This is a genomic window from Acinetobacter sp. IK31, from assembly GCF_035615195.1.
Classification (GTDB): Bacteria; Pseudomonadota; Gammaproteobacteria; order Pseudomonadales; family Moraxellaceae; genus Acinetobacter; species Acinetobacter calcoaceticus_C.
In genome coordinates this window covers 1-115,343 of the sequence record NZ_JANBOB010000033.1, presented here as the reverse complement: position 1 = coordinate 115,343, position 115,343 = coordinate 1, and the positions used below count along the sequence as shown (strand labels likewise).

112 protein-coding genes (1 of these 112 running past the window's edge) are annotated in these 115,343 nt (G+C 39.2%); 77 read left to right on the top strand and 35 right to left on the bottom strand.

Going from position 1 to position 115,343, the window contains the following annotated elements; translation table 11 throughout:
- Window positions 1–90, bottom strand: the start of a protein-coding gene (locus tag MSG66_RS17335) for an internalin (protein ID WP_262472122.1). It extends 378 nt beyond the left edge of the window; 90 of the gene's 468 nt are visible here — the first part of the coding sequence; its start codon is at window positions 88–90; its stop codon lies beyond the left edge, outside the window.
- A gap of 223 nt (window positions 91–313) precedes the next feature.
- Here MSG66_RS17335 and MSG66_RS17330 point away from each other — a divergent pair, with 223 nt between their 5' ends.
- The 3 genes from MSG66_RS17330 (at window position 314) to eno (ending at window position 4,190) form a co-directional block, all read left to right on the top strand.
- The gene (locus MSG66_RS17330; RefSeq protein ID WP_042896100.1) at window positions 314–1,951 is read left to right on the top strand and encodes a CTP synthase; all 1,638 of its coding nucleotides are present in this window, start codon (window positions 314–316) and stop codon (window positions 1,949–1,951) included.
- A 30-nt stretch (window positions 1,952–1,981) separates the two neighbouring features.
- Complete coding sequence (gene kdsA, locus MSG66_RS17325) at window positions 1,982–2,839, top strand: 3-deoxy-8-phosphooctulonate synthase (RefSeq protein ID WP_324654749.1); 858 nt, start codon at window positions 1,982–1,984, stop codon at window positions 2,837–2,839.
- Between the two features lie 61 nt (window positions 2,840–2,900).
- A complete protein-coding gene (gene eno / locus MSG66_RS17320) occupies window positions 2,901–4,190 on the top strand; it encodes a phosphopyruvate hydratase (protein ID WP_133973340.1) in 1,290 nt (429 codons plus the stop codon).
- Between the two features lie 83 nt (window positions 4,191–4,273).
- On the opposite strand, the gene MSG66_RS17315 is transcribed toward eno, so the two are convergent.
- A complete protein-coding gene (locus MSG66_RS17315; RefSeq protein WP_324654748.1) occupies window positions 4,274–4,951 on the bottom strand; it encodes a DUF421 domain-containing protein in 678 nt (225 codons plus the stop codon).
- Window positions 4,952–5,323: 372 nt separating this feature from the next.
- Window positions 5,324–6,004, bottom strand: coding sequence for a hypothetical protein (locus MSG66_RS17310; RefSeq protein WP_324654747.1), 681 nt, complete (start codon window positions 6,002–6,004; stop codon window positions 5,324–5,326).
- A gap of 428 nt (window positions 6,005–6,432) precedes the next feature.
- Between MSG66_RS17310 and MSG66_RS17305 the strand changes: the two genes are divergently transcribed.
- The 20 genes from MSG66_RS17305 to MSG66_RS17210 all read left to right on the top strand — a co-directional run bounded on the left by MSG66_RS17305 (window position 6,433) and on the right by MSG66_RS17210 (window position 27,489).
- Window positions 6,433–8,625 (top strand): TonB-dependent siderophore receptor, encoded by a 2,193-nt coding sequence (locus tag MSG66_RS17305; protein WP_420714268.1) that lies wholly within the window; start codon window positions 6,433–6,435, stop codon window positions 8,623–8,625.
- Between the two features lie 317 nt (window positions 8,626–8,942).
- The gene (gene ftsB / locus MSG66_RS17300; RefSeq protein WP_004643028.1) at window positions 8,943–9,332 is read left to right on the top strand and encodes a cell division protein FtsB; all 390 of its coding nucleotides are present in this window, start codon (window positions 8,943–8,945) and stop codon (window positions 9,330–9,332) included.
- Window positions 9,298–10,014 (top strand): 2-C-methyl-D-erythritol 4-phosphate cytidylyltransferase, encoded by a 717-nt coding sequence (ispD, locus tag MSG66_RS17295; protein ID WP_262472119.1) that lies wholly within the window; start codon window positions 9,298–9,300, stop codon window positions 10,012–10,014. Before ftsB ends, ispD begins: the two co-directional genes overlap by 35 nt.
- Window positions 10,015–10,358: 344 nt before the next feature.
- Window positions 10,359–11,030 (top strand): 3-oxoacid CoA-transferase subunit A, encoded by a 672-nt coding sequence (locus tag MSG66_RS17290; RefSeq protein WP_133973355.1) that lies wholly within the window; start codon window positions 10,359–10,361, stop codon window positions 11,028–11,030.
- An 18-nt stretch (window positions 11,031–11,048) separates the two neighbouring features.
- Window positions 11,049–11,702 (top strand): 3-oxoacid CoA-transferase subunit B, encoded by a 654-nt coding sequence (locus MSG66_RS17285; protein ID WP_324654746.1) that lies wholly within the window; start codon window positions 11,049–11,051, stop codon window positions 11,700–11,702.
- Between the two features lie 12 nt (window positions 11,703–11,714).
- Window positions 11,715–12,926, top strand: a complete 1,212-nt coding sequence (gene pcaF, locus MSG66_RS17280) for a 3-oxoadipyl-CoA thiolase (protein WP_324654745.1) — start codon at window positions 11,715–11,717, stop codon at window positions 12,924–12,926.
- Between the two features lie 2 nt (window positions 12,927–12,928).
- The gene (gene pcaB, locus MSG66_RS17275; protein WP_262472115.1) at window positions 12,929–14,284 is read left to right on the top strand and encodes a 3-carboxy-cis,cis-muconate cycloisomerase; all 1,356 of its coding nucleotides are present in this window, start codon (window positions 12,929–12,931) and stop codon (window positions 14,282–14,284) included.
- Complete coding sequence (pcaD, locus tag MSG66_RS17270) at window positions 14,281–15,066, top strand: 3-oxoadipate enol-lactonase (RefSeq protein WP_324654744.1); 786 nt, start codon at window positions 14,281–14,283, stop codon at window positions 15,064–15,066. Before pcaB ends, pcaD (MSG66_RS17270) begins: the two co-directional genes overlap by 4 nt.
- 42 nt (window positions 15,067–15,108) lie before the next feature.
- On the top strand, window positions 15,109–16,464 hold the full coding sequence (locus MSG66_RS17265; RefSeq protein ID WP_042896112.1) for an MFS transporter: 1,356 nt from the start codon (window positions 15,109–15,111) through the stop codon (window positions 16,462–16,464).
- Between the two features lie 15 nt (window positions 16,465–16,479).
- The gene (gene pcaC / locus MSG66_RS17260; protein WP_202741925.1) at window positions 16,480–16,893 is read left to right on the top strand and encodes a 4-carboxymuconolactone decarboxylase; all 414 of its coding nucleotides are present in this window, start codon (window positions 16,480–16,482) and stop codon (window positions 16,891–16,893) included.
- 10 nt (window positions 16,894–16,903) lie between these two features.
- On the top strand, window positions 16,904–17,629 hold the full coding sequence (pcaH, locus tag MSG66_RS17255; protein ID WP_202741926.1) for a protocatechuate 3,4-dioxygenase subunit beta: 726 nt from the start codon (window positions 16,904–16,906) through the stop codon (window positions 17,627–17,629).
- A gap of 14 nt (window positions 17,630–17,643) precedes the next feature.
- On the top strand, window positions 17,644–18,273 hold the full coding sequence (gene pcaG, locus MSG66_RS17250; protein WP_133973365.1) for a protocatechuate 3,4-dioxygenase subunit alpha: 630 nt from the start codon (window positions 17,644–17,646) through the stop codon (window positions 18,271–18,273).
- 68 nt (window positions 18,274–18,341) lie between these two features.
- Window positions 18,342–19,169: a type I 3-dehydroquinate dehydratase gene (aroD, locus tag MSG66_RS17245; protein ID WP_324654881.1), complete on the top strand. Its 828-nt coding sequence runs from the start codon at window positions 18,342–18,344 to the stop codon at window positions 19,167–19,169.
- A 19-nt stretch (window positions 19,170–19,188) separates the two neighbouring features.
- Window positions 19,189–20,643, top strand: coding sequence for a right-handed parallel beta-helix repeat-containing protein (locus MSG66_RS17240; RefSeq protein WP_324654743.1), 1,455 nt, complete (start codon window positions 19,189–19,191; stop codon window positions 20,641–20,643).
- 68 nt (window positions 20,644–20,711) lie between these two features.
- On the top strand, window positions 20,712–22,031 hold the full coding sequence (locus tag MSG66_RS17235; protein WP_324654742.1) for a carbohydrate porin: 1,320 nt from the start codon (window positions 20,712–20,714) through the stop codon (window positions 22,029–22,031).
- Window positions 22,032–22,112: 81 nt separating this feature from the next.
- Entirely contained in the window at window positions 22,113–24,542 is a 2,430-nt protein-coding gene (locus tag MSG66_RS17230) for a glucose/quinate/shikimate family membrane-bound PQQ-dependent dehydrogenase (RefSeq protein ID WP_324654741.1), read from the top strand.
- A gap of 642 nt (window positions 24,543–25,184) precedes the next feature.
- Window positions 25,185–25,652, top strand: coding sequence for a DUF6438 domain-containing protein (locus MSG66_RS17225; RefSeq protein WP_324654740.1), 468 nt, complete (start codon window positions 25,185–25,187; stop codon window positions 25,650–25,652).
- Between the two features lie 134 nt (window positions 25,653–25,786).
- Entirely contained in the window at window positions 25,787–26,200 is a 414-nt protein-coding gene (locus MSG66_RS17220) for a YeeE/YedE family protein (RefSeq protein WP_202741931.1), read from the top strand.
- Between the two features lie 4 nt (window positions 26,201–26,204).
- Window positions 26,205–26,618, top strand: a complete 414-nt coding sequence (locus tag MSG66_RS17215; protein ID WP_202741932.1) for a DUF6691 family protein — start codon at window positions 26,205–26,207, stop codon at window positions 26,616–26,618.
- A 4-nt stretch (window positions 26,619–26,622) separates the two neighbouring features.
- Entirely contained in the window at window positions 26,623–27,489 is an 867-nt protein-coding gene (locus MSG66_RS17210; protein WP_324654738.1) for an MBL fold metallo-hydrolase, read from the top strand.
- A gap of 94 nt (window positions 27,490–27,583) precedes the next feature.
- On the opposite strand, the gene pcaU is transcribed toward MSG66_RS17210, so the two are convergent.
- Together pcaU and MSG66_RS17200 are read right to left on the bottom strand one after the other, a co-directional pair.
- The gene (gene pcaU / locus MSG66_RS17205) at window positions 27,584–28,396 is read right to left on the bottom strand and encodes an IclR family transcriptional regulator PcaU (RefSeq protein WP_133973381.1); all 813 of its coding nucleotides are present in this window, start codon (window positions 28,394–28,396) and stop codon (window positions 27,584–27,586) included.
- A 43-nt stretch (window positions 28,397–28,439) separates the two neighbouring features.
- A complete protein-coding gene (locus tag MSG66_RS17200) occupies window positions 28,440–29,360 on the bottom strand; it encodes a LysR family transcriptional regulator (RefSeq protein ID WP_324654737.1) in 921 nt (306 codons plus the stop codon).
- Window positions 29,361–29,448: 88 nt separating this feature from the next.
- On the opposite strand from MSG66_RS17200, the gene MSG66_RS17195 reads away from it, so the two are divergent.
- The 4 genes from MSG66_RS17195 to MSG66_RS17180 are packed head-to-tail and all read left to right on the top strand — an operon-like array spanning window position 29,449 to window position 33,284.
- On the top strand, window positions 29,449–30,690 hold the full coding sequence (locus MSG66_RS17195) for an acyl-CoA dehydrogenase family protein (RefSeq protein WP_324654736.1): 1,242 nt from the start codon (window positions 29,449–29,451) through the stop codon (window positions 30,688–30,690).
- A gap of 17 nt (window positions 30,691–30,707) precedes the next feature.
- A complete protein-coding gene (locus tag MSG66_RS17190) occupies window positions 30,708–31,829 on the top strand; it encodes a phosphotransferase family protein (protein WP_262472102.1) in 1,122 nt (373 codons plus the stop codon).
- On the top strand, window positions 31,826–32,524 hold the full coding sequence (locus MSG66_RS17185; RefSeq protein WP_324654735.1) for a histidine phosphatase family protein: 699 nt from the start codon (window positions 31,826–31,828) through the stop codon (window positions 32,522–32,524). The genes MSG66_RS17190 and MSG66_RS17185 overlap by 4 nt, the downstream gene beginning before the upstream one ends.
- Window positions 32,525–32,540: 16 nt before the next feature.
- Complete coding sequence (locus MSG66_RS17180; RefSeq protein ID WP_005040180.1) at window positions 32,541–33,284, top strand: SDR family oxidoreductase; 744 nt, start codon at window positions 32,541–32,543, stop codon at window positions 33,282–33,284.
- Window positions 33,285–33,322: 38 nt separating this feature from the next.
- Here MSG66_RS17180 and MSG66_RS17175 read toward each other — a convergent pair whose 3' ends face one another.
- The 3 genes from MSG66_RS17175 to MSG66_RS17165 all read right to left on the bottom strand — a co-directional run bounded on the left by MSG66_RS17175 (window position 33,323) and on the right by MSG66_RS17165 (window position 36,945).
- The gene (locus MSG66_RS17175; RefSeq protein WP_324654734.1) at window positions 33,323–34,579 is read right to left on the bottom strand and encodes an OprD family outer membrane porin; all 1,257 of its coding nucleotides are present in this window, start codon (window positions 34,577–34,579) and stop codon (window positions 33,323–33,325) included.
- 115 nt (window positions 34,580–34,694) lie between these two features.
- Window positions 34,695–36,044 carry an MFS transporter gene (locus MSG66_RS17170; RefSeq protein ID WP_324654733.1) on the bottom strand — a complete coding sequence of 450 codons (1,350 nt, stop codon included), beginning with the start codon at window positions 36,042–36,044 and terminating at the stop codon, window positions 34,695–34,697.
- A gap of 433 nt (window positions 36,045–36,477) precedes the next feature.
- Entirely contained in the window at window positions 36,478–36,945 is a 468-nt protein-coding gene (locus tag MSG66_RS17165) for a MarR family winged helix-turn-helix transcriptional regulator (protein WP_133973397.1), read from the bottom strand.
- 148 nt (window positions 36,946–37,093) lie between these two features.
- On the opposite strand from MSG66_RS17165, the gene MSG66_RS17160 reads away from it, so the two are divergent.
- The 13 genes from MSG66_RS17160 (at window position 37,094) to MSG66_RS17100 (ending at window position 51,373) form a co-directional block, all read left to right on the top strand.
- Window positions 37,094–38,203, top strand: coding sequence for an amidase (locus MSG66_RS17160; RefSeq protein WP_324654731.1), 1,110 nt, complete (start codon window positions 37,094–37,096; stop codon window positions 38,201–38,203).
- Between the two features lie 36 nt (window positions 38,204–38,239).
- The gene (locus MSG66_RS17155; RefSeq protein ID WP_324654880.1) at window positions 38,240–39,388 is read left to right on the top strand and encodes an acyl-CoA dehydrogenase family protein; all 1,149 of its coding nucleotides are present in this window, start codon (window positions 38,240–38,242) and stop codon (window positions 39,386–39,388) included.
- A 27-nt stretch (window positions 39,389–39,415) separates the two neighbouring features.
- Window positions 39,416–39,775 (top strand): hypothetical protein, encoded by a 360-nt coding sequence (locus MSG66_RS17150; RefSeq protein WP_000387554.1) that lies wholly within the window; start codon window positions 39,416–39,418, stop codon window positions 39,773–39,775.
- A 10-nt stretch (window positions 39,776–39,785) separates the two neighbouring features.
- On the top strand, window positions 39,786–40,313 hold the full coding sequence (locus tag MSG66_RS17145) for a nuclear transport factor 2 family protein (RefSeq protein ID WP_202741944.1): 528 nt from the start codon (window positions 39,786–39,788) through the stop codon (window positions 40,311–40,313).
- 29 nt (window positions 40,314–40,342) lie between these two features.
- Entirely contained in the window at window positions 40,343–41,620 is a 1,278-nt protein-coding gene (locus MSG66_RS17140) for an aromatic ring-hydroxylating dioxygenase subunit alpha (RefSeq protein ID WP_324654730.1), read from the top strand.
- Window positions 41,621–41,630: 10 nt separating this feature from the next.
- Window positions 41,631–42,116 (top strand): aromatic-ring-hydroxylating dioxygenase subunit beta, encoded by a 486-nt coding sequence (locus tag MSG66_RS17135; protein ID WP_016137987.1) that lies wholly within the window; start codon window positions 41,631–41,633, stop codon window positions 42,114–42,116.
- A 9-nt stretch (window positions 42,117–42,125) separates the two neighbouring features.
- Window positions 42,126–42,863 carry an SDR family NAD(P)-dependent oxidoreductase gene (locus MSG66_RS17130; RefSeq protein WP_324654729.1) on the top strand — a complete coding sequence of 246 codons (738 nt, stop codon included), beginning with the start codon at window positions 42,126–42,128 and terminating at the stop codon, window positions 42,861–42,863.
- Between the two features lie 34 nt (window positions 42,864–42,897).
- The gene (locus MSG66_RS17125) at window positions 42,898–43,851 is read left to right on the top strand and encodes a PDR/VanB family oxidoreductase (protein WP_324654728.1); all 954 of its coding nucleotides are present in this window, start codon (window positions 42,898–42,900) and stop codon (window positions 43,849–43,851) included.
- A 45-nt stretch (window positions 43,852–43,896) separates the two neighbouring features.
- Window positions 43,897–44,853 carry a p-hydroxyphenylacetate 3-hydroxylase reductase component gene (locus MSG66_RS17120; RefSeq protein ID WP_003651976.1) on the top strand — a complete coding sequence of 319 codons (957 nt, stop codon included), beginning with the start codon at window positions 43,897–43,899 and terminating at the stop codon, window positions 44,851–44,853.
- A gap of 198 nt (window positions 44,854–45,051) precedes the next feature.
- On the top strand, window positions 45,052–45,966 hold the full coding sequence (gene feaR / locus MSG66_RS17115; RefSeq protein ID WP_324654727.1) for a transcriptional regulator FeaR: 915 nt from the start codon (window positions 45,052–45,054) through the stop codon (window positions 45,964–45,966).
- 210 nt (window positions 45,967–46,176) lie between these two features.
- Window positions 46,177–48,492 carry a primary-amine oxidase gene (gene tynA / locus MSG66_RS17110; protein ID WP_324654726.1) on the top strand — a complete coding sequence of 772 codons (2,316 nt, stop codon included), beginning with the start codon at window positions 46,177–46,179 and terminating at the stop codon, window positions 48,490–48,492.
- A 142-nt stretch (window positions 48,493–48,634) separates the two neighbouring features.
- The gene (locus MSG66_RS17105) at window positions 48,635–49,852 is read left to right on the top strand and encodes a hypothetical protein (protein WP_324654879.1); all 1,218 of its coding nucleotides are present in this window, start codon (window positions 48,635–48,637) and stop codon (window positions 49,850–49,852) included.
- Between the two features lie 33 nt (window positions 49,853–49,885).
- On the top strand, window positions 49,886–51,373 hold the full coding sequence (locus MSG66_RS17100; RefSeq protein WP_324654725.1) for an NAD-dependent phenylacetaldehyde dehydrogenase: 1,488 nt from the start codon (window positions 49,886–49,888) through the stop codon (window positions 51,371–51,373).
- Between the two features lie 69 nt (window positions 51,374–51,442).
- Here the strand turns inward: MSG66_RS17100 and MSG66_RS17095 are convergent, their stop codons facing one another.
- From MSG66_RS17095 to MSG66_RS17060, 8 genes are all read right to left on the bottom strand, one after another.
- Complete coding sequence (locus MSG66_RS17095) at window positions 51,443–53,905, bottom strand: penicillin acylase family protein (protein WP_324654724.1); 2,463 nt, start codon at window positions 53,903–53,905, stop codon at window positions 51,443–51,445.
- A 259-nt stretch (window positions 53,906–54,164) separates the two neighbouring features.
- Entirely contained in the window at window positions 54,165–54,944 is a 780-nt protein-coding gene (gene pcaD / locus MSG66_RS17090) for a 3-oxoadipate enol-lactonase (RefSeq protein ID WP_324654723.1), read from the bottom strand.
- Window positions 54,945–54,954: 10 nt separating this feature from the next.
- Window positions 54,955–56,166 carry a 3-oxoadipyl-CoA thiolase gene (gene pcaF, locus MSG66_RS17085; protein ID WP_324654722.1) on the bottom strand — a complete coding sequence of 404 codons (1,212 nt, stop codon included), beginning with the start codon at window positions 56,164–56,166 and terminating at the stop codon, window positions 54,955–54,957.
- Between the two features lie 475 nt (window positions 56,167–56,641).
- Window positions 56,642–57,295: a 3-oxoacid CoA-transferase subunit B gene (locus MSG66_RS17080; RefSeq protein ID WP_324654721.1), complete on the bottom strand. Its 654-nt coding sequence runs from the start codon at window positions 57,293–57,295 to the stop codon at window positions 56,642–56,644.
- 18 nt (window positions 57,296–57,313) lie between these two features.
- Complete coding sequence (locus MSG66_RS17075) at window positions 57,314–57,985, bottom strand: 3-oxoacid CoA-transferase subunit A (RefSeq protein WP_324654720.1); 672 nt, start codon at window positions 57,983–57,985, stop codon at window positions 57,314–57,316.
- A 146-nt stretch (window positions 57,986–58,131) separates the two neighbouring features.
- Window positions 58,132–59,052: a catechol 1,2-dioxygenase gene (gene catA, locus MSG66_RS17070; RefSeq protein WP_324654719.1), complete on the bottom strand. Its 921-nt coding sequence runs from the start codon at window positions 59,050–59,052 to the stop codon at window positions 58,132–58,134.
- Window positions 59,053–59,213: 161 nt separating this feature from the next.
- Window positions 59,214–59,504 (bottom strand): muconolactone Delta-isomerase, encoded by a 291-nt coding sequence (gene catC, locus MSG66_RS17065; RefSeq protein ID WP_003651954.1) that lies wholly within the window; start codon window positions 59,502–59,504, stop codon window positions 59,214–59,216.
- A 23-nt stretch (window positions 59,505–59,527) separates the two neighbouring features.
- Window positions 59,528–60,634, bottom strand: a complete 1,107-nt coding sequence (locus MSG66_RS17060; protein ID WP_324654718.1) for a muconate/chloromuconate family cycloisomerase — start codon at window positions 60,632–60,634, stop codon at window positions 59,528–59,530.
- Between the two features lie 100 nt (window positions 60,635–60,734).
- Between MSG66_RS17060 and MSG66_RS17055 the strand changes: the two genes are divergently transcribed.
- Both MSG66_RS17055 and MSG66_RS17050 read left to right on the top strand, forming a co-directional pair.
- Window positions 60,735–61,649 carry a LysR family transcriptional regulator gene (locus tag MSG66_RS17055; RefSeq protein ID WP_202741958.1) on the top strand — a complete coding sequence of 305 codons (915 nt, stop codon included), beginning with the start codon at window positions 60,735–60,737 and terminating at the stop codon, window positions 61,647–61,649.
- 81 nt (window positions 61,650–61,730) lie between these two features.
- Window positions 61,731–62,525, top strand: a complete 795-nt coding sequence (locus MSG66_RS17050; RefSeq protein WP_324654717.1) for a TorF family putative porin — start codon at window positions 61,731–61,733, stop codon at window positions 62,523–62,525.
- A gap of 74 nt (window positions 62,526–62,599) precedes the next feature.
- On the opposite strand, the gene MSG66_RS17045 is transcribed toward MSG66_RS17050, so the two are convergent.
- Entirely contained in the window at window positions 62,600–63,316 is a 717-nt protein-coding gene (locus MSG66_RS17045) for a FadR/GntR family transcriptional regulator (protein ID WP_324654716.1), read from the bottom strand.
- 83 nt (window positions 63,317–63,399) lie between these two features.
- The gene (locus MSG66_RS17040; protein ID WP_324654715.1) at window positions 63,400–65,133 is read right to left on the bottom strand and encodes an IlvD/Edd family dehydratase; all 1,734 of its coding nucleotides are present in this window, start codon (window positions 65,131–65,133) and stop codon (window positions 63,400–63,402) included.
- 168 nt (window positions 65,134–65,301) lie between these two features.
- On the opposite strand from MSG66_RS17040, the gene abaQ reads away from it, so the two are divergent.
- Genes abaQ through MSG66_RS17025 form a run of 3 tightly spaced genes read left to right on the top strand, consistent with a single transcriptional unit; the run spans window position 65,302 to window position 69,201 of the window.
- Window positions 65,302–66,606: a multidrug efflux MFS transporter AbaQ gene (gene abaQ, locus MSG66_RS17035; protein WP_324654714.1), complete on the top strand. Its 1,305-nt coding sequence runs from the start codon at window positions 65,302–65,304 to the stop codon at window positions 66,604–66,606.
- 11 nt (window positions 66,607–66,617) lie between these two features.
- The gene (gene araD1 / locus MSG66_RS17030; protein ID WP_324654713.1) at window positions 66,618–67,616 is read left to right on the top strand and encodes an AraD1 family protein; all 999 of its coding nucleotides are present in this window, start codon (window positions 66,618–66,620) and stop codon (window positions 67,614–67,616) included.
- A 10-nt stretch (window positions 67,617–67,626) separates the two neighbouring features.
- Window positions 67,627–69,201: an aldehyde dehydrogenase (NADP(+)) gene (locus MSG66_RS17025; RefSeq protein ID WP_324654712.1), complete on the top strand. Its 1,575-nt coding sequence runs from the start codon at window positions 67,627–67,629 to the stop codon at window positions 69,199–69,201.
- 62 nt (window positions 69,202–69,263) lie between these two features.
- Here the strand turns inward: MSG66_RS17025 and MSG66_RS17020 are convergent, their stop codons facing one another.
- Window positions 69,264–70,160 (bottom strand): acetoacetate decarboxylase, encoded by an 897-nt coding sequence (locus MSG66_RS17020; RefSeq protein ID WP_324654711.1) that lies wholly within the window; start codon window positions 70,158–70,160, stop codon window positions 69,264–69,266.
- A 327-nt stretch (window positions 70,161–70,487) separates the two neighbouring features.
- Here MSG66_RS17020 and MSG66_RS17015 point away from each other — a divergent pair, with 327 nt between their 5' ends.
- From MSG66_RS17015 to MSG66_RS17000, 4 genes are all read left to right on the top strand, one after another.
- Window positions 70,488–71,318 carry an alpha/beta fold hydrolase gene (locus MSG66_RS17015; RefSeq protein ID WP_133973441.1) on the top strand — a complete coding sequence of 277 codons (831 nt, stop codon included), beginning with the start codon at window positions 70,488–70,490 and terminating at the stop codon, window positions 71,316–71,318.
- Between the two features lie 160 nt (window positions 71,319–71,478).
- Window positions 71,479–72,717 carry an NADH:flavin oxidoreductase/NADH oxidase family protein gene (locus tag MSG66_RS17010; RefSeq protein WP_324654710.1) on the top strand — a complete coding sequence of 413 codons (1,239 nt, stop codon included), beginning with the start codon at window positions 71,479–71,481 and terminating at the stop codon, window positions 72,715–72,717.
- Window positions 72,718–72,732: 15 nt separating this feature from the next.
- Entirely contained in the window at window positions 72,733–73,800 is a 1,068-nt protein-coding gene (locus MSG66_RS17005; RefSeq protein ID WP_324654709.1) for a saccharopine dehydrogenase family protein, read from the top strand.
- A 211-nt stretch (window positions 73,801–74,011) separates the two neighbouring features.
- Window positions 74,012–74,587, top strand: coding sequence for a dihydrofolate reductase family protein (locus MSG66_RS17000; protein ID WP_324654708.1), 576 nt, complete (start codon window positions 74,012–74,014; stop codon window positions 74,585–74,587).
- A gap of 66 nt (window positions 74,588–74,653) precedes the next feature.
- Here MSG66_RS17000 and MSG66_RS16995 read toward each other — a convergent pair whose 3' ends face one another.
- Together MSG66_RS16995 and MSG66_RS16990 are read right to left on the bottom strand one after the other, a co-directional pair.
- Window positions 74,654–75,460, bottom strand: coding sequence for a type 1 glutamine amidotransferase domain-containing protein (locus MSG66_RS16995; protein ID WP_324654707.1), 807 nt, complete (start codon window positions 75,458–75,460; stop codon window positions 74,654–74,656).
- Between the two features lie 78 nt (window positions 75,461–75,538).
- Complete coding sequence (locus MSG66_RS16990) at window positions 75,539–75,955, bottom strand: MerR family transcriptional regulator (protein WP_042896186.1); 417 nt, start codon at window positions 75,953–75,955, stop codon at window positions 75,539–75,541.
- Window positions 75,956–76,110: 155 nt separating this feature from the next.
- Between MSG66_RS16990 and MSG66_RS16985 the strand changes: the two genes are divergently transcribed.
- Window positions 76,111–76,803, top strand: a complete 693-nt coding sequence (locus MSG66_RS16985) for a type 1 glutamine amidotransferase domain-containing protein (RefSeq protein WP_324654706.1) — start codon at window positions 76,111–76,113, stop codon at window positions 76,801–76,803.
- 95 nt (window positions 76,804–76,898) lie between these two features.
- On the opposite strand, the gene MSG66_RS16980 is transcribed toward MSG66_RS16985, so the two are convergent.
- From MSG66_RS16980 to MSG66_RS16965, 4 genes are all read right to left on the bottom strand, one after another.
- Window positions 76,899–78,104, bottom strand: a complete 1,206-nt coding sequence (locus tag MSG66_RS16980; RefSeq protein ID WP_324654705.1) for an NAD(P)/FAD-dependent oxidoreductase — start codon at window positions 78,102–78,104, stop codon at window positions 76,899–76,901.
- A gap of 157 nt (window positions 78,105–78,261) precedes the next feature.
- Window positions 78,262–78,810 (bottom strand): Rrf2 family transcriptional regulator, encoded by a 549-nt coding sequence (locus tag MSG66_RS16975; protein WP_324654704.1) that lies wholly within the window; start codon window positions 78,808–78,810, stop codon window positions 78,262–78,264.
- 197 nt (window positions 78,811–79,007) lie between these two features.
- The gene (locus MSG66_RS16970) at window positions 79,008–80,027 is read right to left on the bottom strand and encodes an MBL fold metallo-hydrolase (RefSeq protein ID WP_324654703.1); all 1,020 of its coding nucleotides are present in this window, start codon (window positions 80,025–80,027) and stop codon (window positions 79,008–79,010) included.
- 139 nt (window positions 80,028–80,166) lie between these two features.
- Window positions 80,167–80,736 (bottom strand): TetR/AcrR family transcriptional regulator, encoded by a 570-nt coding sequence (locus MSG66_RS16965; RefSeq protein ID WP_324654702.1) that lies wholly within the window; start codon window positions 80,734–80,736, stop codon window positions 80,167–80,169.
- 402 nt (window positions 80,737–81,138) lie between these two features.
- On the opposite strand from MSG66_RS16965, the gene MSG66_RS16960 reads away from it, so the two are divergent.
- The 3 genes from MSG66_RS16960 (at window position 81,139) to MSG66_RS16950 (ending at window position 83,396) form a co-directional block, all read left to right on the top strand.
- Window positions 81,139–81,696: an Ltp family lipoprotein gene (locus tag MSG66_RS16960; RefSeq protein WP_324654701.1), complete on the top strand. Its 558-nt coding sequence runs from the start codon at window positions 81,139–81,141 to the stop codon at window positions 81,694–81,696.
- Window positions 81,697–82,404: 708 nt separating this feature from the next.
- The gene (locus MSG66_RS16955) at window positions 82,405–82,959 is read left to right on the top strand and encodes a TetR/AcrR family transcriptional regulator (protein ID WP_202741972.1); all 555 of its coding nucleotides are present in this window, start codon (window positions 82,405–82,407) and stop codon (window positions 82,957–82,959) included.
- Between the two features lie 227 nt (window positions 82,960–83,186).
- A complete protein-coding gene (locus tag MSG66_RS16950) occupies window positions 83,187–83,396 on the top strand; it encodes a hypothetical protein (protein ID WP_133973461.1) in 210 nt (69 codons plus the stop codon).
- A 132-nt stretch (window positions 83,397–83,528) separates the two neighbouring features.
- Here MSG66_RS16950 and MSG66_RS16945 read toward each other — a convergent pair whose 3' ends face one another.
- The 3 genes from MSG66_RS16945 to MSG66_RS16935 form a co-directional block, all read right to left on the bottom strand.
- Window positions 83,529–85,112 carry an aldehyde dehydrogenase (NADP(+)) gene (locus MSG66_RS16945; RefSeq protein WP_324654700.1) on the bottom strand — a complete coding sequence of 528 codons (1,584 nt, stop codon included), beginning with the start codon at window positions 85,110–85,112 and terminating at the stop codon, window positions 83,529–83,531.
- 16 nt (window positions 85,113–85,128) lie between these two features.
- Window positions 85,129–86,916 (bottom strand): IlvD/Edd family dehydratase, encoded by a 1,788-nt coding sequence (locus MSG66_RS16940; protein WP_262472024.1) that lies wholly within the window; start codon window positions 86,914–86,916, stop codon window positions 85,129–85,131.
- 87 nt (window positions 86,917–87,003) lie between these two features.
- Window positions 87,004–88,179 (bottom strand): fumarylacetoacetate hydrolase family protein, encoded by a 1,176-nt coding sequence (locus MSG66_RS16935; RefSeq protein WP_324654699.1) that lies wholly within the window; start codon window positions 88,177–88,179, stop codon window positions 87,004–87,006.
- A gap of 111 nt (window positions 88,180–88,290) precedes the next feature.
- Between MSG66_RS16935 and MSG66_RS16930 the strand changes: the two genes are divergently transcribed.
- The 4 genes from MSG66_RS16930 (at window position 88,291) to MSG66_RS16915 (ending at window position 92,706) form a co-directional block, all read left to right on the top strand.
- Window positions 88,291–89,226: a LysR family transcriptional regulator gene (locus tag MSG66_RS16930; protein WP_133973469.1), complete on the top strand. Its 936-nt coding sequence runs from the start codon at window positions 88,291–88,293 to the stop codon at window positions 89,224–89,226.
- A 220-nt stretch (window positions 89,227–89,446) separates the two neighbouring features.
- The gene (gene denD, locus MSG66_RS16925; RefSeq protein ID WP_324654698.1) at window positions 89,447–90,418 is read left to right on the top strand and encodes a D-erythronate dehydrogenase; all 972 of its coding nucleotides are present in this window, start codon (window positions 89,447–89,449) and stop codon (window positions 90,416–90,418) included.
- Window positions 90,419–90,451: 33 nt separating this feature from the next.
- On the top strand, window positions 90,452–91,828 hold the full coding sequence (locus MSG66_RS16920; RefSeq protein WP_324654697.1) for an MFS transporter: 1,377 nt from the start codon (window positions 90,452–90,454) through the stop codon (window positions 91,826–91,828).
- Window positions 91,828–92,706, top strand: coding sequence for an NAD(P)-dependent oxidoreductase (locus MSG66_RS16915; protein ID WP_324654696.1), 879 nt, complete (start codon window positions 91,828–91,830; stop codon window positions 92,704–92,706). Before MSG66_RS16920 ends, MSG66_RS16915 begins: the two co-directional genes overlap by 1 nt.
- Window positions 92,707–92,798: 92 nt before the next feature.
- Here the strand turns inward: MSG66_RS16915 and MSG66_RS16910 are convergent, their stop codons facing one another.
- Entirely contained in the window at window positions 92,799–93,800 is a 1,002-nt protein-coding gene (locus tag MSG66_RS16910; protein WP_324654695.1) for an NADP-dependent oxidoreductase, read from the bottom strand.
- Between the two features lie 55 nt (window positions 93,801–93,855).
- Window positions 93,856–94,659, bottom strand: a complete 804-nt coding sequence (locus MSG66_RS16905; RefSeq protein ID WP_324654694.1) for an oxidoreductase — start codon at window positions 94,657–94,659, stop codon at window positions 93,856–93,858.
- A 231-nt stretch (window positions 94,660–94,890) separates the two neighbouring features.
- Here MSG66_RS16905 and MSG66_RS16900 point away from each other — a divergent pair, with 231 nt between their 5' ends.
- The 4 genes from MSG66_RS16900 to MSG66_RS16885 are packed head-to-tail and all read left to right on the top strand — an operon-like array spanning window position 94,891 to window position 98,485.
- Entirely contained in the window at window positions 94,891–95,904 is a 1,014-nt protein-coding gene (locus MSG66_RS16900; protein ID WP_324654693.1) for an alpha/beta hydrolase, read from the top strand.
- A gap of 24 nt (window positions 95,905–95,928) precedes the next feature.
- Window positions 95,929–96,792 carry an alpha/beta hydrolase gene (locus MSG66_RS16895; protein ID WP_324654692.1) on the top strand — a complete coding sequence of 288 codons (864 nt, stop codon included), beginning with the start codon at window positions 95,929–95,931 and terminating at the stop codon, window positions 96,790–96,792.
- Between the two features lie 47 nt (window positions 96,793–96,839).
- Window positions 96,840–97,226 (top strand): helicase, encoded by a 387-nt coding sequence (locus tag MSG66_RS16890; RefSeq protein ID WP_324654691.1) that lies wholly within the window; start codon window positions 96,840–96,842, stop codon window positions 97,224–97,226.
- Between the two features lie 8 nt (window positions 97,227–97,234).
- Window positions 97,235–98,485, top strand: a complete 1,251-nt coding sequence (locus tag MSG66_RS16885) for an NADH:flavin oxidoreductase/NADH oxidase family protein (RefSeq protein ID WP_324654690.1) — start codon at window positions 97,235–97,237, stop codon at window positions 98,483–98,485.
- Window positions 98,486–98,554: 69 nt separating this feature from the next.
- Here MSG66_RS16885 and MSG66_RS16880 read toward each other — a convergent pair whose 3' ends face one another.
- Together MSG66_RS16880 and MSG66_RS16875 are read right to left on the bottom strand one after the other, a co-directional pair.
- Window positions 98,555–98,989, bottom strand: coding sequence for a winged helix-turn-helix transcriptional regulator (locus MSG66_RS16880; RefSeq protein ID WP_042896221.1), 435 nt, complete (start codon window positions 98,987–98,989; stop codon window positions 98,555–98,557).
- 106 nt (window positions 98,990–99,095) lie between these two features.
- Entirely contained in the window at window positions 99,096–99,455 is a 360-nt protein-coding gene (locus MSG66_RS16875; RefSeq protein WP_003651924.1) for a winged helix-turn-helix transcriptional regulator, read from the bottom strand.
- A 127-nt stretch (window positions 99,456–99,582) separates the two neighbouring features.
- Between MSG66_RS16875 and MSG66_RS16870 the strand changes: the two genes are divergently transcribed.
- Window positions 99,583–100,440 (top strand): SDR family oxidoreductase, encoded by an 858-nt coding sequence (locus MSG66_RS16870; protein WP_262472010.1) that lies wholly within the window; start codon window positions 99,583–99,585, stop codon window positions 100,438–100,440.
- Window positions 100,441–100,620: 180 nt separating this feature from the next.
- Here MSG66_RS16870 and MSG66_RS16865 read toward each other — a convergent pair whose 3' ends face one another.
- Complete coding sequence (locus tag MSG66_RS16865; protein WP_324654689.1) at window positions 100,621–101,673, bottom strand: AraC family transcriptional regulator; 1,053 nt, start codon at window positions 101,671–101,673, stop codon at window positions 100,621–100,623.
- 107 nt (window positions 101,674–101,780) lie between these two features.
- Here MSG66_RS16865 and MSG66_RS16860 point away from each other — a divergent pair, with 107 nt between their 5' ends.
- From MSG66_RS16860 to MSG66_RS16840, 5 genes are read left to right on the top strand one after another with little or no spacing between them, the layout of a single operon-like run.
- Entirely contained in the window at window positions 101,781–102,584 is an 804-nt protein-coding gene (locus tag MSG66_RS16860) for an SDR family NAD(P)-dependent oxidoreductase (protein WP_202741986.1), read from the top strand.
- Entirely contained in the window at window positions 102,581–103,327 is a 747-nt protein-coding gene (locus tag MSG66_RS16855) for an acetoacetate decarboxylase family protein (protein WP_324654688.1), read from the top strand. Before MSG66_RS16860 ends, MSG66_RS16855 begins: the two co-directional genes overlap by 4 nt.
- Before the next feature lie 13 nt (window positions 103,328–103,340).
- The gene (locus MSG66_RS16850) at window positions 103,341–104,210 is read left to right on the top strand and encodes a metal-dependent hydrolase (RefSeq protein WP_202741988.1); all 870 of its coding nucleotides are present in this window, start codon (window positions 103,341–103,343) and stop codon (window positions 104,208–104,210) included.
- Window positions 104,211–104,267: 57 nt separating this feature from the next.
- Entirely contained in the window at window positions 104,268–105,497 is a 1,230-nt protein-coding gene (locus tag MSG66_RS16845; RefSeq protein WP_202741989.1) for an NADH:flavin oxidoreductase/NADH oxidase family protein, read from the top strand.
- 35 nt (window positions 105,498–105,532) lie between these two features.
- Window positions 105,533–106,408, top strand: coding sequence for a metal-dependent hydrolase (locus tag MSG66_RS16840; RefSeq protein WP_324654687.1), 876 nt, complete (start codon window positions 105,533–105,535; stop codon window positions 106,406–106,408).
- 71 nt (window positions 106,409–106,479) lie between these two features.
- Here MSG66_RS16840 and MSG66_RS16835 read toward each other — a convergent pair whose 3' ends face one another.
- Complete coding sequence (locus tag MSG66_RS16835; RefSeq protein WP_324654686.1) at window positions 106,480–107,412, bottom strand: LysR family transcriptional regulator; 933 nt, start codon at window positions 107,410–107,412, stop codon at window positions 106,480–106,482.
- Between the two features lie 99 nt (window positions 107,413–107,511).
- On the opposite strand from MSG66_RS16835, the gene MSG66_RS16830 reads away from it, so the two are divergent.
- The 8 genes from MSG66_RS16830 to MSG66_RS16795 all read left to right on the top strand — a co-directional run bounded on the left by MSG66_RS16830 (window position 107,512) and on the right by MSG66_RS16795 (window position 113,151).
- Window positions 107,512–107,946, top strand: coding sequence for a DMT family transporter (locus MSG66_RS16830; protein ID WP_004792134.1), 435 nt, complete (start codon window positions 107,512–107,514; stop codon window positions 107,944–107,946).
- Window positions 107,947–107,955: 9 nt separating this feature from the next.
- Complete coding sequence (locus MSG66_RS16825; RefSeq protein ID WP_324654684.1) at window positions 107,956–108,420, top strand: DMT family transporter; 465 nt, start codon at window positions 107,956–107,958, stop codon at window positions 108,418–108,420.
- Window positions 108,421–109,030: 610 nt separating this feature from the next.
- On the top strand, window positions 109,031–109,594 hold the full coding sequence (locus MSG66_RS16820) for a TetR/AcrR family transcriptional regulator (protein WP_324654683.1): 564 nt from the start codon (window positions 109,031–109,033) through the stop codon (window positions 109,592–109,594).
- 119 nt (window positions 109,595–109,713) lie between these two features.
- The gene (locus tag MSG66_RS16815; protein WP_324654682.1) at window positions 109,714–110,340 is read left to right on the top strand and encodes a hypothetical protein; all 627 of its coding nucleotides are present in this window, start codon (window positions 109,714–109,716) and stop codon (window positions 110,338–110,340) included.
- Window positions 110,341–110,464: 124 nt separating this feature from the next.
- Complete coding sequence (locus MSG66_RS16810) at window positions 110,465–110,812, top strand: TonB C-terminal domain-containing protein (protein WP_324654681.1); 348 nt, start codon at window positions 110,465–110,467, stop codon at window positions 110,810–110,812.
- Window positions 110,813–111,049: 237 nt separating this feature from the next.
- Window positions 111,050–111,190 carry a hypothetical protein gene (locus MSG66_RS16805; RefSeq protein WP_202741994.1) on the top strand — a complete coding sequence of 47 codons (141 nt, stop codon included), beginning with the start codon at window positions 111,050–111,052 and terminating at the stop codon, window positions 111,188–111,190.
- A gap of 386 nt (window positions 111,191–111,576) precedes the next feature.
- Window positions 111,577–112,773, top strand: a complete 1,197-nt coding sequence (locus MSG66_RS16800; protein WP_324654680.1) for a hypothetical protein — start codon at window positions 111,577–111,579, stop codon at window positions 112,771–112,773.
- 147 nt (window positions 112,774–112,920) lie between these two features.
- Window positions 112,921–113,151: a hypothetical protein gene (locus MSG66_RS16795; RefSeq protein WP_324654679.1), complete on the top strand. Its 231-nt coding sequence runs from the start codon at window positions 112,921–112,923 to the stop codon at window positions 113,149–113,151.
- Between the two features lie 278 nt (window positions 113,152–113,429).
- Here the strand turns inward: MSG66_RS16795 and MSG66_RS16790 are convergent, their stop codons facing one another.
- Window positions 113,430–113,606, bottom strand: coding sequence for a hypothetical protein (locus tag MSG66_RS16790; protein WP_171253679.1), 177 nt, complete (start codon window positions 113,604–113,606; stop codon window positions 113,430–113,432).
- Between the two features lie 353 nt (window positions 113,607–113,959).
- Between MSG66_RS16790 and MSG66_RS16785 the strand changes: the two genes are divergently transcribed.
- Both MSG66_RS16785 and MSG66_RS16780 read left to right on the top strand, forming a co-directional pair.
- Entirely contained in the window at window positions 113,960–114,169 is a 210-nt protein-coding gene (locus tag MSG66_RS16785; RefSeq protein ID WP_042896239.1) for a hypothetical protein, read from the top strand.
- A gap of 337 nt (window positions 114,170–114,506) precedes the next feature.
- Window positions 114,507–114,743 (top strand): hypothetical protein, encoded by a 237-nt coding sequence (locus tag MSG66_RS16780; RefSeq protein ID WP_004642900.1) that lies wholly within the window; start codon window positions 114,507–114,509, stop codon window positions 114,741–114,743.
- Window positions 114,744–115,343 lie beyond the last annotated feature (600 nt).

The following is a 115,343-nucleotide window of genomic DNA, read 5'->3' as shown; positions in this document are numbered from 1 at the left end:
CTCTTCTTCTGGTGTTTCTTTTTTGACGCATGCGGTTAACAATAGTCCAGCCGCAATTGCAGCACAGATTAAAAGTTTTTTATTTGCCATTGTCCTAAACAACATTTAATTGAGGAGCTCGCATTATAACAGCAAAAGAGAATGAAAAAATCATGTGAGATTGACCTAATTTTTTATTAAAAATGCTGATAGAATAGCCAGTTGTTTAATGATCTTTGAATTGGTGCGGTTTGACTTTGCTTTATAGGGGCAGAGTACAGTAAAATTGCCCAACATTGTAGGCCGATTTCGGCTTGATTGTACGAGAAACTTAATGACCCATTTTATTTTTGTTACTGGTGGTGTGGTTTCATCGCTAGGTAAAGGTATTTCTGCTGCTTCAGTTGCTGCACTTTTGGAAGCCCGTGGCTTAAAAGTCACAATGGTTAAAATGGATCCTTACATTAATGTCGATCCGGGGACGATGAGTCCTTTCCAACATGGTGAAGTTTTTGTCACAGAGGATGGTGCCGAAACTGATCTAGACTTGGGTTATTACGAACGTTTCTTACGTCGTGCGAAAATGACCAAACTGAATAACTTTACTAGTGGCCGTGTTTATCAAGATGTTTTAAATAAAGAACGTCGTGGTGACTACTTAGGTGGTACGGTTCAAGTTATTCCACATATTACAGACAACATTAAAGAACGTGTACTTCGCGCAGGTGAAGGTTACGACGTTGCAATCGTTGAGATTGGTGGTACGGTTGGTGATATCGAATCACTTCCATTTATGGAATCAGTTCGTCAGTTAATGGTAGAGCTTGGTCATAAACGTACCATGCTGATGCATTTAACATTGTTGCCATATATCAAATCTGCGGCTGAGTTAAAAACCAAGCCAACTCAACATTCAGTGAAAGAACTTCTTTCAATTGGTATTCAGCCAGATATCTTAATCTGCCGTACCGAATATGATGTGGATGTTGATACTAAACGTAAAATTGCATTGTTCACTAACGTGGAAGCGCGTGCCGTTGTGGTATGTAAAGATGCAAAAACGATTTATCAAATTCCACGTACATTCTATGAACAAAACGTTGATGACTTGATCTGTGAACGTTTTGGGTTTAATGATCTCCCGGAAGCTGACTTAACCGATTGGGATAATGTAGTTGAAGCCTTGCTGAATCCTGAATACACGGTACGTGTTGCGATGGTTGGTAAATATGTTGAACTTCCAGATGCTTATAAATCTGTGAATGAAGCACTTTTACATGCGGGTATCCAAAACCTTGTGAAAGTACAGATTGATTATGTCAATGCTGAAGAACTTGAAAGCCAAGACGTTTCTATTTTGCAAACAGCCGACGCAATTTTAGTCCCAGGTGGCTTTGGTGAACGTGGTACTGAAGGCAAAATGAAAGCTATTCAATATGCACGTGAAAACAAAATTCCATTCTTGGGCATTTGTTTAGGTATGCAATTGGCTGTAATTGAATATGCACGTCATGTTGCCGCAATGCCAGAAGCATCTTCTACAGAGTTTAACCGTTCTACAAAGTATCCATTGATTGGTTTAATTACCGAATGGTTAGATGAGCGTGGTGAATTACAACAACGTAGCGTAGAGTCTGACTTAGGTGGAACTATGCGTTTAGGTGCACAAAAATCTGAATTGGTTGAAGGCACAAAAACACGTGAAGTCTATGGTAAAGCAGAAATCACTGAGCGTCATCGTCACCGTTATGAAATGAATAACCGTTTCATTGAGTCGATTGAACAAGCTGGTATGAAGATTTCTGGCTACTCTTCGGCACAACATTTGGTTGAAACTGTAGAAATTCCTGAACATCCTTGGTTTATTGCTGTACAATTCCACCCGGAATTTACAAGTTCACCACGTGATGGACATCCATTATTTGCTAGTTTTATTGGCGCTGCGAAAAACCAGCATCAAAAAAGTAAATAATGCGATTTTAAATAAACTGGGAAAGTTTAAATGTCACAATTAAAACCACAAGAAGTTGTACGTTTAGGCGATATACAAATGGCAAATCATTTGCCATTTGTATTATTTGGCGGAATGAACGTACTTGAATCAAAAGATTTAGCTTTCGAAATTGCAGAAACGTATGTGGATATTTGCAAACGCTTAGATATTCCTTATGTATTTAAAGCGAGTTTCGATAAAGCAAATCGTTCTAGTCTGCATTCATTCCGTGGTCCTGGACTTGAAAAAGGTATTGAATGGTTAGGCGATATTAAAAAACATTTTAATGTACCTATCATTACTGATGTTCATGAACCATACCAAGCTGAAGCAGTTGCAGAAGTAGCTGATATTATTCAGTTACCGGCTTTCTTAAGTCGCCAAACTGATCTTGTTGAAGCGATGGCAAAAACACAGACTATTATTAACATTAAGAAAGCTCAGTTTTTGGCACCTCATGAAATGCGTCATATCCTGAATAAATGTTTAGAAGCAGGAAACGATAAACTTATTCTTTGTGAACGTGGTTCAGCATTTGGCTATAACAACCTTGTTGTAGACATGCTTGGCTTTGACACCATGAAAGAAATGAATGTTCCTGTTTTCTTTGATGTAACACATGCGTTGCAAACTCCTGGTGGTCGTGCTGACTCGGCAGGTGGTCGTCGTGCTCAAATTACAACTTTAGCACGCGCTGGAATGGCAACAGGTTTGGCTGGATTGTTCTTGGAAGGTCATCCGGACCCAGAAAATGCAAAATGTGATGGACCTTGTGCATTACGTATGTCGCAGCTTGAGCCGTTCTTGGCACAAATAAAAGAATTGGATACTTTGGTTAAAGGATTCAAAAAGTTAGACACCCATTGAGTTTTTACTCATTTACGCTGCTTTAATCGCAGCTCATATTCATTCAACAGAGGAATTGTTCATGAGCCAAATCGTTGACATCCGTGCACGTGAAATTTTGGACTCTCGTGGTAACCCAACCATCGAAGCAGACGTAATTTTAGAATCTGGGATTGTTGGTCGTGCATGTGCACCATCTGGTGCTTCAACTGGTTCTCGTGAAGCTTTAGAACTACGTGACGGTGATAAATCACGTTACTTAGGTAAAGGCGTTAAAACTGCGGTTAACAACGTAAACACGATTATCCGTGACGCTTTAGTGGGCAAATCAGTATTTGAACAAAAAGACATCGATAATACGATGATCGAACTTGATGGTACTGAAAACAAAGAAAAATTAGGTGCAAATGCAACTTTGGCTGTGTCATTAGCTGCTGCACGCGCTGCTGCTGATGAAAAGAAAATTCCTCTTTTTCAATACATCGCTGACTTACGTGGTCAAACGATTTTGACTATGCCTGTACCAATGATGAACATCATCAATGGTGGTTCACATGCAGACAACAACGTTGATATTCAAGAGTTTATGATTGAGCCAGTAGGCTTCACTTCATTTGCTGAAGCATTGCGTGCAGGTGCTGAAATCTTCCATTCACTAAAATCAGTTTTAAACAAAAAGGGTTTAAACACTGCTGTGGGTGATGAAGGTGGTTTTGCACCAAACCTGCGTTCAAACGAAGAAGCAATCACTGTTATTCTTGAAGCTATTGGTCAAACGGGTTACAAAGCTGGTTCTGACATTATGTTGGCGCTTGACTGTGCATCTTCAGAATTCTACAAAAATGGTCAATACATCCTTGCAGGTGAAGGCAATAAAGCATTTACAAGCAACCAGTTCTCTGATTATTTAGCTGGTCTTGTAAACCAATATCCAATTATCTCGATTGAAGACGGTCTAGATGAGTCTGACTGGGAAGGCTGGAGTTACTTAACTTCAATTCTTGGCGACAAAATCCAATTGGTGGGTGATGATTTGTTCGTTACAAACCCTAAGATTTTACAACGTGGTATTAATGAGAAAGTAGGTAACTCTATCTTAATCAAGTACAACCAAATTGGTACGTTGACTGAAACTTTAGATGCAATCTATCTTGCTAAAGAAAATGGCTATACGACTGTAATTTCTCATCGTTCTGGTGAAACAGAAGATTCAACTATTGCTGACTTAGCAGTAGGTACAGCGGCTGGCCAAATTAAGACTGGTTCACTTTGCCGTTCTGACCGTGTTTCTAAGTACAACCAATTACTTCGTATTGAAGAGTTGACTAAAGCTGCTTACCGCGGTAAAGCTGAGTTTAAAGGTTTAAACTAATCTTTAAATAAAAAGTTAAAATTAGTTTTTTAACATTTTAGGGTGCTATTTTTCTGTTTTTAATAGGAAATAGCACCTTTTTATTATCCTAACCGGCGTGTTTTTAAAGACTCAGCCCAACTGTGATGTTTGCAACGGGTACATTCTTGATCGATTTTATTTAAAATTTTAGTTTCACCACATTTCATACATGAATAAAAAGTATTGATTTTAAGTACGTCCGCTTTGCAATAAGCATCAGGGAATAATGGCAAGCCCCATTTTACATCCTCATCTTCAAAATAAAGCAGACTGAGAATACCATCGGACTCCAGCAAAGCTGTTCTCACTTGTCCAAGATGTTCAACATTTTGTTGACGCATTTCCGAGAAAAACTCATCATGTGAATATGATTGTTTTTGGAAATCTTTGTAGACTACAAGGCCATCCTTAACAATACAAAGTGCTTTTCCTTCAAGCAAATCTTCAATTTTTTTATGCTTTACCATGCTCCATGTAGCAAATCGATAAAGAAAAAGAATAACGATAAACGCGACGAAGGCATGGGCAATAGGTAGGTCCTTAGTAAACATTGGGTCACCGGCAGCTGAACCTAAACATAAAATAATTGCGAGTTCAAAAAGGGAGAGCTGACGTATACCTCTCTTACCAGATAATCTTAAAAAACTAATAATGATTATGAACATCACGGTACATCGCACTAGAATTTCTAAAACAAAGTTCCAGGTCGTGTCACCTATGAAAATATTAAAAAAATCCATTTTTTCTCCTTTTGATAGGTGAAAGAAATCTTTATAAAATTCTTAGCAAATTAAAAATAGAAAAAATATACTTTTTAAGTAGTTATTGGTTAAAAATTCGAAATATATGCAACTTTTTATGAATTTTTCTCAAACAATTTTTTATGAGTCAACTTCCTATTGATCATCTGATCAAAAGAAGGTGCATCAAAATAATAGACTTATCAAGAGGCATTTTAAAAGTTATATGAGTTTGTATTTATAGAGAGGAGTACAAATATTAGGAGTTATATTCCGAGACGTACTTTCTTATTATTCTTATTATTGAATAAATTAAGCTTAACAAAGATATAAGCTGTAAATATGTCTGATAATAAGATTTAAGAAAATAGTTTAATGACAATGAGAAGTATAAGGGATCGAATCTAAACGTTTTTGAAAAATAGATGGATTCATAATATTTTCATACATTTGTTGATAAGTTTTTTTGTGATCCTCAATGTTGTGATAATTGATAATTTCTTGGAGTTTATCTTTATATTCAATATGTCCAGCATGGAACATCGCTGCATAATGTCCCCATAAGGCATATTGATATCGTAATGCTGCCTTTGGAATTAAATTTATTTCGTTTAAATAGCTATGAGCCGTTTTTTCATAACATGCTTTTACTTCATGAGCATCTTTTTTCATTTTACTTAAGAAAATGCATTGTATCTCTTGTAGGTTTGAACTATCTGTTTTTGCTAGTATTTTTTCAGTAACTATATAAGCTTCATTAAGACAACCTAAGTGTACAAGTATTTTACGTTTAGTTTTTAAAAAGTTTAAGTTGTTATCATTAGAAGGTATCTTTTTTAATAAATTTTTTAATTTTAAATGAGCCGTAATTTGGTCTTGTTCAGTATTTAGGTTGTAAATAATATCATTATATTCATATATATAAGTATTAACTTGTCTATGTTTCTTCTGAGTATCCTTCATATTAACTATTTTTGAAGGGCTATCATCAGTAGGGTGATCACAAGCGCTTAAACCTAAGCTTACTAAAGAAAACGCTAAAATTTTGTGCACTACAATTTATACCCTTATTCTCTTTTATGAGATTTGATAAGAATAATAAAATATAAAATAAAATACTGTGTAGTTTTTTATTTCTCTCCTTATTGAGCAGTTCCATGGTAAATCTTAATTTGAAAATTAGTTTATATTTTTTATTGAATCAATAACATAAGGCCCTTTGTTTGAGCACTATAATTCAACAGGATCTGTACTCAACCTGTTAGAAATCCTTTTTTGTGCATGGATAGCTATTACATGCTTAATACTTTATAGATTAATAATTTAATCTACATAAATAAGAATAATTATTAACTTGAAGTTGATAACAATTATCATTCATGTTAATTTTTGTGCCGATCTTTTGCTATTGTGTAACAAGGAACATGGTAGTGAAAGGCTAAATATATGGTACAGCACATTGGTTATTATGGAATTTTCTTATGTACAATCCGCTCTTTAGAAAAGCATTTAGAGTTCACCCTTTAGCACTTTCTTTGGCTTTAACGGTACCTTCAATTGTTTATGCAGATGAGGCAATGGGAACAGCCACTTTAGCAACGATAAAAGTACAAGCAGAACAAGAAAATTCCGCTGTTACCGAAGGTTCGGGTAGCTATACAGCAAAAAGCACAAATACTTCTACAAAATTAAATTTGTCTCTTCGTGAAACTCCTCAATCGGTCAAAGTTTTAACTCGTGAATATTTAGATGATCGAAAAATCGATTCTTTCCAAGATTTAATGAACAATATTACGGGTGTTTCAACTTCACGCACCGATGAGCGCCAAAAAGCTTATGCGCGTGGCTTTGAGGTGGATTATTATTTACTGGATGGAATGCCTAGTACAACCAACTTAAGTATAGGCGATCTTGATCTAGATATTTATGATCGTGTTGAAGTCGTTAAAGGTGCTAATGGCTTAACAACAGGCGCGGGGAACCCTGCGATGGCACTTAACATGATCCGTAAACATGCTAATGCCAAAGAGCTTACAGGTAATGTTAGTACATCTTTGGGTTCGTGGAATTCGTGGAGCAGCTCAGCAGATATCTCTACACCGCTTAATGCTGATGGGTCTTTGCGTGGCCGTATGTTTGTAAAGCATTCCGATGAAAAATCATTTATGGATTTTTATGAGAAAGAACGTAATGTATTTTATGGTGCCCTTGATTATGACCTGAGTGATAAAACAAGTATGTCGCTTGGGGCTACTTATCAAGAGTTACACCGTGACGGTATCCGTTGGGGCGGAACACCGGCTTTTTATACTGATGGGACTCGTACTAATTTTTCTAGAAGCTTAACAGTAAGTGCGCCTTGGACTTATTGGGATGTGAATACAACCGCAGTATTTGCAAACTTAAAGCAGAATTTATTTAATGACATTAATTTAAATATAGCTTATACATTCCGCAAAGAAGATACGGACTCTATGTTGTTATATACAGCAGGCCAAGTAGATAAGGCGACCAATACCAGCCCATTAGAAAATCCGAATGATGAGAAGCATAAAGCTGATTATGTTTCTGTATATGGTGCAAAAGCTGCAAATGAAGAAAACAATATTGATGTTTTTATCAATGCACCATTTACGCTTTTTAATCTTCCACAAGAAATCATTATTGGTGGATCTTGGAATAAGAACGAAAAGACGAAAGATATTTTTGGTGGATCTAACACAAACCAAGACATTGAAAAATATTTAGGTGGTCCGCTTAACTATAACGATATAGCTCAAGAGTTGCTTCAGCCTGTTGTTTTAAACGGTAAAAATGCGCTAAATGAAACTACACAAACTGCCGCATATATTGCTGGTAAATTTCAAATTCTTGATCCTTTAAAAATTATTGCTGGTGCACGTTTATCTAATTGGGAATATAAGTCTGAAAATGATAAAGGTAACCGTGAATTTAACAATGAATTAGCACCATATATTGGCGCTATTTATGATTTTGCCCCAGATCATTCTGTGTATGCGAGTTATACAGAAATTTTCAAACCTCAAGAACGTAAAGATGTAAATGATCAATATATTGACCCGATTACAGGTAAGAGTTATGAGGCGGGGTTAAAGAGCGAATGGTTTGGAGGGCGTTTTAATACAGCGTTGTCAGTATTCCGGATCGAGCAATCTAATTTTGCTGAATCGATACCTGGCCGATTCATTATTCGCAATGGTACACAAACTACAGAGCAGGCTTATCGAGCTGTAGATGGGGTTGAAAGTAAGGGCTTTGAATTTGAAGCTGATGGTGAAATTAACGACAACTGGGGGATTAGTTTCGGTGTTGCTAATTTCGAAGCAAAAGATGCAAAAGGTACAAAGGTTAATACGACAAACTCTCGAACAACTTCGAATTTATTTGTTAAGTACAAACTTGATCAATGGAGTGCAGGATTTGGTTTAAATTATAAGAGTAAATACTACACGGGTAGTGGAAGCTCCCGTATTGAGCAAGATGCTTATGTTTTAGCAAATGCGATGCTAGGCTATCAAGTAGATAAAAATATCAAACTTCAATTCAATATTGATAATATATTTGATGAGAAGTATTACGAAGGTATTGGTGAAAACTCAATGAATTGGGGAACACCACGAAATGCAACAGTAAGTGTTCGTTATAATTTCTGATTTAGACTCTCATAAGCAGTCGATTTGTGAAAGCCCTCTGATGAGGGTTTTTCTATATTTACTCAGCATAATTTAATTATACTTAGACTAGCGTTTAGGTGCATAGATTGATTTATAAGCAGTTGTACTTATAAATATTATTTCCCTTTCAAATTCCATTCATTTTTGACAAAATGATACAAGTCACAATGGTCAATTAAAGTAATATGCCCATTAATAATTTTGCTTAAATTTTTGCAGGAATTGCGCATGTTGTTTGTTAATTACTATACAATACAAACTCTTAACGAAAGTTTTTAATTAAAAATCTTAATGATATGTTAGAAGTATTTCGATCCACTTCAAGCAAACTGATATTGCTACTGGTTATTGTTTTAGTAGCTATACTGCAATATCAATTTTGGTTAGGTGAGGGTGGTTATATCCCTCATCAAGCTCTCATGCAGCAAATTCAGCAACAAGCTGAGGTAAATGAAGAGCTTAAAGAACGGAACCGTATTTTAGCGGCAGAGGTTTTTGACCTTAAAAATGGTACAGAAGCAATAGAAGAACATGCTCGCCTTGATCTTGGTTTGGTTAAACCTCATGAGACATTTGTTCAAATGAGTACAATCAGTACCCATTACAAGCCTATTTATATTGACCCGAACGCTAAAGTTGATTTGGAAACGAATGAGACACCTGCATCTCCAGATATCCCAGACTAAATTATGGGCAGTAATTCCAGCTGCAGGATCGGGAAGTCGATTTTCTAAAACTGAATTGAAGCAGTATCAATATATTCAGGATAGGACTGTTTTAGAACACACTATTGGGCGTATAAGTCAGCTTCCGTTAAATGGTTATGTTTTGGCAATTGGTACACAAGATACCTTTGCCCAGACTCTTGCATTTCAAAATATAGATAAGGCGCATTTTTGTACTGGTGGAGCCGAGCGAGTCCATTCGGTGCTAAATGCGTTAAATCATCTTTTAAATTTTGCCGATGAAAATGATTGGGTGCTTGTACATGATGCGGCTCGGCCTTGTGTAACAATTGAGTGTTTGAATGCTCTTGTGGCAAAGGCAATTGAATCAAATGAGAGCGCTATTTTAGCAATTCCTGTTCGTGATACTTTAAAGCAGGTTAAGACAGGCAATCATATTGATAAAACGGTCAGCCGAGATTTATTATGGCAAGCTCAAACTCCTCAAATTACCAAAATTGGTAAACTCAAAAAAGCAATTGAACAGGCTTTAGAGAATAACGTCACTATTACCGATGAGGCAAGTGCACTCGAATATATGGGTGAAACTGTACAGGTTGTGATGGGACGTTCGGATAATATAAAAATTACCTATCCTGATGACTTAGAACTTGCGCGTTTGATTCTTCAATCTCAGTCTTAATTTGATTATTTTAAAATTGCTTGGATAATTAAACTGTCTAAGCAATTCTTTCTACATATCTATTTATAACAACTCATATTCTTTTACATTTATAAGTCTTACGATTTAACAAGATCGGGCAACTATACATAGATAATGTTCGATCATCGAACAAATAACACTTATACCGAACAAAACCATAGCGGGATAACTAGATCAAATTATAAAAATTATCAAGAATGTTTAAAAGGGAAATCTAAGGGAAACACTCGGGATTGAGTGAAAATATTTATCTATTCTTCTCGCCTCAGTGTGTCTAACTCTCTTACCTATCTCTTCTTCAATGAGCACAATGGAGTTGTCTAATGATTGACAAAAGTAAGTCCTCACTTACCGAGGTTCTATCGCAAATTAAAGATGGTGCCACCATCCTGATTGGTGGTTTTGGTACCGCAGGACAACCCGCTGAACTCATTGACGGACTGATTGAACTGGGTGTTAAAGATTTAACGATTGTCAGCAACAATGCCGGTAATGGCGATTACGGTCTGGCTAAACTGCTTAAAGCAGGATCAGTTAAAAAAGTCATCTGTTCTTTTCCACGTCAGTCAGACTCTTATGTGTTTGATGAGCTGTACCGTGCCGGAAAAGTAGAGCTTGAAGTAGTACCACAAGGTAACTTGGCTTGTCGTATTCAGGCAGCAGGTATGGGACTTGGGGCTGTGTTTACCCCAACAGGCTTTGGCACACTTCTAGCTGAAGGTAAAGAAACCCGTGAGATTGATGGTAAAGACTACGTACTTGAATATCCAATTAAGGCGGACTTCGCCTTAATTAAAGCTTACAAGGGCGACCGCTGGGGCAATCTGGTTTACCGTAAATCTGCCCGTAACTTTGGTCCGATTATGGCAATGGCTGCTGATGTCACCATTGTTCAGGTTTCTGAAGTGGTTGAGCTAGGTGGATTAGATCCAGAGCACATCATCACCCCAGGTATTTTTGTACAGCACGTTGTTCAAGTCGCGCCAGCACAGTAAGCAATAAGGAGAAATAACATGAGCTACCAGAAACTCAGCCGTGACCAGATTGCAAAACGTGTGGCACAAGACATTCCCGATGGGGCCTATGTGAACTTGGGTATTGGCTTGCCGACCAAGATTGCAAGCTACTTACCTGACGATAAAGATATTTTCCTTCATTCTGAAAATGGTTTACTCGCTTTTGGCCCACCGCCAGCGGCAGGTGAAGAAGACCCTGAACTGATTAATGCGGGTAAAGAGTTTGTGACCATGCTAGAAGGCGGCAGCTTTTTCCACCATGGTGATTCGTTTGCCATGATGCGTGGTGGTCATCTTGATATTGCTGTGCTTGGTGCGTTTCAGGTTGCAGCGAATGGTGACTTGGCTAACTGGCACACGGGTGCACCGGATGCGATTCCTGCGGTGGGTGGTGCAATGGATTTGGCTGTGGGTGCCAAGAAAGTATTTATCACCACAGACCATGTGACCAAGCAAGGTGAACCGAAAATTGTGGCTGAGCTGAGCTATCCGGTGACGGGTAAACGCTGTGTTGACCGTATTTACACTGACCTTTGTGTGATTGATGTGACCAAAAATGGTTTAAAGGTGATTGAGAAAGTGGAAGGTCTTAGCTTTGACGAGTTACAGGGTTTGACTGGTGCAACTTTGATTGATGCGACACAAGGATAAGGACGTAGGGAAATGACTTTAAAAAACGCTTATATCATCGATGCTATCCGTACTCCATTCGGCCGTTATGCTGGTGGTCTTGCACCTGTCCGTGCCGATGACCTTGGCGCTATACCGATTAAAGCCTTAATGCAGCGTAATCCAAATGTAGATTGGGAACAAGTTGATGATGTGATCTATGGCTGTGCTAACCAAGCCGGTGAAGACAACCGTAATGTTGGCCGTATGTCAGCACTACTTGCAGGCTTACCTTATCAAGTACCAGCAACCACCATTAACCGTCTCTGTGGTTCTTCACTCGATGCCATTGCTATGGCAGCCCGTGCTATTAAGGCAGGTGAAGCGAACTTGGTGATTGCTGGTGGTGTAGAAAGCATGAGCCGTGCACCCTATGTGATGGGTAAGTCAGACAGTGCTTTTGGTCGTAGCCAGAAGATTGAAGACACCACCATGGGCTGGCGTTTCATTAACCCTAAACTTAAAGAATTGTATGGTGTAGACACCATGCCCCAGACTGCCGAGAACGTAGCTGAAAAGTTTAACGTGAATCGTGCAGATCAGGACCAGTTTGCCTTGGTGAGCCAACAACGCACCGCAAGCGCGCAAGCCAAAGGCTTTTTTTCTAAAGAAATCGTGGCAGTTGAAATCCCTCAGCGTAAGGGTGATGCAGTGGTGATTGATACCGATGAACATCCACGTGCATCAACTACACTTGAAGCTTTAAGCAAACTTAAACCTGTTGTAAAAGCGGATGGCACAGTCACTGCGGGTAATGCTTCGGGCATTAACGATGGTGCAGCAGCATTACTGATCGCATCTGATGATGCAGTTCAAGCTTACAACCTAAAACCACGTGCCAAGATCATTGCCTCTACAGCTGTGGGTGTAGAACCCCGCATTATGGGGTTCGCTCCGGCACCTGCAATCAAGAAGCTTCTTAAACAAGCTAACCTGACCTTAGATCAGATGGATGTGATTGAGTTAAATGAAGCTTTTGCTGCACAGGCTTTGGCAGTCACCCGTGATTTAGGTTTGCCAGATGATTCTGCCAAGGTAAATCCAAACGGTGGTGCAATTGCTTTGGGTCATCCACTTGGCGCTTCAGGTGCACGCCTCGTAACAACAGCCTTAAACCAGCTTGAACAAACAGGTGGACGTTATGCCTTGTGTTCAATGTGTATTGGTGTGGGCCAAGGCATTGCACTCATTATTGAGAGAGTCTAATCATGAGCCAGTTATATGCCAGCTTGTTTTATCAAAAAGACGTCACTGACATCTTTAGTGATTCATCATTAATTACATACATGATTCAGGTTGAAGTTGCGCTAGCTCAAGCACAGGCACAAGTTGGTGTGATTCCTCAAAGTGCGGCTAACACAATTGCACAAGTGGCTGAACAAGCACTAGAAAAGTTTGACTTTCCAGTTTTAGCAGTGGCAACTGGACTAGCTGGGAATATTGCTATTCCGTTTGTAAAACAACTTACAGCAATTGTTAAAGATATTGATGAAGATGCTTCACGCTATGTGCATTGGGGCGCAACCAGTCAAGATATTTTAGACACAGCGTGTATTTTGCAATGTCGTGATGCGTTGAACATTGTGGAAGCTCAACTTCAACAGTGTTACACCACTGCATTACAACAAGCGAAACAATATCGCCATCAAGTCATGATTGGACGCACTTGGTTACAACAAGCTTTGCCAATTACCTTAGGGCATAAACTTGCTCGTTGGGCTTCTGCATTTAAACGTGATTTAGATCGTATTGAAGAGATGAAACCACGTGTATTCACTGCCCAGTTAGGTGGGGCTGTGGGTTCCTTAGCTTCTTTACAAGATCAAGGTTCACTTGTGGTTAGTGCATTTGCTAAACAGCTGAATTTGAGTGTTCCAACAAGTACGTGGCATGGTGAGCGTGACCGTATTGTAGAAATCGCAAGTGTGCTTGGCATGATTGTTGGTAATACAGGCAAAATGGCACGTGATTGGTCTCTTATGATGCAAACCGAAATTGCAGAATTGTTTGAACCCACAGCGAAAGGTCGTGGTGGTTCATCAACCATGCCTCATAAACGCAATCCGGTTGCGGCTGCTTCAGTACTTGCGGCAGCAAACCGTGTGCCAGCACTCATGTCTAGCATTTACCAAAGTATGGTACAGGAACATGAACGTAGCTTAGGTGCGTGGCATGCAGAATGGTTGGCAGTTCCTGAAATTTTTCAGCTTTGTGCTGGAGTATTGAGTCGTACTGGTGAGGTTTTACAAGGTTTCGAAGTTAATGCTGAGCATATGCAACGAAACCTTGAGTGTACCAATGGATTGATTATGGCAGAAGCAGTCATGATGGCACTTGCTCCAAAAATTGGCCGTTTAAATGCTCATCATTTGGTTGAAGCAGCTTGTAAAACAGCAGTGGCACAAAACCAGCATTTATGCGATGTCGTTAGCCAGTTAGATGAAGTAAAAGCACAGTTCAGCCAAGATGAAATTGTGGAAATATTTAAACCAGAAAACTATTTAGGCAATATTCAGCAACAGATTGATGCAGTTTTGCAAGAAGCACAAGGAGAGCCAAAGTGAAACAGACTATTAGCAACCGTCAAGGTAAACAGTTAGCTGTATACACTGAAGGCTTAAAAGATGCTCCTGTGCTTGTGTTTTCTAATTCGTTAGGAACAGGCCATGGTATGTGGCAACCACAAGTAAATGAACTTAAAAATCATTTCAATGTCATTACATATGATACACGAGGCCATGGTGAAAGCGAGGTGATTGGCGACACTTCATTGCAAAATTTAGCGGAAGATGTTGTAGATATTTTAGATGCTTTAAATATTGAAAAAGCTCACTTTTGTGGCATTTCAATGGGTGGCATTACAGGGCTTTGGTTAGGTATCCATTATCCAGAGCTCTTTCATAGCATTACTGTTGCGAACTCAGCAGCTAAAATTGGGCAGGCTGATGCTTGGTTGAGCCGTGCTGAATCTGTAGAGCAAAATGGTCTGGCTGAGTTGGTTAAAACGACACACACCCGCTGGTTTAGTGAAAAATTTGACTATCAACATAATGTTGTTGCACAGATGACCATTCAAAGTCTTGCAAATACACCAGCACAAGGTTATGCCAATGCATGTCGTGCTTTAGCACATGCCGATTTAAGAGATGAAATTGCACAAATCCAAATTCCGGTACTGCTGATTGCAGGAACAGAAGATCCGGTGACTACAGTAATAGATGCTGAGTTTATGCAGCGAGCAATTAACAACAGTCAACTTGCGAAAGTGGATGCATCACATCTGTCTAATATTGAGCAACCGCAAAAATTTACTCAGGAATTAACTCGGTTTATTCAACAGCTCTAGAAATTTAGCAGTTTAAAAGGAATTGGCCTTAAGGAGGCAAATATGGCGTCTCAGGATTACGCTGCACCAAATAAAAGTATCGATGCTCAAGCACTGATCAATGATGCTCCACTCAGTAAGTATCAATGGATGATCGCAATCATCTGTTTCTTAATTATTTTTACTGATGGTATCGATACTGCTGCGATGGGTTTTATCGCTCCAGCTTTGGCTCAGGATTGGGGCGTTGACCGCTCTCAGTTAGGCCCAGTGATGAGTGCTGCACTTGGTGGAATGATTATTGGAGCTTTGGTTTCTGGCCCAACAGCTGACCGTTTTGGTCGCAAAATTGTTTTAGCTGTTTCAATGCTTATTTTTGGTGGTTTTACCTTGGCATCTGCCTATGCAACAAATCTGGATAACCTTGTTGTATTGCGCTTTTTGACAGGTATTGGGCTGGGTGCAGCTATGCCAAATGCCACTACATTATTTTCTGAATACTGTCCAACACGCATTCGTTCATTACTCGTGACATGTATGTTCTGTGGCTACAACTTAGGTATGGCAACAGGTGGCTTTATTAGTAGTTGGCTGATTCCGACTTATGGCTGGCATAGTTTATTTTTGCTAGGTGGTTGGTCTCCTCTGATTTTAATGATTTTAGTGATTTTCGTTTTACCTGAGTCTTATCGGTTTTTAATTGTGAAAGGTAAAGACCCTGAAAAAGTACGCAAAATTTTAAATCATATTGCGCCAACTCAAGTTCAAGATGTAAGCACTTTTTATGTTCCAGAAGAAAAAACTGAAACAGCTCAAAAGAAAAATGTCTTTGGAATTATGTTTTCTAAACCCTATGCGAAAGGAACACTTTTGCTTTGGTTGACCTATTTTATGGGATTGGTTGTTGTTTACTTGCTTACAAGTTGGTTACCAACCCTCATGCGTGAAACAGGTGCTTCAATGGAGCGTGCTGCATTCATTGGTGGATTGTTCCAGTTCGGTGGTGTGGTAAGTGCTTTATTTATTGGCTGGGCAATGGACAAGTTCAACCCGAACCGAGTGATTGCCATCTTCTATTTTGCCGCTGGTCTATTTGCAATTGCTGTGGGTCAAAGCTTAGGGAATTCAACTTTACTTGCTGTGTTGGTTCTTTGCGCAGGTATCGCGATTAATGGTGCGCAATCTTCAATGCCAGCTTTAAGTGCACGTTTCTACCCAACTCAATGCCGTGCAACAGGTGTGTCTTGGATGACAGGTATTGGACGTTTTGGTGCGGTAGTTGGTGCTTGGATTGGGGCTGTATTACTTGGTAATGATTGGTCGTTTACTGCCATTCTCAGTTTATTACTAATTCCAGCGACTGCTGCGGCTGTTGCTGTATTTGTTAAATCACTTGTTGCGCATACCGATGCAACTTAATAGAGGTCTATCACAATGAATGATGAACAACGCTATGAACAAGGCATTGAAGTGCGGACTGAAGTTTTAGGTGAAAAACATGTTGGTCGGTCTTTGCAAAACCTAAATGACTTTAACCAAGATTTTCAAAATTTTATTAGTCGTTATGCATGGGGTGAAGTGTGGTCTCGTCCGGGTCTACCACGCCATACACGTAGTTTAGTAACGATCGCAATTTTATTAGCTCTGGGCCGCGAAGATGAACTACGTATGCATTTACGTGCATGTTTCAACAATGGTGTAACTAAAGAAGATTTAAAAGAGTTGATCTTACATAGCTCACTCTATGCAGGTTTACCTGCTGCAAACGCTGCAATGCATATGGCCGAAGAAGTCTTTAAAGAGTTGGGAATAGAAGTCAACTCAGTTGCAGCGAAAGAACAGGATTAAGGAGATAAAGATGTCACAACATAGCTGGGGTGCTTACGCCCAACGTAATACAGAAGATCATCCACCTGCATATGCGACAGGTTATAAGACAAGTGTTTTACGTTCGCCAAAAAATGCATTGATTTCTATTAATGAGACTTTAACTGAAGTCACTTCACCGCATTTTTCTTCAAATTTGTTTGGCCCAAAAGATAACGATTTAATTTTGAACTATGCCAAAGATGGTTTGCCAATTGGTGAGCGTGTCATTGTTCATGGTTATGTTCGCGACCAATTTGGTCGTCCTGTAAAAAATGCACTTTTAGAAGTATGGCAAGCCAATGCTTCGGGCCGTTACCGTCATCCGAACGATAAATATATTGGTGCTATGGACCCTAACTTTGGTGGTTGTGGTCGTACATTAACCGATGAAAATGGCTTTTATATTTTCCGTACCATTAAACCGGGTCCATATCCGTGGCGTAACCGCATTAATGAATGGCGTCCGGCACACATCCATTTCTCTTTAATTGCTGATGGCTGGGCTCAGCGCCTAATTTCACAGTTTTATTTTGAAGGCGATACGCTCATCGATACTTGCCCGATCTTAAAAACGATTCCTTCTGAAGATCAACGTCGTGCATTGATTGCACTAGAAGATAAAAACAACTTTATCGAAGCTGATAGCCGTTGTTACCGTTTTGACATCACTTTGCGTGGTCGTCGAGCGACTTACTTCGAAAATGATTTGACTTAATCAGGAGCCTTAACATGAATAACTGGAATTTTCAGGAATTAAAAGAAACTCCATCTCAAACAGGTGGTCCTTACGTTCACATTGGTTTGTTACCACAACAAGCAAATATCGAAGTGTTTGAAAACAACTTTAATAATCAGCTTGTACAAGACCAAACCCAAGGCCAGCGCATCCGTCTTGAAGGTCAGGTTTTTGACGGGTTGGGTTTACCTCTACGCGATGTGCTTATCGAGATTTGGCAGGCGGATGCAAATGGTATTTACCCAAGCCAAGCAGATACACGTGAGCAAAAAGCTGATCCTGCATTTCAAGGTTGGGGCCGTACAGGTGCAGACTTTGAAACAGGTATCTGGAGTTTTAATACCATTAAACCGGGTGCAACTGCTGGGCGTAAAGGTTCAACTCAAGCGCCACATATCGCTTTAGTGATATTTGCTCGTGGTATTAACTTAGGTCTTCATACACGTGTTTATTTTGAAGATGAAGCAGAAGCAAATGCTAATGATGCAATCTTAAATAGCATTGAATGGGCACCGCGTCGCCAGACCCTTATTGCAAAACGTTCTGAAGAAAATGGTGAAGTTATTTACCGCTTTGATATCCGTATTCAAGGTGATGACGAAACCGTATTTTTTGATATTTAAGAAACACCCAAGGCTACACATGATCGCCCATGGATGCGTGTAGCCTTTTAAGGATGAACGATATGAACATGAAAACATTATTAAGTTTAAGTTTGCTTGCACTTCCATTTTTTACAGCACAAGTGAATGCTGAACCTGTTGCTTTAGCTACTCAAACACAACCTGCGGCTATAGCTGTTAAAACGATTGTTCCGATTACAGCAAAAAACAAAGAACAAGCTTTGGCACAAGCTCAAGTGATTGCAAATACAGCAGATGCTGATTTGGCGGAATTCCGTATCGATTTATTGAGTTTTGCCAGTGACACAAAGCAAGTGATTGCCTTGGGCCAAGAATTAAAAAAGATCTTAGGCAATAAGCCAATGATTGCCACAATTCGTACTAAAAACGAAGGTGGCCAACTTGAAATTAGTGATGCGGATTATGGTAAGACTTATCAAGCTTATTTAAAAAATCCGTTCATGGACTGGCTAGACGTTGAAATGTTCCGTGATCAAAAAGTTGTTTCAGAAATCGTTCAAAAAGCACATCAAAAGAAAGTGCTGATTGTCATGTCTAATCATGACTTCCAAAAAACGCCAAGCCAAGATGAAATTGAAAAACGCTTATTAAAACAAGATCAAATGGGGGCAGATGTTCTCAAAATTGCAGTAATGCCAAAATCTAAACAAGACGTTTTTACTCTAATGAATGCGACTTTAAAAGTAAGTCAGCAAACCACTAAACCATTGTTGACCATGTCAATGGGGCAGTTAGGGACGATTTCTCGTGTTGCGACAGCCAATATGGGCGGAAGTTATAGCTTTGGCATGATTGGTGAAGCATCTGCACCGGGGCAAATTGATGTGACCAAGCTCAAACAGATTTTAAAAACCGTTCAACCAGCAAACCCATAAATCATAAGGACATGATGAAATGAATACATTACGTTTAACTACTCTTGCATTAGGTTTGATGGTTTCAGGTGTAGCCGCTGCGCAGACTTATGTTGTTGACCGTTATCAGGACGATAGCAATAAAGGTTCTTTACGTTGGGCAATTGAGCAAGCAAATGCTAACCCGACTGAAGCAAGCGAAATCTTGATTCAGGCAGTGGGCAAAGCACCGTATGCAATTAAACTAAACGGTGCGCTTCCAGAGATTAAAGCGCCAGTCAAAATCATTGGCACCCAGTGGGATAAAACTGGTGAATATATCGCGATTGATGGTTCAAATTATATTAAAGGCGAAGGTGCAAAAGCTTGTCCGGGCGCAAACCCTGAGCAGTATGGGACCAATGTGCGTACGATGACTTTACCGGGATTAGTACTACGCGATGTAAATAACGTTACTTTAAAAGGTCTAGATATTCATCGTTTCTGTATTGGTGTATTGATCAACCGTTCAAGCAACAACCTCATTCAGCACAACCGCATTAGCAATAACTATGGTGGTGCGGGTGTCATGCTTACTGGTGATGATGGACAAGGTAACCCAACTGCAACCACCACCAATAACAACAAAGTGTTGGATAATATTTTCCAAGACAATGGTGATGGTTTAGAGCTAACCCGTGGTGCAGCATTTAACCTCATTGCAAATAACCATTTTGTTTCAACCAAAGCAAACCCAGAGCCATCACAAGGTATTGAAATTTTGTGGGGTAATGACAATGCCGTAGTAGGTAACAAATTCGAAAACTATTCAGATGGTTTACAGATTAACTGGGGTAAGCGTAATTATATTGCCTACAACGAAATGACCAATAACTCGATTGGTTTTAACATGACAGGCGATGGCAACATTCTTGATAGCAATAGAGTTCATGGTAACCGTATTGGTGTCGCGATTCGTTCGGAAAAAGATGCAAATGCAAAAATTACATTGACTAAAAACCTGATTTGGGACAATGGTAAAGATATTAAACGCTGTGAAGCTGGCGGTTCATGTGTACCCAATCAGCGTTTAGGTGCAATTGTATTTGGTGTACCTGCACTTGAGCACGAAGGATTTGTCGGTTCTCGTGGTGGTGGTGTAGTTGTTGATCCATCGAAACAACAGAAAACATGTACTCAGCCAAATCAACAAGGCTGTAATGCTCAACCTAACCAAGCAATTAAAGCACCTAAATTAACCGCTAATAATGGTTCAGTTGCTGTAGAGATTAATGGTTTACCAAATCAACGTTATCAAGTTGAGTTCTTTGGAAATCAAAATGCAGCATCAAAAGAGGCTGAGCAATATTTAGGAGCTACTACTGTTGCTACAGATGCGCAAGGTAATGCAAAAGCGAATTGGAAGCCAACTGTAAAAGTTGCCTCAATTACAGCGAATATCACTGATCGCTTTGGAGCGACGTCTGAACTTAGTTCGGCCGTACAAATTAAATAATAACAATAAGGGAAGCGCCTCAACCGAGGCGCAGCATAGAAATATAGAAATGATAAAAGGGACTTAAAATGCCGAATTTAATGAAACTGAGTGTGTTAACGATTGCTGTATTAGGCAGTCAATTTGCGCTTGCGAATGAGCCGTGGTCACAAGACCGTCAATGGTTACTTGGCGACTGGAATGGTGAACGTCAGCAGCTAGAGCAACAGGGCTATAAATTTACTGCTTCTATTATGAGCCAAGCTGCCACAAATTTAGACGGTGGTTATAACGACAGCAATACTTTTGAAAATGCTGTACAACTTTCTTTAGGCGCAAACTTCGATTTAGAAAAAATTGCTGGATGGAAAGATACAACGGCCAGTTTAGTCGTGACTAAACGTGACGGGAATGCATTAACTCTCGAGCGTATTAAAGACCCGCGTTCTAGCCAATTAGGCAATGCTCAAGAAATTTATGGTCGCGGGAAAATCTGGCGTTTATCTCAAGCATGGGTCAAAAAAGGTTTTGCTGATAATACAGTACAGGTCAAAGTCGGTCGTATGGGCATGTCTGAAGACTTTAATGGTTCTCAATGTGAATTTCAGAACTTATTGCTTTGCGGTGGACAGTTAGGAAAGTCAATCGGTTCAATTTGGTATAACTCGCCAGTCGGTGTTTGGGCTGCAAATGTTAAATATCAATTTGCGCCTGAGTGGACTTTTGGAATTGGTGCGTATGAAGTCAATCCAGACAACATTAAAACTGAGTCTAATAGCGATGGTTTTAATCTGGATATGAACAATGTGAAGGGAGCAACCATTCCAGTCGAACTTGCATGGAAACCAAAACTTGCTGCTTTTAATGGCTTACCAGGTGAATATAAAGTAGGTGCATTGTACTCAACCGCAGAAGCGAACGATATTAAAACTGCGGGCAAAGTTCATGATGGAAAACAAAGCTTCTGGATTAATGCTCAGCAACAACTTACGCATAAAGGTGAAGATCCTAAACGCGGTTTATATGTAAGTTTGAACGGCGTTGTAAATGATAAAGCGACGACTTTTGTTCAAAGTACTCAACAACTTTCCCTTTGGTATAAAGGACCATTTGATAGCCGTCCAAACGATTCGATTGGTTTTGGTATTGCCAATTATGTGGTCAATGATCGTGCTAAAGATAAGCAAATCGCAACAAATGAAAGTCGTGGATACTATAGCTATGATGCGATTGCATCTGACTATATTCCAATTCAAGACGACGAGCTAAATGTCGAATTGAACTATACCTACCAATGGTCTCCGGCCGTTATGTTACGTCCAAATATTCAATATATCCATCAACCTGCCGGTATAAAAGCGGTCGATGACGCTTGGGTGGCGGGACTGAGCGTAAAAGTCAATTTTTAACAATGTTGATGGCTGGTTAGACATAGTTTAACTGGCCCAAAAGCTTGAACTATTGTGTTCAGTATATGTGGAGTAGGATCTATGTCTGAGTCAGATTCTAAGTTTCATATCTTATTCAAAATATGGTGTTTTCTATTAGGCCTAGTTTTATTGGCTACTGGTGTTTTTTACATCGTAGGCGGTGGAAAGCTAGTGTCATTAGGTGGATCTTGGTATTTCCTCGTCGCAGGGCTGTTGATTACCATTTCTGCAATTAGTATTTTTCGTAAAAAGGCGCTTGGTGTCTGGATTTTTGCGGCTGTTTTTATTGGCACCGTAATTTGGTCATTTGTTGATGCTGGATGGGAATTTTGGCCGTTATTCTCGCGGTTAATGTTTCCTGCTGGTCTTTTTGCTGCATTGTTATTTACCTTACCTGCAATTCGACGTTACCAATTCCAAAGCAGTTTGGCATCTTCATCCTATGCGGTAGGTGGATTAGTTGTTGTTGGTATGTTGATTGCGTTCTATCAAATGTTCCAACCACATCCAACAGTAGCAAGTTCAGGTGAAAAACTACCTTTAGTACCCGTTGATCCTGCTAAAAAACAGGTGAATTGGGAAAATTATGGTAATGATGCAGGTGGTAGTCGTTTCGTTGCTCTCGATCAAATTAATCGAGATAACGTTCATAAGTTAAAAGAAGCTTGGCGTTTTAGAACGGGCGATTTAACAACGGGTAGTGGTAACGGTGCTGAAGACCAAATGACGCCGCTACAAGTTGGAAATAAAGTCTTCTTATGTACACCACATAATAATATTTTTGCAATAGATGCTGACTCGGGCAAACAACTCTGGAAAGCTGAAGTGAACTCTAAAGCTGATGCTTGGGAACGTTGCCGTGGCGTTGCGTATTTTGATTCAACCAAGCCACTGGTACAACCAACTCTGGCTGGTGCAAATCCAGTAACCACAGTTGCAAATAATACGGCATGTCCTCGCCGTGTATATACCAATACTCCAGATGGTCGTTTAATTGCAGTGAATGCAGATAACGGTCAGCGCTGTGCTGACTTTGGTGTCAATGGAACAGTTGATCTGTTAGAAGGCCTTGGGGCTGGAACCAAAGCGCCACGTTTTGAAGTGACTTCTGCACCGACTATTGCAGGCACAACCATTGTAGTCGGTAGCCGTATTGCCGACAACGTTGCGGCAGATATGCCGGGTGGAGTTGTTCGTGGTTATGACGTCATTACCGGTAAACTTCGTTGGGCATTTGACCCGCGTAACCCAAACCCTAATTACGTTCTTAAACCAGGTGAAACTTATAAACGTAGTTCGGCAAACTCTTGGGCTGCAATGTCATATGACCCGCAAATGAATACAGTGTTCTTACCTATGGGTAGCTCATCTGTCGACATTTGGGGTGGTAACCGTAATCCGTTAGATCACAAGTACAATACTTCTGTTTTGGCACTTGATGCGACAACAGGTAAAGAAAAGTGGGTATATCAAACTGTTCATAATGATTTATGGGACTTTGACTTACCAATGCAACCGAGTTTAGTTGACTTCCCATTAAAAGATGGTACGACTAAACCTGCTGTTGTCATTGGAACCAAATCAGGTCAATTCTTTGTGCTTGACCGTGTAACGGGTAAACCACTGACCAAAGTGATTGAACAGCCTGTTAAACCTGCAAATATTCCGGGTGAGCAATACAGTGCAACCCAACCACGATCAGTTGAAATGCCTCAAATTGGTAATCAGACTTTAACCGAATCGGATATGTGGGGTGCAACGCCGTTTGACCAACTCATGTGCCGTATTAACTTTAAGTCAATGCGTTACGAAGGTCTATTTACTGCACCGGGTACTGATGTTTCATTAAGCTTCCCAGGCTCTTTGGGGGGTATGAACTGGGGAAGCATTGCCTTTGACCCGACACATCGTTATATGTTTGTCAACGATATGCGCCTTGGCTTATGGGTTCAATTGATGGAGCAAACTCCTGAAGATATTAAGATTCAGGCGAATGGTGGAGAGAAAGTAAACACAGGTATGGGTGCTGTACCAATGAAAGGTACGCCATTTAAAGTAAATAAAAACCGTTTTATGTCTGCGCTTAGCATTCCGTGTCAAAAACCACCATTTGGTACCATGACTGCCATTGACTTAAAAACTCGTCAGGTCGCATGGCAAGTACCGTTAGGTACGGTTGAAGATACAGGGCCTATGGGTATCAAAATGGGCTTAAAAGCACCAATTGGTATGCCAACTATTGGTGGACCAATGGCAACGCAAGGCGGTTTGGTTTTCTTTGCAGCAACACAAGATTACTACTTACGTGCTTTTGATTCATCTACAGGTAAAGAACTGTGGAAATCACGTATGCCAGTAGGTAGCCAAGGAACCCCGATAAGCTATGTTTCACCGAAAACAGGTAAACAATACGTGGTTGTTACGGCAGGCGGAGCTCGTCAGTCTCCTGATCATGGCGATTATATAATCGCATATAGTTTAGAGAAGTAACTTAATGGGCAAAAGAAGAGCATTCTTCTTTTGCCTTTAACTTTAATACATTTTTTATATTAAAATAATAGAGTAATTCCTATTGTTTTAACTAGATAGCTTTACCAAATAGTAAAAAAGTGCTTTAACTTATTGCAAAACCTAAAATATTCCTACGATTGATAATGCTTGAACACTAGATATAGTCGAACGATTAGGTATTTTTTCACAATGTTTTACCTATAAATAAAATCTATTTGTTTATTAAGTTTTGTTTAACTTAAGGTTGTGAATTTTAATTAGAAATAAACATTATTGACTTTTTAGTCCTAAAAAGTAGGATTTTTTTGCTGGAAAAACAAGCGTAAATATATATTTATATTATATTTATATAATTTATAGCATTACGTTAGAATGGTCATCGCAGGTTATTACTACCCAGTAATAATTTGTATTTCAGGAATTTAAGCTTTTATTGGCTTAAGGCTCATCGCAAGATGGGCCTTTTTTTATGCGATTTAGATCATAATATTTGATTATTATAAAAATAGCCTAAGCATAGACAGATATGAATTAATGAAAACAATCACAAAAAATAGTCTTTAATGACAAGAAGTGTATGATTTGATAAATTAAAGCCACTTGATAATAATAGGTGATACGATGAGATTTTTAATTCTTGCAACTTTATCTGGTTTAGCTTTGATGGGTTGTGCTTCTGTTCAGCAAGCACCGAATACACAAGAAACTATTCGTTATGCTTCTAGCCCATGCTTTGGTGCATGTCCAATCTATTCTGTAGAAGTAGCACCTACAGGTTTAATTCGTTTTGAAGGTAAACAATACACTAAAGCTATAGGCGTTAAAGAAATTCAAGGCAGTATAAAAGACTATCAAAAACTTGTAAGCGATTTAAAAACTTATCGACCAGAAACAGGTACACAAGCGAAAACTGGTGGATGCCAGCAAACCGCGACTGATATGTCTAGTTATTATATTTCGTGGATCCAAGTAAATGGTACAGAGACGAAGTTAAGCCACTATAAAGGATGTATGTCTCCAGCGAACAATAAACTGAATAAAATTATGGATAGTTTGCCAGAGCAATTAGGCATTAAAGATCTAATTTAATGATAAAAGCCCCAAGAGTTTGGGGCTTTTTCTTGTTAAGAAAATTTATATACTTGGGAGTTTTATCTTAAGTATTTCTAAAAGAATAAGCGTATAATTCACATTATAAAAAAGTATATTGTTTGGATTAAACTATGTCAAATATTGTCTATGCCTTTCTAGGCGGTTTGCTACTAGGCATTGCAACTATTGGTTATTTATATATAAATGGACGTATTGTAGGGATTAGTGGGTTAATCGCTCAAATCATTAAGCCGTCTAAAGACACGTTTAAAGGTTCTGCATTTTGGTTCATTGCGGGATTAGTAATTACACCTTTCATATATGGTTATTTTTATCAGCCTGAAATTGAAATTAAAGCCAATATATTTGCACTTATGTTAGCAGGCGTACTTGTTGGTTTTGGAACACGGCTCGGATCTGGTTGTACAAGTGGCCATGGTATTTGTGGCATGAGCAGGTTATCAAAACGCTCAATGATAGCGACAGCAGTTTTTATGTTTGCTGGCATGTTAACTGTTTATATCATTCGTCATGTGTTGGGATAATCCTATGAAAAATATCTTTGCTTTTATATTCGGTAGCTTGTTTTCATTGGGTTTAATGATCTCTGGCATGTCTAATCCTGAAAAAGTTTTAGGTTTTTTAGATATCTTTGGGCAGTGGGATATCAGCTTAATGTTTGTCATGTTGGGCGCGATTGCTGTGGCATTTATTCCATTTCAAAAAGCGATTAAAAATCCAAAAACACTTTTTAATGAACAAATTCAATTACCAACAAATACACAGATTGACCAAAGGTTAATTGCTGGGGCTTTTATTTTCGGTATAGGCTGGGGAATAGCAGGAATCTGTCCAGCACCCGCTTTAACGCTTATTGGTTTGGGATATTTTGAAGCGCTATATTTTATTGTCGCTATGTTATTCGGAATGTTGATTTACCAAGTTTTAAATAAAGGAAACTAAGCCTATGCAACAACCTCTAGTAAAAGATTTTTTTGATGAAAACACCAATACTTTTAGCTATGTTGTTGCAGATTTAGCAACTCGCCAATGTGCCATTATTGATAGTGTGCTTGACTACGATGCAGCATCGGCAACAACAAAAACAACCAATGCTGATCGTATTGTCGATTATGTCTTGGCGCAAAACTTTAAAGTGCAATGGATTTTAGAAACTCACGTCCACGCCGACCATATGACTGCGGCTCAATATTTAAAATCTAAATTGGGTGGTACAATTGCGATTAGTCAAAAAATCTCAATCGTACAAGAAACATTTTCCGCTATCTATAATTTTGATTTTAAAAAATTTAATGCAAATCAGCCTTTTGATTATTTATTTGAAGACCATGAGCATTTCAAAATAGGGGATATAGAAGCCTATAACATTCCTACACCAGGCCACACACCTGCTTGCTTAAGCTATATAATTGCTGATGCTGTTTTTGTGGGTGATACATTATTTATGCCTGATTATGGTTCGGCTAGATGTGACTTTCCCAAAGGAAGTGCTGCTGCGCTCTATGACTCTGTACAACAGCTTTATACACTTCCTGACGACATGCGTATGTTCTTATGCCATGACTATAAGCCCGAAGGTCGAGATGAATATCTCTGCCAAACGGACATAAAAACTCAAAAGCAAAGCAATATCCATTTAAATCGACGCGTTTCTAAGGACTCATTCATAAAAATGCGCCAAGAACGAGATGCTACTTTGGCAATGCCAAAACTAATCTTGCCTTCAATACAAATTAATATGAATGCAGGAAATTTTCCGGAACCTGAAGCGAATAGCGTTCGTTATTTAAAAATTCCGTTTAATTATTTTTAAAATAGCCTAAGCATATCCATCCAGTCATTACCAATAACCAAAATAGCCTAAGCAAATAATAAAATTTATCTCATGAAAATAGCCTAAGTAAGATTTAAAGAACTTGTCTCAAATCCCGTGAAGTCTCTTGCAATAAAGGCAAAATGTGTTGAATTAAATATTCTTCAGTTGTTCTCATGGTAGGTGAAACAATATTTAAAGCCGCAACAACTTTAAAGTCTTGTCCATAAATAGGTACGGCGAGTGCATGAACACCTAATTCATGTTCTTCACGTGAATAACACCAATCTTGTTCTCGAATCTCTTGTAGTAACTCTAAAAATTTATCGTTTTCAACATGCGTATATTTGGTTAAACGCTGTAGCGGGTATTTTTGAAGCCAGTCCAATTGTTCTTCTTGACTTAAATGTGCCAGTAAAATTTTACCCGCCGAGGTCGCATGAGCAGGTAAACGATTACCCAAGTGTAAACCGTATGGATTTACACGGTCAGTTTGTTGGTGTGCCGCACTACGCGCAATGGTAATGGCTTCATAACTATCAAGTACCATCACTGAATAAATCAGAGATGTTTGGTTGGTTAGAAGATTTAATAGAGGCTGAGATACTTTTGGAAGCTGAGCTGCACCTAAATAAGCCCCTGAAAATTTCAGAACTTTGGGGGTTAAATAGTAATAGTGGCCATCTGATTCAAGATAACCTAGATATTCTAAAGTTAATAAATGGCGTCTTGCTGCTGCTCGAGTAAGTCCGGTTTTTTCAGCTGCCATAGAAATATTTAAACGATGTTGATTGCTACTAAAACTATCTAGAATTGACATGCCTTTACCAATACCAGCAATGTAGTCTTCATGACGAATCGTTTTTTTATTGTCCTGATTCTGGATTATTCGTTCATCTTTACTCATGACAGGTCCTTGTACGATGTAGGCGTTAGTAGATCAATTTGCTTTACTGAAAAAGTTTAATAATTTCATGTCGCAAAAATTGATGCCTTAAATTATCCCTTAAATCTTCATGCCAAAACATCCCCATTTTGATATTGGTCATCTCAAATGGGAGTGAATACAACCGAATTTCCGAACTATAGGATAAATGCTGCAAAATCATTCGGGGCATAGTCAATATTGCGTTGGCTTGAGCTCCCAAAACTTGTAACGCCGTTGAGTAGTTTTGACAGCGCATGAATACATTTCTTGAAATTCTTTGGTGCTGGTTTAAATAAATATCTTCAAGCAAAGCACCTGTACGGCGCGATGAAACACCAATATGTCGACCACTAATATAACTAGATAAATCGACTTCTTTAAGTTGACTGCACATAACGAACTCATCTGTTACTAGATGGTCAAAGCTAATTTTTGGAGATAAGTATTGTTCTAGGTCAATCACGAAGTCGAGCTGCTGTGTCGCCAAGTCCGTCATAATATGTTTTCGATCTAGCTTCATACTCACAAACTGCAAATCTAAATTAAGATTTTGAAAATGTTGAGCAAGTCTTGGAAGAATAATAGGCTCAATTTCATCATGCACGGCGATTTTTAAGTTTTTTAAACTGGTTGGGTCAAAGACATGTTTCTGCTGGCTAATATTTTGAATGGTTAAAAGCGCTTGCTTCACAGTGGGGTAAATCTGTTCTGCAAAAGGCGTTGCAGACATTTTATTACCTACACGTATAAATATATCATCTTCGAGCTGTTGGCGTAACCGTTGCAGAGCATGGCTTGCTGCCGATTGCGTAATATTGAGGCTACTCGCAGCATTTGAAATACTTTTTTGCTCATAAATCGCGATAAAAAGAGGATATAAATTGATATCAATTCGATGGAAAAAGCTTAAGTCGAGCCCATGCAGGTTATGAATATCATTCATGATGTGTTATTTAATAAAATCATTTCATTCATATTAAGTTTCAAGTTATGGTGATGTAAAGACAAGATAATGATGTAAAGGAAAAAGAATGTTTGAACTATCAAAAACAGCTCAAGATTTTGTCGAGCGAACAAGAAGATTTATTTTAGAAGAAATAGATACTGTTGAAGCCCAATTTTGGGAAGAAGTTCATGAGCTAAATCCGGATGGAAACTGGAAAAAATGGCAGTGGCCCGAACTTCTAGAAACGCTGAAATCTAAAGCGAAGCAAGCTGGCCTTTGGAATATGTTTTTACCAGATGACAAACTGGGTGCAGGGTTAACGGTTCAAGAATATGCCCACATTGCCGAATTGACTGGTCGTAGTTTATTGGCACCAACCGTTTTTAACTGCAATGCACCTGACACAGGGAATATGGAATTGTTATGGCGCTATGGCAGTGAACAGCAAAAACAGCAATGGTTACAGCCGTTATTAGATGGAAAAATTCGTTCGGTTTTTTGTATGACTGAACCAGATGTTGCTTCAAGCGATGCAACCAATATGCAGGCAACTGCACTTATAGAAGGTAATGAAATCGTTTTAAATGGCAAAAAATGGTGGTCTTCTGGTTTAGGTGACCCAAATGCCAAAGTCATTATTTTTATGGCGCACACACCAGATGAAAGCAAAGACCGCCATCATCAACACTCCATGGTTTTAGTACCTATTGATACGGCGGGTGTTGAAATCCAACGTATGTTGCCTGTATTTGGTGACTACGATGCACCACATGGGCATGGTGAAGTTCATTTTAATAATGTTCGAGTACCTTTTGATAACTTTATTGGTGGAGCTGGTCAAGGTTTTGAAATTGCTCAAGGCCGTTTAGGACCTGGTCGTATTCACCATTGCATGCGCTGTATCGGCGCTGCTGAAAAAGCTTTAGAACTAATGATTGACCGTGGTATGTCTAGAACTGCGTTTGGCAAGGAAATTTTAAAACTCGGTGGGAACCTTGAACGGGTAGCCGATGCGCGGGTAGCGATAGATCAAGCTCGGCTTTTAACCTTGTATGCCGCCTATAAAATGGATACTTTAGGGAATATGGCCGCTTTAACAGAAATATCTGCAATTAAAGTGGTCGCTCCAAGTGTTTTAGAAAAAGTAGTCGACATGGCGATTCAGCTACATGGTGGCGCGGGCGTTTCAAGAGATACACCATTAACAGGTTTCTTTGCTCAAGCACGCAGTTTACGTTTAGCTGATGGACCAGATGAAGTACATAAAGGCATGATTGCCAAATTAGAGTTAGCCAAACGTGGTTACGGTCGTCATAAGAACGTATAAGTTGAAAGGAAATTAGAATGTCGGTAATTGATATAGGCGGTGAAGTACGTGAAGGTGAAGAACTTGACATTGGGGCAGTTGAAAACTGGTTAAAGGGCCAAAACGTTGAGTTGGTCGGTCCAGCAATCGTGACTCAATATACGGGTGGGGCTTCAAATTGGACTTATCGTTTAAAGTATGAAAATACCGATTTAATTTTACGACGTCCTCCAAAAGGAACAAAAGCGAAGTCTGCTCACGATATGGCCCGTGAATATATGGTGCAAAAAAATCTTGCGCCTTATTATCCGGTACTTCCTAAAATGGTGGCACTTTGTCAGGATGAAAGTGTCATTGGCTGTGATTTTTATGTGATGGAACGCATTGCGGGAATTATTCCTCGTGCAAAATTACCGCCTGAGCTTGGCTTTAATGAAGAAGATGTCCATCAACTTTGTGTAAATGTGCTTGATAAGCTTATTGAATTACACCAAGTTCCTTATGAAAACACGCCTTTAGCTGAATTGGGTAAAGGAGTGGGATATTGCCGCAGACAAGTTGAAGGTTGGGACAAGCGATATGAAAAAGTTAAAACGCTCAATGTTCCTTCATTTAAATACGTTCGAAAATGGCTAAATGATAATATCCCTCAAGACTCTACGACTTGTATTATTCATAACGATTGGCGATTTGATAATGTGATTTTAGATCCAGAGCATCCAACTGAAGTGATTGGCGTGCTGGATTGGGAAATGGCAACCTTGGGTGATCCATTAATGGATTTAGGCAGTGCTTTGGCCTATTGGGTTGAACCTACGGATAACATGATTTTTAGATCGACACGCCGTCAGCCTACCCATTTAAAGGGAATGTTTTCTCGTAAAGAAGTTGTTGATTATTACCTACAAAAAACAGGTCTGAACCCTCAAAACTGGGCTTTTTATGAAGTCTTTGGTGTATTTCGTTTAGCAGTGATCGCTCAGCAAATTTACTACCGCTATTACCATAAACAAACGCGAAATCCAGCTTTTAAAGATTTCTGGATCGTCATTCATGCGCTACATATCAGAGCGTTAAAACTTATTGGCCAGCAAAAAATTCAAGAATCGGAATTTGCTCAGCAATCTCTACAGAAAATACAGGGTATTTTAAGAAAATGACCACAATTTATCTGGTAAGACATGGACAGGCATCATTTGGTAAAAGTAACTATGATAAGTTGTCTGAAAATGGTGAGGCTCAAGCGACTTTATTAGGCCGTTATTTTAAGCAAATATTGAAAGAACAACCTTATGTTGTTGCAGGTACTATGCAGCGCCACGAGCAAACTGCACAACTCGCATTAAATGAATGTTTTCCCGATGCGGTGATTAATCACAATAGTTTATGGAACGAGTTTAATCATCAGCAGGTTTTTGCACGTTATGAACCGCGTTTTGAACAACCTGAACTGTTAAAAGCTGATGTAGCACAAGAACAGAATCCGCGTGCCTATCTGGCCAAAATATTTGAAGGCGCAATTGGACGCTGGACCGATGGTGACTTTCATCATGAATATGATGAGTCGTGGCCGCATTTTAAAAACAGAGTTGAAACCGCACTACAACAACTTTGTGATGAATTGGCAAAAACCAAACCTCGTTATGCAGTCGTTTTTACCTCTGGTGGTGTGATTTCTGTAGCAATTGGCAAATTGCTTGAACTGAGCCCAAATCGAACTTTTGCCTTGAACTGGGCAATTACCAATACAAGTCTCACCACTTTACGTTTAGTTGGAAATGAAGCTCAGGTTTTAAGTTTAAATGAACATCATTTTATCAAAGCTGAACGTCCAGATTTACTGACATGGATTTAAAAATAAGGATAAAAGCATGGCAAAGACAATTTTAATTACAGGCGCAAGTTCTGGTCTGGGCGCGGGTATGGCTCATGAATTTGCAGCGAAAGGTTATAACTTGGCGATTTGTGCACGCCGTTTAGACCGACTAGAAACTCTAAAAACCGAACTTGAAAATGAATATGGCATTCAGGTGATTGCAAAAAGTCTAGATGTGACTCATTACGATCAGGTTTTTGAAGTTTTTCGTGCATTTAAGCAAGAGTTTGGTTATTTAGACCGAATTATTGTCAATGCTGGAGTTGGAAATGGTCGCCGTATTGGTAAAGGCAATTTTGAAATTAACAAAGCCACCGCTGAAACCAACTTTATTTCTGCTTTAGCACAATGTGAAGCTGCGGTTGAAATTTTTAGAGAGCAAAATGCAGGCCATTTGGTGGTGATGTCATCCATGAGTGCCATGCGTGGATTACCAAAACATTTATCGACCTATGCAGCAAGTAAAGCTGCGGTTGCTCACTTGGCTGAAGGTATTCGTGCTGAGTTACTGGATACCCCAATTAAAGTTTCAACCATTTTCCCGGGTTACATTCGCACTGAAATGAATGAAGGTGCTAAACATTTGCCATTTGAAGTCGATGCTAAAACAGGGTGCAAAGCACTCGTCAAAGCTATCGAAAAACAACCAGTGAAAGCTTATGTACCACAGTGGCCATGGTTGCCAATGAGTATTGCAATGAAGGTTTTGCCTTTAAGGTTGGTCAATAAATTAGGATAAAAATTACCCCCTAAAATTTAGGGGGTAATTTTTTATATTTAGAATTTCTTGGTGTAATTGACAAATAAACGGTCTTCACCAAAGTCATTGCCGTGTTTGACGTTGTAATCAATACGAATATATTGCAGGGCAACGCCTTTTAAGAATGGCTGCTGAAACGCATAGTTTAAAATCACGTTCGACTCAGTTTCATGGTTTTTGTCGCCATTGGCTGCCTTGAAATCATGGCCATAAACATATTTCACCATCGCATTTAAGCCCGGTACATGGTCCTTAAAGTCGTAGCCATACATCACATGGTAAGACTTTTCATCTTCTTTAAAGAAACCAGTAGCGTTCCAGTTAATAAAATAGGTTTCTGGCAAGAAACCATCTGGTAATGGATAAGCCGATTCACCGATAATTTGTTGATATCCCACACCAAAGGTATGGTTTTTTACTTTGACAGTTTCAAGTAGACCGATATTCTGCGCATCAATGTTAAAAGTATTGCCATCATCTTTTGCATTGAAGTATTTAAACTTGGAAGTCAGGGCAAAAGTTGGTTGTTTCCAAGTATGTTCAAGCCCTACATAGTGCTTGTTATACAGATCCTCTAGATTACCAAAGTAATATTCACCCTTGAGTGACGGCGTAAATTGATAACGAAGGTCTAAGTAGTTTAAGCCATCAGATTCTTTGGTAACCCCATTGGCCGTGAAGGAAAACTTTTTAAAGTCTTCTTCATTTCGTGGTGAGACTTTTTCAACCCGACCAATTTCGGCATAAAGCTGATCTGAAAGTTGCGACTTTAAATTGGTTCCCCAATATGAAGTAAGTAACTGACGACTTGCATCGACAGCAGTTACGGGTAAATCTAACCAGAGTTCACCCACGCTTAGCAATGTTTTGTCATAGCCAAGTTTCAAAGTTGCGCCGTATTTTAAATAGTCTGATGCTTGAGATTGGGTTTCCTTATTAAAAGGCAAAACGGTGTCGGCGACATGTTTGTCTGAACTTAAGCGCACGGCGTATTGAACAGAAGCATCGGCACCAATGGTAATTGGCTTATCTGCAATTTGCAGTGGGGTGTCATGCATTTTCGATTTATAAAATAACGATGCTGCTTGCGACCAGCTACCTGTGTCTTTGAGTGCATCGTTATCAAAATCGCGGTTGATATAGGCGTTTTTTAAAGTGAGTTTCCATTCATCTTCAGTTTGCTGATTCGGGTTTGCAGCCCATGAATTGCCACACATCAATACTAAAGTTGCTACAGCTAAAGTCTGCGGTTTAAAGCGGTGTAATAATTCCATAATCCATTTCCAAGATAGATGCGCCAGTCCTAGGCATTACGTATTGTGAAATATTTGTGTCGTACTCCCTAAGTTCTTATAGGGAGCGTTGTTAAATAGCGGGTGATTTCTTCAATTAATTTAATTTTTCAAGCTTCATGCTTTCACTAAAGAATTTGCAGCCTTTGAAGAGCAAAATTAAAGCCAGTACACAAGACAAACCACCCACGATAGATAAAGAAGAACCCACCATTAATGGATTACCAAAAACTTTATCTGTAATGATTGCTACTAGCGTTGTGCCAATACCCAGCCCAATTAAGTTACTGACCAAAAGGAAGAGGGCAGAAAGACGTGCTCTAAATTGATTTGGGGCCAACATTTGTAACGCAGTTGCCGAGATCACCAGAGGGAACGATGCAAAGAACATCGCTGGAATGAGTAGACTCACTGAAAGCCAGAGTTGGTCAGTTTGAGTAAAAAATGAAATTGGAATAATAAGACCAACAATACCAATCACTCCGGTAATCATCGGAGCATCTTGGCGTCCTTTTTTAATAAACCAATCATTTAACCAACCTGCACAAAACACCCCTAATGTATTGGCAATTAACAGAATCGTACCGAGCATGTAACCTGTTTCTGTTGGAGCGAGTTGAAACTTACGAATATAAAATGCAGGTGTCCAACTAGTAAGACTGTACAGTGCCATAGCATAGAAGGTAAAACCTAAATAGTGACAGGCAAAGGTTTTTGAATGCTTTTTAATAAACTGAAGACATTGTGTAAATTTAACTTGGTCAACTTGACCATTTTGGTTGAGCTGCTGTCCTTTACGTGCTGGGTCTTTAACTGTCAGGATAAATAGCAAACCAATAATGATGCCGGGTAAACCCACAACCAAAAAGGCGATTTGCCATGCTTTAATAGCGCCCAACAATGGAACCTCAATTAAAGTCACGCCTTTAAGTAAGTTAATGACATAGCCACCGACTAAAAAGGCAATACCACCACCTAAAAAAGCGCCAATCGAATAGATACCAACAGCGCGGCCTAGTTTGTCCTTATTGAACATATCGCTAAACATTGAATATGCAGCAGGAGATAAGGCAGCTTCGCCCACACCAACGGCCATACGGCTTAAAAATAGTTGAATAAAGTTTTTACTTAAACCACAAGTGGCTGTTGCCAGACTCCAGACAATAATACCGATTGAAATCAGTTTTGGGCGTGAAAATCGGTCGGCAATATAGGCTAGAGGTAAACCCATTAAAGCGTAAAACAGCGAAAAAGCGAGGCCGTGTAATAGGCTAAACTGAGTATCTGAAAGTTGAAGATCTGCTTTAATTGGCTCAATCATCAGTGCCAGAATTTGGCGGTCAATAAATGAAAATATGTACGCTAACATACAGAGTACGACTACATACCATGCATATGCATTGGTTTTCTTTTGTGTCCTTTCAACAGCGATATTACTTTGGTTCATACACTTAATCCTTATGTATAAAACTCTTTTAGAGAAGTTGAATCTCGGCTATCTATGTTTCCTAAAAGATAATTTGGTTTCCCCCCAATAACTTTTGAAAAATAAATAACCTATTTGATTGAAGAATTGCCTTACATACAAACTGCATATGCAGACAAAGATAATTAAAGAAGAGGGTTAGAATTTCTATATGATGGAAATATTATTTTCTTTTTATATGTAAAATTCCATTACTTATTAAGTATGTTTAGATACCTAATAGGTATTTAAACAATCAGAAAATTTATAAATGACTATGAATTATAGAAAGGAAAAGAAGAACGAAACTTTTAGCTTTTTGATAAATATTAATAATTTTTAGAGAGTCGCAGAAGATCATATCGGTTTTCTGCTAACTCTTTCATGTTTAAACAAGATAAATAAGAAATCTAAGTTAGCTTGAAGGCATCAGATCAAATAATTTCTTCAACTGGTTATTTAGATTGTGGAGTTCATCTTCTGAAAAAGCATTCAAAATACCAGCTAAGGTCACAACACTAATCTGATTAATTTGTTCAACCAGCTCAATACCTTTAGCAGTTAATTTCACCATTGAGATCCGTTCATCGGTGGTAGAGGAGTAGACCTCAACAATTTCATCTTCAACTAATCGATATACGGCCTTGGTTGCAGTGGTTAATTTTAAAGTAGAAAGATTGGCAATGTCGGTAATACTGGCTTCACCTAAAGCATTGGTACTTAAAATAATTTTACGGCGCGTATTGTCGATACCTAGTTTTTTTATTGATTTTTCAATAAGTTGTGAATATTTTCCATTAACTTGGGAAATCCAAAAAAAAGGGAAGTTTTGAATACTCGACGGTTCTTTATTAGGAAGAAATTGTTCTAAATGATCAAGCATAGCTAAGCAATAACTTAGGAAAAAAGGGTAATCCTATTATAAACAAAATTTTGCATATTTCCTTGAGTACAAATTATAAAAAATACTTGACAATTCCATTAAATTTTACCATATTTTAATAAATAGATAAAAATACATGGAAAAGTGAATGAATATTATTAGCCAAAGCGTACACAAAGGAAGTGGCAAGCTCAAGGTCATGGTTAAAGACACAATTGATATTCAGGGTCTAAAAACCATTGCTGGCAGTCGAGCTTTGTTAAATGTTGAACCAGCTCAAGATGATGCTGAAGTCGTTAAAAACATTTTAAAAGCAGATTGTGAAATTATTGCGAAAACGAATTTGCACGAATTGGCTTTTGGCATTACTGGCATTAACCATGCTTTTGGTACACCCATTAATCCAAAATATCCTGAACTTATTCCTGGTGGGTCTTCAAGTGGCTCGGCTGCGGCGATTGCAGCAAAACAAGCTGACTTTACTTTAGGTACTGACACGGGTGGCTCTATTCGTATGCCCGCTGCATGCTGTGGAGTTTTTGGTTTAAAACCGACTTTTGGTCGTGTAAGTCGAAAAGGCGTATATCCGTCGTCCAGTTCTTTAGATTGCGTTGGTCCTTTTGCAAATTCAGTCGAAATGATTGAAAAAGCCATGCAAATTATTGACCCAAGTTTTAAACCTGCCCAATGTACTAGCGCACCAAAACTTGCAGTTTTAGATGTAAAAGCAGATGGCGTTATTTGGAATTGTATTCGTCAAGCACTTCAAAAAGCGAATTTACAGACCACTTTAGAAAAAGTTGAACATTTTGAAGCCGCTTTTGACGCAGGCATGCAGATTATTAATTATGAAAATTGGCAAGCTTTTGGTGAGTTAACTCAAACGGGCTTAATTGGTGCTGACGTAAATAATCGCCTGTTAAAAGCTGCTGAAACCACTTTAGAGCAAGTGAAACAAGCTGAAGTCGTAAAGCAAAAGCTTATTCAAGAACTTGATGCTTTATTAGAAAAATATGATGCATTGATTTTACCAACACTTCCGCAAATTCCACCAAAAGTTGCTGAAGCTGAAAATACAGTCGCTTTTCTGAATCTTACAGGTTTAGTTCGTCCATTTAATTTATCAGGACATCCAGCCATTTCAGTGCCACTTGAAACCAGTGAAGGTTTACCTGTGGGCTTACAGATCGTATCGAAGCATCAAAAAGATGAGCAATTATGCGCAATAGCTAAATTTTGTGTTTATGCAATGCAATAAATTACAAGGAGTTAGATGATGAATAAGTTGTCTAAAATGGAGTTTACTTCTCAAGGACAAGCAATAGATTTAGCTGCTTTGTGTCAAGAAATTCGTGAGCGCGCCTGTACAGGCGAATTCGATAATCAGGCGTATGTGAGCCAAGACATTATCGAAAAACTTAAACAGATTGGTGTTTACCGTGCATTAGTTCCAAAACGTTTTGGCGGTGAAGAATGGTCACCACGACAGTTTTGCGAATTAATCGAAACTTTATCTAAAGCTGACGGTTCAGTGGGTTGGGTAGCAAGTTTCGGTATGAGCCCTGCGTATTTAGGAAGTTTGCCAGAAGAAACGCTTAAAGAATTGTACCAAAACGGGCCAGATGTGGTCTTTGCAGGAGGTATTTTTCCGCCGCAGCCTGCCGAAATTACCGATGAAGGTGTAGTGGTTCGTGGACGCTGGAAATTTTCAAGCGGCTGTATGGGAGCCGACATTGTTGGTGTGGGGATTTCACCGCTTAAAAACAATGAAATGCAAGGCTTACCACGCATGGCAGTGATGCCTGCAAAAAAAGCCAAAATTGAAATGACATGGGACACCGTTGGCTTAAAAGGTACAGGAAGCCATGATTTGGTGGTCGAAGATGTATTGGTCGAAAAGAAATGGACCTTTGTACGTGGTGAACCGTCAAAACTGAGTGAGCCATTTTTTAAATATCCGTCACTCTCTTTAGCGACCCAAGTTTTAACTGTGGTGGGTATTGGTGTTGCAGCTGCTGCTTTAGAGGAATTTGAAAAATTGGCACCCGGTAAAGCATCTATTACAGGTGGAACAGAAATTGCCAACCGCCCAGTGACTCAATATGAGTTTGCTCAAGCTGATGCAGAGTTTCAGGCTGCAAAGTCTTGGTTTTATCAAACCATGGACACTGTTTGGAATGAAATTATTGCTGGGCGTGAAGCAACTGCTGAACAAATTAGCGATATGCGTCTGGCATGTACCCATGCAGCTCGAGTTTGCGCCAAAGTGACGCGAAAAATGCAAATGCTAGCTGGCATGACAGCGATCTATACCAACAATCCATTTAGCCGTTTTGTGAATGACACCAACGTGGTGACTCAGCATGCCTTTATGGGTGATGCAACATTACAAAATGCAGGATCAATCAGTTTCGGGTTGAAGCCAACCCCAGGTTATTTATAAGTTTTTAATTTTTTAAAGGATATTGAAATGGAAGCTAAAAAATCATTACGTGTTTTATTCTGCATGGGTATTAACCAAAACTTTTTTGATGCGGAACCTGCTGAAGCAAAAGCAGTTTGGGCAGCATTTGGTGAAATGTGGAATGGCATTCATGACTTACCGGGCGTACATGTTTTTGGAAATCTTGATGATGACCAAAGCATGGTTGGTCCAAGTGCAGGTTGGCCATGGACCACGTATTTGCTTGCAGATGTTCCAGATATTGAAACCGTACATGCAGCTTGTAACTTGTTTAGAACTACGGTTGTGGGCGAAGGTCCATACAAACTTTGGAAATATTGCAAAGTTGAAGCTCGTGTTGGACGTGAATTGATTATCCAACGTTAAGGCGACTGTAATGAATGACAAAGTGAATATTGCAGAAATCATAGAGCGGCTAGAACAGTTAGAAGCCCATAACGCTATTCGTAACTGTCTGAACCGTTATATGGAAATCTGCGACGAGCTCAATGCAAATACAGATCTTGATGAGTTAATGAATCTTTTTGATCAAGACTGCATTTGGGAAGGTATTGGTGAGAAATATGCCAAATCTTTTGGTCGATATGATTCTTGGCAGTCGATTTACGACATGTTTAAAAGCTATACCCAAAAAGAATCTCACTTTGTCATGAATGCGCACTTTGTAAATTCAGAGCAAATTTATGTAAATCAAAATGATGCAAATGCTTCATGGCTTATGTTGCAAACTTCAATGTTTAAAGATGGTCGTAGTCATCTGAATGCAGCAAAGCTCAACGTGAAGTTTCAAAAGCAAGTAGATGGAACATGGAAAATTAAACATTTCCAGACACAGAATATTTTCAGTCGTCCCGTATCGCATTGGCACAGTGAAGCCGAACTGCCGATACCTTCCCAGGAATGACTCAGGACATATTTAAAAGGACTATTGATATGAACAGTATTATCCCAACGCACAACATTGGTATTGATTACGAGGGTTTGGTTCAAAGTGACCGTGCCCATACTTCTCTTTATAAAGATGAACGCATTTTTGATGAAGAAATGGAAAAAATCTTTTATAGCACTTGGGTATGGGTTGCACATGCCAGCGAAATTCCGGAAGGCGGAAGCTATAAAACTATTAATATCGGTAAACAGCCTGTTGTTGCGGTGCGTGACCGTAAAAAGAAAGTCCACGTACTTTTAAACCGTTGCCGTCACCGTGCAGCAACCGTATGCGAACATAAAAAAGGGAAAACCAATAGTTTTGTATGTCCGTACCACGGTTGGAGCTATGCATTAGACGGTAGCTTACGTGGTGTGCCATCTCCGGAAAGCTACGGTGATTGCTTAGATAAATCTGAGTTACCGTTGGTTAGTCTGCGTGTAGAAGAATATAACGGCATGATCTTCGCTTCATTTAAAGAAGACATTCAGCCGCTTGAAGAGTTCCTTGGACCTGCAAAAAAATGGATTGACCTGTTTATGAAACAAGGTGCGGGTTATCCAATTAAAGTGTTGGGTGAACACCGTTTCCGTTTCCCTGGTAACTGGAAAATTCAGCTTGAAAATACGACCGATGCATATCACTTTCCGTTGGTACACAAGTCATTCTTAAGTTCTGTTGATGAAAAAACTGAAGAACTCTTTAACTTCGAAAACCAGCCGGGTTTTGTTGAAGATTTAGGTAATGGTCACAGTGTCATGGTGATGATTCCTGAACTGGTCGATCTAGACGAAGAATTAATGGAACGTCCAATTCAGGAACGTTTTGAAGACTTGGCTCAAGCACTTCGTGATGAAGGTCATGAAGAATTAGAAGTGCGCCGTATTGTGCGTGCTGTCGGTGGTTCTGGCTTCAACTTAAATTTATTCCCAAATATTGCATGCTCAATGGCGTTCTTCCGTGTGTTACAGCCAATTTCAGTTGCTGAAACAGAAATTCATCACTCGGTGATTACGATGGATGGCGGTCCACAAATTGCCAACCAATACCGCTTGCGTTTGCATGAACATTTCCAAGGTCCATTTGGTTTTGGTACACCAGATGACTCTGAAGCTTGGGAGCGTGTACAACACGGCGCCAATGCAGGCAATGATTTATGGATCATGCTCAACCGTGGTTTACCGGGCGAAGTGCAAACTGAAGATGGCTTAAAAAGTGATGTCAGTGCTGAAACAGGTATGCGCGCCGCCTATCAGCAGTGGAAAAAGATGATGACGGCTTAAGGAGAGAGCAATGAATATGAATCTGCAATTATTAAATGAAGTCACTGCTTTCATCTGGGCTGAAGCAGACATGTTAGACCACAGTGAATATCGTGAATGGCTCAATTTATGGAATGAAAAAGGCGTTTATATCATTCCGATTGATCCAAACCTAACCGACTACGAAAACAACTTAAATTATGCCTATGACGATAACCATATGCGTACTTTACGTGTAGAGCGTCTTGAAAATGGTGAAGCGATTTCTACAGCGCCGAAAGCAAATACGGTACGCAGTGTTTCTCGTGTACGAGTTATTCAAGATCAAGACAATGAAATCGTTTTACGCTGTGCTCAAAACTTACGTGAGTTCCGTAAAGAAAACTTAAAACATTATACCGCAGATATTACTTACCATTTGGTTCGTGATGCGGCTACAGGTTTTAAAATTAATCGTAAAATCATTAATTTGGTTAACTCAACCGATACCTTGGCTGGTATTAGCTATATTCTTTAGGAGCAGCAAATGAAACAGGTTGTTTTAGTGACAGGGGCTGCTTCAGGACTCGGTAATGTTATTGCTGAATATTTTGCGAGCCAAGGCCATCAAGTGATTTTGTCAGCCAGTACGCTTGAAAAGGCCGAAAAGGCAAAGGCGCAAAGCCAGCATGCACAAAATATGTTTCCCGTGAAATTAGATATTTCGGTCGAAGCAGATTTTCATGCCGTAGTGCAATGGATTGAAGAGAAATTTTCAAAACTTGATGTGTTAATTAACAATGCAACTGTCACTAAGGCAACTCCGGTATTAGAAATTACCGCAGCCGATTTTGATTGGGTGACCCAAGTCAATCAACGTGGCACCTTTCAGGCTTGCCAAATTATTGGCCAATATATGACTAAGAAAGGCTATGGACGCATCATTAATATGGCGTCTTTAGCGGGACAAAATGGCGGTACTGCTACGGGTGCACACTATGCGGCAACCAAAGGTGCGATTGTCACTTTAACCAAAATTTTTGCTAAAGAATTTGCTGCAAAAGGGGTGACGGTCAATGCGATTGCACCGGGACCGATGGAATCACCGATTGTTCATAGTGTGGTGTCAGACGAAAAAATGGAACAGTTCATCCAGAATATTCCTGTTAAAGCCTTAGGAAGTATGCATTTTATTGCCGAAACTTGTGGGTTGCTCGCGAGTCCAAATGCGGGGTTTGTGACTGGTGCAACATGGGATATTAACGGTGGTTTATTCATGCGCTAAGCATGTAGCTTAAGCATGAAAAGGGAGTTAAATCATGACTACACTTTATGATGTTGTCGTTAAAAATCGCCATGTTGAAGGCGGAAATATTGCAGTCATGGAATTTGAGTCTGCAACCTCCGCAGCATTGCCAAAAGTTGAAGCTGGTGCACATATTGACGTGCACTTACCCAATGGTATGGTGCGTCAATATTCACTTTGCCAAAATCCAAATGACGAAGGTAAGTTCCGCCTTGGAATTTTACGTGACCCTGAATCACGTGGCGGATCGGTCTCAGCTTTTGATGAAATTAAAGATGGCATGCAAATTCAGGTCAGTGAGCCAAAAAATTTATTTCCACTTTTAAAAGCCAAACACAGTGTATTGATTGGCGGTGGAATTGGAATTACGCCGTTAATTACCATGGCATATCAACTTGCCGATGAAGGCGAATCATTTGAACTTCACTACTGTGGTGCTAGTCCTGAAAACTGTGCTTTTGTTGATGAAATTAAAAATGGTGAGTTAGCAAAATACACAACCTTCCATTTTAAATCCGAAGGTGCAAGCCACAGAGCGTTTTTTGAATCTGCCATTAAAGATATTGACCTTGAGAGCCATATTTACACCTGTGGTCCAGTCGGTTTTATGGACTGGGTGATTAACCTTGCTACAACTCACAATTTTCCTGAGCAGCAAATTCACAAAGAATATTTCCAAGTCGAAACTGACACCTCAGGAGATTCATTTGAGGTGGTGGCTGAGCGTAGTGGAAAAATCATTATGGTTGAAGCAGGTGAAACCATTTTGCAGGCTTTGGCTAAAGAAGGCATCGAGATTGAAATGTCTTGTGAGCAAGGCGTATGCGGAACCTGTATGTGCGATGTGATTGAAGGTGAACCTGATCATCGAGATGTTTACTTTACTGACGAAGAAAAAGCCAGCAATGAGCAAATATTGGTGTGCTGTTCGCGCTCTAAAACACCGAGGTTAGTTTTAGATATCTAATGCTCTCGCGATTTATATGGATGTAAGAGAAGGTTTAGGAGAAAGATGATGAATGTATTACAACAAATAGATGAGTTTACGGTTGATCCACTACAGTTTCGACGGGCATTAGGAAATTTTGCAACAGGCGTTACTATCGTTACCGCACAAAATGCACAAGGTGAGAAAGTTGGTGTAACTGCAAATAGTTTTAACTCAGTATCACTCGATCCACCACTTATTTTGTGGAGTATTGATAAAAAGTCTTCAAGTTTTTCAGTGTTTGAAGAAGCGACACATTTTGCCGTCAATATTTTATCGGGCACACAAATTGAGTTGTCTAATAAGTTTTCGAGACGCAATATTGATAAATTTGCAGACACAAACTTTCAGCTTGGTGCAGGACGTGCGCCAATTTTAGAAAATTGTTCTGCGGTGTTTGAGTGTGAACGTTATCAGGTTATTGAAGGTGGTGACCACTGGATTATTGTTGGTAAAGTGGTTCGTTTCCATGACCAAGGTCGAAGCCCGTTGGTGTACCATCAAGGTGCATATTCTTGTGTTATGCCGCATCCAAGCCTTCAAGTTAAACAGACGGAACAGAACGGCGTAGACCAAACACATTATGGGCACTTATATAATAATGTCTGTTACTTGATGAGCCGTGCATTTAAAGCTTATCAAACTGACTATATTCCTAAGCAAATGGCTTCTGGCTTTCGAACCAGTGAATCACGGCTGTTGCTGGTTTTGGCCAGTGGTACTGCTTCGAGTAAAGAAGATTTACCACGAGATATTGCCATGCCAATGCAAGAAGTTGAAAGATCGGCGGAAATTTTAAAATTTGAAGGATTGCTGGTTGATCACGATAATTTATACGCACTGACCGAGAAAGGTAAACAAACGGCGCAGTATTTATTTGATATTGCCGATAGCCACCAAAATGAAGTGTTTAAAAAATATTCTGAGGAACAAAAGGATATTTTTATTACCATGCTGCGAGACTTTGCAGGAGTAGCATAAGCCTCATTAAGCTGATAAATTGAATTGATTTATCAGCTTCTTTACATCTAGCTGACTATAATCAAAAGAATTCCAAGGATAAGGAATTTTTTGGCACACAATTTGTTTATCAATAAAACATGATTGCAAATAAGCCAAGACAGTGAACTACCGCGAAAGAAAATATTTCGCGGTAGCACGTGTATAGAGAGGTAAGGGATGAACCAATATGTAAGTGATGCATTGTTGAATTGGACAACCCATATCAAGAATGTTTGCGGAAATTTTGAAACAGATTTTGATGGTACGCGTAATTTATTCATTGGAGAGGTTCAATGTTTTTTATTGGGTGACACCGAAATTGCTTTTATCAGAAATAATGCAAATAAGATTGTCCGAAAAGCCGATGAAATCGATCGAGTGAATAATCGTTTTTGCTTTTTGATTTTGCAGTATTCAGGAAAAATGCTGCTCGAATATAAAAATGAGACTCTTAGCCTGAATGAAGGCGATATTGTGTTGGTAGATCCGGTCGAAACCATTTCGATGTACCCGCAAGGGTTGGTTAGCCAGATTTCAGTGCACTTGTCGCGTGAAAAATTACTTAAAGAAAATATTAGTACTGAATATTTTGGAAAGCTGATTACTCAAAATATGAGTGGTTTTTTACTCAAGAATATTTTGAAAAACATGTCTGCTGAAAATATTAAACTCTGGTATGCAACCGAAGATGGTAATGCTTTTGAAGATGCATTAATTGCTTTAATCAAACCTACAATTAATTATAAAAATATTAATAGCTCTAATAACCTGATGGAAAAAGCTGAGCGCTATATTATAGAAAACTTAGCAAAACCGGATTTAACACCTAAATTAATTGCAGAACATATTGGGGTATCGTTACGTCATCTCTATCGTCTGTTTCTTCAAGAAAATTTATCTATTAACAAATATATACAGCTCAAACGCTTAGAAAAAGTCAAAACAGATTTACTCGATAAAAGAAATAAACAAAGCTCGATTACCCAAATTGCTTTGAAATGGGGATTTTGGGATGGTGCGCATTTTTCAAAAATCTTTAAAAAGACTTATGGTATTTCTCCTAAAGAATTTAGAGAAGGTATATCGGCTTAAACCTTTCATCTCTTGATGTCATTTTTAGACAAGTTCTGGGTCATTCCTGAACAAGCTAGCCCTATGTAACTGTGTTGAAATTAAATTCATTAGAGCAGGTTAGATAAGCTTAATAACTATAGAAATATTAAGTTGGTCTAATAAATTTCACACACAGGATAGTGCATTTTTAACTGTCTGATTCAGATAGTTCAGGGATAGATGAAAAGGATGAAACCGATGCGTAAACAACGATTATTCAATGATATACAAAAAATATTGGCACTTAACTTATCAATCGCTGCAAGCTTTTGGGGATTAAATACTCAAGCTTATGCTCATGGTGAAAAAGCCGAAATGGTGTCTCTTTATCAAAACATGGGTGAGCAGGGCGCCAAAGTTGTAAAAGATGATTTTACCAATACTTATATGATTACCAAGGGTTCTATGGTGGTTAGAGCTAAACCTAACTCAGATCAGGTTTTGGTGAATGGCAAACCTTTCAAGCTCAGTGTGCCTTTACTAATTAAAGATGGTAAACCTGTTATTGGAAAAGATTTTTTTAATGAAGTTTTCCAGTCTGGTTTAGATCAAACCTTTAAAATTGAAAATACATTTCATCCACTTAATAGCTTAAATTCCGACGAAATTAAAAAGACATTTGATGTCATTAACCGCTCGAAATACGCCTATAAAAATATGCGTTTTGCCGAGTTAAAGCTTAAAGAGCCTGAAAAAGCAAAAGTTTGGGATTACTTTATTAATCACAAAGAATTTAAAGACGCTCGAATTGCATCTTTCATTTTGTTAAAGGGGAGTCAAGCGATTGAAGGTGAAGTTAATCTTAACACTCAACAAGTCACCAAATGGAATGTACTTAAAGACACTCATGGAATGGTGCTTCTAGATAATTTTGAGGCCGTACAGCGTGTAATTGAGACAAGTAAAGAGTATCAAGATGCTTTACGCAAACGCGGCATCACAGATGTGAAGAAAGTGATTGCTACACCACTGACCGTTGGATATTTTGGCGGTAAAGATGGACTTGATAAACAACTCAATATATTAAAAGTCGTCGCTTACCTCGATGTAGGAGATGGTAACTACTGGGCGCATCCTATTGAAAATTTAGTTGCTGTAGTCGATTTAGATAAAGAAAAAATTATTAAGATTGAAGAAGGCGCGATCATTCCTGTGCCAATGGCAAATCGACCTTATATGTCGAATAAGCCCGTAGCAAGTAAGCTAAAACCACTCAATATTACTGAACCAGAGGGTAAGAACTTTTCCATTACAGGCCAAACCGTACACTGGGGTAACTGGTGCTTCCATGTGGCCTTAGATTCTCGTGTTGGCTTACAGCTTTCAACCGTGACCTATAAAGATAAGGGCGTAAAACGTAAAGTCATGTATGAAGGTAACCTTGGTGGAATGGTGGTTCCATATGGCGACCCTGATATTGGATGGTACTTCAAATCTTATTTGGACTCTGGCGAATATGGGATGGGAACCCTTACCTCATCTATTCTTCCGGGAACTGATGCACCAGACAACGCTGTTTTACTTGATGCCGTGATTGCAGATTACAAAGGCCAACCACAAGTAATTCCAAATGCTATTGCTGTGTTTGAACGTTATGCTGGACCTGAATATAAACATCATGAAATTTTTGGTAACCAAGATGCCAGTGAAGCACGCCGTGAACTTGTGGTGCGTTGGATTAGTACAGTCGGTAACTACGATTACATGTTTGACTGGGTATTTGCTCAAAATGGTGTAATTGGAATTAATGCGGGCGCAACAGGTATTGAAGCCGTGAAAGGCGTTAAATCACGCACCATGCATGACAGCACCGCAAAAGAAGACACCAAATATGGAACTTTGATTGACCATAATATTGTGGGTACAACGCATCAGCACATCTATAACTTCCGTTTAGATATGGATGTAGATGGTGAAAAAAACAGCTCCATGCACATGGACCCTGTAGTGAAGGCCAACGACAAAGGTGATGTTCGTACAAGTACGATGCAAATTGATAGCCGCGTGATTACCAATGAACAAAATGCAGCTGAAAAATTTGATCCATCCACCATTCGCTTACTCACGAATTTCAACAAGGAAAATAAATTAGGTAATCCAGTTTCTTACCAATTGATTCCGTTTGCAGGTGGAACACACCCTGTGGCAAAAGGAGCCAATTTTTCTAAAGATGAATGGCTATTTAAACGTCTTAATTTTATGGATAAGCAAATTTGGGTGACTCAGTACAATCCAGAAGAGCGCTATCCTGAAGGTAAATATTCAAACCGTTCGACTCATGACACAGGCTTAGGTCAATTCATTGGCAACAACGAAAATATTGAAAATAAAGACCTTGTGGTGTGGATGACAACAGGTACAACGCATGTAGCACGTGCTGAAGAATGGCCAATCATGCCGACAGAGTGGGTCAATACCCTCATCAAACCGTGGAACTTCTTTGACAACACGCCGACTTTAAACTTGGGTGAAGAAGAGCAAAACACGCAGCACGACCATCACTAAAAATGTGCATGAGCCAGAATGGGTAACGAATAAGTTACCCATTCCTGAGCGCTGGTAAGCCGTTCACAAAAAGGAATTTTGTATGAAAACTCTACTTTCTCAAGTGATGAGAGGGACTCTCTTTGTCTCATTTTTTTCAACTGTGCATGCTGGTGAGCTTGAAATTAAACCGACTTTTGAAGCAACTTTTGGGGCTTTTAGTAGCGGTAAAAGCTATAACGGAGAAAACCTAGATGAAGAAAGAATAAATTGGCAAGAGGGCCACCTTAAATATGGTGCTAAAGGGCAATATACCTTTAAAAATAATCAGCTCTATGCAAGCTTGAGTGGTATTAGCTCAGCAACATTTGGCGATGGCGACGCAGGCCAAAATAGTAATGGTAAGGAACGCAAAACAGATGTGAATGAATGGATCATTGGCTTTAAAGACGGTACCAATAAAGATGAGTTGGCTACCTATGATTTAAGTATTGGCCGACAAAATATCATGATTGGTGATGGTTTTTTCATTGCGGGTGATGCATTAAATCTCGGCAAACCTCCAGCAGATGGCGCCTTAGACCGAGGCGGGGCATATTATCTGGCAGCACGACGCAGCTTTGATTTTACCAGTCTGCTTCAATACAAACCGCAAGAGAATACAACGCTAAAACTGGCTTATTTAAAATCGAATAATAAAGCACAATTTTCATCTGAACTCTTTGTAACTGATCTGATGTATCAGCTTAAAGATAAGGGCGTTGGGTTTACTTACTTAAATGTATTAGACCTTGAAGATGCTGAACAAGTTTCAGGACGACAAGACCTTAAAAATTATGCCTTACGCTTAAATTATCAACCTTTGTCAGAACTACAACTTAAAACTGAGTTTGTTGTTCAAGATAAAAAAGATGGTCAAGAAAATGCAGGTTACGTAGGGCTGAACTATAACTTTTTATCTTCAAAATATACGCCCTCATTAGGTTACCGTTTTAGCCATTTTTCAGACCAATACGATCCGATGTTTTATGGGAATACGGTTGGGTTTGGCACGTGGTTTCAGGGAGAAGTTGCCGGAAATTATGCTGGCCCATTCAATAAAAATGCAGATATTCATCAAGTCTCTTACATGATGAACTTAAAAGAAAATTTTATGTTGGGTGCTTTGGCCTATAAGTTCAAAACAGTAAATAAGTCTTTAAGCAATGTCGATGGACAGGAGCTGGATGTGTTCTCGGTTTGGTCCGTCAATAAAAAACTTAACGTTATTCCGTTGGTTGGACTCTATAAGCCTAAACAGGATATCCAGAGTGGCGGTACTCAAAACTACGATGACAAAACCAATGTGTATGCACAGTTGATTCTGCAATACATCTATTAATAGATTCTTTTAAATGAATTGAGAGAAATAAAAATGAGTGAAGTTCAAATTCTAGCAAGCGTACAGCAATTTATGGCACGTCAACATGGACACTTTATTGATGGAAAGTTAGTTGCTGCTGAGCATTTAGATAAAGTGGATATAGTAAATCCATCGACTGAACAAGTGGTTGCTCAAATTAGTATTGGTAGTCAACAAGACGTTGAAAGCGCCGTGAAAAGTGCTGAACATGCTTTCCAAAATGCTTGGGCGGAAACGACACCGTATGAACGTGGCGTTAAACTGAATAAACTGGCTGATTTAATTGAGCAATATGGTGAAGAACTTGCTCAGCTCGAGACTTTATCTACTGGAAAACTCATCAATATTTCCCGCCATCTTGAAGTCGCACAATCTGTTATTTTCTTAAGATACTTTGCTGGGTGGGCAACCAAAATTAATGGCCAAACCATGCAACCTTCTATTCCATCAATACAAGGTGAAAAATATACAGCCTTTACTTTAAGGCAACCGATTGGTGTAGTCGCAGGGATTGTGCCATGGAATTTTTCACTGATGATTGGTGTTTGGAAAATCGGTTCAGCTTTAACAACTGGTTGTACCATTGTGCTTAAACCAAGTGAGTTTGCCAGCTTATCTTTATTACGTTTAGCCGAACTTGCCATTGAGGCAGGTATACCGGCTGGTGTGATTAATGTGGTTACGGGTAAGGGCGATACAGGACAATATTTAATTGAGTCGCCGCTCGTTAAGAAAGTCTCGTTTACAGGTTCAGTACCAACAGGCATTGCGATTGGCAAGCTCGCAGTGAGCAGTGATTTAACTCGGGTAAGTCTGGAGCTAGGCGGTAAAAATGCCATAGCAATCTTGGCTGATGCCAATATTGATGAGATTTTACCGACTTTGTTGCAAGCAACTTTTGTGCATCAAGGTCAAGTTTGCGCATCTCCAGAGCGGTTTTTTGTACACCATACAAAATACGATGAATTGGTGGAAAAACTCTCTAAAGCACTCTCTGGTTTCAAAATTGGGTCAGCGATGGATGAAGGAAGTATGTTTGGTCCACTTTCTAACCAGCCACACTTTCATAAAGTGAAACATTATTTAGATATGGCAAAAGCAAACAACCAGATTATTGTAGGGGGTGAGGCTTTAGATCAGACAGGATATTTTGTGCAGCCGACTTTAATTTCCTTTAAAAATACCGAGGATCCTTTATTTTCAGAAGAGACATTTGGACCAGTGGTTGGGGTAATGCCGTTTGAAACTGATGAAGAGCTTATTCAGCTTATGAATCAATCGCGTTTTGGTTTAACCGCCAGTATCTGGACAAATGATTTGTCTAAAGCTTTGCGTTTAATTCCTAAAATTGAAGCAGGGACTTTATGGGTCAATATGCATACTTTCTTAGATCCGTCGGTTCCATTTGGCGGCGTTAAAGCTTCAGGGATAGGAAGAGAGTTTTCAGATGCATTTATCGAAGATTACACCGAGTTAAAATCGGTCATGATTCGGTATTAAGCCAATAAAGAGGTTTGTCATTTTATAAATAACAAACCTCTGTCTTTAAAATAAAAATTGGACTAAAAGTTAATAGTTTAAAGTGATGCTTTGTTGAGTTGATTGGTCGATTTGCTTTTGGCTAACGGCATCATCTTTGCATTTGTAACTTTCAAATAAAGGGAGTTGGTCAGCAAAGTGGGCATCAGGTTTTCCATTTTGATTAATAAAGCCACTTTGTCCAGGAGCTAAAATTGAACACATCGTGACTTGATTTGGATTTAAAACCACTCTGAAGGTTGCACTTCCCGTATTTCCATAAGTGCTGAGCTGTTGTTCATGCGATGGATCAGCCCATGGAATACCTACCGAATTTTTGCTGGAAAAGCCCATGGTTGCGACCGGAATTTTCCAGTCATTCGGGTCGTTAGAGTGATATTGTTTTGAAAGTTCAGTCAGCGCATTTTCTAAAGCCTTTAATACAACCTCATCTGCTGTTTGCCCTTTTAAGAAATCAACATTCTGAGGAACGCTTGCCTGTTTTCCTTGCAGTGCATTCCAGATTAATTTCGATGCACTCGCTGGTTGTGCACTCCGTGGATCATTATTTATCGGATAAAGCGTATCGGTATAACGCTTATAAATATTCTCTGATAGGTTGGGTTTGAGTACCAGTTCAATCATTTGATTGAGCCATACGCGCGTAATGGCTGGTGCCGCACCTTGATAGTATTTTGCTTCGCTGTCTGGACGTAATTTAAGATCCCAATTGGCAAGCAAAGGAGCTACTTTTTTAGCTAATGGTGATGCTTTAGGACTTTGTGCAGCTTTGATCATATAAGGCACAAAATAGCGAGCATTTAAATCAGACCATGCTGCCGTTTTATTAATTTCCCAAATTTCTTGCTGACTCAGTTTGGGTTTACTTTCTAAAGGTTCAAGCAGTTCATTGACCCGATCTACATAAGAAAAGTTTGAGGAATCTGAGCGTAAACCAGCATAGGCTTTGTTATTCCAGCTTGTGATATAGCCTTTTTGTGGGTTGTATTCTTTAGGGTTGTGTGAGAAGTCGTAAAAACCTTGCCACTCCATTGAACCATCTCCTTTAGCTGGAAGCTGAATATGCTGGTTTTCAGGGCGAATAGGTAAGCGGCCTAAAGCAGCAACACCAATATTATTTTTAGTATCGGCATAGAACCAAGTGATAGAAGCCGCTACACGTTTGGCTTGAGCAAGAAACTCATCCCAGTTGGAGGCCTTCGCGGCATTTGCCCATCCTAATAAGCTTTCAATTTCTACGCCTTCCCAGCTACGTTTTTGTGCATACGCCGTATGGTTATTTTCATCCCATGTACTTACAAAACCTTGTTTACTTTTATAAACATCTAAAACATGGTCAGCTTGATTCTTAACTTTAATTTTTACTTGTTTGTGCTCAAATGGAATATAAGTTCCTTTATATAAATATTCTTTTGAATTGCTTGGATTTAGAGTGAGTTGGTAAACATCGTTAGTATCGAGCGAACCTACGGTAGACCCCCATGCTATTTTTCCATTGGTTCCAAATAAAATTGCAGGTAATCCGACTGGTGTAATACCTGTCAAATTATAGCCAGCACCATGTAAACCAATGCTATAGGTGATTGCTGGTGTATACCATCCTTGTTGGGGGCCATTATATAAAACTGCTTGACCTTCAATAGTCTTATCGCCTTTTAAAACCCAAGCATTACTTGCAGTCGGTACGCCATCTACCACACTTTTACCTAAAGCAATGCGAGCTTGGGCTAAATAGGTTTTTGCTGCTTTATTCGAGATGGGGCTAATGTCTTTAATTATTTGCTGTTGGCGTGCTACTAGCTGTGGTTTTTGTGCAGATTGAATAATGGTTGGAGCGCTTGGGTCATCTAGCCAGCGTAATTGTTGATAGACTTTAAGGCCTTCTTCTTGGCCTTTTTCTTTTTGCAGTTGTGTGAGTAAATCTAAATTTGAGACTTCAGAACTTGCCGAAAAGAAGCGATTTAAAATTAAGCCCACCCAAACCATAGCAATATCTTCTGTTTGCCACGTTGAGGGCTTAAAACCATGATCTGTGAACTCTTTAGGCATAAGAGTTGGATCTGCTAAAACTTCTTTAACCCGTTTATTAAAACCTGCAGCATAACCTTCAAACATTGCTCGATCTTCAGGTGAGAGCGCAGCAAGTTGTTGTTTAATATTTTCTGGGTCAAAACGGCTATGTGTAGCAATATCATATTGAAGATAGTCGGGGCCGAGTACCTCAGCAACAGTGCCTTGTCCTGTACGTTTTGACATTTCCATCTGGAATAATCGATCGGTCGCTACCGAATAGCCATAACCGTAGAAAAGTCCGTAGGTATCATTTGCATATACATGGGGCGTACCAAAGTTATCACGCTTAATTGTGATCTGCTTTTGTGTCGGTGTGGGGTCTAAACTTGACGAAGAATTACAACCCGCTAAAAGCACACCTAAAAGTAATGTTCCATATTTAATTAAAGGGCGTGTAGGGTGAGGCCGAGAGTTCAGCATAAGTATGTTCAATTTAGATATCCTTACTTTCATTGTGATGTAGAAGTGAATGATTTAAGAATCAACTTAGATTCACGTCACTGATGAACAAGCCCTGTTCATGAAATTAAAATACTGTTATTTATCCATGTAATTTTCCATCACATTTGAGGTATATATTTATACCTTCTCGAACAAGTTATTTAAATTTCTATTTTGAGTTAATAAAAAAGGCCATGATTGGCCTTTTTAGAAATGAATGAATTTTATAAAAACTAAATTAGCTCACTAAAAAATCCTTTAAAATTTTATTAAAAACTTCTGGCTGCTCTACATTTGAAATATGAGAGGCGTCTATTTCTGCAAGCTTTGATTGGGGAATATGCTGCTGCATAAATTGACCATCTCCAACGGTTGTTACTGGGTCTTGAGTTCCAGCAATCACTAATACTGGAACTTTAATGTCTTTTAATTGCTCACGGACATCCGCTTTAGCCAAAGCCTCGCAACAATTGGCATAACCTATTGCGCTGCCAGCACTTAAGTCGTTACACAGGTTGTGGACAATTGAAGGATGACTTTGGATAAAGGGATCTGTAAACCATCGCGAAGCTGCTGTAGCTGCGATTGGTTGTAAACCTTGCTCACGTACTAATTTTGCACGGTCAAGCCATGCTTGTTCTTGCCCAATTTTAGCGGCAGTATTTGCTACAACCACATGACTAAAACGGTCAGGGTAGTGAATTGCCAGCCATTGACCTGTTAAACCGCCCATAGAAATACCACAAAAAGCAGCTTTGCTAATATTCAGATGGTCGAGTAAATGGACAACATCTTCACCTAATTGCGCGACAGTGTATGGGCCGTCAGGCGTAGATGATGAACCGTGACCACGTGTGTCATAGCAGATCACAAAAAATTGATCTTTTAACTCATTAAACTGTTTTTGCCACATGCCATAGTTGGTGCCCAAAGAGTTGGAAAATACCAGAGCAGGAGAAGAGGGTTCGCCAAAAGTTTGATAGTTAATTTGTGCATCAGCAGATTGAAAAGATGGCATTTATTTCTCCTTAATGTGCTTCAACACGTTCAATAATCAAAGCAATACCTAGCCCCACACCAATACACATTGAACACAAGGCATAACGACCACCTGTTTGCTCAAGCTGGTTTAAGGCTGTGGTGACTAGGCGTGCACCTGATGCACCTAACGGATGACCCAAAGCAATTGCACCGCCATTTGGATTTACCTTGGCAGAATCATCTGGCAGACCTAAATCACGGGTCACTGCCAAAGCCTGTGCAGCAAAAGCTTCATTTAACTCAATCACATCCATCTGATCTAAGGTCAGGTTGGCTTGTTTAAGTAATTTTTTAATGGCTGGTGCTGGAGCAAAACCCATAATGCGGGGTTCTACCCCCACTGCTGTTGAAGCAATGATCTTGGCACGTGGTTTTAGGTTATAAGCCTGAACTGCATCATCAGAAGCAATCAGTAAAGCTGCTGCACCATCATTAATGCCTGAAGCATTACCCGCAGTGACTGTACCATCTGCTTTAACCACAGGTTTAAGCTTGCTTAAGCCTTCGAGGGTTGAAGCACGTGGCTGTTCATCGGTACCGATAATAATTGCATCCCCCTTACGCTGAGGGATTTCAACTGCCACGATTTCTTTAGAAAAAAAGCCTTTGGCTTGCGCGCTTGCGGTGCGTTGTTGGCTCACCAAGGCAAACTGGTCCTGATCTGCACGATTCACGTTGAACTGTTCAGCCACGTTTTCGGCAGTCTGGGGCATGGTGTCAACACCATACAATTCTTTAAGTTTTGGGTTAATGAAACGCCAGCCCATGGTGGTGTCTTCAATCTTCTGACTACGGCCAAAGGCACTGTCTGACTTGCCCATCACATAGGGTGCACGGCTCATGCTCTCTACACCACCAGCAATTACTAGATTTGCTTCACCTGCTTTAATAGCACGGGCAGCAATGGCAATGGCATCGAGTGATGAACCACAGAGACGGTTAATGGTGGTTGCTGGCACCTGATATGGCAAACCCGCAAGCAGTGCTGACATACGGCCAACATTACGGTTATCTTCACCGGCTTGGTTGGCGCAGCCATAGATCACATCATCAACCTGTTCCCAATCCACATTCGGGTTACGCTGCATGAGTGCTTTAATCGGCACAGCGCCAAGGTCATCGGCACGGACAGGTGCAAGGCCACCGGCATAACGGCCGAATGGAGTACGGATGGCATCGATGATATAAGCGTTTTTCATTCTTACATTTCCATTTTGAAATCTGTTGCTGTCATTACCACATCGTTAGACTCTTTTTCCAGCATTTACTGGTACTTCTCGTCTTTACTAAGTTAGAAGTGGCCACGACGGAGTCTTATCGTGTTGAGCCAAATGCCAGTAGCTAATTCTTGTCACTTTTTTAAAAAAGTAACCAAAAACCTTTGTTGAACAGAGGAGGCTTCCTTGCCTCCCTGTTCCACTTAGCGACATCCATGTCGCCTGTCACGATAGTGAATTATGGTGAAAATCCAAATCTTAATAAGCAAGAACCGTATTCAAAGCATTCTATTCAGTGTTTCGCGGTGGCGACATGGATGTCGCCTCGTTGCTAAGCACAACAGGGATGTTGCGTCTGAGTAACAAAGGATTTTTGTTACTTTTTATCCTTAAAAAGTAAGTCATTGCCTATAGAAAAAACTTTTGCTTTAACTCGTAATTTGCGGCTGTGTAAACCCTAAACTTTTGTCGCATCAATCAAAGTTGCACCAGTCAAAGCCTGTAACTCATCAAAGCTGAGACCTTCCACTTTCTCAATCACCTTTAAACCATCTTTGGTCACATCAATCACACAAAGGTCAGTGTAAATACGGTCAACACAGCGTTTACCCGTCACCGGATAGCTCAGCTCAGCTACAATCTTCGGCTCACCTTGCTTGGTCACATGGTCTGTGGTGATAAATACTTTCTTGGCACCTACTGCCAAATCCATCGCACCACCAACAGCAGGAATCGCATCCGGTGCACCCGTGTGCCAGTTCGCCAAGTCACCATTCGCTGCAACCTGAAATGCACCCAGCACTGCAATATCAAGGTGACCACCACGCATCATGGCAAATGAGTCACCGTGATGAAAAAAGCTACCACCTTCTAGCATGGTCACAAACTCTTTACCTGCATTAATCAGTTCGGGGTCTTCTTCACCCGCCACTGGTGGTGGGCCAAAAGCCAATAAACCATTTTCAGAATGAAGGAAAATATCTTTGTCATTAGGTAAATAGCTTGCGATCTTGGTTGGCAAACCAATGCCTAGGTTTACATAGGCCCCATCGGGAATGTCTTGTGCCACACGTTTTGCAATCTGGTCACGGCTGAGTTTCTGGTAGCTCATGTTATTTCTCCTTATTGCTTACTGTGCTTGCGCGACTTGAACAACATGCTGTACAAAGATGCCTGGGGTAATGATGTGCTCTGGATCTAATCCACCTAACTCTACTACCTCAGAGACTTGAACAATGGTGACATCAGCAGCCATAGCCATAATCGGGCCAAAGTTACGCGCAGATTTACGGTAAACCAGATTACCCCAACGGTCGCCCTTGTAAGCTTTAATCAAGGCAAAATCAGCTTTGATCGGATATTCAAGTACGTAGTCTTTACCATCAATCTCGCGTGTTTCTTTGCCTTCAGCCAAAAGTGTTCCAAAGCCTGTTGGGGTAAACACGGCACCTAATCCCATACCCGCTGCCTGAATACGACACGCCAGATTACCTTGTGGTACGACTTCAAGCTCTACTTTTCCGGCACGGTACAGCTCATCAAACACATAAGAGTCTGACTGACGAGGAAAAGAACAGATGACTTTTTTAACTGAACCGGCTTTCAGCAGTTTAGCCAGACCATAATCGCCATTACCGGCATTGTTGCTGACAATGGTCAGGTCCTTAATACCCAGTTCAATTAGTCCATCAATGAGTTCAGCGGGTTGTCCTGCGGTACCAAAACCACCAATCAGGATGGTGGCACCATCTTTAATTTGCGACAGAACCTCGGTAAGTGAGGACTTACTTTTGTCAATCATGTGAAAAACCTTAAAACGTGGGGTAAGGGTGTAGATTATTTATGACTACCGCTAAAAATTTATTCGAAATTCTTAGGGGTAGTCATAAATAAAGCTTCCAAAAAGATGGATTAAAAGCGAACTTTTAATCCATCTGACTTAGATCATTAAGCACTAGCACGACGGCGTTCAACTTCAGTAGAAGGTGCAGCAGCGGCGTCTTTCACAAGTTCAATGTTAAATGTGATGTGTTTGAAAGCGTGATCTAAACCACGACGTTGAATTTCAGCTGGGTCAGTTACATCAACTGCTGTTGCAACTAAACCGTCACGAGTAGCGAAGGCAAAGTCGTCCCATAAGTACTCATCACCCTCAATATTGAATTGAGTTGTAAGCTTACGGAAGTCTGGTGCAGACACGAAGTAATGAACGTGCGATGGACGGTTACCATGGCGACCTAACTTGTTAAGAAGCGCTTGGGTGGTTCCTTCTGGAGGGCAACCATAACCAACAGGCATAGTCGTTAGCGCAACATATTTACCATCAGCATCAGTCAAAATACTACGACGTAAGTTAAAGTCAGATTGAGACTTGTCAAAGAATGAGTAATTACCCAAGCTGTTGGCATGCCATATTTCAACTTTTGCATTTTCAATGATTTTGCCATCGGTATCTGTCACAGTACCTTCAATAATTAAGGTATCAATTTTGCCTGTTTCAGTACCATCATCCATACGTGCAAAACCAACAGTTTCAGGCGCACCAGCTACATAAAGTGGGCCTTCGATGGTACGAGGCGTACCACCAGCAACGCCTGCTTTGGCATCGGCTTCATCAGCACGTAAATCAAGGTAATGCTCAAGACCTAGACCAGCTGCCAACAGTCCAAGTTCATTGGCTTGGCCTGCATCTGTGAAATATTCCAAACCTTTCCACACTTCTGACGGTTGGATATCTAAATCTTCGATGGCTTGAAATAAATCCCCGAGAAGGCGCACTACAATTTGCTGAACACGTGCATCGACTTGGCCTTTAGCTGTGTCGATATTCATTTGTTTTACAAGCGCATCAATTTGTTGACGGTTCATACTAAAACTCCTTAAGTATGCAATACGGTTTTGGGTGGCAGTGTTGCGGGCATTTTTTTTTGCTAGCGAATAATTACTGCCACATTCCTTGTTACCTTCTGAATCAATATATTTAGTTTTTAAATGGACTTCAGAAATCACATTTAAAAATTCTTTTTGATTTACGAATCATCATCACGAACAGAAGAAGGGTGGCGATTAAGTGCCATGACTTCGATGTTCATGTAAGGATAGAGGGGTAATCCCTGTAAAATATTGTGCAATTCCTCATTGCTCTCTACATCAAAAATACTGATGTTTGAGTACTGACCTGTAACTCGCCAGATGTGACGCCATTTACCTTGACGTTGTAAGTCTTGCGAATAGGCTTTTTCAACGGCCTTAATTTCATTTGCTTTGTCGGCTGGCATATCAAGTGGAATATGCACATCCATACGTACATGAAATAACATGGGAAACTCCTTATCCTGTTGCCTTAGCGACGTAACTTCTCAACTTTGTTTTCATCAATTTCAATGCCTAGGCCTGGAGCTGTTGGCAAGTGCAATTCAAAGTTCTCGTAGTGTAAAGGTTCTTTTAAAATTTCTTCGGTCAGTAATAACGGGCCAAATAATTCGGTACCGAATGCTAATGTTTCAAAAGTTGCAAATGCATGAGCAGACGCAATGCTACCTACAGGGCCTTCAAGCATGGTGCCGCCATAAAGGTCGATTCCAGCCAAACCTGCAATTTTGGCAACTTCACATGCTTCAATTAGACCGCCAGATTGCTCAATTTTTACTGCAAATACATCGGCGCCATGATTTTTTGAAATACGGTACGCACTGTCTGGTCCAGTTAAAGCTTCATCAGCCATGATTGCGACATCAAAACGATGGGTTAAACGAGCAAGTGCTTCAGTATTTTGAATAGCACAAGGTTGTTCGATTAAGTCGATTCCGCCATCTTGCAGTTGTTGAATACCTTGAATACATTCCAGCTCTGACCATGCACGATTTACATCAACACGTACACTAATATCTGTGCCAAGTGCTTTTTTAATTGCAATGACATGGTCAACATCGTGCTGTAAAGGGCGTGAGCCAATTTTGAGCTTGAACGTGTTATGACGTTTCAACTCAATCATTTTTCGCGCTTCAGCAATATCTTTTTCTGTGTCGCCAGACGCCAGAGTCCAAAGTACAGGTAAACTATTGCGTAGACGTCCACCTAAAACTTCGCTTAATGGCACGCCTAAACGTTTTGCCTGAATATCAAGTAGGGCAGTCTGAATGGCACATTTCGCAAAACGGTTACCATTAATATTTTTACGAATCAGTTTTAGTGTTTGAGCAACGTTTAAATCTTTAACTGATGTGAGTAATGGTGCAAAGTAAGTATCAATATTGGCTTTGACACTTTCAGGACTTTCTTCACCATAGTTCAGTCCACCAATGGTGGTCGCTTCACCCCAACCGACAATACCATCCGTAGTCGTAATTTTAACGAGCACCAAAGTCTGAGTACGCATTGTGGTTACAGACAACTGGTGAGGACGGATAGTTGGAATATCCACAAGTATGGTTTCTATGGTTCTATACATGAAGTTTCAACTATTTCAAACTTATTTACATACCATAGAAGAATGTAATAGCCTAAAATAGATATAGAACGGTATTTTAAGATACTAAAAAGGTATATTAATGGAATTAAGACATCTACGTTATTTTGTTACCGTTGTTGAAGAGCAAAGCCTGACAAAAGCGGCTGAGAAGCTTTTTATTGCCCAGCCACCTTTAACACGTCAAATCAAAAAACTAGAGGAAGAGTTAGGGATTGATTTGTTTGTGAAAGGTTCACGTCCATTAAAAGCGACAGAAGCAGGCCTGTTTTTTTACCAACATGCGGTACAAATCTTAACGCATACCGCTCAAGCGGCTTCTATGGCTAAAAAAATGAAGCTGGTCGATAACATTGTCAAAGTAGGTTATGTCAGCTCACTGCTTTATGGGCGTCTACCACAAATCATTTATTTATTTAGACAAAAAAATCCTGACATTCATGTCGAACTGATTGAGTGCGGAACACGAGATCAGGTTGAAGCTTTAAAATTAGGGAAAATCGATTTAGGTTTTGGTCGATTACCCATTAGTGATCCAGCCATAAAAAGACTTCTACTCAGAAAAGAAAAATTAAAATTAGCGATTCATAAAAAACATCCTTTAGGTGAATTTCAAGATTCGGGAATTTATTTATCTCAAATTATTAATGAGACGATTTTTTCTTATCCAACTACGCCTAAGCCGAACTTTTCCACCACCATTCAAGCTTTATTTACCAAGTTAGGTTTAATTCCAGCCAAATTCACCGAAGTGCGAGAAATTCATATGGCATTGGGACTCGTGGCGTCCGGAGAAGGGATTTGTATTATTCCAGAAAGTGCCTGTGACATTGGAATGAAGAATTTAACTTACTTAAATATCTTGGACTTAGAAGCTTATAGTCCGATTTCTCTATCTATGCGAAACATGGATCAAAGTTCGTATATTCCTAAAATTTTAGACTGTATTGAAGAGATCTATAGCCAAGAAGAAGTGTCCAGAAACTTAAATTTATAAATTTTTAATACGATTAAAATTGAATTTTCATGTTATTTTAAAACTTTAAAACTATAGGTAATATGTAAAAGGAATTATTGAATGAGAAAAATTTTAGGAATAGCTTCTCTCATTATGTCTACTGGTGTTGTACATGCTGAACAATTAAATGAACAAGAACAAATTTCTCCATACAGTGCAAATGTAACCTTCGCAAGTCAATATATATCACGTGGTTTCCAACAAACTTGGGGCAAGCCTGCATTACAGATTGGTTTAGACTATGCAAATCCCAATGGATTATTTGTGGGTACTTGGGCATCAAATGTGAGTTCAAAGTATCTTCGAGATGCTTCAGTTGAGTGGGACTTTTATGCAGGTTATATAAAAACTTTTGATAAGTTTTCGGCTGGCATGACGGTTTTTTATTACTACTATCCGGGAGCTGAAAGCACATCTGAAACGGGTAGTACCAGTTATGACTATGGCGAAATTGTGCCGCAAATTGGTTATGGACCTTTAACGCTTAAATACTTTATTACTTACACGCCAGATTATGCAGGCTATAACTCAAATACGATGGGTGGTCCAGAAGGTAAACGCTCAAGAGGAACAACATATCTGGATTTAACTTTTACGCAGCCAATAAATGAAACTTGGACTTTTGGTGCCCATTATGGCTATGAAAGAATTAAAAATTTCTCAGAAGCTAATTTTCAGGATGTTAAAGTCGAGCTTATTAAAGATTTAGGCGACGGTTGGAATACAGGATTAGCCTACACCAAAGCTTGGGATAAGGATGGGTACTATAAAAATTATACGAATGGTGAGCCAGATGCACCTATTTCGAATCCGATTGACTCAACATTTACGGTATCAGTGAAAAAGGTTTTCTAATTTCAAAATATAAAAAACACCTGATTACTTTGTCTTGGGATAATCAGGTGCTAAATAATTAAGATGTATAAAAATTATTTTTTGATTAAATCGTAAGCCATTTTAGTATCGTCTAATTGAACGAGAGAGGCATGGCGTGCTGATAATGGATCTTTATTTTCAATTGCTGTCAAAATTGCTTTATGCCTTGGCAATGAATGACCTTGTAAATTGGGGCGTAGACTGGTGACCTGAATAGATTGCTGTAAGGGTAAAACCAGCATTTTTGACATATAGGCCAATAGTTCATTATGTGTTGCTTTGGCAATCGCCAGATGAAATTGAATATCTGGCTCTATAAATTCTTCCACCGTTACAGCTTTTTCCATACCTTCATAGGCATGTTTAATACGTTGAATATCTTCATCGGTGGCTGTGCTTGCTGCAATATAAGCTAACTCTGGTTCAAGAACTCGTCGTACGGTAGAGAGAGTCTTAAAAAACTCATGTTCAGGAGTGGTTTGAATTAGCCAAAAAAGTACATCTGGGTCGAGTAAATGCCATTCATCTTTAGGTCTAACAACGGTACCAATTTTAGGCCTTGAGTAAGTTAAACCCTTGGCATTTAAAACACGTATCGCCTCACGAAAAACAGGTCGGCTGACTTTGTATTCCTCACACAAATCAACTTCACTTGGCAGCTTTTCATTTTCCAAAATTTCTCCAGAAACAATTTTTAGCCCGAGTTGTTGAACAATTAATGCATGTTGGCTTTTGCTAGGAATAGGATTTTTATAGTCAGCTTTACTCATATTTTACTATTACGACACGTTGAATATCCTATGGTATAGATGACCTTGTCTTTTAACAAGGTCATCTTTTTATAGAAATAAATTTAGTGAGAATGGCGTGGAACTTCTGAACCGCGGCAGCCAACCAAGAAATCAAAATCACAACCTTCATCTGCTTGTAAGACATGTTCTACATAGAGTTTGCGGTAGCCACCAATAAAACTTGGAGCAGCAGGAGGTGCTAAACTCTCAAGACGTTGTTGAAGTTCTTCATCACTCACTTCTAGGTGAAGTTTTCCTTCATAGGCATCGAGTTCGATGAAGTCACCATTTTGAACTGCGGCTAAAGGTCCACCAGCCATTGCTTCGGGTGCAACATGTAAAACTACGGTGCCGTATGCTGTACCACTCATACGTGCATCGGAAATACGGACCATATCGGTAATGCCTTTGGCTAAAACTTTTGGAGGTAACCCCATATTTCCAACTTCAGCCATACCTGGATATCCTTTAGGACCAGCATTTTTCATGACAAGAATACATGTTTCATCGACATCAAGGTCTGGATCGTTAATGCGGGCTTTATAGTCATCAAAGTTTTCAAACACGACTGCACGGCCACGGTGTTTCATGAGTTCGGGTGTCGCAGCAGAGGGTTTGAGCACAGCACCTTTGGGCGCTAAATTGCCACGTAAAATACACATACCGCCATCTTGTCGAATTGGATTATCAATTTTTCGAATGACTTCATCGTTATAAATAGGTGACTGCTGGCAATTTTCCCAAATGGCTTGACCATTTACGGTTAACGCTTGTGGATGTGGTAATAAATTCGCTTCGCCCATACGGCGAATTACAGCAGGTAAACCACCACTATAATAAAATTCTTCCATTAAAAAACGGCCAGAAGGCTGTAAGTCAACAATGGTAGGCATGCCACGGCCGACACGGTTCCAGTCATCGAGTTGTAAATCGACCCCAATACGGCCGGCAATTGCTTTTAAGTGAATAACCGCATTGGTAGAACCACCAATTGCAGCATTGACTTTAATGGCATTTTCAAAAGCTTCTTTGGTTAGAATTTTAGATAGACGTAAATCTTCATGCACCATGTCGACAATACGCATACCCGATAGGTGGGCCAACACATAACGGCGTGAGTCTACCGCTGGAATAGCTGCGTTGTGTGGTAAAGACGTACCTAAAGCTTCAGCCATACACGCCATTGTAGAAGCGGTGCCCATGGTATTACATGTACCAGCTGAGCGTGACATGCCAGACTCGGCAGATAAAAATTCATTTAAATCAATTTTGCCCGCTTTTAATTCTTCATGCATTTGCCAAACAATTGTGCCTGCACCAATGTCTTTACCTTTGTGTTTACCGTTAAGCATTGGGCCACCAGTCACTACAATTGCTGGAATATCACAGCTTGCAGCACCCATTAATAATGCAGGTGTCGTTTTGTCACAGCCTGTAAGTAGCACCACGCCGTCAATAGGGTTGCCACGAATGGCTTCTTCAACATCCATGCTGGCCAAGTTACGCGTGAACATAGCGGTTGGACGCAAATTTGATTCACCATTTGAAAACACTGGGAACTCCACAGGGTAACCGCCTGCTTCCAAAATTCCTTTTTTTACATGTTCGGCAATTTTTCGAAAATGTGCATTACAGGGTGTGAGTTCAGACCATGTATTACAAATTCCAATGATTGGTTTACCTTGAAACTCATGATCAGGAATTCCTTGGTTCTTCATCCAGCTACGATACATAAAGCCATTTTTATCAGTTGTACCGAACCAAGCTGCCGAACGAAGAGCTTGTTTGTTTTTCATACAAATTTCCCTATATAGTATTACTATTTAAATTTATTTAAATAAAAATACACTAAAAAAATTACTTTTAAAAGATTTGAAATTTAAATAGTAATACTATATTTTAAATAAAAATGATTATTTGTGAGCAAGAAGCTCTATACATAAATAATGGAAATGGAGACAAAGATGGATTTTGAAAAGGATGTAATACGGACGGTCACGTTTAAGCTCATACCCGCATTAGTCATACTTTATCTGGTCGCATATATCGATCGGGCCGCTGTTGGTTTTGCCCATTTGCACATGGGTGCTGATGTTGGAATTGGTGATGCAGCCTATGGTCTAGGAGCAGGTCTATTTTTTATTGGATATTTTCTTTTTGAAGTTCCAAGTAATTTGCTTTTAGATAAATTTGGCGCCCGTAAATGGTTTACCCGCATTTTGTTGACGTGGGGTTTAATCACCATGGCAATGGCACTTATTCAAGGACCAAAAAGCTTTTATTTTCTACGGTTTCTACTCGGTGTAGCTGAGGCAGGCTTTTTTCCGGGTGTTTTATATCTGATTACGCAATGGTACCCAGTACGCCACCGTGGAAAAATCATGGGCATGTTTGTGCTTTCACAGCCCATTGCCATGATGATTGCTGGGCCTTTAGCAGGTCTATTACTTGGCATGGATGGCATTGCAAATTTACATGGTTGGCAATGGTTATTTATTGCAGTTGGATTGCCTGCGGTTTTATTAGCTTTACCAACATTCCTTTGGCTGCCAGATAATATTGATAAAGTGAAATGGTTGAGCATTGAGCAAAAGCAATGGCTTAAAAATGAACTTATTAAAGATGAAGCGGAATACGATCAAACTAGACACGCCAATCCATTACATGCTTTAAAAGATAAACGCGTACTTTTATTGGCACTCTACTATTTACCAGTAACTTTAAGTATTTATGGTCTAAATCTGTGGTTGCCTTCTATTATCAAACAATTTGGAGGCGGCACCGATCTTCAAATTGGTTTCTTGTCTAGCATTCCCTACATTTTTGGAATTATTGGTCTTCTCATTATTCCACGTAGTACCGATCGTCTAAATGATCGTTATGGACACTTAAGTTTTCTTTACGCATTAGGCGCTTGCGCAATGTTTTTAAGTGGTTGGTTACATTCTCCAGTCATGCAATTGGCTGCTTTGGCTGTGGTTGCATTTTGCCTATTTTCATCAACGGCTGTGTTCTGGACTTTACCGGGTCGTTTCTTAACGGGTGCAAGCGCCGCTGCTGGTATTGCCTTAATTAACTCTGTTGGGAATTTAGGTGGCTATGTCGGGCCGTTTGGTATCGGACTTTTAAAAGAATACACAGGAAATATGGCTGCTGGTTTGTATTTCTTATCAATTGTCATGATTTTCGGCTTGATCTTGACCTACATCGTATATGCCAAGCTCGAACGTCAAAAAACACAAACAGTGAATATTCAAAAGCCATTCTAAAGGAATAAAACATGCAAATTATTCAATTTGAAAATCGTGCAAATCAGCGTGCCGTCGCAAAAGTGGAAGGCAACATGGCGTATCCGGTTAAAAATATTCAATCGGTTCGTGATTTAGCACTTTTGGCAATTCGTAATAAAGTTTCATTGGAACAGCAAGTTGAGACTCAAGGTTTTGAAGCAGAAACCTATGACTATTTAGCTTTATTAGCAGATCTAAAAGTCTTGCCACCATTGGACCATCCAGATCCGACACATTGTTTAATTTCTGGCACAGGTTTAACCCATTTAGGTTCGGCATCTGCGCGCGACAAAATGCATCAACAAAATTTAAGTGATGATAGCTCCGTCACAGACACCATGCGGATATTTCAGTGGGGTCTACAAAAGGGCCGCCCAGCAGAAGGACAGGTGGGTGCACAGCCAGAATGGTTCTATAAAGGCGATGGTTCAATTGTGGTGAGACCAGGAGCAGATTTGCCTTTACCTCCCTTTGCCGAAGATGGCGGAGAAGAACCTGAAATTGCAGGCCTATATGTCATTGGCGAAGACTTAAAGCCTTACCGAATCGGATTTGCACTGGGTAATGAATATTCTGATCATGTGATGGAACGCCGTAATTATCTATATCTGGCTCATTCAAAATTGCGTTTTTGCAGTTTTGGTCCAGCTTTACGAACAGGCGAGTTACCAAAACATTTGGTGGGCACAAGTCGTTTGCGCCGTGACGGACAAATCATTTGGGAAAAAGAGTTTCTGTCGGGTGAAGACAACATGTGCCATAGCTTGGCAAATCTAGAATATCACCACTTCAAGTATCAACAATTTTTAAAAGCAGGCGATGTTCACATTCACTATTTCGGTACAGCGACTTTGTCTTTTGCTGACGGTATTCAAGCGCAAGTAAATGATGAGTTTGAAATTGAAATGAAAGAGTTTGGCTACCCGCTTAAAAACAAACTTGCCCCTACACAACCAGAGCTACCTATTGGTTCAGTCATTACACTTTAAGGAATTTAAAATGATCATTGGATATAACTTTATTGGCGGTTCACGCAGTGCTCAAAGTACAAACTTATTAAAAAGTGTGGATGCAACAACTGGCGAATCTCTGCCTTATGAGTTCCGCCATGCAACCGAACAGGAAGTGAATCAGGCTTGTGAAGCTGCGAGTAAAGCTTTTAAAACTTACCGTCACACTTCACCTGAACAGCGTGCCACCTTTTTAGAAAATATTGCCGATGAACTTGATGCTTTAGGTACAGATTTTCTAGAGGTCGTTTCACAAGAAACTGCTTTACCACTTGCACGTTTACAAGGTGAACGCGGTCGTACCAGTGGACAAATGCGTCTGTTCGCCAAAGTGTTGCGCCGTGGTGACTTTTTAGGAGCTCGTATTGATACAGCTTTGCCAGAGCGTCAGCCTTTACCACGCCCAGACCTACGCCAGATTAAAATCGGTGTTGGCCCCGTTGCAGTATTTGGTGCAAGTAACTTTCCATTAGCCTTTTCAACCGCAGGTGGCGACACTGCCTCTGCTTTAGCGGCAGGTTGTTCTGTGGTGGTGAAAGCCCATAGCGGTCACATGGCCACAGCAGACTTTGTGGCTCAGGCAATTGAACGTGCAGTAGAGAAATCAAATATGCCTAAAGGCGTATTTAACATGATTTATGGTAATGGTGTGGGCGAACCTTTAGTTAAGCATCCACTCATTCAAGCGGTGGGTTTTACCGGTTCACTCCGAGGTGGACGGGCTTTATGTGACATGGCAGCAGCACGTCCACAACCGATTCCAGTATTTGCTGAAATGAGCAGTATTAACCCAATGCTAATGTTGCCCGAAGCCTTAAAAAGCCGTGGTGAAAAAATTGCACAGGACTTGGCAGATTCAGTCGTTCTAGGCTGCGGTCAGTTCTGTACCAATCCGGGCCTAATTTGGGGAATTAAGTCAGCCGAATTTAGTCAGCTCATTAGTAATCTGACCAATATTATGGGCGGCAAACCTGCTCAAACCATGCTGAATGCCGGAACCTTAAAAAGCTATGCGGCAGGTCTGGAACACTTAACTGAGCACCAAGGCATTGAACATTTGGCAGGCCAAACCCAACAAGGCAATCAGGCTCAGCCACAATTGTTTAAAGCTGATGTTGGGTTATTACTGGCAGGTGACCAGCTTCTGCAAGAAGAAATCTTTGGTCCGGCAACTGTTGTGATTGAAGTGGCAGATAAAGCGCAACTTCTGCAAGCCCTACAAAGCATGAACGGTCAGCTCACTGCAACTTTAATTGCCGATGAAGCAGACTTAAACGAGTTTACAGATGTGGTTCCTGTACTAGAAGAAAAGGCAGGTCGCTTACTGTTAAATGGCTATCCTACTGGTGTTGAAGTCTGTGATGCGATGGTGCATGGTGGACCGTACCCAGCAACATCAGATGCCAGAGGCACCTCGGTTGGAACCTTGGCAATTGACCGTTACTTACGTCCGGTGTGTTACCAGAACTACCCGCAAAGTTTATTGCCAGAGGCTTTGAAAGACAGCAACCCATTACAGATTTTAAGACTCGTAAATGGTGAGATGACAAGAGAAGCAGTCTAATAAACTAAAAAGAGACCTGTTAAGGGTCTCTTTTTCATTATTTGTTATGAATAGCAATAAATCTACAGTGGAGTGGGCAAATTAAGTACCACCTGAGCATCTTCCACTACATCTAAGCGTAGAATTTTTGAAGCACCTAATTCATTTAGTAACTTTGTTAAAGGTCCCTCGTTTTTCTCAAGTTGCACATTTTTCGGGAAAAGCTTTTGCGCAAAAGAAAGAATATTAGATTGAACTTCTGTTTGGTGCCATTTGCCATCAACAACATGTAGCATAGTGGCTTTGTTGATATGCATTTCAGAATCGACATGTTTTAACGTTGGAACAGCTGTTTTTAGACTTAAATCTAATTTGCCATTAAGATCGGCAATATCGGCTTTAATCTCTTTTGGGTTAATATTGACATTAATTTTAGTCAGCCATTTCGGTAGCTGGTAACCATATACACCTCGTACTCTGGCAATTTCTGTATCTACAGGCAAAGCTAAAACATGGGCATGAAAATGACGTTGACGAATCGATTTCATTAATTCTGCAATGTGTGGTCCACGAGTATTAGGTTTACGTACAACAATCGCAATTGACACTTCGTTATATGGGTCATTGTCACAAACTGAATAGGTAAAAAATGTGACGGCTACCAACCCATAACCCGGAAATGGTTGTAATGGCGTTAAAGCAGCGGGAAGTTTTGCCTTAATGTGCTTAATCGGAGCGAGCATTAAAAGCTGTACATTAGCACTGCGATAATAAAAGTTAGGTGCCCAAACAGGACCTACACGAGATTCGACAATTTTTTTAGGAATATGACGGAAAAAATCGATGTTGCCAGCAGCAGGGTCTTGAGCGACTTCATCTAAATCGGGGTTCATTCTAAAACGGTCATAATAACCACCTTTGGGTACTTTGACTTTTTGTTGCCCAAATTCAACCTCAGTAAACTGTTGTTTTATATTCATGAGAGTTCACCTTTACATTAATTGACCGAGTAGCTACGTTTGTCCATATCGAGACGTGTTAATTTATAGCCAATGTAGTCACTATAAGATTAAAGTTAACTTTAAAGTCAAGACTTTAATTTTCATGTATAAGAGCTTTAATATTTAAAAGAAATAAAATAAAAAACAATTAAATATTAAAAAGATACAAAGTAATCTAGACTATTCATATAAATTTTATTTTAAAAATAAGTTAAGACTGTTGACCTTGAAGCTAACTTTAACCTTAGTATAAACATTCAAACCTTTATAACGATCTAGAAACAGATTTTCAGCAGGAGAACAAAGATGGGTTATGTAACCACAAAAGATGGTGTAGATATTTTCTATAAAGATTGGGGACCACGCGATGCCCAAGTTTTATTTTTTCATCACGGTTGGCCTTTAAGTTCAGATGATTGGGACACTCAATTACTTTTCTTTTTAGGAGAAGGCTATCGTGTGGTGGCTCATGACAGACGAGGGCATGGTCGCTCTAGTCAAGTCTGGGATGGCCACGATATGGACCATTACGCAGATGATGTTGCAGAGGTGGTTAAACATCTCAATATTAAAAATGCAATTCATATTGGCCACTCAACAGGCGGTGGTGAGGTGGCTCACTATATCGCTCGTCATGGCGAAGAAAATGTTGCAAAAGCTGTCCTTGTCAGCGCAGTACCGCCGCTGATGGTTAAAACTGAAAATAATCCCGAGGGTTTACCAAAAGAAGTTTTTGATGATCTTCAAAATCAAGTTCTTACCAATCGCGCACAATTTTTCCGTGACTTGCCATCTGGCCCGTTCTATGGTTTTAACCGACCTGATGCGAAGCCATCGGAAGGTATTATTGCTAACTGGTGGCGTCAGGGGATGACAGGCAGCGCGAAAGCGCATTACGATGGTATCGTAGCTTTTTCACAAACTGATTTCACCGAAGATTTAAAGAAAATCACGGTTCCTGTTTTAGTGTTACATGGTGACGATGACCAGATCGTGCCTTATAAAACTTCTGGCGTGAAATCTGCTGAGCTGCTTCAAAATAGCCAACTCAAAATCTACCCAGGTTTTTCGCATGGCATGTTAACCGTAAACCATGAAGTGATTAATGCGGACTTATTAGCCTTCATTCGCGAGTAATTAAAAATATTAAACTGTAAAAAAAGAGGCATAACAAATGCCTCTTTTTTTATAAAAAAATAAGTTAATTCAATTTATTAAGTGATATAAGGTGAAAAAGTATTGACATTAAAGTTAGCTTTAACCTTAAAGTGAAGCCATACTGAATGAGGTCATTCCAATGAAAGTGTTCGAAAAATTAGTATTTCCAAATGGCTCATATGTTTCTAACCGAATTGCAAAAGCGGCAATGGAAGAAAATATGGCTGATATTAACCATGCACCCTCAGAAGAGTTGATGCGTTTATATCAGACTTGGGCAAATGGTGGCGTAGGTCTAATCATTACTGGAAATGTGATGGTAGACCGTCGAGCAATGACTGGACCGGGAGGTGTGGTGCTTGAAGATGAGAAGCATCTAGATACTTTTAAAAAATGGGCACAAATTGGACGTTCGAAAGGCGCGCAAGTTTGGCTTCAAATTAATCATCCGGGTCGTCAAATGCAAGCCAATCTTGGTCAACAAACATGGGCACCTTCGGCAATTTCACTAGATTTAGGCAAAATGTCAAATCGCTTTAATGCACCAATCGAAATGAATGAAGACATGATTGCAGAGGTGATTCAACGTTTTGCAAATACGGCGCGTTTAGGTGAAAAAGCTGGATTTACCGGAGTTGAAATTCATGCAGCACATGGCTATTTATTAAGTCAGTTTCTTTCTCCACTCAGTAATAAACGCCAAGATCGTTGGGGTGGTTCTTTAGAAAACCGAGCGCGTATTTTAATTGAAATTGTTAAAGCAGTCCGTGAAGTGGTGACACCTGAGTTCACTGTTGCCGTAAAGCTAAATTCAGCCGATTTCCAACGTGGTGGATTTAGCGCAGAAGATGCCCAACAAGTCGTTAAAATGCTAAATGAACATGCGGTCGATTTGGTTGAGCTCTCTGGTGGTAGCTATGAAGCACCTGCAATGCAGGGCCAAGCACGCGATGGGCGGACACTTGCCCGCGAAGCTTACTTTTTAGAATTTGCACAAGAAATTCGTAAAGTTGCCAAAATGCCTGTTATGGTGACAGGTGGCATACGCCGTAAACAAGTGGCAGAGAAAGTAGTTGAAAGCGGGGTAGATATGGTCGGTATTGCAACTGCTTTAGCAATTGAACCTAATTTGCCAAATGCTTGGAAACAAGGCCAGAATATTACTCCTGAATTAAAACCGATTACTTGGGAAAACAAAACACTTGCTTCACTTGCCAATATGGCGGTGGTCAAATTCCAGTTACGTAATTTAAGCTCTGGTAAAAAAACAAAACCGACTGTTTCACCAGCTTGGGCTTTAATTTTACAACAATCAGCTATGTCATGCCGTACCCGACAATACAAAAAAGGTATGCGTGACTATTCATTTGCTTCTTAATAAGTGAGTTGTGTTATGACAAATCCTAACGATTCAAACTGGATAATTTATGGAGCAAATGGCTACACGGGCGAGTTAATCGCTCGTGAAGCTATACGTCAAGGTTTAAAACCGACACTTGCAGGTCGTAACAAAGAAAAAGTTGAGGCACTTGCTCAAGAGTTAGGGCTCGACTATAAAGCTTTTGGGCTTGATAACGTAGATGCGGTAAGTGAGCAACTCCAAGGCTTTAAACTGGTCATGCACTGTGCAGGGCCATTTTCAGCTACTTCAAAGCCGATGATGGAAGCATGTATAAAAGCAGGTGCTCATTATCTCGATATTACGGGTGAAATTTCTGTATTTGAATTAGCGCAGTCACTTAACACTCAAGCAGAAAAAGCCGATATTGTGCTTTGTCCGGGTGTTGGCTTTGATGTGATTCCGACAGACTGCGTGGCAGCTGCACTGAAAGAAGCACTACCAGATGCAACCCATTTAGCGCTTGGTTTTGACTCTAGAACTGGGTTTTCACCGGGTACTGCCAAAACAAGTATAGAAGGTATGGGTGAAGGCGGAAAAATTCGTAAAAACGGAAAAATTACCACTGTTCCATTAGCACATTATGTTCGGACCATTGATTTTGGTGACGGTAAAAAAAGTGCCATGAGTGTTCCATGGGGAGATGTCTCTACCGCTTTCTATACAACAGGTATTCCAAACATTGAAGTGTTTGTTCCGGCGTTTCCAAAAATGATTATGGGCGCAAAAATGATGAACTATGTACGTCCAATATTAAGACTTAAAGCCGTGCAGAAGTTTATTAAGGCGCGTATTGAAAAAACAGTCGTTGGACCAAATGAAGAGCTCCGCGCAAAAGTACCGACCTATGTTTGGGGTGAAGCCAGAAATTCACGTGGGGAAATAAAAACCGCCCGCATCCAAACAGAAAACGCTTATAGCCTTACGGTCAATGGTTCACTGACTGTGGTGAATTATTTACTCAAAAATACGGTTAAAGGTGGTACATATACACCAGCGAAACTGATGGGTTATAAGCTAGTGACTGAGCTACCGGGTTCTGGACCGTTGGTCATTACTTAACAGAAACTTGGTTAAAACAGCATATTTATAGAGTAGTCCCGAATAAGATAATTCTTGTTCGGGCAATGAATAAAAATTAAAGATATTTCAAAGAATACAACTTCATTTAGGTTCAAAGAAAAACAGAAAACAAAACACGCCACGAGAAATAATTCAAATTGAATATACTAAAATGTAATGCATATTTTTTATAAACAATGGAATGTAAATAATGAGAAAACTCATACTATTTCTACATGCTTCGTTTGACAGTTTTGTCGAAGGTCCAAATGGGGCAATGGATATTGGCTGGATTGCTTATGATGCCGATTTGGCAAAACACGCGAAAGACATTTTAAGTACTGCCGATACGGTGATTTGGGGACGCGCGACTTACCAAATGATGCATGGTTACTGGCCATCTATACTTTCCAATCCAGAAGCTTCGGAGCACGAAAGGAATCATGCAGAATGGATTGAAAAGACTGAAAAAATCGTTTTTTCAACAACCTTAGATAAAGTTGAGTGGAATAATTCCAAACTTGTAAAAGATCATGTTGAAGAAGAGATCAATAAGCTCAAACAGCAACCGGGTAAAGATATGGTTATTCTCGGTAGTCCTAGATTTGCGCACTACCTCATGCAACTGAATTTAATTGATGAATATAAAATTACAATTTCTCCAGTCTTGATTGGTAATGGATTGCCTTTATTTAAGGGTGTTAGTGAAAAGACTAATCTTAAACTCATCGAAAATAAAACCTTTGCTTCTGGAGCGATAGGTCTTCATTATCAAAAAATAAGCTGATCTTTTCTAAAGTATTTATATACCAGAGACGAATTACAGGGCTCGTTTATAATTCGTCTTTTAGATTTATTGAATCGTACTTAAACGTTTAATGACAGCTTCGGCAATTTCTTTACTCGATTGAGGATTTTGCCCAGTAATAATTCTGTCGTCTGAAACTACATAAGAAGTAAATGGAACAAACGCTCGCTTGTATTTTGCTCCACGTTCAATGAGTCCATTTTGTAAAGAAAAGAGAACTTGAGACTTAATACCTGACAGTGTTTCTTCAATATTTGCAAAACCAGTAACGGTTCTATTTGCAATTAACGATTTGCCATTTTCATCTTGTAGAGGTAATAACCCACCTACACCGTGACATACCGCTGAAACGACTCCACCTTGTTGATAAATTTGTTCGCTAATGTTCTGCAAAGATTGATTTTTTGGAAAATCCCACATAGTGCCATGACCACCGGTATAGTAAATGGCTTTGTATTGTGAAGGGTTAATTGCACTCGGGGATAGTGTGGTTTTTAGAAGTTGCATAAAGGCTGGGTCGGCTAAATGGTTTCGTGCCGATTTATCTAAGTAAATTGACTTTAAACTACGCTCATCTAACGGAACTTCACCACCGAGTGGACTTACAAAATCCATTTTATAGCCAGAGGCTAAAGCGACATCATAAAAATGAGTGAGTTCAGTCAACCAAAGTCCTGTTTTATCAGAACGAGTAGGGTAAGCTGAATGATTAGTCATCACTACTAAAATTTTTCCGCTTGCTTTAGTAAGGCTTTGAGTTTTAGCTGACTCTGCGGCGTGTACCGAATTTGAAGTTAAAAAGATGGCAAAAATAATTGTTAACCAACGCTGAATATCCCAAACTTTAAACATGACAGGTTCCTCATCAATCACCTGTAGTCAATCGTATGTTTAAAGTTCGCTTGAAGGTCAATAGAATTCTTAGAAAATTTATGGTGTTTTTGCTTTGTCGTAGTAGAGATTCATGAGTCTTTCTGCATTTTCTTCGCAAGTAATTTCATCTGGCTTGTTATTAATGGCTTCAATCATTGTATGTAAGTTTTGCTTACTTGCTTTTAATTTCTGTTCTAAAAGTTCTATTTCTTGAATTTTAGTTTCAAGTGTTTGGATGAGTTCATCGTGGTTCCAAGTAGCAACTTTTGAAGGCAAAAAAGCTTTAATTTCTGCTAAAGTAAAACCAACTTGCTGCGCTTGTTGAATCAAAGAGAGTTGCTTTAAATCGTTGTTACTATATTCACGATAGCCATTTGATTTTCTCTTAGCTTTAGGCAAGAGTTTGATTTGTTCGTAATAACGAATTGTGGGCGTGCTTAAGCCACTTAATTTAGATAACTCACTAATATTCATAGCCACACATTCTCTTGACATTAAAGCTAACTTTAGACTTATAGTGTTGTAAAAGCAAGGTTCATAACTTTACCAAGCACACACTTTCATTAACAAGTTTCTATGCTTTGATAAATTAATGAACAAAATTATAAATATGAAAATGAGGTGAAGAGATGTCTAAACGCATATTACATGTCGTGACTAACGTTTCACGTTACAAAGATGTAGATGAGCCCACAGGTCTATGGTTAGGCGAACTTACCCATGCCTATGATGAGTTTGAGAAACAAGGTTATATTCAGGATATTGTAAGTCCGAATGGTGGAAAAACGCCGATTGAACCAAAGTCACTCGGTGCTTTAGTTGCCGATAAATCTGTCAAAGCGAGAGAAGACGATCAAGCATTTATGACTTTGCTGGCAAATACATTCAAACCGTCAGATATCAATTGGCAGGATTATGATGCGATTTATTACACTGGTGGCCATGGGGTAATGTGGGATTTTTTAGATAACCCTGAACTTCAAGAAATCACCAAAAATATTTATGAAAAAGGCGGGATTGTTTCGAGTGTGTGTCATGGCTATTGTGGTCTATTAAATGTAAGGCTTTCCAATGGTAAACGGCTTATAGACGGGAAGAAGTTAACTGGCTTTGCATGGAGTGAAGAAATTTTAGCAGGCGTAGCCAAAAAGGTGCCTTACAATGCCGAAGAGTTAGCAAAAGAGTATGGCGCTGACTATGAAAAGGCTTTAATTCCATTTGCACCACATGTGGTTCAAGATGGAAATTTAATTACAGGCCAAAACCCGTTTTCGGCTAAAAAGACTGCTTTAGAAATTATAGAAAATTTAGAAAAAGCCTAATAAATTAATCTACACAACAATAAACCCCAAAAGTAAAACCAATAAAGGTTCTCTGCTTTTGGGGTTTTAAAATAAGCTATCTAGAAAGGATAACTTTAAGGAACAATAACAAAATCAGGATTTGCTATCGAAAAAACAGTATCACGGTCTGCCGCAGGCGGGTAAATCCAGACAGTATTAATTTCCTGTTTAATTTTTTTAGCATCTTCACGTACAAATTGAACTTTACGGTCCCAACCTTCTGTGTAAAGAGCTCCCCATGCACCTAAGTCAAGACAAGTGACATACTTTGGTTGGCTATATGCATGTAACGGTAAATCGACCAATTCTGCGGCTGCGTTGTAACCAGCAACACGGCCTAGGCTCATGGCATGCTGGCAAGACATCACATTAAAATTACCGAACTCATCGGTTGGAACTTTTACCGTATCACCCGTCACAAAAATATTTTTTGCTTCAGGTGCATGTAAATAAGCATCTCCAATCAAACGGCCTAAATTATCTTTTTCACCTGCGATTTGAGAAGTGAGGTGATTTGCTCGCATGCCCGCAGTCCAAATAACAGTTGCAGCCTCAATTCTTTCGCCGTTAGAAAGTGTTACCCCTGATGCATCAAGCGCAGAAACACGTACTCCAGCTTTACCTTCAATGCCTAGTTCTGTGAGTGCTTCTTGAATTACGGCAGCAGCTTCATCTCCCATTGCTGCACCAATTTCTGTTGAGGAATCAACTAAAACTACACGTACATCAGTTTCACCCAAAATACGACGCAGGCGTTCGGGCATTTCAGTTGCTGTTTCTAGGCCAGTTAAACCACCACCGGCAACCACAACAGTATTACGCGCTGCATTTGCAGGTTTGTTGGCTAAATTTTTAAGATGTTGATCTAGTTTTTCAGCATCTACTAATGTACTTACACTAAAGCCATATTCTGTAAGGCCCGGAATGGGCGGCATAAAAGTGGTACTTCCAGTTGCCAAAACAAAACGGTCATAGCTTAAGGTTTGTTTGTTGCCATCCTTTGTTGAAACAGCAATTGTCTGTTGATCGGCATCAATTTCATTTACCCAACCTGCCAGATATTTAACCCCAACTGCACTTAATAGCTCTGAAATATCAGGGTTCATATTTTCAAGTACGGGTTCATAAAGACGAGGACGAATATCAACATTGGGAGTAGGGGAAACCATCACTACTTCAATATTTTGTTCTTGCGAAGCTAAGTGAATTGCTCTTTGTGCAGCAAGTGCAGCCCATAAACCAGCAAAGCCAGAACCAGCAATAATAATACGTTTACTCATTTGATTATCCTTTTGATAGGTTTTTTCGGACAATAAATTCCAGCTCATCACAAATTTAGGGTGAGCGAATCCTTTCTCTGATTGTCCGAAAAATCTGAGAAGGCGTTTAAAACGATTAGGGGAGTTTTAGCTTAGGGTTTGAGGCCCTATCAGCTCGTTAGTCGGGGGTGTCCCGTGATATTTTGTTTTTCCGCATTTTTGCTGTTCTTCCTTCGATGCGTTCATTGATCCAGCCATTTACATCACTAAAAAATACGTCGGGTGCATAACGGCCAAAACGGTCTGCAATATCACCAAGTGTATGAGCACCTAGCGCATCTCGCATGGCTTTTTCGGCCTGTAGCATGACGGCATGTACTGCACACACACCACTGGTTGCCCAAGCTGGCGGGGCATGATTAAAGACTGCACATTTGCCACGGACTTCTTGGCACTCAAAAAGCGGTTTTTCACCTTCGATTGCATTCACGATATCTAAAAAACTGATTTCATGAGCCGGTTTGGCCAGTAAATATCCACCGCGAACACCTTCTTGTGCAACAACAAGGCCTGCCTTTTCAAGTTTAGGAAAAATCTTGGCCATAAAACTCGGAGAGACTCCTTGTAATTCGGCCAGATCCTTACTACTCAAAGGTTTATCTTCATTGTTCACAAGAAAAAGAAGACAGTGAATCGCATACTCGACGCTACTAGTGATATAAGCCATTTAATTTCATAATTGATCAATTACAAACACAGACTAACTCGGTCTGTGTTTTTGGTCAACAATAAAACTAAGATAAAGTTAGTCCTAGTTTTATTGTTGAGTGATTTTGATAAAGAAAATATTAGTTATATTAATGAATTTAAAAGCCTTTAATGAAATATTAAGAGAGAAAATAATTTAAAACTAGCGAGAAAAAATTATGAACGCCACCAATAATTTTCGACATTTGGCTCGTTTAGATTTAGGATTTCACCCATTTGCGGTGTGCTAATGCCTAAATCTTTTTGCTTAGCCAAACCGACAATACGTTCAAATGGGTCATCCCAAGCATGAAGCGCTAAATCAAAAGTACCGTTGTGCACAGGTAACAAATGACGTCCTTTTAAATCGAGATGGGCTTGTAAAGTTTGCTCTGGTTGCATGTGAACATCTGGCCATTCTGGGTCATAAGCTCCAGTTTCAATCATGGTGAGATCGAAAGGTCCATAACGATGTCCAATCTCTTTAAAGCCATCAAAATATCCCGTGTCACCGCTAAAAAATACGCGTAGATCACTATCAATAATTACCCAAGATGCCCATAAAGTTGCATTACTGTCACTCAAGCTTCGGCCCGAGAAATGATGTGCAGGGGTGGCTACCAGTTCTAAACCATCAATATGTGTGGTGTCCCACCAGTCGAGTTGTTGAACTTTTTCTGCTGGAACTCCCCATTTAATCAGGGCATCACCCACACCAAGCGGTGTTATGAAGTGCTCAACTTTGTCTTTAAGTTGCATGACCGCATGATAGTCCAAGTGGTCATAGTGGTTATGCGACAAAATCACGCCTTTAATGGGTGGTAATTCATCAATGCTGATTGGCGGTTGGTGAAAACGTTTTGGCCCAATCCACTGAAAAGGTGATGCACGCTCCGAAAAAACAGGGTCAGTTAGCCAAAACTCATCGCGTAATTTTAACAAAATGGTCGAGTGCCCCAGACGAAAGAGAGAGCGGTCAGGTGCACTAAGAAGTTGTTCTTTCGACAAACTTAAAACCGGAATTTGTTTGTTTGGAACGGTATCTTTCGGTTTGTTAAATAGAAACTTCCACATCAACTGAAGCGATTTTCCAAAAGAAGGCTTGTGCTGGTTCGGACGTGTATTTCTAAATTTGCCATCATGCTGTTGTGACGGCATTAAGGGAGAAGGCAAGTCTGTTGTATTTGAAATAGTCATCTTGTTTTTCCTTTAGTGGAATAAACCTATATGTGCAAATAAGAACTTTAAGAGTACTTATTAATATCTATATAAATGAGTATTTACTCACTCATTAATAGGTTCAAAAATAAGGACGCCGTAGGTCCTTATCTTTTATTTATATTGAAACTGCATGCCAAAATGCTTCAAAACCCGATTTGCGATAACGCTCGGTTTGAGAAGGGTCTTGGGCAATAAAATTCAGTGTGACTTCGGCAAGCGCCCCCAAAATTGAAGCAATAAATAATGGTGGGTAATCACGTAGTGTTCCACCATTAATATGTTCTTGAATATTTTGGGTCAGATCGCAAAAGGTTTGCATACCAATTTGTTTGCTTTGCTCGGTAATTTGTTCAGAGGTTGAAAGCTGTGCCATTACTTTGCGTTTGAGTGGAGCTTCTAAACTCCAGTCCAAATAGCTTTGCCAAATATGAGACATTTGTGTTTGCAAATCGGCGTGAGCAGGGTAATTGAGTATCATGACCTGACGAAGTTCAGCCTTTAGCGAAAGATAGAGCTGATTAAGCAACTCTTCTTTACTACTAAAATAGGTAAATAAAGTACCTTCTGCCACACCAGCGACTTTGGCAATTTTTGAGGTAGATGCACGTTCACCAAGCTCTGCCAATGTTTCTATAGCAGCACTTAAAATTGCATTACGTTTATCTTCACTACGAGGACGAGCCATACGCAAATATATTAATTGAGTGATTACTCAATCATACATAAAAATAGCTAGAGTGCAAGTGAAATAAAGAAGCCTTACATTAGCTTTTCTCCCCATTCCCAGCAAAAGATTTAATAGTAAAACTACCATACTAATTTTTATTATTTTTTGATTTTTCATCAGATAAATAAAAGCCAATTTACTAATCTAGATTATCTAAGATGTAGTTCTTTCTATGGTTATAAATATAATTAGTTATTTCACGAGTTAAGAAGAATTTTTTGTACAGCTTAAAGTAAATTTAGAAGAATTAATTATTCTTGAATCTACCTTAATAATTAGGTTAAATACAAACCAATAACATAGAAAACACATAACTTTACTTTTGTAATATCGATTTTAAAAAATTAGGAGAAATAGGGTATGAAGACATTTTTTATGTGGGTAGGTATTCTATTTACTATTATTTTTGTATTAGCCCTTATTGTTGGAGGGAACAGTTCAAAAGTATCATCAACTTCCTCAAATAATGTTAGTGAATCAGCAACGCAAGAAGCCATTGCTGCCGCAAGTGAAGCAGTTGAAGCTGCAGAAGAGGCACAGGCAGCAGTTGATGCTGCGAATAAAGCCGAAAATCAAAATACTCCAGTTGTGGTCACCTCTAATTTGACTAATCAACAACGCAATGCTGTTAGAGCTGCTGAGCAATATCTTGATCTGATGGGTTTTTCTCGTAAAGGCTTAATTGACCAATTATCTTCAAGCGCTGGTGATGGTTTTAGCTATGCAGATGCCGAGGCTGCGGTCGATAGCATGGATGTAGATTGGAATCAGGAAGCAGTACAAGCAGCACAACAATATATAGAACTAACAGGTTTTTCTTGTAGTGGCCTTATTGACCAACTTTCGTCCAGTGCTGGTGATAGATTTACTGAGCAACAGGCTCGATATGGGGCGCAGCAAGTAGGAGCATGTTCTTAATCATTATAACTTTCCGCTATGACTTTAATATTAATAGCCTAGCGGATTTCTTTATTCTGAATATAAAACCTTTAAATAATTATTCAGAACCAATAATTTTATTAAGCCAATATTTAAGGTTTTTCTTAAATATGTAATTAAATGAAAAACAATAATTAATTAAATATTTTCTAGCCAATTTCACATTGACACCTTAAATATTGCAGATTACCATTTGCGGGCTGGCCTACATTGCCAGTCGGTTTTGACGGACCGATGATCGACCACATCAGATTATTCCTTCTGAGGAATAGTTTCATGTGTGCACACCTCGTTCCCTCTCGTAGCGGTAGGACGGGAGTGGGACACTTTCGAGTGTGCTGGATGTCGAACCCAGTCCGTCAACCCACTTCCGTTCTGCCACCATAATTTATAATGTTTCGGCAGAACTCCATACTTAAAGGAGTTGGCTTTGCACATTCATTATTTCTTGGCAGCCTTTGCCAAAAGCTATATCGACACAACTTAACCCATCTTTAAATGGTTTGATGGCCTTTAGGCTTGTCGAACTTTAAATCATTTCGTTTAAAAACTTATCAACAATAAAACTTGAGATGTGCCAAGCACAGTCTTTATGGCTTTGCTACGCCTTTTTTCACCCTCAAAAGGGTCAAGGCTTTTTATATCTCATTTATATACAACAAAAATTTATTTTATAACGGTAAAACTATGCCACATTCAAATCTCCCATTTCGTGCTTTAAGTGTGCTTCATTCTGCAAGATATCTTTTTAATAAACATGGCTTTCACAATGTCGGGGTAGACCGAATTATTGAAGCAGCAAAAATCCCGAAAGCCACGTTTTATAATTATTTTCACTCAAAAGAACGTCTTATCGAAATGAGTCTGACCTTTCAAAAAGATGGTTTAAAAGAAGAATTACTTTCAATTATTTATGTTCAAAAAGACTTAACGCTAGTTGAAAAACTTAGGAAAATTTATTTTTTACATGCCGATTTAGAAGGGCTTTATCATTTGCCGTTTAAAGCTATTTTTGAAATTGCGAAAACACATCCAAAGGCGTATCAGGTCGTAATTGACTATCGAAACTGGTTGATCAAGGAAATTTATAATCTGCTTTTAACAACCAATGTTAATGCTTCAAAACAAGATGCCCACATGTTTTTGTTTGTGATTGATGGAGCAATGGTTCAGCTTTTAGACCCGAGTAAACCAGATGAACGGGAGAGGTTGCTTGAGTATTTTTTGTTGGGGTTGGGGTGAGAGAAAAGCATATTAATCTATGAATCTAAAATAAAATTTGTTTTATCAAGTAGTCAATGTAATTTATATTTTTAGAAAATTTAAATAAATGCATCTTTATTAGTCATATATTTTTATCTTCAATCATAAAATTTACAATGAAAGAAAATGTCACATGAAGTAGGTAGCCTTATAATGATAAGGATGTAAATTTAAAAATGAATCATATTAAAGAATGGACAATTAATATGGCTAATCAAAAAAGTGATCTACACCGGCAACAAGAGATTGATCAAGATCGCCAAAATAAACAGCAAGATCAACAATTCGAGCAAAACCAACAGGATCAACAACAGCAACAAAACCACCAATACCAACACCATATACCAAATCAACAGCGGCAACAAAACGTGAAAGATCAGAAAGATATACAGCGGCAAAAAGATCAGCAAAACTGATAAAACTATCGCAAATGTATAAAAAACCTCAATATCTCATTGAGGTTTTTTTATACGTATTTAAGCCGATTTCTTGTAGCAGAAAGCATCCTATAAATATCATGATTTTTTATTTAAGGAATATCCTTGTCCTTATTGGCACAGAGTATCTTTGGTCATCTCACCATTAACCAGCCTTAAAATCTGCAACGGGTTGCTGTCTTTCAAAGCCTCCGGCAATAAGCTTTGCGGATAGTTCTGGTAACACACCGGACGTAAGTAACGGTCAATTGCCAAGGTTCCAACCGAGGTGCCTCTGGCATCTGAGGTTGCTGGGTATGGCCCACCATGTACCATCGCATCACTCACTTCAACACCAGTTGGATAACCGTTTAACAGTAATCGGCCTGCCTTTTCTTCTAACACCGGAACCACATCTGCAAACTCGGTTAAATCGGCTTCATCAGCAATTAAAGTCGCAGTGAGCTGACCGTTCATGCTTTGTAATGCCTGAATGAGTTGGGCTTTATCTTCAACTTCAATAATGACAGTTGCTGGCCCAAAGATTTCTTCTTGTAAAAGCTGGTCACTTGCCAGTAATAACTCAACATCAGCTTTAAATAATTGTGGTTGTGCCTGATTACCTTGCTGGGTTTGGCCTGCCAAATGTTCAATACCTTGATGCTCGGTTAAGTGTTCCAGACCTGCTGTATAGCTTTTTAAGGTTCCAGCATTCAGCATGGTTTGAGCAGGTTTGCCGCCCATAATTTCAGTCAGGTTAGTAATGAGCTGGCTAAATTCGGCTGATTTAATTCCTAAAATTAAGCCCGGATTGGTACAGAACTGACCACAGCCCAGAACCACTGAATCTGCCAAGTCCTGTGCAATTTTTTCACCTCGGTTTTTTAAGGCTTCTGGCAACATCAGCATTGGGTTAATACTGCTCATTTCAGCAAATACTGGAATCGGTTGTGGACGTGCTGCTGCCATGTCACATAAAGCTCGACCACCTCGCAGTGAACCGGTAAAACCCACAGCCTGAATTAGCGGATGCTTAACCAAGGGTTCGCCCACACCATTGCCATAAATCATGTTAAATACACCTTTAGGCATATTTGATTTTTCTACCGCACGTTCGATTGCCTGAGCGACAAAATCTGCTGTCGCCATATGTCCGCTATGGGCTTTCACCACAACCGAACAGCCGGCTGCTAAAGCAGAAGCAGTGTCGCCACCTGCGGTTGAAAAGGCCAATGGAAAGTTACTTGCCCCAAATACAGCAACGGGGCCAACACCGATTTTAATCTGGCGTAAGTCTGGACGAGGTAGAGGCTGACGCTCTGGCAAAGCAGTATCAATACGAGCTCCTAAAAAATCACCACAGCGCAGCACTTTAGCAAACAAACGCATTTGTCCACTGGTACGACTGCGTTCACCTTGCAAACGGGCAAGTGGTAAGGCAGTTTCTTGTGAAACGACCTCTAGAAAATCTGTGCTTAAAGCGTCAAGTTCATCAGCAATGTTTTCTAAAAAGGTTGCACGCTGTTCAGGTGAAGTATGACGGTAAGTTTTAAAAGCTTGACTGGCAGCTTCACAAGCCTGATTCACTTCCTGTTCGGTTGCATGGTGAAACTCATAAGGCAGAGATTCGCCTGTTGTTGCATTCACACTTTTTAATAAGTTTGTACTTTGAGCACTGCGTGAACCGCCAATAAAGTTGTGTCCAATAATGTTCATAACGAATATCCTGAAATTAATGAGAGTGTCTTGGAAGATTATTTTGGTTGACCACACGCATGTATAACGTTGCAGGCTCTAAACAGCCGCCCGTTGATAATTGGCCTACCATATTTCGATACATTTCTTGCCAAGGTGTTTGAGATGCAGACACAGTGGGTTGCCATTCCTGACGGCGTTTTTCTAACTCTTCATCAGAAATGAGTACATTAACGGAGCGATTATTTAGATCAATGCGCAATCGATCGTTAGTTTTTAATAACGCAATTCCACCGCCTACCGCTGCTTCTGGTGACATATTTAAAATAGAAGGGCTGGCAGAGGTTCCACTTTGACGGCCATCTCCTAAGCAAGGCAGTGAGTCAATTCCCTTTTTAATTAACTGTGCGGGTGGGGCCATATTGACAACTTCGGCACTGCCCGGATAACCGACTGTTCCAGCACCTCGAATGACCAAAATACAACGTTCATCAATTTCTAAAGCAGGGTCGTTAATTCGTGCGTGATAATCTTCGGGGCCTTCAAAAACAATCGCTCTTGCTTCAAAGCTATTTTCACTATTGGGGTCAGATAAATACGTTTTCTTAAATGCTTCGCCAACGACAGACATTTTCATAATGGCGCTGTCAAAGAAATTACCACTCAGCACAATAAAGCCTGCACCATGTTTAAGTGGCTGTTCATAGGGGAAAATTACATCTGCATTTGAGGTTTTTGCATTTCTAGCAATTTCACCCATTGTTTTACCACTGACCGATGCACAGTCTTCATGTAAAACACCTGATTTTTGTAATTCATGCATAACCGCAGGAACGCCCCCAGCGCGGTGAAAACCTTCACCCAAATATTTACCTGCAGGCATACAGTTCACAATTAATGGAATATTTTCTCCAACGCGTTGCCAGTCTTCTAAACTCAGTTCAATGCCCATATGGCGGGCAATTGCAATTAAATGGGGAGGACAGTTACTTGATGCGCCTAGAGCAGACGCTACGGCAATAGCATTTTCAAATGATTGTTTGTTCATGATTTTAGATGGACGTAAATCTTCTAAAACCATTTCGCAAATTCTTTTTCCTGTCATATAGGCCATTTGCCCACGCTCGCGATACGGCGCAGGAATGCTTGCACATGTGGGTAATGACATACCCAAAGCTTCTGCCAAGGCATTCATTGAAAGTGCAGTGCCCATGGTGTTGCAATGCCCAACCGAAGGTGATGCCGAAGTCGTCATTTCCATGAAGCCTTCATAGTCAATTTCACCTGTTGCAAGTAAATTGCGTGCGTGCCAGAGCACTGTGCCAGAACCAATTAACTCGCCCTTAAAATGACCGTCTAGCATTGGACCACCAGATAAAACAATGGCGGGTAAATCTGTTGTTGCAGCTGCCATTAGACAGGCTGGCGTGGTTTTGTCACAGCCCGTTGTTAGCACCACACCATCAAGCGGATAACCATGTAATATTTCAACTAAACCTAAATAAGCTAAGTTTCGGTCTAGCGCAGCAGTAGGACGTCGAGACTGTTCTGCAATTGGGTGAACCGGAAATTCCATTGGAATACCACCCGCATCACGAATACCTGCTTTCACCCGTTCAGCCAATTCTTTGTGATGACGGTTGCACGGGGTCAAATCACTACCAGTTTGCGCAATGCCAATAATTGGTCGGCCCGACTGTAACTCGGCACGGGTCAACCCATAATTCATATAACGTTCAACATAGAGCGCTGTCATGTCAGCATGTGTAGGATCATCAAACCATTCTTGGCTACGTAAAAAAATCCGTTTATCTTGATCATTCATTTTTAGATCCTTTCACTCATACTTTTTAAAATTTAACTTTTTCACGAAATGAATATTACAATTCAACTGATCGATAATACGTGAAAATTATAATAATTCTCGTTGCTTCAAATTACGCATTAATGCATTTATTCCAAAATTCCACGGCGTCGCTTTGTCGCTTGTCATTACCGTATTGTATAAAGTGCCTAATTTAGGTGAATGAATACGAACGACATCGCCGACCTTATGTGTAAAGCCTGCGCCAGCTTGTTCGCGATCTTGAGTCGGGGCAAATAGAGTTCCCAAGAACAAGACAAAGCCATCTGGATATTGGTGATTTTCATTGAGTGTTTGCTGGATTAAATCTTCTGGGTCACGACTAATTTGTGACATAGAACTGATGCCATTGAGCACAAAGTTATCCGTACCTTGAATTTGCAGTTCAACATCACAAGCACGAATATCATTTAAAGAAAATGTCTGATCAAAAAGACGAATAAAAGGGCCAATTGCACAAGAGGCATTATTATCTTTTGCTTTACTTAAGAGCAAAGCACTACGACCTTCAAAGTCCCGTAAATTAACGTCGTTGCCTAACGTTGCACCTAAAATTTTACCGTTGCTGTTTGCAACTAATACCACTTCTGGTTCTGGATTATTCCACTCAGACTTAGGGTGAATACCAATATTTTGACCCGTTCCCACGGCTGCTAAAACCGGTGCTTTAGTAAAAATTTCTGCATCTGTGCCAATACCAACTTCAAGGTATTGAGACCACATATTTTGTTCGATTAAATATTCTTTCAGTTGAAGGGCTTTTTCAGAACCAGGTTCAATTGTTTTTAAATTATCACCAATCACATTTTGTACAACTTCACGGATGGATTGAGCTTTTTGTGCATCGCCACCAGCTTGTTCTTCAATGACGCGCTCTAACATGCTTGCGGCAAAGGTTACACCAGCCGCTTTAATCACTTGTAAATCAATAGGGGCTAAAAAATACGCTTTATTTGTATCTGGTTCAGCCACCGTATTTGCAAATAACTCATCAATTGACCCGATTAATTTACCTTCAATTTCAGATAAAGCTTTTAATGGGTCTGAACTTTCAAGCAACTGAGAAATCGTGTGGAACTTCTCTGAAATATCAAAAACCTGATTACCTTTTAAAATAATAGGTGAAGGGCCAGCAATTTGATTTGGGATCCACGCACGACCAATTAAACATCCTTGGGTAGCATCGTCTGGTAATGAGTTCTGGGAATTTAAGGTAAAGTTCATTTAAAGCATCCTTCTTTTATTTGAAATCATGATATGTTTCTTATTTAATAAACACCAATCGTAATAATTTAATTATTAATAACGAAAAGTTATCGAAAAGGAATTTTATAAATGGCGGATTTGACTTACGCAAGCTTAAATAATTGGTTGAAATTCAAACATTTGGTTCTGCTTGAAACTTTAGCTCGAACCAATAATATGCATTTGGCTGCCGAGCAGATGAACTTAAGTCAACCTGCGGTCAGTAAAATGTTAAAAGAAATTGAAGGGTTGCTTGGTTTTCCTGTTTTTGAACGATTGCCCCGAAATATGCCAGTCACTGCTTTGGGGGAACATGTGATTCGCTATGCGCAGCGTGTTTTAAACGATGCAAAGCATTTCGTCGAAGACATTGAAATTTTACGATTGGGTGGACACGGTTTTTTAAAAGTTGGTGGTATCTTTGCGGCAACCGCTGTGGTGATTCCAAACTCAATTATTGAAATCAAGAAAAAATGGCCACTACTTTCTATCGATGTGGTTGAACAAACCAGTGACCATTTAATGGAAATGTTAAGCGAACATACTTTAGATTTAGCGATAGGCCGTTTTACCGATGTGACTCAAAGTCAGTTTTTCGATTTTCAACCTTTAGGCCCAGAGCCGTTTTGTATTGTTGTGAATAGTGAGCATCCATGTGCTCAAAAAAAATTCTGCACTTTAGAGGAGTTACTCAACTGGCCGTGGGTTCTTTATCCTAAAGGCACCCCAATTCGAGAGCGTATGGAAGGTGCATTTGCCCGAGCAAAAGTCAAAATACCTTTAAATACGGTGAATACCATGTCTATGCAGACCTTTTTACAGATATTAAAAGGCGCGCCAATGGTTGGAATGTTGCCAGAAGCGATGGTGATTGATCAGGTAAAAGAAGGGCAACTACAGATTTTAGAAACGGATTTGATTTTAGATGCACAAGATTATGGAATTTTGACACGTAAAGGTGAGCCTGTTTCTGACATTGCATCGGCATTTATCAACATTTTATTAAAAAACGCAAAACGTAAATAAAAAGATACGCCTCAAATCAGTAAAGCATTTGGGGCTTTTTTTATTAAAAAATAAGAAAAATAACTGGCTATTGTTGAATTATATAAACATAAAACTGATATTAAAAAGTTATCAATATTTAGAAATTATTCATTGGAAATTATTGCTTGGACTCCTTATCGTTTAATTCACGATGATTAAAAAATTTTTAAGTGAATAAAAATTAGGAAAGGATCCCTGTATGAATGTACTAATCACTGGTGGAACTGGTTTCATTGGAAAACAAATTGCGAAAGAGATTCTAAAAACCTGTAGCCTTACTTTAGATGGTGATCAACCTAAAGCCATCAATAAAGTTATTCTTTTTGATGCATTTGCTGGTGAAGATTTACCGCAAGACCCGAAAATTGAAGTTATTGTTGGTGATATTACCGATAAAACCACTGTGGCAAATATTACAGACAATATTGATGTGGTATGGCACTTGGCCGCCGTAGTCAGTTCAGCAGCTGAGGCTGATTTTGATTTAGGAATGGACGTTAATCTTTATGGGCTCTTAAATTTATTAGAAGAATTAAGAAAAAAACAAACACGGCCTCGAGTCATTTTTGCCAGTGGTTGTGCTGTATTTGGCGGTCAATTGCCAGAGGTGGTAACAGACGAGACAGTAGTTACACCAAAGTCTTCTTACGGCATGCAAAAAGCGGTAGGCGAATTACTGGTGTCTGATTATTCAAGAAAAGGCTTTATTGATGGCCGTATTTTGAGACTACCGACCATTGTGGTTCGTCCCGGTAAACCAAATAAAGCAGCTTCTACCTTTTTTAGTTCAATCATTCGTGAACCGTTAAAAGGCGAAACGGCAGTTTGCCCCGTACCATCAGATACCCCAGTTTTTGTTACTTCACCACGGCGCTGTGTTGAATCGATGATTAAGGCTGCCACCATTTCGACAGACGTACTTCAAGATAATCGAATTATTCCCTTACCGGGATTAACCGTTACCGTTAAAGAAATGCTTGAAGCGCTTGAAAAAGTTGCAGGCAAACAAGCAACCGATTTGGTGCAATGGCAAGAAGACCAAACCATTCAACGTATTGTTAAAAGTTGGCCTGTTCAGGTGAAGGCTGAATATGCCGAATCTTTAGGTTTCCGAGCAGATGAAAATTTTGAAAGCGTCATTCAGGCACATATAGAAGATACCCAAAATTAATGGCAGTGATCGCCAGTTGATGTGAGAGTTATTATGGAAGATATCAAAAATGTAACTGCTCTCGAAGAGCAGACGATTAAGCGTGTTTCGAGTCGAATTATCCCGTTTCTCATTATTTTATTCATTATGGCATTTCTAGACAGAACCAATATTGGTTTTGCTGCGCTACACATGAATGATGCACTTGGAATTACTCAAACCATTTTTGGTTTAGGTGCGGGCGTATTTTTTCTTGGTTATTTTATTGCGGAAGTACCGAGTAATGTTTTACTTCATCGGTTTGGAGCAAGAATCTGGATTGCCCGAATCATGATTACTTGGGGAATCATTGCTGGACTTATGGGTTTTATCCATAGCGGTACTCAGTTTATTGTTTTACGGTTTTTACTCGGAATTGCCGAAGCGGGTTTCTTTCCGGGTGTTATCTTTTATTTAACCTTGTGGTTTCCTGCAAAATATCGTGCCCGCGTTTTCGCAACGTTCTATCTTGGATTGCCAATTGCTCAAATTATTGGTGCGCCAATTTCGGTAGGTCTTATGCAATGGGGTAATACCATTGGCTATGAAGGCTGGCGCTTAATGTATATTTTGGAAGGTATTCCTTCAATTATTTTAGGATTAATCTGTCTAAAATATTTAACCAATAATCCTAAAGGGGCTGAGTGGTTAACAGCAGAGCAGCGTCAATGGCTAATGACCACGCTAGAGCGCGAAGAACGAGAGAAAGAGCAATCTACAGAAGTGGCTTTAACCAAAGGTGAAATGATTAAACAAGTGTTTAAAAACCCATTGGTCTGGATTATGGCAATTGTTTATTTTGGCATTACGTCTGGTTCAAATGCGATGTTTTTCTTTTTACCGAGTGTATTAGAGTCATTCAGAAACACCTTTGGTATGGAAATCAGCCTCATTCAAAATGGTTTACTCACCGCAATTCCATATGCTTTTGCAGCAGTGGGCATGGTTTTATGGAGCCGCCGTTCTGACCGCAAACAAGAGCGTTATAAACATGGAGCTTGTGCTGCACTCATGGCTGCTTCCGCAATCGCTATTGCCTTAATTGTGAATCAGCCTTGGGCAATTATTGTAGGTTTTATTCTTCTTGCAATTGGTGTGTTTAGTGCAATTAATATTTTTTGGACCATTCCTGGGCAAACTTTAACAGGTGTAGGTGCCGCAGCCGGAATTGGTTTAATTAACTCGGTCGGCAACTTAAGTGGTTTTACTGGTCCGTATTTAACAGGTTATTTATATACAACCACTGGAACCTACACAGTGGCCTTTCTCGTGATTGCTGGATTTGTTGCAATGGGTGGTTTAGGGTTGTTGTTATTGGCTAAGTTAAAATCGAATAGCTTAAAAGCAGAACAACAACAATTCAAAGTTCGAACTGCGACGGAGATGAAATAATGGCGACCATCGGATTTGTTGGTACAGGCATTATGGGTTTGCCAATGGCCATGAATTTACTAAAAGCAGGGCATCAAGTTAAGGTCTGGAACAGAACCCTATCTAAAGCAGATATTTTAAAAGACGCTGGTGCATATGTTTGCAGTGAACTTGAACAAGTCGGACAAGATGTAGAGTTTTTAATTTGTATGCTCAGTGATGGAAAAACTTGTGATGAAATCCTGTTTAAAGAACACGGTGCTATCTCACAGTTGAAGCCTGAAAGCACGGTCATTGTGATGAGTTCGATACCGGTAGAAATTGCAAAAAAACAAAGTGAAAAGTGTAAAGAACTATCACTTCACTATTTAGATGCTCCGGTCTCTGGCGGACAAAAAGGTGCTCAAAATGCAAGCTTAGCCATTATGGTTGGCGGTGAAGCTAAAACATTTTCACAAGCTGAAACTATTTTAAGTGCAATGGGACGACCAATTTTAGTGGGTGGGGCTGGCTGTGGTGAGCTTGCAAAACTCGTCAATCAAATGATTGTGGCAACCACCATTGCAACCGTAAGCGAAGGATTATTGCTTGCCAGTAAAGCTGGAGCTGACCCCGTAAAACTCAAACAGGCATTAACAGGTGGTTTTGCAGACTCTCCGATTTTGCAGCAGCACGGTGAACGGATATTAACGCGCAATTTTAAACCCGGAGGTACTGCTCGCACCCAATATAAAGATATTGATACCGCCATTAGCTACGCCAAATCACTTGAGTTGAATTTACCAATTGCTGAATTGGTCAATCAACTCTTTCAGAATATGGTTGGGGCGGGAGACGGTGAGCTTGATCATTCTGGTCTAATTCGTGAGTTAGAGCGAATGAACCATTTAGCTCTATAACCTTTTATAAATTCACTACGAATGGTTGAATAATCAAAATGTTTAATGACTGATTAACTATTTGTAGTGTTTTTATCTTCACATCATCATGCTCAAAGTTCAGCTATTTTTAAAACAACTTTTCCTTTTGAACGGCCAGTATTTACATATTGGAATGCTTCCTTGATTTGAGCAAAGTCATATGTTTGGTCAACTATGGGTTTAATTTTTCCGGCTTCTACTAATTCAGTAATTTTTGAGAGCTGTTGACCATTCGGCTGCATAAATAAAAATGAATAGGTAATGCCACGTTTCTTTGCTTTATGTCGAATTGACCAGCTTAAGAGCGGGATAACACATTTTAGAAATCGGTTTGGATTAACTGCTTCTGCAAAAGCTTGGTCGGGTGGACCTGAAATACTAATAATACGCCCACCACGTTTAACCACATTCAGCGATTTCTCTAAAGTTTTCCCACCTTGCGTATCTAAAACCACGTCATAGTCTTTAAGTTCTTGCTCAAAGTCTGCCGTTTTATAGTCAATAATGATATCGGCACCTAGTTCTCTAACCCAACGAGTGTTTTTACCACTTGTTGTTGTGGCAACAATAGCTCCAAGGGACTTAGCAAGTTGAATCGCAATTGATCCCACACCGCCAGAACCTGCATGGATGAGCACTTTTTGTCCTGATTGAACTTTAGCAATTTCAACCAGTGCTTGCCATGCAGTCAATGCCACCAGAGGCAAAGAGGCCGCTAGTTCCATCGAAATATTTTTAGGTTTAAGGGCAAGTGAAGACTGCTGAACCACTGTATATTCAGCAAAAGCGCCGTTTAGATCGATCTTGGCATAGACTTCATCACCAGCTTTAAACTGAGTAACGTTCGATCCAACCTCTATAACTGTGCCTGCAAAATCACTGCCTAATATGAAAGGAAATTTTACTGGGAGAATTGCTTTAAATTCACCCTCTAAAACTCTTATGTCGAGAGGGTTGATACTCGCTGCATGCACTTTAACAAGCACAGCATCTTTTGACAGAGAAGGTTTTGGCTGTTCACCGACTTGTACATCATCAATATGGCCGTAACGGTTAATGTAGGCTGCTTTCATTTGGAACCTCTATTTTTTGAAATTTGTTTTCATGTTTTATACGTTTAAGTTTGCTCTAAACTTTCACGCTGCGTTGAATTAACTTGTCAAAAATCTTTGCAGGCGCAAATCGTCTTAAAGCTTTTAGTTTTTGTGCAGTTTTGCCTGCTGTGTAACGTGGTACCACATGTTTACTTTGAATCACGTCTAAAATTGCATGGGCAACAACGCTTGGCTCATCTGACTTATTCATTGAATGAATCATTTGTTGATGGAGCTTTTTACGAGCTTGATCATAAAAAGAGATTTTATTGTCAGGTTCGAGCAAGTTTGCTCCTAAAGAGGTATTGGTATACGCCGGTTCAATCAAAGAGACACGAATGTTTTGAGACCTTAATTCATGGTCTAAAGATTCAGAATAACCCTCAAGTGCATGTTTAGACGCAGAATAAAGTGCGCCAAATGGCATAGGCACAAGTCCAAGAATTGAACTGATATTTAAAATAAGTCCTGATTTTTTCTGACGCATGTGTGGAATAACGGCGCGAGTCATTCGAACGGCACCAAAAAAGTTAGTATCAAAAATAGCCTGTGCTTGCTGCATTGAGCTTTCTTCAGCGCCAGCGGGTGATATTGCAAAACCAGCATTGTTAATTAAGATATCAATTCGGCCTTCATTTGCAATTACTTTTTCAATGGCCTGCGTTACTGACTCGTCTTGGTTCACATCTAACTCAATAAGATGAAATTTATAGTTTGATGAATCTTTTGCTCGTCGGCTTGTGCCATAAACAATAAATCCAGCCTCATGTAAAAGGTCTGCGGTTGCTAAACCAATACCAGACGATGCACCTGTAATGAGAACCACTTTGCTGGTCATATCATGTTCCTTACTTAAACTTTGTCGCCTGAACGAATGAATTCGGGCTTGATTTTTTCATCATAATCTAAAAATAAAATAGTTACTACTAAAAAGATAGTGACAAATAAATAATGTGGTCGTATAGTAAGTATTAAATGAGTAGTAACTGTGAAGGGTGTCGCTAATCTCAATAGATTGCTCATCGAAACAGTTAAATCAGTTGAATGAATAGAATTAGGATCAAAACAAATGAAATTTCTATTAAATACAATTGCTATGGGGTTAACGGCGGTATCTATTTTTAGTGCTCCCTTAACTCAGGCAGAGACGGTGGCATCTATTTCTTTTAGTGACCACGCAACTCAGGAGAAGAAAATGTCATCAAATACTGTGATCAATCAGCAATCAGACTCAACCTCTCACTTAGATACAAATTGGACAAATGTGCCAACTCAATTTATTAGTGCAGGTGGCGTTAACTTCGCCTACCGAGAATATGGTCAGCAAAACGGTGGAACGCCTGTCATTTTCTTAAATCATTTAGCGGCAGTTCTAGATAACTGGGACCCACGAATGATTGATGGAATTGCGGCTAAACATCATGTTGTCGTGTTTGATAATCGTGGTGTTGGCGCTTCTACAGGTAAACCAGCCCAGTCGATTGAGCAGATGGCAGACGATGCGATTGCTTTTATTCAGGCAAAAGGATTTAAAAAAGTTGATTTATTTGGCTTCTCGATGGGAGGCATGATTTCACAAGAGATTGCTTTGAAGCAGCCGAATTTAGTTCGAAAAATGATTTTATCGGGAACTGGCCCTGCTGGCGGTACAGGAATTAGTACAGTAGGACGAATTTCAAATTGGGATTTATTCCGTGGAATGGTTACCCACCAAGACCCTAAGGTTTATCTTTTCTTCACGCGTACAGAAAATGGTAAAGCTGCTGCAAAAAAGTTTATTCAACGTATTAATGAACGTACCGAAAACCGCGATAAAGAAATCACTATTTCTGCCTATCGTGCCCAGCTTAAAGCACTCAAAAAATGGGGAAGTAAAAAACCTTCCGACCTTTCTGTGATTCAACAACCAGTGTTAGTTGCTAATGGTGATCATGACCGAATGGTGCCAACAGTAAATACTTATGATTTAGCAAAGCGCTTACCGAATAGCTCACTTGTTATCTATCCAGATGCTGGCCATGGTGGAATTTTTCAATTTCATGAAGATTTTGTAAAACAATCACTTACATTCTTAGATAAATAAAAGCTTAAATTTAGGACAACGACGATGACAACAATTACACACCAAACAGCCGAGACCCAATTCATTGAAGTTGATGGAGCAAATTTTGCCTATCGTCGATGGGGTAATGCAAATACAGAGCAACCACCGCTATTTTTTCTTCAGCATTTTCGAGGTGGTTTAGACAACTGGGATCCACTCATTACTGATGGTTTGGCAGAAGGGCGTGAAGTCATTTTGTTCAACGGTCGTGGCGTTGCTTCCTCTAAAGGCCAGCCCCGTACTCGCATTGAAGATATGGCAGACGACGCGGCAGCAGTCATTCGTGCATTAGGCTTAAAGCAGGTTGACCTATTAGGCTTTTCACTTGGAGGGTTTCAGGCACAAGATTTAGTACGCCGTCATCCTAAACTTGTGAGAAAGCTGATGCTTTTAGGTACGGGACCAAGAGGCGGTAAACCACGTGGAGATGATCCAGAAGTCGCTGCTCTGGTATTGAAGCATGCAACAACTGCTGTACCGTCTGAAGAAGACTTTCTATTCTTATTTTTTGGCCGATCTGAAGCTGCTATTCAGACGGGTCATGAATTTTGGCAACGTCGCCATGAGCGTAAAGACCAAGATCCAGAAAGCTCAGTTGAAGTCATGCAGGCACAGATAGAAGCCAATATGCATTTTTTACCTAAACTTGATGAACAAGATCCTTTTGCACATTTACGTGAGATTAAACAACCTACTTTCATTTTAAATGGTGTAGATGACGTGATGATTCCGACCATCAATGCCTACCACATGGCACTTAACATTCCAAACGCACAGCTATTTATTTATCCCGATGCAGGACATGGTGCCCAATTTCAGTACCCTGAACGCTTCGTAAAACATGCAATACAGTTTTTAGATGAATAATGCTTATGAGTTCGGTCCATTCAATTTGATGAATCAAGAAGATAAAAATGATGAAATTTAAATTATTGCTGTGGATGCTGACCAAGCTCATGCAGCGTGCTGTAAAAAAGAACCTGAAATGCGCAGCTTTTGTGAAAGATAAAAATGTCATCTTTCAAATTCAAACAGCAAGTGGTGAAGGCCGCTATTTCGAAGTGAAAAATGGCAAGATTAACTCTTACTCAGGGCTAACCAAGTCACCAAGTTTTACCTTTACGTTTAAAACGGGTAGCAAAGGGTTTGCCGTGTTGTCAGCGAAAGACAGTGTAAACACTTTTTTAACTGCACTTAAAACACAAGACCTTGTGATTAGCGGAAACTTTGTGGATGTAATGTGGTTTCAAAGTTTAGTGGACTTTATTCAACCTCATTCAAAACCCTCTTTAACTGTGTGAGATAAGCCATGACTCATTTGCAATTAAAAACCAATCTTTTGAATCAGCCCTTAACTTTGCCGAATGGTGTCATCATTCCAAACCGTTTAGCGAAGGCTGCAACCAGTGAAACTTTAGCCAGCTATTCAAATAATCCAAACGAAAAACATGTTCGGCTATATCAGCGTTGGGCTGCATCAGGAATTGGGATGATCATAACTGGCAACATTATGATTGACCGACGTGCCTTAGGTGAAGCAGGCAATGTGGTGGTTGAAGATGAGCGTGATTTTGCAATTTTACAGAAATGGGCAAAATCCGTGACCGAACAAGGTTCTCAATTGTGGGCACAGTTAAATCATCCCGGAAAACAATCACCGAAAGGGCTAAATGTCCGTAATATTTCTGCATCGGCAGTGCCATTTGGTGCAGAAATGCAGCCTTTATTTGCAACACCACATGAAGCCACACACGCAGAGATTTTAGAAATTATTCAGCGCTTTGGTCGTAGCGCAGCGATATGTAAAAAGGCTGGATTTAGTGGAGTCGAGATTCATGCTGCACATGGTTATCTCATAAATCAGTTTTTGTCACCTTTACATAATTTAAGAAATGACGAGTGGGGCGGTACACCAGAAAAACGTCGTCGTTTTTTAATGGAAGTTTATGCAGAAATCCGAACACAAGTCGGTAAAGCGTTTCCAGTTGCAATTAAGCTTAACTCGGCAGATTTTCAAAAAGGTGGGTTTACCGAGCAAGACTCGTTAGAAACAATTCAGGCTTTAGCAAATGCAGGCATCGACCTGATTGAAATATCGGGTGGCACCTATGAGTCTGGCGTAGCCAAAGCACCACAAAAAGCATCGACAATTGCACGTGAAGCTTTCTTTATTGATTTTGCAGAAAAAGTGAGAACACTGGTAAAAACGCCGTTGATGGTTACAGGTGGTTTTCGTACCGTAGAAGGTATGAATCAAGCTTTACAGTCTCAAGCGTGTGATGTTATTGGGATTGCAAGAATTATGGCAATTGAACCTGATGTACCTAAATATTTGCTAGCAGGTAAAAATGGTCTTCAGTCGGTGCAACCTATTAAAACTGGCATCAAAAAAATTGATAGTCTTGGCGTGATGGAAGTACTTTGGTACACCCAGCAACTCAAACGGATTGGAAAAGGTAAACAACCAAAACCTAAAGAAAGTGGGTTATGGGCATTTATTAAATCAGTTTTACGCAGTGGTTGGGGAACTTACGCATCCCAGCGTAGCCGAGCAAAATAACCAATTGATTTTAAATAGAACCAATAAAAAGCACTCCAATTGAGTGCTTTTTCTAATTTAAATTATTCGCTATTTTTGACTAATCGGACGGGTACCAATTTCAGCGCCAGTCATTTGGTCAATCACAATCGGCTTAATTTCAGTACCTTGTTCTGCATCAATGAAAGTCACCATTTTTTCAGGCTGTTCATAGGGCTTATATTTTCGGCCCCATGCACCAATCACAAATAAAACAGGTAAAAAGTCTTTCCCAGCTTGAGTTAATACATACTCTTCGCGTGGTGGATGTTCAGAATATTGTCTTTTTTCGAGCAATCCTTCATCTACTAAAACAGACAACCGTTTTGTTAGCATGGTTGGCGCAATACCTAAACTTTTACGGAACTGATCAAAACGAGTGAAACCCGCATGAGCATCTCGCAATATCAGCATGCTCCATGCATCGCCTAGCACTGAAAGGCTTCGGGCAATGGGACAAACTTCAAGATTGATATTTTTACTCATAGGAAATGAATTAACTTAATAGTAACTACTAAAAAAATACTAACACAAAATGGAGAATTAAGCGAGTTTGAATGCTTAATATACGATAATAAGTCTATTTCTCGAGTCAATTTTGAACTATGTCTGCGCTAGGCTGACTTTCTAATAACTTGGATAAATTATTTTCAAGCCAAGTCGTTAAATCAAAAAGTCGTTCGGAAGCCTCTCGTCCAAAGTCTGTTAATTGATAATCTACACGAGGCGGTATTTCTGCATAATCCTGACGTACGATAAAACCATCATGCTCAAGCGTTTTTAAGGTTTGTGCCAACATTTTTTCACTAATGCCATCAATAATTTTCTTTAATTCATTAAAACGCAGACGCTGATCTCGAAGTGCAACTAAAATCAAAACACTCCAACGGCTAGTAAGTGTTAATAAAATTTTTCGAGAGGGGCAATCTGCTGCAAAAACGTATCCTTTCATCACTCACTACCTCAATTACAAAAGTTTACATTTGTTTCTAAACTTACTTTTAGGTAAGTACTTACTTTTAGTAAGTTAAGGTACTACGATGATTGAAATATATCAACTACCTCAGATGGAGATCATCATGCGTATTGCAGTTACTGGTGCATCAGGTCAACTCGGCCAATTGGTTATTTCTCAATTACTCGAACGGACTGAGGCAAAAAATATTGTCGCATTAGTTCGGAGTCCAGAAAAAGCATCAGATTTAAGTTCAAAAGGGATCGAAGTGCGTGCTTTTGATTATGGCCATGACGCAGATAAACTTTCGGTTCAATTGGCTGGTATTGATAAGCTTTTATTAATCTCATCGAGTGAAGTTGGTCAACGTACAGTACAGCACCAAAATGTGATTAATGCGGCAAAACTTGCAGACGTAAAATTTATTGTTTACACGAGTTTATTAAACGCAGATACATCACCACTTCTATTAGCACAAGAACATGTTGAAACTGAAAAATATTTAAAAAAATCGGATATCCCACATACGCTATTACGTAATAACTGGTACAGCGAAAACTATGCAATGGGACTTGCACAAGCAGTTGAGCACGGCAAAATTTTTGGGGCAACTCATCACGGCAAAATTGCTTCTGCTTCACGCTTAGACTATGCGACTGCTGCTGCTGTAGTATTAACGCAAGAAGGGTATGAAACTAAAATTTATGAACTAGCGGGTGATACGAGTTATACCCTTGATGATGTTGCAAAATGGGCAAGTGAAATTAGCAAAAAAGAAGTAATTTACCAAGACCTACCAGAAGAGGAATATAAAGCGCTCTTGGTACAATTGGGCATACCAGAAGGGTTTGCTGGTATCTTGGCAGATTCAGATGAAGGTGTATCTAAAGGCGGCTTGTATAGTGATAGCAAAGATCTGCACCAGTTAATTGGCCGCACCACTACAAGTATGCAAGAGACTATTAAAGAATTCTTATCTTAAGTTAACGCTATAGCTCTTATCAAAAAAAGGCTTAAATTGTTTGGATTTAGGCCTTTTGTATATTTTAATAAATACGGCTTTCATAAAGTTGGGGTAGACCAAATTATTGAGTCAGTAAATAACAACTAAACCAAATGCTTTAAAGCAAAATGCACATGTTTGTTTGTGATAGTTTAGTTTTTATATTTCTTTCTTTCGAAATTGGATTGGCGTTTGTCCTGTCCATTTTTTAAATGCCCGTGTAAAATTTGTGGGCTGGATATATCCCAAATAAAGAGCAATTTGTTGTATTTCCATATCACTATTAAGTAATAAATTTTCAGCTTCTTTTTGTTGTATTTCTTCTAATAATTGAAGATATGAAGAACCGACTTGGTTTAAGTGACGTCTCAATGTCCGACTAGACATATTTAAGCGATCAGCAATTTCATCAAATGTGGGGTAACCCAGTTGTGGCTTTAAATTTAACTCTGCTTTTACGGACAGGCATATATCTTTAATTTGTTCGGAAAAGCGGAGTTGCTCAGCTTCACATTGGGCTAGAGCTTGTTTGAAAGCAATCGGATCTGCCATCTTAATAGGTAAATCTAGAAGCTGTTTTTTATACCGAATTTGATTAGTCGGTTGATTAAAATGAATGGAAGGTAATAAATGTTGATAAGCTTTGTGATAGCTAGGTTCTGACCAGTCGACCGATAGCTCAATATCAGCAAAATTCTTATGTTCTATAAGAAATTGACCAGCTTGAATCACGCCAATCATCAAACACTCATAAAAAAATCGTCTCAGTATTTCTGCTTGTGTTGGTTGATTGCTGACAACAGGGTGAGTTTCTTTAATCTCAACAATAGAAAATTCATTATTTTCAAGTACAGTTATACGATAATCTTTCAATCGCATATTAAAAAATTGTGTTGAAACCTCAACTGCCTGTCGTAAATTGGGGCTGCTCATTAAGGCATATCCCATTGGCCCATGGGCGGTTAAACGCAGTTTTATTCCATATTCATATCCTAAACCAGAATCTTTTGACAATATTATGCTTTCCCATGCCAGTTTAGACCACTGCATCGGAGTAATTCGGGCATCTAATTGGTCTAAAAGCGTTAAGGGAATTTTACTTTTTTTCAAAATCTCAAGCGCAGAAAACCCTTTGTCTACCATAATTTCTAATAATAAATGAGCATAAGAAATGGGAATGCTGGCTTTGGATAGCCCATAGGGATCCTTCATATTCTTTTTTATTTTGGCCGAAAATGATTATCAGTATGTCTGATCTACATCTCACGCTCAAGTTAAAACTTAGGAATAATCAATTTATTCTATTTTGAGTATGAATTATGAGCTTACCTATTCCACAAGCCTCATCTCGCGTTGTGATTACAGGTGCTTCATCTGGTATTGGAGAGGAGTTAGCAAAACAGTTCGCTTTACGAGGCTATTCCTTAGTTTTAGTTGCTCGCCGTGTCGAAAAATTAGAAGCACTGGCTGAAAAATTAAAAGCTGAATATCAAATATCTGTAGATTTATATCCTTGTGATTTGGGAGATAGAGAAGCTAGAGCTAAATTTCGTCATTATTTAGAAAGTATTGAGATTTCAATTCTTTGTAATAACGCAGGGTTTGCCACTTTTGGACGAATTCAAGAGTTAAATGCAGACCGAGAGCGCGAAGAGGTTGAAGTCAATAGTGTGGCAATTCACGACCTGACCTTAGCTGTGTTGCCACAAATGCTCAAACGAAAAGCTGGAGCAATATTGATTGTAGGTTCTACTTCTGGCCACCAGCCGACTCCAGCAAATGCTACATATGCAGCAACTAAAGCATTTGCAAACTCTTTTGCTGAATCATTACATAGCGAGCTCAAAGGAACAGGGGTTAGCTGTACCTTGCTGGCTCCGGGTCCGACTAAAACAGGTTTTAATGAAGTCGCAGGGATAGCCAAAATTGACGGAGTTGGTGGAAATTTTGTTTGGGTGACGGCTGAAAGAGTAGCCAAAGAAGCGATTCAAGGGATGGATTGCAATCGCCGTATTGTGATTCCCGGTTTTATTGCACAGGCGCAAACTTTTGGGGGGCGTTATACCCCACGTATCATTTTGCTTCCGATTCTGAAACAAGTATTTTCGAGATTGAAATCATGAGACAACTCATCAATGATTTAAGTGTTCCAGTGGGTTTAGCCAATCTTGGAAATAAGTTATATCACAATGCCCAATACTTAACGGCTGTGGTTGAAATTGATGAAAAAGTCATAGCTCGCTGGTTACCCTCAGGAATGAAGTTGGTGAAACCTGCAAGAGCTGATTTGTTCTGTGCGTATTTCCCTGAAAATGTCTATACGGGTGCTTACCATGAAGCGGGTTTATTCCTTCATATTAAAGTAGGCAATAAAACAGGAATCTTTTGCCCTTGGATGATTTTAGATGATGATCGCGCCATGATTATTGGACGTGAGTTGCTTGGCTATCCTAAAAAGATTGGTGAGATTAGCTGGGAAAATGACGGTAAACGTATTATTAGCAAAGCTTCACGCCGTGGTACAACACTCATTGAAATGGATGCCAAGCTTGGTGAAGTCATTGATGATGCACCTCCAATTTTAGGACTACCACATCGTAATATCACAGGTGGATTGGGCCTTAGTCTACCACGTGAGGTTCGATTTACACCTAAAGAACATCCACTTGAAGTTCGTCGTGTAGAAATGAACTTACGTTTTACGGGTACTGAAAATGATCCTTTACATGAAATGGGGTTAGGTAAAGTCATTGAGGCAAGACTGCATCGAGTTAATTTATCGGGTGGGTTAATTCCTCCAATTCAAATACCTCGTCTACGCACGCCGTTATTTTTATTGCGCCAATTTAATCCTCGCGTTTTATAACTGGAGAATAAAGATGAATGCGTTCTTTAAGTCAAAACAAACACAAGATTTTTCTAAAATCTCGGCTTCAATTGATATTCCTGTAAGAACAATGGATTTTACTTTTCCAGATGGAATTCCTGAGTTCTGGTTTAATAACAATGCCTTACTCACGATGTTGTTGACTGCATTATCGAGCGCATTTCCAGATGGTGAACGTCAATTTATTCATAGTGTACGTAATTATCAGGCAAAAATTGAAGATCCTGTTCTGCTTAAACAAGTCCGTGCCTTTATTGGTCAAGAAGCACATCACGGTAAAGAACATGATTCACTGAATTCTGTCATGCTCAAAAAGGGTTATCCCGTAGACCGAATTTATAAGCGCTTTAAAAAAATGAATCGCTTGATGCAAGAGCAATTCTCTACAGCTCATCAGCTTGCATGCACCGTATGTATGGAACACCTCACAGCAATTCTAGCTGACTATTTTATTAGTACCGCACCTCAAGATTTAGAGTTGTTTAATACCCATGTCAGAAAAATCTGGGCATGGCACGCGATTGAAGAAACAGAACATAAAGCTGTAGCTTTTGATGTGTATCAGTCTTTGGTCAATAGACCTTATTTCTTGCGATTGGTCATGATAGAAACCACACTTTCTTTTCTTATCATTACCACCAGAGGAACAACCGAACTGTTACGAGCTTCTGGCAAACAACGAGATTTAAAAGAACTTTATCAAGGTTTCCGTTATTTGTTTGGAAAACAAGGCTTAGTCAGACGGATTGGCAGACATTATCTCGACTTTTTCTCCGCAGATTTTCATCCTTGGCAGCATGACAATCGGGACATGATGAACTTATTAAAAAAACAATATTTCAATGAAGAGCTGCTGAAGTAATCAAAAATTGATGCTTGTGCAGTACTCACAGAACAAACAATTTTAGGAATAATTACCATGGCACAGTCTACATCTACAAATTCTCCGTTACAGCAACCATTAAAATTGGCGTGTGGCATAACCATACCCAACCGTATTGCAAAGTCGGCCATGAGTGAACAATTAGCTGATCGACACGGATCACCCACCACAGACTTACAGCAACTTTATGCGGCATGGGCAAGAGGTGGAACTGGGCTATTAATTACGGGCAATGTGATGATTGATCACCGTGCCTTTGTTGAGCCAAGAAATGTTGTTTTGGAAAATGAGCAATTTCTACAAGCCAATAAGTTATGGGCTCAAGCTGCTAAGGCCAATGGCAGCAAAATTATTATGCAGATTAACCATCCAGGCCGTGTTGCGGTTTTACCACTTTTGAAAAAGCCGATCGCGCCCTCAGCAGTCGGGCTTGATTTACCCGCCATGAATATTATTCGTATTCCACGGGCAATGGCTGAAGCAGATATTTTAGAACAAATTAAACGCTTTGCCACAACCGCAGAGCTTGCTGTTAAAGCAGGGTTTGATGGCGTACAGGTACATGCCGCACATGGTTATTTACTCTCGCAATTTTTATCACCTTTGGCCAACGTTCGGACAGATGGGTGGGGAGGAAGTCCTGAAAATCGACGCCGTATGTTGATTGAAACGGTTCGAGCTGTACGAGCTGCAATAGGCAAAGACAAAATATTAAGCGTAAAACTCAACTCTGCCGATTTTCAAAAGGGCGGCTTAAGTCAGGAAGAGTCTCTACAAATTGCATTAGCTTTAGAAGCAGAAGGGATCGACCTATTAGAGATTTCAGGCGGGAATTATGAATCTCCTGCACAGTTAGGCTATGCACCAGATCGTTCTGCTCAACATGATGCATATTTTATTGACTATGCCACCGCACTTCGTAAACAAAGCAAATTACCACTGATGTTAACAGGTGGACTGCGTGATGTAGATTTTATGAATCACATTGTTGCCAATGGTACGGTCGATTTGGTTGGGTTGGCTCGGCCTTTTGCAGTACAGCCAGATTTAGCAAAACAACTGTTAACCGGAAAATCGGTATTAAAACCTGCAAAAATTCCAGCCATTGGATACAAACCCGTTGATGCCTATTTGCAACTCGCTTGGCATGCTTCGCAATTTCGCCGTATTAGCAGTGGGCAACAACCCAAAGCGATTAAGGGCTTAGTGCGTACATTGATTGCTTTTGGTCCACGCATGGGCTTTAACATTTTGACTCAGGATTAATGGTAAGTGCTTTTGATATATAAGGATTTATTATCATGAATAGTTTAATCAAACAAAACCATGTCATTGTCCCACGGCGTCCTGTATTTAATTTTACTGAAACACCATGTCATTGGATTTATGACGATCCAATAGTGTCACAAATATTAAATTCAATTAACCCGATTACACCTGCACCAGAACGTTGGTTTTGTCAGACGTTTAGAGATGCATTGCCTTATATTAAAGATGAAAAACTTAAAGAGGCAGCAATTGCTTTCATTAAACAAGAGGGCGCTCATAGTTATGGGCACACTTTAGGAACACGGCATATAGAGGCGTTAGGAATTGATTTAAGTCGTTATACCAAGATGACGAATTGGATATTTAATGACATGATTGGCCCAAAACCATTAGGCTATGAATTGAAGCATCCACGCTTAAAGTCGATGTGGCTAACGGCCCGATTAGCAATGGTGGCTGCTGCCGAACATCTAACTGGAGTGTTAGGGCATTGGGTTCTCAATGCAGAGGGACTACAACAAGCACCTGTCGATGTAGAAATGTTACGTTTATTGCAATGGCATGGGGCTGAAGAGGTTGAGCACCGTGAAGTAGCCGATGCAATGTTTAAATATTTTAGCAATAGCAATGTACTTCGAGTGGGGGCAGCAGCTTTCACGTTCCCGCTATTTATTGTTTTGGCTTATGTTGCTGTCGAAAATCTAGTAAAACAAGATGCGCAATTACCACATCGTTTTCGTTTCAAAGATTATTTCCGAGCAGCTCGACAAGACCGTGTGCCTAAGGTTGACAATATAATACGTGCCTGCTTGCGATACTTTAATCCCAATCATAATCCTTTAAATGAGGGATCGACTGAGCAAGCATTGGCATTTTTAAATGATGGTAATTACAAACAGGTCACTTAACTGGCTGTTGTAAAAGTAAATTGTTAAGCCAATATTTAAGGTTTTTCTTAATTGTGTAATTAAAAGAAAAATTAATTCTGCCAATAAGGTGGCGAGCCGTAGACCTCAGCAAAATAATCAATAATGACCCGAATGTTTAAGGGTGGATGACGCACATTAGGATAAATTGCTGCGATGTGCTGGGGTTGCGATTTAATAGAGGCTTCATATTGCGGTAAAATTTTTATTAATTTGCCATGCTTTAAAGCCTCACCAATTAACCAGTCAGGAAATAAAACAATTCCCATCCCATTGAGTGCGGCCGTCATTAAGCTCTCAGCATTATTTGAAGCAAGTAAAGGTAAAATTGGATAATGTATCCACTCTTGATTTGGCTTTCTAACTAACCAACGGTTAGGACCTTCAAACCCTTTATAGACTAAACATTTATGTTCATTGAGGGCTTTGGGATGATCAAGCGCGCCGTATTTAGCAATGTAAGTAGGAGAGGCTGCCAAATGATATTTTTGTGTGCCGAAAATACGTGCATGAAATGATGAGTCTGTCAGGGTTCCAATACGAAAAATTAAATCCGTACTATCCCGAAGAGGGTCTATAAATTCGTCTGTCTGAATCAGTTCTATTAAAAGCCTTGGATAACGCTCTGATAAACCTGCTAACCACGGCGCAATATGCCTTTGACCAAAAAATACGGGTGCATTAATTCTGACCAGTCCAGAGGGTTCTACTGTTTTATCTTGCAATGCCTTTTGAGCTTCATCAAATTGCTCTGTAATTCTTTTAGCATATTCAAAAAATAATTTACCCGATTCGGTCGGTGTGATTGCTCGTGTATTCCGATAAAAAAGTTGCTGCCCTAAAGCATCTTCTAACTGTTGAATGGTTCGAGAAATCATCGATGCCGACACATCTTCTTTTCTCGCCACCATAGAGAAGTTTTGAGCATTATATACACTGACAAAAAAGCGAAGGGTACGAATATCAATCGAATTGGTTAAATTCATCTGTGCAATTTCTGCAAAAGTGATTCATGAATTATGCTGTTTTTCTGATGAATTGGCTACCTTAGTATTCATTGCCTAAATAAAATGAGGCAATGTTTGATGCAAATTCTATTACTGTTCCTCACCATTTTGGGTGGAATGGGGCTATCCGTAGAAGCTGGGCTTTTAGGGCCATTAGGTACAGAAGTTGGGGAGTTGTGGGCCACTTTTAGCATTTTTGGAGTAGGGGCAGCCCTTACATTTTTATTGATGCTTTTTTTTAGTCCACGTAACAGCCCTTCATTTTTCACTCTTCCATCTTGGCAGTTATTGGGAGGGGTTATTGGCCCCATCTACGTCATTATTCTCACCATTACCGCACCGATTATTGGTATTGCCATGACAATGATTGGAATTTTGGCTGGTCAAGTTTTTAAGAGCCTGATTATTGATCATTATGGGCTACTCGGAACTCCGCATAGAAAAGTAGATCGTAAACGTGTGCTTGCGCTTGTTTTTATTGTGGTCGCACTTTCATTAGTCGCAAAAGCATAAGAGGGTAATATGGCGATATTCATGATTTTATTAGCAGTCATCGGCGGTGCTCTTTTAAGTGTTCAAGCCGCAATTAATGGTCAGCTTGGCAGTAAAGTTGGCGTATTTCGAAGTGCATTTTTGACGTTTTCGGTAGGAGCTTTAATTACAGCATTGCTTATTTTCTATTTCGAACCAAAACAAACATTAACACTGCTAGATGTACCTAAATGGCAATTGCTCGGAGCAATGTGTGGCGTTCCCTATATTGTAATTATGGTTTTAGCTGTGCAAAGAATAGGAGCGGCAGTTGCTACGGTTGCAGTGATTTTTGGGCAACTTTTAATGAGTATGTTGATTGATAATTTTGGTTGGTTTGGCAATGAAATTCTGCCTTTTTCAATATATCGATTAGGCGCACTCATCTGTTTAGCAATTGCTCTTTATTTTATCTATTCAAGTAGCAAAACAATTCAAATTAAACCTGACAGCTAACTTGCTTATAAAACAGAAGAGTTTTATTAAGTTAATATTTAAGGTTTTTCTTAATTGTGTAATTAAATGAAAAACAATAATTAATTAAATAATTTCTAGCCAATTTCACATTGACACCTTAAATATTGCAGATTACCATTTGCGGGCTGGCCTACATTGCCAGTCGGTTTTGACGGACCGTTATTTCAACCACATCAGGATTATTTCTTCTGAGGAATAGTTTTGTGTGCGCACCTCGTTCCCTCCCGTAGCGGTAGGACGGGAGTGGGACACTTTCGAGTGTGCTGGAGTTGAAACCAGTCCGTCAACCCGCTTCCGTTCTGCCACCATAATTTATAATGTTTCGGCAGAACTCCCAATAGAAGGAGTTGGCTTTGCACATTCATTTTTTCTTGGCAGTCTTTGCCAAAAGCTATATCGACACAACTTAAACTGTTTAAAACAGTTTGATCGCCATTAGGCTTATCGGACTTTAATTCGTCACGACTAAAACTTAGCAACAATAAAACTTGAGATGTGCCAAGCACAGTCTTTATGGCTTTGCTGTGCCTTTTTTTCTCCCAGAAAAGTATCTCTTTTAGAAACAACAAGAATTTATAACGGTAAAACTATGCCAACTTTAGAAACATCTTCCAAAAAATTACAGGTAATTCACACCGCCATAGAGCTGTTTAATATCTATGGATTCCACAATACGGGCGTAGACTTAATTGCCAAAGAATCCAAAATTCCTAAAGCTACTTTTTATAACTACTTTCACTCAAAAGAGCAGCTTATTGAAAGGTGCGTATCTTTTCAAAAAAGCCGATTGAAAGAAGAAGTACTGGCAATTATTTACTCAAGCCGTTACCGAACTGCAAGTGATAAACTCAAAGAGATTATTGTTTTACATGTTAATTTTAATAGTCTGTACTATCTATTACTTAAAGCCATTTTTGAAATTAAACAGATTTACCCTCAGGCCTACCACATGGCAATTGAGTATAGAAAATGGCTGCTTCGAGAAATCTTTGATCTGGTCTTTAGCTTGGAAAACCGCCCGCTAAAACCTGATGCTAATATGGTTTTAAACTTAATTGATGGCTTGATGTTTCAAATTTTAAGCTCAAATCGTTTGGATGATCGGGATCTGGTGGTGGGGAGGTTTTTTGGGAGGAAATTTTACTTTCTTTAAACATATATTGGTGAAATTAAGATGATGCGATAGGAGTTTAATCATTTATAATATTTAGAAAATATTGTTGGCTTTCTTGTATTATATTTATGATTATTAATAACTAAATTTTAAATCTTATGGATGATCTAATTTCAGCAGCTGCAACAATTCAAGGCGCACAAATTCAAGCTAATTATGCACTTTGGGCAGCTGTTATAGGTGGTGCATTTTTATTAGCTTCAATTTTGTTTACTGCTCAATTTACTTTAAAAGCACATAAAATCGATAAATTAGCTGAGGCAAAAAGAGATGTTTATTTAGAATTAGTTCGTAAGTGGCAAAACTTTATGATGGCAGTTTTTTCTTTCATAAATTTAAATAAAGATACTTATATAGAAAATTATAGTCTTGCTTTGAAAGAATTAATTGCCTCTTTACATGAGACTAGTTTCATTTCTGACCCTTTAACCAAAGAAAAAGTGTTAGATTTTACAATGCAACTTACAGAGGATTTAATCAAAATTAGGAGTTATAGTGAGCAGTTTTATGACTTTGACGGAAATGAAGCAGAAAGATTGAGAATCCAGATTGAGATTATGGATTTTATGCGAGACTATGGTATCAAAGCTTTAGATTTGCAAAGAGAACTGAGAATCGAAATAGGTTTAAAAGAAGATGAAGTGGTCAATCAACGAATATTTAAAAAACAGCAAAAATTTTATGAAAATATCAGATTAAAATTAAAAGATTTTTGGGAAAAATAAATCAAGAAAATAAAGAGTCTTAAATATTTGGCAGAAGAAACTCCAAATTTTAAATCAAACAGTAAAGTTATTTAGATTGCTATTATTTTTATAAAATATGAGTAAACCTAACTAAAGGTAAAATATGATAAAAAGATATTTATTAAGTGGGTTATTTATTTTAACTCTTGGCATATCTGTCTATGCAAATGATGAGGTACCACGTGTCCAAATTTCTAAATCAGGACAACAAGATCTAACAGCAGAGGCAGGTATAAAACTTTATAAAAATGGTTCGTTTGAGGTAGTTCTTACAAAGAGTAGTGGTGATCCGGAGCAAGATGAAAAAATTTTAAAAGCAATAAAAGCTACAAATTTTAAGATATTTCAAGAAAAGCTGAATCTTAGATATAAGAATCTGGATTATCCAGTTTACTTCAGTCAACCATTTATAATTACACCTGCTACAGACAAAGTTAAAAATGAAGAATAACTATTCTTTATCTTTTATTAAGAAGTTACCTTTGCACAAGGTAAATACTAGCTCGTATTATAGTGGTCGGGGTGCAGGTAAATTGCACTATTGTCATTAAAGAAAGCTCACAAAGATGTGAACTTTTTTATTACACATTGCTTAAAAAATATACAGAAACCTCTCTAAAACGAGTTGGAACGCTACAAACGCGGATGATACTTTAAATTCCACTCTTCCTAATAAGTGAGGTGAGCAATGAAATTGTTAGCTTTGGTTAGTATGGGGGTTGCAGCGAGTTATTGGTATCAAACTATAAAAAATGGCAAGCCAACTCTTCAAAAACCAAATTTCGATGAAATAGTAAAAAAATTTGTATTAGCAGAATTTAAAGCCTAATGCATTTAATCATCTTAATTAAGAAGCTCATCGGAAGATGGGCTTTTTTATTGGAGTAGTGTTTATTTCTGTTAGAGCAAATTTAATTTATAACCACTTGAGCGTAGTGATAGATGATGATTCGAAGATCATCTATTCAAACTGTAGTTTAAGATGATAAATAGGATCAAAGAAATTATGTGTAAATAAAACAAAAATTAACGGTTCATAATATTTTGTTTTATAAATTGTAATTTTCTAATTTTTCCTTAGAAATATTATATTTAATGATGAATTATTAAAGGAATGCTTGAGGATATTTGGTTTATGCTTCAATTTTGGTTGGTTTTTATATAAACAATATATCGTTATATTTAAATCTTATTTTTTTGACTAGAAGGTAAAAAATGAAAAAAATATTAGCCCTAACAATTTTAATTTCATCATCTTATACGTTTGCTGCACCAAGTAATGGAGCTGAACAGGATATTCGAAGCTATTCTTTATTACATGGCGTTAGCACAGCAGAAGCAAATAAAGCATTAGTATTAGAAGCTAACCGAGACTCTGCACTAGATGCTATTGAAAAAGAGTTTAAAGGACGTATAGGTGGTATTTATGTGGAAAATGCACCTACCTATAAAATTGTGGTTAGAGTCAAGGGATATGGCCAGAATGAGAAACGAAATGTAGCAGTAGGAAATGCAATTTCCAAAAGTAATTTGCCTATTGATATCCAATATGGCGCTAAAGAAACAAGAGAGAATGCAAAAGGGCAATTGGATAAAGCTGCTAAATTAGCCAGTAAATACTTTTCTAGAGTTCAAACCGTTGGGTATGACGAAAAGAGCGGTAGTATTTATTTACGTGTAAATGGTAAACAAACAACAGAGAATCAAAGAAAAATAGATCAAATCAAAGCTGCTTGGAACAACCCGAATTTGCCTTTAGAAATTAATCTAGTTAACTGGTCTGTAAAGCCTCTTGTAGATGCTAATGGCGGGACTTTTGTTGCAGGACAAATCAGCTCAACAATGTATGCAGATTGTACGACTGGTTTTGGCATTAAAAACGCTAGTGGAACAAAGTACATGAGTACTGCTGCTCACTGTCCTAACAACTTCAAGAGTAAACAGGATGGAACACAATATACATTTGTAGGTGAGATTCCATTTTCGCAGTCTAATGATCTTCAGTGGAATAGTACAACAGCCACCATTACTAATAAGTTTTATGTAGGACCAACAACGACTAGAACATTGACAGGAAGACGCACGTTATCTGCAACAAGAGTCGGGGATAATGTTTGCCATTATGGTAATGCAACAGGATATAGTTGCGGTACTGTTAGGGGAGTAGGTGTGATTGTTCCAGAATATGATCCTAATACTGGCGCGCCTCTATTCCCTGGCAGTTTTTGGGTAGATGTAAATACACCTACTTGTGGTGGTAGTGATAGTGGCGGGCCTGTATTTACAGCTTTAACCATTGCTAGTGGTATTCTTTCACTTGGAGCAATAGATGATGTAACAGGTGCGTGTCAAGGATATTACTATGTTCCTACAGATAAAATTTATGAGAATGGCTTTTCTTTCATTTACTAATTAAATTTCATAAATGCGATAGCATTTTTTTTGGATATAGATAAATACAAAATAGTCTGTACATTAAGCCCCACTAAATATCGATTATTGGCGGGGCTTTTTACTTTATGTGTTAAGCTGAGCTTTATAATTTTATGGTTTCATACAATGTTCATTTGTATTGGTGGTGATTTAGACGGTGAAGTTATTAATAACCGTGAAGGAACTTTCTTTAAGGCTAGCGAAATAAATTCCTCAAAAGAATCAACATACAACCGCCAGAGCTATATTATTGGTGAAAATATATATCGATTTTGGCTGTGTGCGGAGTTGACCTATGCTGAGACAACAAAAATAGCGAATGATTACTTGGCGCAAAAACATCCATATCTTTCATAATTCAGATATTAAAAAATAAGCCCGCCAATTTTGGTGGGCTTAATCTATCTAGAGTAAGTAGGCTAAATACTGGTTAAGTGAAAACAACAATTAAAAAAGCCCCTCATATCTGAGAGACTAGTCATATCAATTTTCTGGAATGAATGGCTGCAATTTCTTAAATAACTAAACAAATCAAATTGATAAAAGTAATTAATAGTAGAGTAAATCAGTGCACTAATTTATTCTTTATAGTAGCAGAGCCTCAAAACAACTTCCAAGGCACTGTTAATAAGAAATTATTTGTTATTAGGATCAGGTTGTTCATTATTCTCAGGCAAATCTTTTACAGTGCCTGGAACTTGTGAAGGCTGAGTTTCAGTAGGTGGTGTTGATGCAGAATGCTTGTTCATTTGAGCTTTAATGATATTGGCGTGGTTAGTTGTATTTTGAGAAAAACTTTTAAAACCTGTCATTTTTATCTTCTTATCTTCACTAGGGAGTATTCATAGTACGCTTTAAAAGTCTTTACATTACGGTAGTTGTAAGACTTATATGTGTTGATATGTCCTAGAAAAGATCTTTATCTCGAGGACTTATTTCATAAATAAAATCAATTATATATAACCTGTTGAGTCTTATCCTTTAAATTTTGAAATTACGGTATCCAACTTTCAAGTAGGGGTACATAAAGCACACATATATAAATTTTCTCAAGATATGGGATTAATAAAGTTTTAAAAATTAATTCAATCTAGTTGCCTACAAAATATTGATAGTATAAAAATATCGTTGGGCATAATATGTAGGATTAAATTGGAGCATATTAATGCTAAAAGACATTACAATTATTGATTTCCAAGGTAAAGAAAAAAAAGCGCAGGCAAACTATACGGAAGTAAATACTAATAAAATCAGTCATTCATCTAGAGTTCAGAGACCCAAAGTTGAATATATTTTGTTAAAAGGTGAATGTATTTACCCTACTTTAAATTTGGTTTTCAACAGTTCCGATGGCAACAGCTATTATATAGAGTAAACATGACCCACTTCGGTGGGTTTTTTTAATAGTTGATTTTAATTTGACGAACGTCTTACGGCACAGTAAGCCCGCTTTGATTTGGTCTTGGCATTCTACTAAAAGAATGCACAATAGAAGCATGATGAGTGCTCCAATCTTACTGTCAGCTTTGGAAGAGCTTAAAGAAAAATGTATTAAATCTAAAGTACATTAAATTTAGTCGCCAACAAGAACTAAAAAACTTAGCTACACAGCTCCTACACGGGGCTTTTTCTTTTGATGGAATGATAAATTAAACTGAATTAAAGGTCGTCGTGATATGGTATAAAAGCACCTCCAATAATAAGGACTATATATGTCAGACAATTCAACAAAATGGCTTTGTGTGGGTGGTGTTCTAAGTGGCGAGTGGCGAGAGCAGCAATTAGAAGCATTTGATGTTGACCCCAATGATTTAAATACTCATAGTTATGAAGCAATGAAACTCATTAATCCTGTTACCAAGGCAGAACAGGATTTCTATGTATATACTGAGCTACAAGAACACGCATATGACAGGGCAATAAATTTTGCCTTATCCAAAAATCAATAAGATCAAGAGAGCACTTAGGTGCTCTTTTTATTGGGTGAAATTTATTCTACAAAGCAATTTGGAAACGTCAGATGATCTTAAATATGTAGTTCAAGCCAATAACCAATATAAATATAGACCGCCTGTATCTAACGCAACCGTTTAAAATTGAACTTAGTGATACTGAAATTAAAAAGAATTAAAGCATTTTTTTATCTGAAGACATGACCTGTTAACTAATTTCTTAATTCCCAAGGACTCGCTTCTCAAGCATATCCATAAAAGTTTTTAATAATTCAGCTTTACATTCGAATGAACTAGATAAAAGGTAGAAATTGTTGGATTGTTTTTAACGTGGGGAAGTAAAGTAATTGATTTTAAAAGTTAATTCATATTGTAGTAGAGGTTAACAATATTGTAGGAATTTTTCTACTCAAGATTATCTAGATGTTAACAGGATCTTTAATAATTCTATTAAATATAGATTAAATAAAGGAAGATGTCTTAAAACTCTATAAATTTTATCTTATCTAAATGTAAAGAAAAATTGAATAATATGTTTTTTTGTGTAAAATAAAGTTCTTATACGTACCATTCTGTATATGAGATGTTAACTAAAAA

Coding starts and splice junctions, on each gene's coding strand:
- MSG66_RS17200 (WP_324654737.1), bottom strand. CDS start 29,360: ATGAATGATATTCATAACCTGCATGGGCTCGACTTAAGCTTTTTCCAT.
- MSG66_RS17215 (WP_202741932.1), top strand. CDS start 26,205: ATGAAAAATATCTTTGCTTTTATATTCGGTAGCTTGTTTTCATTGGGT.
- MSG66_RS16880 (WP_042896221.1), bottom strand. CDS start 98,989: ATGAGTAAAAATATCAATCTTGAAGTTTGTCCCATTGCCCGAAGCCTT.
- MSG66_RS17220 (WP_202741931.1), top strand. CDS start 25,787: ATGTCAAATATTGTCTATGCCTTTCTAGGCGGTTTGCTACTAGGCATT.
- MSG66_RS17265 (WP_042896112.1), top strand. CDS start 15,109: ATGGCGTCTCAGGATTACGCTGCACCAAATAAAAGTATCGATGCTCAA.
- araD1 (WP_324654713.1), top strand. CDS start 66,618: ATGCAAATTATTCAATTTGAAAATCGTGCAAATCAGCGTGCCGTCGCA.
- MSG66_RS16850 (WP_202741988.1), top strand. CDS start 103,341: ATGAATGCGTTCTTTAAGTCAAAACAAACACAAGATTTTTCTAAAATC.
- MSG66_RS17315 (WP_324654748.1), bottom strand. CDS start 4,951: ATGGATTTTTTTAATATTTTCATAGGTGACACGACCTGGAACTTTGTT.
- denD (WP_324654698.1), top strand. CDS start 89,447: ATGAATGTACTAATCACTGGTGGAACTGGTTTCATTGGAAAACAAATT.
- MSG66_RS17290 (WP_133973355.1), top strand. CDS start 10,359: ATGATTGACAAAAGTAAGTCCTCACTTACCGAGGTTCTATCGCAAATT.
- MSG66_RS16805 (WP_202741994.1), top strand. CDS start 111,050: ATGAAATTGTTAGCTTTGGTTAGTATGGGGGTTGCAGCGAGTTATTGG.
- MSG66_RS17140 (WP_324654730.1), top strand. CDS start 40,343: ATGAACAGTATTATCCCAACGCACAACATTGGTATTGATTACGAGGGT.
- MSG66_RS16875 (WP_003651924.1), bottom strand. CDS start 99,455: ATGAAAGGATACGTTTTTGCAGCAGATTGCCCCTCTCGAAAAATTTTA.
- MSG66_RS17005 (WP_324654709.1), top strand. CDS start 72,733: ATGACAAATCCTAACGATTCAAACTGGATAATTTATGGAGCAAATGGC.
- MSG66_RS16840 (WP_324654687.1), top strand. CDS start 105,533: ATGAATAGTTTAATCAAACAAAACCATGTCATTGTCCCACGGCGTCCT.
- MSG66_RS17190 (WP_262472102.1), top strand. CDS start 30,708: ATGTCGGTAATTGATATAGGCGGTGAAGTACGTGAAGGTGAAGAACTT.
- MSG66_RS16920 (WP_324654697.1), top strand. CDS start 90,452: ATGGAAGATATCAAAAATGTAACTGCTCTCGAAGAGCAGACGATTAAG.
- MSG66_RS17010 (WP_324654710.1), top strand. CDS start 71,479: ATGAAAGTGTTCGAAAAATTAGTATTTCCAAATGGCTCATATGTTTCT.
- MSG66_RS17175 (WP_324654734.1), bottom strand. CDS start 34,579: ATGGAATTATTACACCGCTTTAAACCGCAGACTTTAGCTGTAGCAACT.
- MSG66_RS16980 (WP_324654705.1), bottom strand. CDS start 78,104: ATGAGTAAACGTATTATTATTGCTGGTTCTGGCTTTGCTGGTTTATGG.
- MSG66_RS17020 (WP_324654711.1), bottom strand. CDS start 70,160: ATGAATATAAAACAACAGTTTACTGAGGTTGAATTTGGGCAACAAAAA.
- MSG66_RS17185 (WP_324654735.1), top strand. CDS start 31,826: ATGACCACAATTTATCTGGTAAGACATGGACAGGCATCATTTGGTAAA.
- MSG66_RS17180 (WP_005040180.1), top strand. CDS start 32,541: ATGGCAAAGACAATTTTAATTACAGGCGCAAGTTCTGGTCTGGGCGCG.
- MSG66_RS16885 (WP_324654690.1), top strand. CDS start 97,235: ATGACTCATTTGCAATTAAAAACCAATCTTTTGAATCAGCCCTTAACT.
- feaR (WP_324654727.1), top strand. CDS start 45,052: ATGAACCAATATGTAAGTGATGCATTGTTGAATTGGACAACCCATATC.
- kdsA (WP_324654749.1), top strand. CDS start 1,982: ATGTCACAATTAAAACCACAAGAAGTTGTACGTTTAGGCGATATACAA.
- MSG66_RS16970 (WP_324654703.1), bottom strand. CDS start 80,027: ATGACTATTTCAAATACAACAGACTTGCCTTCTCCCTTAATGCCGTCA.
- MSG66_RS16825 (WP_324654684.1), top strand. CDS start 107,956: ATGGCGATATTCATGATTTTATTAGCAGTCATCGGCGGTGCTCTTTTA.
- abaQ (WP_324654714.1), top strand. CDS start 65,302: ATGGATTTTGAAAAGGATGTAATACGGACGGTCACGTTTAAGCTCATA.
- MSG66_RS16990 (WP_042896186.1), bottom strand. CDS start 75,955: ATGAATATTAGTGAGTTATCTAAATTAAGTGGCTTAAGCACGCCCACA.
- MSG66_RS16860 (WP_202741986.1), top strand. CDS start 101,781: ATGAGCTTACCTATTCCACAAGCCTCATCTCGCGTTGTGATTACAGGT.
- MSG66_RS17125 (WP_324654728.1), top strand. CDS start 42,898: ATGACTACACTTTATGATGTTGTCGTTAAAAATCGCCATGTTGAAGGC.
- MSG66_RS16935 (WP_324654699.1), bottom strand. CDS start 88,179: ATGAACTTTACCTTAAATTCCCAGAACTCATTACCAGACGATGCTACC.
- pcaU (WP_133973381.1), bottom strand. CDS start 28,396: ATGAGTAAAGATGAACGAATAATCCAGAATCAGGACAATAAAAAAACG.
- aroD (WP_324654881.1), top strand. CDS start 18,342: ATGAAAACATTATTAAGTTTAAGTTTGCTTGCACTTCCATTTTTTACA.
- MSG66_RS16945 (WP_324654700.1), bottom strand. CDS start 85,112: ATGAACATTATTGGACACAACTTTATTGGCGGTTCACGCAGTGCTCAA.
- eno (WP_133973340.1), top strand. CDS start 2,901: ATGAGCCAAATCGTTGACATCCGTGCACGTGAAATTTTGGACTCTCGT.
- MSG66_RS16780 (WP_004642900.1), top strand. CDS start 114,507: ATGTCAGACAATTCAACAAAATGGCTTTGTGTGGGTGGTGTTCTAAGT.
- MSG66_RS16930 (WP_133973469.1), top strand. CDS start 88,291: ATGGCGGATTTGACTTACGCAAGCTTAAATAATTGGTTGAAATTCAAA.
- MSG66_RS17095 (WP_324654724.1), bottom strand. CDS start 53,905: ATGCTGAACTCTCGGCCTCACCCTACACGCCCTTTAATTAAATATGGA.
- MSG66_RS17160 (WP_324654731.1), top strand. CDS start 37,094: ATGAATATTATTAGCCAAAGCGTACACAAAGGAAGTGGCAAGCTCAAG.
- MSG66_RS16955 (WP_202741972.1), top strand. CDS start 82,405: ATGCCACATTCAAATCTCCCATTTCGTGCTTTAAGTGTGCTTCATTCT.
- MSG66_RS16915 (WP_324654696.1), top strand. CDS start 91,828: ATGGCGACCATCGGATTTGTTGGTACAGGCATTATGGGTTTGCCAATG.
- MSG66_RS17150 (WP_000387554.1), top strand. CDS start 39,416: ATGGAAGCTAAAAAATCATTACGTGTTTTATTCTGCATGGGTATTAAC.
- MSG66_RS16815 (WP_324654682.1), top strand. CDS start 109,714: ATGGATGATCTAATTTCAGCAGCTGCAACAATTCAAGGCGCACAAATT.
- MSG66_RS17240 (WP_324654743.1), top strand. CDS start 19,189: ATGAATACATTACGTTTAACTACTCTTGCATTAGGTTTGATGGTTTCA.
- MSG66_RS16950 (WP_133973461.1), top strand. CDS start 83,187: ATGGCTAATCAAAAAAGTGATCTACACCGGCAACAAGAGATTGATCAA.
- MSG66_RS16985 (WP_324654706.1), top strand. CDS start 76,111: ATGTCTAAACGCATATTACATGTCGTGACTAACGTTTCACGTTACAAA.
- MSG66_RS17330 (WP_042896100.1), top strand. CDS start 314: ATGACCCATTTTATTTTTGTTACTGGTGGTGTGGTTTCATCGCTAGGT.
- MSG66_RS17040 (WP_324654715.1), bottom strand. CDS start 65,133: ATGAAAAACAAACAAGCTCTTCGTTCGGCAGCTTGGTTCGGTACAACT.
- MSG66_RS16940 (WP_262472024.1), bottom strand. CDS start 86,916: ATGAATGATCAAGATAAACGGATTTTTTTACGTAGCCAAGAATGGTTT.
- pcaD (WP_324654723.1), bottom strand. CDS start 54,944: ATGCCATCTTTTCAATCTGCTGATGCACAAATTAACTATCAAACTTTT.
- MSG66_RS16965 (WP_324654702.1), bottom strand. CDS start 80,736: ATGGCTCGTCCTCGTAGTGAAGATAAACGTAATGCAATTTTAAGTGCT.
- MSG66_RS16820 (WP_324654683.1), top strand. CDS start 109,031: ATGCCAACTTTAGAAACATCTTCCAAAAAATTACAGGTAATTCACACC.
- MSG66_RS16795 (WP_324654679.1), top strand. CDS start 112,921: ATGTTCATTTGTATTGGTGGTGATTTAGACGGTGAAGTTATTAATAAC.
- MSG66_RS17225 (WP_324654740.1), top strand. CDS start 25,185: ATGAGATTTTTAATTCTTGCAACTTTATCTGGTTTAGCTTTGATGGGT.
- pcaH (WP_202741926.1), top strand. CDS start 16,904: ATGTCACAACATAGCTGGGGTGCTTACGCCCAACGTAATACAGAAGAT.
- MSG66_RS16865 (WP_324654689.1), bottom strand. CDS start 101,673: ATGAAGGATCCCTATGGGCTATCCAAAGCCAGCATTCCCATTTCTTAT.
- catC (WP_003651954.1), bottom strand. CDS start 59,504: ATGTTATTTCATGTACGTATGGATGTGCATATTCCACTTGATATGCCA.
- MSG66_RS17305 (WP_420714268.1), top strand. CDS start 6,433: ATGTACAATCCGCTCTTTAGAAAAGCATTTAGAGTTCACCCTTTAGCA.
- MSG66_RS17100 (WP_324654725.1), top strand. CDS start 49,886: ATGAGTGAAGTTCAAATTCTAGCAAGCGTACAGCAATTTATGGCACGT.
- MSG66_RS17165 (WP_133973397.1), bottom strand. CDS start 36,945: ATGCTTGATCATTTAGAACAATTTCTTCCTAATAAAGAACCGTCGAGT.
- MSG66_RS16790 (WP_171253679.1), bottom strand. CDS start 113,606: ATGACAGGTTTTAAAAGTTTTTCTCAAAATACAACTAACCACGCCAAT.
- MSG66_RS17080 (WP_324654721.1), bottom strand. CDS start 57,295: ATGAGCTACCAGAAACTCAGCCGTGACCAGATTGCAAAACGTGTGGCA.
- MSG66_RS17210 (WP_324654738.1), top strand. CDS start 26,623: ATGCAACAACCTCTAGTAAAAGATTTTTTTGATGAAAACACCAATACT.
- MSG66_RS16855 (WP_324654688.1), top strand. CDS start 102,581: ATGAGACAACTCATCAATGATTTAAGTGTTCCAGTGGGTTTAGCCAAT.
- MSG66_RS17045 (WP_324654716.1), bottom strand. CDS start 63,316: ATGAGTAAAGCTGACTATAAAAATCCTATTCCTAGCAAAAGCCAACAT.
- MSG66_RS16890 (WP_324654691.1), top strand. CDS start 96,840: ATGATGAAATTTAAATTATTGCTGTGGATGCTGACCAAGCTCATGCAG.
- pcaC (WP_202741925.1), top strand. CDS start 16,480: ATGAATGATGAACAACGCTATGAACAAGGCATTGAAGTGCGGACTGAA.
- MSG66_RS17000 (WP_324654708.1), top strand. CDS start 74,012: ATGAGAAAACTCATACTATTTCTACATGCTTCGTTTGACAGTTTTGTC.
- MSG66_RS17195 (WP_324654736.1), top strand. CDS start 29,449: ATGTTTGAACTATCAAAAACAGCTCAAGATTTTGTCGAGCGAACAAGA.
- ispD (WP_262472119.1), top strand. CDS start 9,298: ATGAGACACCTGCATCTCCAGATATCCCAGACTAAATTATGGGCAGTA.
- MSG66_RS17135 (WP_016137987.1), top strand. CDS start 41,631: ATGAATATGAATCTGCAATTATTAAATGAAGTCACTGCTTTCATCTGG.
- MSG66_RS17230 (WP_324654741.1), top strand. CDS start 22,113: ATGTCTGAGTCAGATTCTAAGTTTCATATCTTATTCAAAATATGGTGT.
- ftsB (WP_004643028.1), top strand. CDS start 8,943: ATGTTAGAAGTATTTCGATCCACTTCAAGCAAACTGATATTGCTACTG.
- MSG66_RS17060 (WP_324654718.1), bottom strand. CDS start 60,634: ATGTATAGAACCATAGAAACCATACTTGTGGATATTCCAACTATCCGT.
- MSG66_RS16900 (WP_324654693.1), top strand. CDS start 94,891: ATGAAATTTCTATTAAATACAATTGCTATGGGGTTAACGGCGGTATCT.
- MSG66_RS17130 (WP_324654729.1), top strand. CDS start 42,126: ATGAAACAGGTTGTTTTAGTGACAGGGGCTGCTTCAGGACTCGGTAAT.
- pcaB (WP_262472115.1), top strand. CDS start 12,929: ATGAGCCAGTTATATGCCAGCTTGTTTTATCAAAAAGACGTCACTGAC.
- MSG66_RS16870 (WP_262472010.1), top strand. CDS start 99,583: ATGCGTATTGCAGTTACTGGTGCATCAGGTCAACTCGGCCAATTGGTT.
- MSG66_RS17235 (WP_324654742.1), top strand. CDS start 20,712: ATGCCGAATTTAATGAAACTGAGTGTGTTAACGATTGCTGTATTAGGC.
- MSG66_RS17050 (WP_324654717.1), top strand. CDS start 61,731: ATGAGAAAAATTTTAGGAATAGCTTCTCTCATTATGTCTACTGGTGTT.
- MSG66_RS16910 (WP_324654695.1), bottom strand. CDS start 93,800: ATGAAAGCAGCCTACATTAACCGTTACGGCCATATTGATGATGTACAA.
- MSG66_RS16800 (WP_324654680.1), top strand. CDS start 111,577: ATGAAAAAAATATTAGCCCTAACAATTTTAATTTCATCATCTTATACG.
- MSG66_RS16960 (WP_324654701.1), top strand. CDS start 81,139: ATGAAGACATTTTTTATGTGGGTAGGTATTCTATTTACTATTATTTTT.
- MSG66_RS16810 (WP_324654681.1), top strand. CDS start 110,465: ATGATAAAAAGATATTTATTAAGTGGGTTATTTATTTTAACTCTTGGC.
- MSG66_RS16785 (WP_042896239.1), top strand. CDS start 113,960: ATGCTAAAAGACATTACAATTATTGATTTCCAAGGTAAAGAAAAAAAA.
- MSG66_RS17145 (WP_202741944.1), top strand. CDS start 39,786: ATGAATGACAAAGTGAATATTGCAGAAATCATAGAGCGGCTAGAACAG.
- MSG66_RS16995 (WP_324654707.1), bottom strand. CDS start 75,460: ATGTTTAAAGTTTGGGATATTCAGCGTTGGTTAACAATTATTTTTGCC.
- pcaG (WP_133973365.1), top strand. CDS start 17,644: ATGAATAACTGGAATTTTCAGGAATTAAAAGAAACTCCATCTCAAACA.
- MSG66_RS16905 (WP_324654694.1), bottom strand. CDS start 94,659: ATGACCAGCAAAGTGGTTCTCATTACAGGTGCATCGTCTGGTATTGGT.
- MSG66_RS17015 (WP_133973441.1), top strand. CDS start 70,488: ATGGGTTATGTAACCACAAAAGATGGTGTAGATATTTTCTATAAAGAT.
- MSG66_RS17155 (WP_324654880.1), top strand. CDS start 38,240: ATGGAGTTTACTTCTCAAGGACAAGCAATAGATTTAGCTGCTTTGTGT.
- MSG66_RS17025 (WP_324654712.1), top strand. CDS start 67,627: ATGATCATTGGATATAACTTTATTGGCGGTTCACGCAGTGCTCAAAGT.
- MSG66_RS17075 (WP_324654720.1), bottom strand. CDS start 57,985: ATGATTGACAAAAGTAAGTCCTCACTTACCGAGGTTCTGTCGCAAATT.
- MSG66_RS16975 (WP_324654704.1), bottom strand. CDS start 78,810: ATGGCTTATATCACTAGTAGCGTCGAGTATGCGATTCACTGTCTTCTT.
- MSG66_RS17120 (WP_003651976.1), top strand. CDS start 43,897: ATGATGAATGTATTACAACAAATAGATGAGTTTACGGTTGATCCACTA.
- catA (WP_324654719.1), bottom strand. CDS start 59,052: ATGAACCGTCAACAAATTGATGCGCTTGTAAAACAAATGAATATCGAC.
- tynA (WP_324654726.1), top strand. CDS start 46,177: ATGAAACCGATGCGTAAACAACGATTATTCAATGATATACAAAAAATA.
- MSG66_RS16845 (WP_202741989.1), top strand. CDS start 104,268: ATGGCACAGTCTACATCTACAAATTCTCCGTTACAGCAACCATTAAAA.
- MSG66_RS17055 (WP_202741958.1), top strand. CDS start 60,735: ATGGAATTAAGACATCTACGTTATTTTGTTACCGTTGTTGAAGAGCAA.
- MSG66_RS16895 (WP_324654692.1), top strand. CDS start 95,929: ATGACAACAATTACACACCAAACAGCCGAGACCCAATTCATTGAAGTT.
- MSG66_RS17170 (WP_324654733.1), bottom strand. CDS start 36,044: ATGAACCAAAGTAATATCGCTGTTGAAAGGACACAAAAGAAAACCAAT.
- pcaF (WP_324654745.1), top strand. CDS start 11,715: ATGACTTTAAAAAACGCTTATATCATCGATGCTATCCGTACTCCATTC.
- MSG66_RS17285 (WP_324654746.1), top strand. CDS start 11,049: ATGAGCTACCAGAAACTCAGCCGTGACCAGATTGCAAAACGTGTGGCA.
- MSG66_RS16830 (WP_004792134.1), top strand. CDS start 107,512: ATGCAAATTCTATTACTGTTCCTCACCATTTTGGGTGGAATGGGGCTA.
- pcaF (WP_324654722.1), bottom strand. CDS start 56,166: ATGAAAAACGCTTATATCATCGATGCCATCCGTACTCCATTCGGCCGT.
- MSG66_RS16835 (WP_324654686.1), bottom strand. CDS start 107,412: ATGAATTTAACCAATTCGATTGATATTCGTACCCTTCGCTTTTTTGTC.